Here is an 83,405-nt window from a genome sequence, read left to right as displayed (position 1 = left end):
CCGGCGGGGGCTCGTCGATGCTGCGGGAGCGTCAGTGACCGACGGTCACTCCTCGCCCTTGATGAACGCCTCGACGCGGCGACGGCCCTCGTCGTCGGGCAGCTGCACCGGCGGGGACTTCATCAGGTAGGACGACGCGGAGATGATCGGGCCACCGACGCCGCGGTCCTTGGCGATCTTCGCGGCGCGGATCGCGTCGATGATGATGCCGGCGGAGTTCGGGGAGTCCCAGACCTCGAGCTTGTACTCGAGGTTGAGGGGGGCGTCACCGAAGGCGCGACCCTCGAGGCGGACGTAGGCCCACTTGCGGTCGTCGAGCCACGCGACGTAGTCGGACGGGCCGATGTGGACGTTCTTGTCGTTGACCAGGCCGGAGAGCGGGCCGTTGAGGTTCGACGTGACGGCCTGGGTCTTGGAGATCTTCTTGGACTCCAGGCGCTCGCGCTCGAGCATGTTCTTGAAGTCCATGTTGCCGCCGACGTTGAGCTGGTAGGTGCGGTCCAGCACGACGCCGCGGTCCTCGAAGAGCTTCGCCATCACGCGGTGGGTGATGGTGGCGCCGACCTGCGACTTGATGTCGTCGCCGATGATCGGGACGCCGGCGTCCTCGAACTTCTTGGCCCACTCGGGGTCGGAGGCGATGAAGACGGGCAGGGCGTTGACGAAGGCCACGCCGGCGTCGATCGCGCACTGGGCGTAGAACTTGTCGGCCGCCTCGGAGCCCACCGGGAGGTAGGAGACGAGGACGTCGACCTGGCGGTCCTTGAGGATCGAGACGATGTCGACCGGCTCGGCCCCCGACTCCTCGATGGTCTGGCGGTAGTACTTGCCCAGGCCGTCGAGGGTGTGGCCGCGCTGGACCTCCACGCCGAGCGTGGGGACGTCGCAGATCTTGATGGTGTTGTTCTCGGAGGCGTTGATGGCCTCGGAGAGGTCCTTGCCCACCTTCTTGTCGTCGACGTCGAAGGCGGCGACGAACTCGACGTCCTTGACGTGGTACTCGCCGAAGGCGACGTGCATGAGGCCGGGCACGGTGCCGGACGGGTCAGCGTCCTTGTAGTACTCGACGCCCTGGATCAGCGACGTGGCACAGTTGCCGACGCCCACGATTGCTACTCGAACCGAACCCATCGGGTCGCTTCCTTCCTGTCTCACTGGTGCTCGGCCCGGGGGCCGGCGTTCGGGAGACCGCCACCGGGGGCGGTCGGGGGGGTGTTGCGCTCTGCGTTGATGAGGTCGGAGAGCCACCGGACCTCGCGCTCGACCGACTCGACGCCGTGCCTCTGCAGCTCGGCGGCGTACCGATCGACCTCCTTCTGGGTGATGGCCAGCTGCTGCTGCACCCGCTCCAGCCGCTCCTGGAGGCGGGTGCGGCGTCCCTCGAGGACGCGCAGCCGGATCTCCATGTCGGTGGAGGAGAAGAAGGCGAACCGGATGTCGAAGGTGTCGTCCTCCCAGGCGGCGGGGCCGACCTCGGACATGAGTCGCTCGAACTCACGGTGTCCGGCGTCGGTGACCTGGTAGACGATGCGGGGTCGGCGGCTGGTCGTCGCCGGCCCGGTGCTCTCCTCGATGAGGTTGCTCCGGAGCATCTTCTTCAGCGTGGGGTAGAGCGAGCCGTAGGACAGCACCCGCCCCCACCCCAGCATGAGGTTGAGCCGCTTGCGCAGCTCGTAGCCGTGCATGGGTCCCTCGTGCAGCAGTCCGAGGACTGCCAGCTCGATGGTCTCCGCGCGACGTGCCATGCGACATATCGTAGCGATATATCCGCGAGACGGAAACTTCCGATGGATCGTGTCGGAACGGGACGTGACGCCGACCACCGCGGACGGGCTGCTTTGGGGTGGACGCCGGGTGTCCGTACCCTGTCGTGGATCGTGATCCCGACCAGCGAGGCCTGACGACGTGAGCGGTAAGCGCAGGGCCGACGGCCCGTCCGTGAAGACGAAGGGCGCCAAGGCGCCCCGTCAGCCCCGGACCTGGAAGGCGCGGATCCTCCGCCTGGTGAAGTGGGGACTGATCGCCACGCTGGCCGGTCTGCTGCTGCTCGCGGTGGGCTTCTTCATCGCCTACCGCAGCATCGACATCCCCGACCCCAACAAGGACTTCCAGATCCAGACGTCCTACGTCTACTACCAGGGCGGCACGAGCGAGGTCGGTCGGTTCGCCGGGGCGCAGAACCGCGAGTCGATCCCCTTCTCCGAGATGCCGCAGACGGTCAAGGACGCCGTGGTCGCGGCCGAGAACCAGACCTTCTACACCGACTCCGGCGTCGACCCGAAGGGCATCCTGCGCGCCGCGCTCAACAACGCCCAGGGCGACGCCGTGCAGGGCGGCTCCACGATCACCCAGCAGTACGTGAAGATCCTCTACCTCACCCAGGAGCGCTCCTACACGCGCAAGCTGCGCGAGGCCGTCCTCGCGCTGAAGCTGCAGCGTCAGCAGAGCAAGAGCCAGATCCTCGAGGGCTACCTCAACACCATCTACTTCGGACGCGGCGCCTACGGCATCCAGGCCGCGGCCAAGACCTGGTTCGGCAAGGACGCCAAGGACCTCTCGCTGCGCGAGTCGGCCGTCCTCGCCTCGGTCATCAACAACCCCACCCAGTTCGACCCCGCGAACGGCGACGCCAACCGCGAGGCGCTGCTGGGCCGCTACCGCTACGTCCTCAGCAGCATGGGCAAGCTGAAGATGATCGCCCCGCAGACCGCCCAGACCGCCGAGAACCGCCTGCCGACCTTCCCGAAGGTGAAGGTGCAGAGCGCCAACGGCGGCCAGCGGGGCCACATCCTCGCGCTGGTGAAGAGCGAGCTGCTGCGCCTGGGCTACAGCGAGGACCAGATCGAGGGCGGCGGCCTCAAGGTCACCACCACCCTCACCAAGACCGGCATGCGCGCCGCCGAGCAGGGCATCAAGCAGGAGCGTCCCGACGGCCTCTCCGACAAGGACCTCCACGTCGCCGCCGCGAGCGTCGAGCCGGGCACCGGCGACCTCAAGGGCTTCTACGCCGGCCAGGACTACCTGAAGTCGCAGATCAACTGGGCGCTGCGCGGTGCGTCGGTGGGCTCGACCTTCAAGCCGTTCGCGATGGCCGCGGCGGTCAAGGACGGCTTCTCCATCAAGGACACCTTCGACGGCAACTCGCCCTACTACTTCCCCGACGGCAGCCGCGTCGTCAACGAGGGCGCCGGGCTCGGCCAGGACTACGGCGCGTCCGTCAACGGCATCTACGCCATGCAGCAGTCGATCAACACCGCCTTCATCGACATGACGATGTCGATGAAGGACGGCCCTCGCAAGATCGTCGACATGGCCTATCGGATGGGCGTCCCGCCGAACCAGCCCAGCGCCCGGTTCCCCGGCCTGCCGAACACCTCCGGCGACCTCACCGACCAGACCCGCGTCACGCTCGGCACCGCCCGCGTCAGCCCGATCAACATGGCCAACGCCTACGCGACCATCGCCAACGAGGGCGTGCGCTCGCAGGTGCACGTCATCGACAAGGTCGTCAGCCCCGACGGCGACGACTACACCTTCAAGAACGACGCCACGCGCGCCATGAGCAAGGACATCGCCGCCGACGTCTCCTACACGCTGCAGCAGACCGTCAAGGGCGGCACCGGCGGCGCGGCGCAGGCGATCAACCGGCCGGCGGCCGGCAAGACCGGCACGGCCACCAACGACGACGGCAACGTCGTGTCGTCGTGGTTCGTCGGCTACACCCCGCAGCTGGCCACGGCGGTCATGTACGCCCGCGGCGACGGCTACGACCCCATCGACTTCAACAAGGACGGCACGCGCTACCTGCCCTCCTACTTCGGCGCCGACTTCCCGACCCGCACCTGGGCCGCGATCATGGGCCTGGACCTCGAGGGCCAGCCGGTCGAGCAGTTCCCGCAGCCGGCCTACGTCGACGGCAAGGCGCCGAGCTCGGGCCACGCGCCGGTGCCGACCCGCCAGCCGTCGGCCTCCGCGAGCGCCTCGCCCAGCGAGTCGCCGACCGCGCCGAGCGGCACCCCGACGCCGACCCCGAGCCAGCAGCCCACGCCGACCCCCACCCCCACCCCCACCCCGACCCCGACGCCGACTCCCACCGGGTGCGGCCTGGTGAGCTGCCCGACCGAACCCTCGCCGACCCCGACCCCGCAGCGTCCCCAGGACCCGCCCGGGCAGCGTGGTCGGGCCTCGACCGTGGCCTACGCCCCGGCGGCGCCGGCCGAGCCGGTCAGCCCGGCCACCTACGCCTACTGGTCGGTGGAGCCGTGGTGGTGGGTCTGAGCGGAGGCGAACCCGCTCCCCTCCCGGGCCCGACCCGGGAGGACCCGATCGCCCGCGCCGTGAGCGAGGGCGTCGGCGGCCCGCTCGGCACCCGCGCCCGCCGTCATCGCTGGTGGACGCCCGTGCGGGTGCTGCTCGCGCTCGCCGCGGTGGTGTTCGCCCTCGGCATGGTGCAGAAGACCAGCTGCGCGACGCAGTCGTGGGCCAACGGCGAGACCCGCTACACCCACATGTGCTACTCCGACCTGCCCTACCTCTACTCCGGCCGCGGCTTCGCCGAGCGCGCGTGGCCCTACTCCGAGGACCCCGTCCTGCGGGCGCGCTACCCGCAGGTCATGGAGTACCCCGTCGGCATCTCCTACTGGGCCTACGGGACGACCGTCGTCGCGCAGGTGCTCGCCGGGGGCGCCGACCTCGCCGCCCGCGCCGACCTCGCGCCCGACCAGCTCTTCGGCGACGCCGCCGTCGAGCACGAGACCGACCTCTTCGTCGCGGTCAACGCCGTCGGCTTCGCGGTGCTGACGCTGCTGGCGGTCTGGCTGCTGGCCGGCGTCGACCCGCGGCGTCCGTGGAACGCCACCTGGTTCGCGGTCTCCCCCGCGCTGGCGCTCACCGCGGTGATCAACTGGGACCTCCTGGCGGTCGTGCTCGTGGCCGCCGCGCTGTGGACCTGGTCGCGCGGACGGCCGGTGGCCACCGGCGTCCTCATCGGGCTCGGCACCGCCACGAAGCTCTACCCGCTCTTCCTGCTCGGGGGCGTGCTCGTCATCGCCGTGCGGGAGCGCCGCTGGCGCGACCTCGCGCTCTCCAGCGCCGCGGCCGCCGCGGCCTGGCTGGTGGCCAACGCCCCCGGCTACCTCACCGGGCCAGCGGAGTGGAAGGTGTTCTGGTCCTTCAACTCCGAGCGCGGCCCCGACCTCGGCTCGATCTGGCTGGTCGCGCAGCAGACGCTCGACCGCGGCGGCATCACCGCGCACACCGTCAACGTCGTCTCCTGGCTCTTCTTCGCCGTCTGGTGCCTGGGGGTCGCGGCGATCGGGTGGCGGGCGCGGCGCACGCCGACCCTGGCCCAGCTGGGGTTCCTCGTCGTCGCCGGGTTCCTGCTGATCAACAAGGTCTACTCGCCGCAGTACGTCCTGTGGCTGCTGCCGCTCGCCGTGCTGGCCCGGCCGCGATGGCGCGACCAGATCATCTGGCAGGCCACCGAGCTGCTCTACTTCGCCGCCGTCTGGTGGTACCTCGCCGGCGACCTCGCGCCCGCGGGCGGCGGGGACGCCGGCTTCTACCAGCTGGCGATCCTCGTGCGGATGGCCGGCGAGATCTACCTCGTCGTGCTCGTCGCCCGGGACGTCCTCACGGCGCGGCCGGACCCCGTCGGGCCGCCGCCGCGCTCACGGGCGCCGCGGCCTCAGCTGACGACGACGTAGTCGAAGGCCGTCGCGGTGTAGCGGACCCGGACGTCGACGTCCTCGCCGACCGCCGGAACCCGGCTGCCCGCCGGCAGGAACAGCATCGAGGCCTGCATGTGCGGCGGCTCGGCGAACAGGCGCTGCTTGCCGTCGATGGAGAACGGCGAGCGCACGAAGCCGAGGGCGTCGAGGCCGCCGCGGGCCAGGGTGCCGGCCCGGCCCTTGAGGCCGAGGTCGCCGGTGGGCGCCTCCAGGCCGATGCCGTGGGCGGTGCCGCCGGAGACGATCAGCAGGTGCCCGGCCTTCGGGGCCGTGCGACCGCGGTAGCCGAAGGCGTCGCCGCGCTCGACGGGATGGACGTCGAGGACGGTGGCGCTGACCTGCAGGGCGCCGCGATCGCCGAGCCACAGCCCGGTGCCGATGCGCGGACGCAGGGTGAAGTCGGGGTAGGCGCCGCGCAGGGACTCCAGCTCGGCGTCGGTGAGGTGGCTGACCCACACGGTGCGCGCGCCCGGGCCGTCGGGCAGCTCGGCGCCCACGACGTCGGTCATCAGCCGCTGCATCTGGGAGAGGTGCGAGCCCTGCGCCAGCGGCAGGTGCATCGCGACGCCCTCGAGCCGCGCGCCCGGGTGCTCCTGGAGGGTGCGGGCCGTCGCCCACAGCTCGCGGGCGGCCAGGCCGTGACGGACCATGCTGGTGAGCCGCTCGAGGACGAACCGGGCGTCGGGACGTCGGCCGAGGAGGTCGGCGAGGTCGGCCCCGCGGCTGACGGTGTGGATGACGCGGCGGGCCAGGGCGTCGTCGGCGGTGACCTCGAGGGCCGGGCCGAAGGGGCGCCACGGCGTCAGCACGACGATGCTGCCGTCGAAGCGGTCGGCGACCTCCGCGACCTCGGGGTAGGTGCCCACGGCGAGGGTGTCGACGCCGAGCCAGGCGGACTTGCGCGCCAGCCGGGCCACGCCGAAGCCGTAGCCGTTGCCCTTGACGACCGGCACCAGGCCGGGGTGGCGCTCGGCGACGCCGCGCAGGTGGGCGCGCCAGCGGTCGCCGTCGACGTGCAGGGTCAGGCTCACGACCGCCTCCGCAGGTAGAGCTCGAAGGCCTTGTAGAGGACCTTGTTCAACGGGAGATCCCACTCGCCGACGTACTCGGCGGCCTCGCCGCCGGTGCCGACCTTGAACTGGATCAGGCCGACGTGGGGGTCGTCGGCGTCGAGGGTGTCGGTGATGCCGCGCAGGTCGTAGACGTCGCAGCCGGCGGCCAGCGCCTCGCGGATCATCGCCCACTGCACGGCGTTGGAGCCGCGCACGTCGCGCTTCTCCGTCGACGAGGCGCCGTAGGAGTACCAGGCGTGGGTGCCGACGCGGATGGCGATCGTGGCCGCCACGAGGTCGCCCTCGTGGTGGGCCAGGTGCACGCGGAAGCGGTCGGGGTCCTCGGCGCCCAGCGCGGCGGCCATCGTGCGGAAGTAGGGCAGCGGGCGCGGCGTGAAGTGGTCGCGCTCCGCGGTGTGCACGTAGAGGGCGTGGAAGGCGGCGAGATCGGCGTCGAGGGTCTCGGGGGTGGCCGTGCGGACCTCGACGCCGGCCTTCTCGGCCTTCTTGATGTTGCGACGCCACAGCTGGTTCATGCCCGCCAGCACCTCGGCCTCGGTGCGCTGCGCGCCGTCGGGGTGGCGCAGCGGGATCCAGAAGACGTACTGCGGCTGGCCGGCGCTGAAGCCGCCCTCGGCGGCCTGCGGGCGCCAGCCGAGCTCGCGCAGCTGGGAGACGACGCGCGCGCCGACGTGGTCGCGCTCGGACGGCGGGAGGTCGCCGAGGCGGTGCACCGCGGGGTCGGCGATGCCCTCCTTGATCTGCGCGGCGCTCCAGGTGCGCACCACCGCGGGCGGGCCCATGCGGATCGCGAAGGCGCCGCGGCCCCTGAGGTGCGCGGCCAGCGGCGTCAGCCACGGCGCGAGGTCGTCGACCGCCCAGTCGATGTCGGGGCCCTCGGGCAGGTAGGCGAGGTAGCGGGAGACCCTCGGCAGCTGGCGGTAGAGCACCAGCGCGGTGCCGACCAGCAGGTCGCCGTCGAACCAGCCCAGCGACTGGTGCTCCCATTCGGCCTTGACCTGTCCCCAGGCCGGGGTCTGCAGGAAGCTCGCCGACCGCCGGGTGGCGAGGTGGGCGAGGTGGTCCTCGGGGGTGATCTCGCGGACGCTCAGCACGGGCCTGAGGCTACCGGCCGGGGTCGGCCGCTCCCGCACGCCCGGGGCGCACCGGCTCAGAGCCGCTCGCGCAGCCAGGCGAAGTCGGCCAGGTGCTCGGCCGCGCCGCCGGGCGTCTCGCAGACGACGGGCGCCTTCGCGGAGCGGACGACGTCGGCCAGCACGTCGCCGATCTCGCCGGCGCCGAACGAGGCGTGGCGGTCGGCGCCGGAGTCGAAGGCGTCGCGGCTGTCGTTGCAGTGCACGAGGTCGATGCGCCCGGTGATGGCCAGGACGTCCTCGACGACGGTGTCGAGCCGGTTGCCGCCGGCGTGGGCGTGGCAGGTGTCGAGGCAGAAGCCGACCTGCTCGAAGCCCTCGGCGCCGGAGACGGCATCCCAGACCCGGGCGAGGCGGTCGAGGCGGCGGACCATCGCGTTGTCGCCGCCGGCGGTGTTCTCGATGAGCAGCGGGACCTTGAGGTCGGTGGCCTCGACGGCCTTGCGCCAGTTGTCGAAGCCCTTCTCGGGGTCGTCGTCCTTGTTGACGTGGCCGCCGTGGACGATCAGGCCGAGCGCGCCGATCTCGGCCGCGGCGTCCATGTGCTGCTGGAGCAGCTTGCGGCTGGGGATGCGGATGCGGTTGTTCGTGGTGGCGACGTTGACGATGTACGGCGCGTGGACGTAGAGCCCGACGCCGGCCTCCTCGGCCGCCGCGCGCAGGGCGGCCGCGCCGCCCTCGTAGGCCACGACCGGACCCTTGTAGGACTGGGGGTCGCCGAGGAACATCTGCACGTGCGCGGCGCCGCGCGCCTGCGCCTCCGCGATGGGGTCGGTCTGGTCGACGTGGGCGCCGAGGGCGACGGAGGATCCGGACATGGCGCTCAGCCTACGGAGGACCACCGACGGCCCCGGCCGGCCCGGGCCGCCCCCAGGGCGCTGACGCGGTCGGGGACGACGGCATGGGCTCCGTCCGCCGCCACCGCCGCCACCCCCGCCAGCAGCGTCCGGGCCTCGTCCATCGTCGGGCGCCAGGAGGGGTCGTCGGCGGCGAGGAGGCGTCCGATCTCCGCGAGGCCGGCGTCGTCGTCCGCGAGCAGCGTCAGGAGGCGGCCGGCCGCCCAGAGGTCCTGCGCCGGGGACGCCGGCGCCCCGCTCAGCGCCTCGGGGGCGCACCAGCCCGGCGTGCCGACGCCCGGGCGCCCGCCGCGTCCGGGGTGGGGGTCGCGGTGGCCGACCGGGACGGCGAGGCCGAGGTCGCCCAGCCGTGCCCGGGGCCGCCCGCCCGGGACGGTCGGAGGGTCGAGCAGCAGGTTCGCCGGGCCGACGTCGCGGTGGACCAGGCCGGCCGCGTGGATCCGCGCCAGCCCCGCGAGCAGGTCGTCGACGAGCGCGGCCGTCGTCGCCGGCGGCACCCGCCCGTGCTCCCCGAGCAGACGGGCCAGGCTGCCGCCGCGCGCCAGCGGCATCAGCAGGACCACGCGCTCGGCGTCGGCCAGCCAGGCGTCCGGCACGAGGACGTGCGGCCCGGCCAGGTGCCGCAGGCCGTGCTCGCGCAGCGCGGAGGCGAGCGTGGCGGCGTCCGGGTGCGGGAGCACCTTCGCGGCGACCTCGCGTCGCTCCAGGCGGTCCCACGCCAGGTGCACCGAGCCGGCGGCGCCGCGTCCGAGCACGCGGCCGAGGCGGACACGGGCGGGGTCGTCGAGGCGCAGGGGCACGCGGATCTCCTTCCCCGCGTCGGTGCGGCCCAGCACCGCTGTCCACAGGCGCCCGGCGGCCCTGCCAGGAGCGCCTCGCGGTTTCGACCCGGGCCCGCGCCGACTGCTAACCTCGCGTGTCCTCGCGCGTGACCCCTCCGAACGGGTGCTCCGGGCGGGGACTGCTCCGTCCGGCTCGTCGCCGGCGGAGGACGCAAGCCCTCCTGCCACGGAGAGACCGTGGCCGCTCTAGTCCAGAGGAGGTGGAGACCGCTTTGCGTGCATATGAAGTGATGGTCATCCTCGACCCCAGTCTCGAAGAGCGCAGCATCGCGCCCTCGCTCGAGAAGTACCTCGGCGTCGTGACCAAGGACGGCGGCTCCGTGGAGTCCGTCGACGTCTGGGGCCGCCGGCGCCTGGCGTACGAGATCAAGAAGAACGCCGAGGGCATCTACGCCGTCATCTCTCTGACGTCGGAGCCTGCCACGGTCAAGGAGCTCGACCGTCAGCTCACGCTGAACGAGTCCATCCTGCGCACCAAGGTCATCCGCCCCGGCGCTCGCTGAGCATCGGGGGCTCCTCGAGCCCCCGCTCACGACGTCGTCTGTGGACGACCCCTGTCCGGCTGTCGGCGCCCTCGGTCACGATGGCCCCACATCCGGACGCACCCGCACCAGGATCAGCACCAGACCAGCACTAGGGAGACCTCATGGCAGGCGAGACCGTCATCACGGTGGTCGGCAACCTCGTCGACGACCCGGAGCTGCGCTTCACCCCCTCGGGGGCGGCCGTGGCCAACTTCCGGATCGCGTCGACGCCGCGCACCTTCGACCGGCAGACCAACGAGTGGAAGGACGGGGACTCCATGTACCTCTCCTGCTCGGTCTGGCGGCAGGCCGCGGAGAACGTCGCCGAGTCCCTGCAGCGCGGCATGCGCGTCGTCGTGCAGGGTCGCCTGAAGTCCCGGCAGTACGAGACCCGCGAGGGCGAGAAGCGCACCGTCTTCGAGATCGAGGTCGAGGAGGTCGGTCCGTCGCTGAAGTACGCCACCGCCAAGGTGACCCGCGCCAGCCGCTCCGGCGGCGGCGGGGGCGGCTACTCCGGCGGCGGCGGGGGCCAGCAGGCTCCCTCCGGCGACGACCCGTGGGCCTCGGCCCCGCCCCAGGGCGGTGGCCAGGGCGGCCAGGGTGGCGGTCAGGGAGGCGGCGGCTACGGCCAGCAGCGTCCCGCGGCCGGCAACGATCCGTGGGCCGCTCCGGGCGCCACCGAGGAGCCCCCGTTCTGAGTCGTGGGCCCGTCCCACGCGTGCTGATCCACGCACACCCTCAACCATTCCGACCCGGTAGCCAGTCCGGGACGGGCTTCTAGAAAGGAAGCACCACAATGGCCAAGGCAGTGATGCGCAAGCCGAAGAAGAAGGTTTGCCAGTTCTGCAAGGAGAAGGCGACCGGCGTCGACTACAAGGACACCGGCCTGCTCCGCAAGTTCATCTCCGACCGCGGCAAGATCCGCGCTCGTCGGGTGACCGGCAACTGCGTCCAGCACCAGCGCGACGTCGCCACCGCCGTGAAGAACGCGCGCGAGGTCGCCCTGCTGCCCTACACGTCCACCGGTCGCTGAGAGGAGTCGAGGAGATGAAGCTCATCCTGACCCAGGAGGTCACCGGTCTCGGTGGCCCCGGCGACGTCGTCGAGGTGAAGGACGGCTACGGCCGCAACTACCTCGTCCCCCGTGGTCTCGGCATCCGCTGGACCCGTGGCGGCGAGAAGACCGTCGAGTCGATCAAGGCCGCTCGCTCCGCTCGCGCGGTGCGCGACCTCGACCACGCGGGCGAGGTCAAGGCCAAGCTCGAGTCGGCGTCGGTCAACGTCAAGGTCCGGGCCGGCGAGGGCGGTCGCCTCTTCGGCGCCGTCACCGTCGCCGAGATCGCCGGTGCCCTCTCCGAGGCCTCCGGCGAGCAGGTCGACAAGCGCACGATCGCGGTCAAGAACCCGATCAAGGCGCTGGGTGCCCACGAGGTCACCGTCCGCCTGCACGACGAGGTGTCCGCCACGGTGGCCCTCAACGTCGTCAAGGGCTGACGCACCCCAGCAGCACAGCACCACACACGAAGGCCCGGTCCCCTCGCGGGGGCCGGGCCTTCGTGCTGCTCGGAGGAGGCGCTCAGTGCGCCAGGATCGCGTCGAGCAGCAGGGTGCGGGAGCTCTGGCTGGTGATGGTGATCGTCCCGCCGGTCTTCTTCGCCCGCCGGTCGCGCAGGACGAACACGGCGTGCTTGTCGCGCTGGGGCAGGTTGAGGTCGAGCAGGTAGCGCTCTCCGTTGGAGAGGCTGACGACCATCGAGCCGTAGCCCGGCCCGACCGGGGCGATGACGCGCAGCTCGCGGAAGCTGGTGACGCGGGTCGAGACGCGGGCGCCCTTCTTGGTGGTCTTCAGGTAGTCGCCGCCGACGAAGCCGGAGGCCTTGACGGTGCTCCAGCCGGCCTTGGTGCTGGCGGCGAGGTCCTTGGGCACCGAGAAGCGGGTGGTGAACGGCGTCGGGTCGACGTTGCCGGCCGCGTCGGTGGCCGTGATCTTCAGGGTCGCGTCGCCGGCGGGCAGGCTGCGGAAGGTCGTGCGGCCGGGCTTGCAGGCGTAGCGGCGTCCGTTGATGGTGCACGCGAGGGTGACGTCGGACTCCGAGGTCTTGATCGTGAAGGTCGGGCTGTCGCTGGCGACCATCGGCCAGGTCGGGTTGTAGTAGTCCGCCGGGAGGCCGTCGACCGCGACGTTCGGCGGCGTGGTGTCGGGCGTGGTGTCGACCGTGAAGGTGACCGCGGCGGGGGTCTGGTCGACGTCGGGCCTGTCGCTGGACGCCCCGGCGCCGCCGGTGCCCGGCGAGGAGGTCGCGTCGATCTTGGCGTCGGTGTCGTCGATGGCCCGCACGCGGAAGGTGTAGGTCCCGCCGTCCTGGAGGCCGGTGAAGCTCGCCGGGCTCTGGCAGGCGGTCCACGACGTCGGAGCGGTGCTGCCGGTGTAGACCTGGCACTCGTAGGCCAGGGCGCCGGTGTCGGCGTCGGCGTAGGTGCCGACGAAGGGGATCTTGACGTCGGTGGAGCTGACGAAGCCGCCGCGGATGGCCGGGGTGGCGGTCTGGATGACCGACTGCGGCGGGGTGACGTCGTCGCAGCGGCGCTGGCCGACGCCGCCGGTGAGACCGCCCTGGGGCGCCTCGGTGAGGCAGCCGCCCGACGGCGTCGAGGAGCCGGTGGTGAAGGTGACGGTGGCCGGGCTCTGGTCGACGTCCGGGGTGTCGGTGGCCGCGCCGGTGCCGCCGGGGCCGGGCGAGGTGGTGGCGTCGATGGCGTTGTCGGGGCCGTCGATCGCGCGCACGGCGAAGGAGTAGCTCGTCGAGGGGTCGAGGCCGGTGAAGGTGGCGGGGCTGGTGCAGGCGCTCCAGGCGGGCGGGGTCGCGGTGGACTTCGCGAACCGGCACTGGAAGGTGATCGCGCCTCGGTCGGCGTCGGTGTAGGAGCCGGTGAAGGTGAACCGCGCGGCCGCGGTGTTCGGGGCGCTGCCGACCGGCTCGGTGGCGGTGACGGTGGTCTCCGGCGGGGTGACGTCGTCGCAGCGGCGCTGGCCGAAGCCCAGGACGCCGCCGGTGCCCTGCTCGGTGAGGCAGACGGCGGCCGCGGCGGGAGCGCCGTCCGCGGCGTCGGCGGCCGGGGCGGTCGCGAGGAGCGGGAGGGCGCCGGCCACCAGGCCGAGCGCGGCCAGGCGCGCGAGGGCACCGAGACGAGAGGTGATCATGGGGGAGGTCCTTGGGGCGGGAAGGTCGACGACGTCGGCGGACCGCCTCAGGTTAAGCACCCGTGACGTCGTCCGGAGCCGAATCGGAGAGTCCGCGGGCCCAGGGCCGCTCGGCGTAGATCAGGACGAGCGCGAGGGAGACCAGCGTCACGACCAGCTGGACGAGCGCCGCGGCGTTCCCGGCGAGGTCGGAGCCCGCGCCGAAGGCGAGGATCGGGAGCACCGCCATGACGCCGACGCCGGTGCGCGTCGCGACGAGCCAGCCCGCGGCGGCCGGGTCCTCGCCCGCGGTCGCGAGCGCGGCCAGGTGGGTGAGGAGCGCCGCGATCGCGGCCAGCTGGGGCAGGCTCACCGCCCAGCCCAGGGACGGGTCGGCGTCGGAGAGGCGCTGGGCCAGCGCCGGCACGGCGAGGGGCAGGGAGACCAGCAGGGCGAGCACGGCCAGGCCGCGGGCGAGCGGCAGCCGCGGGCCGGGCAGGCGGCTCAGTCCGAGGATCACCAGGATCCAGCCGAGCGGGTCGGGCGCGAGGTCGAGCCCGCCGGGGGTGGCCAGCCGCAGCCAGATCAGCACCAGGCCGATCGCGAGCAGCAGCAGAGGACGCACCCGCGGATCCTAGAGCGCACCGAGCACGAGCCAGCGTCCGCTGCGTGCCCGGCGGCCCAGGACGACCGCCCGCCCGCCCATGAACACCGCTCCGAAGGCCACCCACACCCACAGCAGTCCGCCCAGGTGCGCCGCCACCAGCACCGCGGGGGCGTACGCGGCCAGCACCACGACGCCGGCGCGGGCGAGGTAGGGCCCGTCGCCCGCGCCGATCAGCACGCCGTCGAGCAGGAACACGTAGGCGGCCAGCGGCTGGGCGAGCGCCGCGATCACCAGGACGCCGACGAGTCGGTCGCGCACGGCGTCGTCGCCGGTGAAGGCGAGCCCGAGGACCGGGCTGGCGGCGGCCAGCGCGAGGCCGGTGAGCACGCCGACGCCCAGCGCCCAGGTGGTGAGGCGGCGGGTGGTGGCGCGGGCGGCGTCGGCGTCCCCGGCCCCCAGGGCGCGTCCGGTGAGGGCCTGCGCGGCGATCGCGAGGGCGTCGAGGGTGAAGGCGAGGAAGGTCCACAGCGTCGTGGCGAGCTGGTGGGTGTCGAGGTCGACCTCGCGGGGGCGTCCGGCGGTGGAGCCCAGGGCGACGGCCGCCGTCGTCGTCAGCAGCGCCGCGCGGAGGGTGAGGGTGCGCACGACGAGGGGCACGCCGGTGCGGGCGGCCTCGAGGATGCCGCCGCCGCGGGGACGCAGGTCGACGCCCTCGCGGCGGGCGCCACGCACCACCACCGCCGTCAGCGCCGCCGCGCTGCCGACCTGGGCGAGCAGGGAGCCGAGCGCGGAGCCGGCCAGGCCGAGTCCGGCGGGGTAGACGAGGACGACGTTGAGCACGAGGTTGGCCAGGTTGCCGACGACGGCGACCACCAGCGGCGTGCGGGTGTCGAGGAGTCCACGCAGCACCCCGGTGCTGGCGAGCATCAGCAGCAGCGGGGCGATGCCGAGGCCGGCGATGCGCAGGTAGGAGGTGGCGGCGTCGGTGACCTCGGGGCCGCCGCCGAAGAGCCCGACCAGCGGGCGGGCCAGCAGCAGGGTGGGGACGGTGGTGAGCGCGCCGATGAGGGCCGCGAGCCACAGGCCGTCGACGCCCTGGGCCAGGGCGGTGTCGCGCTCCCCCGCGCCGAGCAGCCGCGAGACCCGGGCGGTGGTGCCGTAGGCGAGGAAGACGCACAGGCCGACGACGGTCTGCACGACCGCCCCGGCCAGCCCCAGGGCGGCGAGCTCGACGGTGCCGAGGTGGCCGACCACGGCGGCGTCGCCGAGCAGGAACAGCGGCTCGGCGACGAGGGTGGCCAGCGCCGGCAGCGAGAGCCGGAGGATCTCGCGGTCCAGCGCCCGTCCGGTGGGAGCGCTGGCGGTCATGGTGGCACCCTAGGGCGCCGTGGTCCGGGACCAACGGCCCGGCCGGGATGGCCCGTGAGGCGCATCCGGATGATCCGTTGGGACTATGGCGCGCAGCGGTGGATAACTGGCACAGACTTGTGCACAAAGCGCTCACCCGGTGCTTTGTCGACAAACCTCCCCGAGCCCTCGGCGTGTCGCGGTCACCGTCGCCAGCAAGTCGTCAACGAATCTGTGTGCACACCGTGAGGACGACGTCGTCGCAGGTCAGAGGCCTGATGTGGACAAGACCGCCCCGTCTGTCCACATGGTTCTCCCCAGGCTGTGCACACGAGTCCACCGCTCCTCCACGGGCTCACCCCGGTTGTCCACAGGGGGCTGTGGACAGGCTGCTGTCGCTTCGTCGCGCGGACGCCTAGCGTCTCCCGCGGCGTGCGCGCCCGACCTCGTTCCTCCCGGACTCTGTCGGTGCCGGGATCTAGCGTCGTGGACGAGCGGGTCCGGCCGACCTCGGCCGGCCCCCGCGGGCTATCGGGCGGTGGCGAGAGCGCCGGAGAGGGGAGTCGCGTGAGCATCGCGGAGCAGGACGCACCGGCGTTCGAGGAGTGGGGCGACGGCCCCGCCGCGTACGAGCCGGGCGAGGCGCCCTCGCGTCCGAACGACCGCACCCCGCCGCAGGACATGGCCGCCGAGCAGTCGGTGCTCGGCTCGATGATGCTCTCCAAGGACGCCATCGCCGAGGCCGTCGAGGTCATCCGCGGCACCGACTACTACCGCCCCGCGCACGAGACCATCCACGACGTCATCGTCGAGCTCTACGGCCGCAGCGAGCCGGTCGACATGATCACCGTCGCCGCCGAGCTGCAGCGGCGCGGCGAGCTCCAGCGCATCGGCGGCGCCCCCTACCTGCACACGCTCTCGGCCAACGTCCCGATCGCCGCGAACGCCGCCTACTACGCCCAGATCGTGCACGAGAAGTCGGTGCTGCGGCGCCTCGTCGACGCCGGCACCAAGATCGTGCAGATGGGCTACGCCGGCGAGGGCGAGGTCGACGACATCGTCGACACCGCGCAGGCCGAGGTCTTCAAGCTCGCCGACAAGCGCTCCACCGAGGACTACGTCCCACTGAGCGCGATCATGGACGGCGTCCTCGACGAGATCGAGGCCATCGGCAACCGCGAGGCCGGCCTCTACGGCGTGCCCACCGGGTTCAGCGACCTCGACGACCTCACCAACGGCCTCCACTCCGGCCAGATGATCATCGTCGCAGCTCGTCCGGCCATGGGTAAGTCGACCCTGGCCCTCGACTTCTGCCGCGCGGCCTCGATCGCCAACAACCTCACCAGCGCCTTCTTCTCCCTGGAGATGACGCGCTCGGAGATCACGATGCGTCTGCTGTCGGCAGAGGCGAAGGTGCCGCTGAACCACATCCGCAACGGCCAGATGGGCGACGACGACTGGAACAAGCTGGCCCGCAAGATGGGCGAGGTCTCCGGGGCGCCGATGTTCATCGACGACTCCCCCAACATGACGATGATGGAGATCCGCGCGAAGGCCCGGCGCCTCAAGCAGCGTCACGACCTCAAGCTGATGGTCATCGACTACCTCCAGCTGATGAGCTCGGGCAAGAAGGTCGAGTCCCGTCAGCTCGAGGTCTCGGAGTTCTCCCGTCAGATCAAGCTGCTGGCCAAGGAGCTCGAGATCCCGATCATCGCGCTCTCCCAGCTCAACCGTGGTCCCGAGCAGCGTGGCGACAAGCGCCCGATGATGAGCGACCTGCGTGAGTCGGGATCGATCGAGCAGGACGCCGACATGGTGATCCTGCTGCACCGCGACGACGTCTACGAGAAGGAGTCGACCCGCCCCGGTGAGGCCGACCTCATCGTCGCCAAGCACCGCAACGGCCCGACCCGCGACATCACCGTGGCCTTCCAGGGTCACTACTCGCGGTTCGTGGACATGGCGCACTGACGCTCGGGTGCCGACGGTCCGCACAGACCTCTGGTGATGGCGGCGAGGCGGGCGCAGCCGGAGGACGCACCGCTGATGGCCGCCATCGCATGGACGGCCGGCGGTCTGCTCCGATGGACGCGGACCACGGGGCGGTGACCGACTCCGAGGCATGGGTCGTCGACGTCGACGGAGCGGTCATCGGCTTCCTCGTGCTGGTGCGTGAGCGGAACGGCATGCTGCTCGACGACGTCGCGGTCCGCCCCTCGCCCCGCGGCGCACCGCGTGACGGAGCAGGGGCTCCGGAGGGTCTTCTACGAGAAGACGTGGTCGGACTGACGCGCCCCGTGCCTCGACGGTGCCTGGCAGCACGCCGAGGAGCCGTCTACGCTGACGCCATGACGAATCCGCGCTCCTCGTGGTGGTGGCCGACCAGCTAGGCGGCCGCCGATCTTCGTCATCCTTCATCCGAGCCGCCCGCGGGCGGCTCGATCTGCATGGTGCTCAGCACCGGCGCTGCTCCCCGTGGGCCCCACCAGGGAGCAGGACCATGACCAGCACCATCTCGACCACCAGCTCGTCGCTCGACGCCGCGACCGCTCGCAGCCGGGAGCTCGCGGGGTCGATCGCCGAGCAGCCGGCCCGGCACCGCATGCTCACCGGCGACCGACCGACCGGTGACCTCCACATCGGCCACTACCTCGCCAGCCTGCGGACGCGGGTGGCGCTGCAGGAGCAGGGCGTCGACTCGCTCGTGCTCATCGCCGACTACCAGGTCATCACCGACCGGGACTCCGTCGGCCGGATCAAGGAGCACACGCTGTCGCTGATGGCCGACTACCTCGCAGCCGGCCTGGATCCGGATCGCTCGACGATCTTCGTCCACTCCGCCGTGCCCCAGCTCAACCAGCTGATGCTGCCGTTCCTCAGCCTGGTCAGCCGCGCCGAGCTCGAGCGGAACCCGACGGTCAAGGACGAGCTCGCCGCCAGCCAGCGACCGCTGTCGGGCCTGCTGCTGACCTACCCGGTCCACCAGGCCGCCGACATCCTGTTCTGCAAGGCCGACGTCGTGCCGGTCGGCAAGGACCAGCTGCCGCACGTCGAGCAGACCCGGACGATCGCCCGACGGTTCAACACCCGCTTCGCCGACGGCGTCGAGGTGTTCCCCGAGCCGGTGGCGCTGATCAACGACCAGCAGCTGATCCTCGGCACCGACGGTCAGAAGATGTCCAAGAGCCGGGGCAACGTGATCCGGCTCGCCGCCTCCGAGGACGAGACCGCCGAGGTGATCGGCCGGGCGCGCACCGACTCCGAGCGCGAGATCACCTACGAGCCGGAGCGCCGCCCGGAGGTCGCCAACCTGCTGACGATCGCCGCGGGCCTCTCCTCGACGCCGCCCGACCGGCTGGCCGAGCAGGTCGGGTCCGGCGGCGGCAGGGCGTTGAAGACCCTCGTCATCGAGGCGGTCAACGAAGGGCTGCGCGACCACCGCGAGCGGCGACGCACCTACGCCGCCGACCCGGCCGCCCTGCGGCAGGTGCTGCGGGAGGGCAACCGTCGGGCCGAGGCGGTCGCGTCGGACACGCTTGCCGAGGTGCGCGCCGTGATGCAGATGGACTACTGAGGTCGGGCCCGCACCAGTCGCTCGAGCAGGTCGACGCCGAGTGGCAGGGCCGCCTCGTCGAGGTCGAAGGCGCGGGTGTGGTGGCCCGAGGGGAGCGTGGAGCCGAGGCCGACGTAGGTGGCCAGGCCGCCGTGGGCCTGCACCCGGCGCATGAGGGCGGTGGCATCGTCGCTGGCCACCGAGGAGCCGGCCGACTCCTCGGCCACCTGGAGTCCGACGGCGCGGGCGGCGTCGACGACAGAGGCCACGGCGGCGGGGTCGGCGGTGGCGGTGGTGACGGCACCGATGAGCTCGACGTCGACCTCCAGACCGTGCATCTGCGCGGCGCCGGCGAGCATGGCGCGGGCGCGCGCCTCGAGGTCGGCGTTGACGTCGCCGTCGTCGGCGCGCACCTCGAGCAGCATCTCGGCGGTGTCGGGGACGATGTTGCTCGACGTGCCGCCGCTGATGCGGCCCACCGACACCCGGGTGGCGTGCCCGGCCACCCGCGTCATGCCCTGCAGGGCGAGGGTCGCGGACGCCGCGCCGAGGAGGGCGTTGCGGCCGTCCTGGGGGTCGAGCGAGGCGTGGGCGGCGCGGCCGCGGAAGGTCGCGCGGATCTTGGAGTTGGCCAGCAGCGCGTCGTTCGAGGGCTGCAGGACGCCGGTGGGCAGGTCGAGCCCCAGGTGCAGGGCGACGAGCAGGTCGACGTCGTCGAGGAGTCCGGACGCCGCGACGGCGGCACCGCCGCGTCCGCCCTCCTCGGCCGGCTGGAAGACCAGCGTGACGCGTCCGGGCGGCGGGTCGGCGGTGAGCCGCTCGGCCAGCTCGATCGCGATGCCGACGTGGCCGTCGTGCCCGCAGGCGTGCATGACGCCGGGGCGCCGGGACGCGAACCCGGCCGCGACGGGCGGGTGCGCGGGGTCGTCGGTCTCGGCGATGGGCAGGGCGTCGATGTCGGCGCGCAGGGCCAGGTGCGGCGTCCCCGAGCCGAGGGTGGCGACGACGGCGGTGTGCCCGCCGCGCATGGCGGGCAGGAAGCGCGGGTCGCCGCCGTCAGCCTCGGCGCGGCGATGGGCGTCGTCGAGCTCGGCCTCGCTCGGCACGCCGAGACGGTGCTCGGGCGGCATGGCGTCCGGCCCGACGATCACCTGCCAGCCGAGGTCGGTGAGGTGGCCGGCGATGCGGCTGGCGGTGCGCAGCTCGGTGAAGCCGACCTCGGGGTGGGCGTGCAGGTCACGTCGCCAGGCGACGGCCGTCGAGAGGCCGTCCGGCGTGGTGGAGCCGCTCACAGGTGCACCGGGGCGCCGGGCCCGGTCGGGATGCCGAGCAGGTAGAACACGATCAGGATGATCACCCAGAACAGCCCCACCGGCAGCACGAAGAGCGCCATCCGCGCGATGACCTTGCCGAGGTCGAAGTCGGGGTCGTAGCGCTGCGCGTTGTCCTGCAGCACGTAGAGGTAGGGGTTGAGCGGGGAGATCGGGTTCGCGATGGAGTCGCCGATCCGGTACGTCGCCTGGATGGTGGCCGGGTGGATGCCCAGGCCCACGAAGATCGGCACGAACACCGGCGAGAGCACCGCCCACAGCGAGGAGCCGGAGAAGATCACCAGCGCCAGCAGCGAGGTCACCAGCAGCGCGAGCAGCAGGGCCGGGAGGCCGCTGACGTTGGCGTCGCGCAGCACCGAGGAGCCCTCGACGGCGATCCAGTCGCCCACGCCGCTCCAGGCGAACATCGCGATGAACTGCCCGGCCGAGAACGCCACGACGATGAAGAACCGCATGTCCATCACCGAGTCGGCCATCAGCCGCGGCACGTCGTCGGCCCTCGTCAGCGTGCCCGCGGCGATGCCGGCCACCAGGAACGCCAGCGTCACCAGCGGGACGATGCCGTCGAAGAACGGCGACTCGATGAGCGCACCGTCGGCGCCCTGCAGCGGGCCGCCGGGCACCAGCCAGGCCGCCACCACCGCGGCGAGGTAGACCAGCAGCGCCAGCCCGCCGATGCGCAGCGCGCGCCGCTGCCGCCGGGTGACGGTGGCGAGGTCGTCGTCCTGCTCGGACCCGGCCTCGGCGTCGTCGCCAGCGGAGGGGTCGTAGGGCGCTAGGCCCGGCTCGACCCACCGCACCAGCACGGCGGCGACGACGATCGGCAGCACGAGCCCGGCGGCGGCCTGGAACCAGTAGTTCATCAGCACCGACGTGCTGGCGTCGGTGCCGGTGGGGACGGCCGCGGTGGTGAGCGCGGAGAGGTTCGCGTCGAGCGCGCCGATCAGCAGGCCCGAGCCGTAGCCGGCCGAGAGCCCGGCGAAGGCGCCGAGCATGCCCGCCACCGGGTGGCGTCCGACGGCGCGGAAGGCCAGCGCCGCCAGCGGGGGCAGGACGATGAAGCCGGCGTCGCCCATCACGTGGCCCTGGCCGGCGACGAAGCAGACCGCCAGCGGCATCCAGCGCCGTGGAACCCGCGAGAGCGACGCCGCGACGGCGGTGCGCAGCAGCCCGGTGCGCTCGGCCACGCCGACGCCGAGCAGCACCACGAGCACGACGCCGAGCGGCGGGAAGCCGATGAAGTTCGGGACGAGGCTGGTCACCAGGTGCTGCAGCCCGGTGACGGACAGGATGTTGCGCACCTCGGTGGGCTTCTCCGCCCCGGGCAGCTGGGCGGTGGCGTCGTTCGCGGCGAGCACCGCCGAGAGGACGCCGGTGGCCAGCAGGAGGTACCAGAACAGGTAGAAGGGGTGCGGGACGAGCCGACCCACCCGCTCGATCGCGCCGAAGATCCGCCCCGGCGCGCGGGGCGTCGTCGCGGAGCTCATCGTGCGCTCCCGGCGCCACCGGCCGGCGGCGGGATGACGCCGTCCTTGGCCAGCGTCGGGACGTCGACGGTGACGGTGTCGGGGTAGATCAGCCCGCTGCCGGTGTTGAGGACGACGACCTCCTCATCGCCCCGCAGCCAGCCCGACTCCCGCAGCTGGCCGACCGCGGCGAAGCACGCCGCGCCCTCGGGGCAGATCCACGCGCCCTCCTCGCGCGCCAGCGTGTGCTCGGCGGCCAGCAGATCGGCGTCGTCGACCGCGACGGCCGTGCCGCCGGTCTCGTAGACGGCGTCGAGCACCAGGAAGTCGCCTAGCGCCTTCGGGACGGTGATGCCGAACGCGACCGTGCGCGGGTCGGCCGGCGCGACGCTCTCGCGAGCACCGCGCTCGAAGGCGTCGACGATGGGCGCGCAGCCCGAGGACTGCACCGCCACCAGCCGCGGGAGGTCGCCGGTGACCCAGCCGAGCTCCTGCAGCTCGCGCATCGCCTTGTGGATCGCGATGATCCCGACGCCGCCGCCGGTGGGGTAGAGCAGCACGTCGGGGAAGCGCCAGCCCAGCTGCTCGGCGATCTCGTAGCCCATCGTCTTCTTGCCCTCGATGCGGTAGGGCTCCTTGAGCGTGGAGGTCTCCTGGTAGCCCGGCCGGTCGGCGACCGCCGCGTGGACCAGGCGGCCGGCGTCGCCGATGAGGCCGTCGACGAGGAACAGCTCGGCGCCGGCGACGACGCACTCGCGTCGGGTGATCTCCGGGGCGTCCACCGGCATCGCCACCAGCGCGCCGAGGCCGGCCCGGGCGGCGTAGGCGGCCCAGGCGGCCCCGGCGTTGCCGTTGGTGGGCATCGCGACGCCACGCACCCCGAGCTCCTTGGCCCGGGAGACGCCGACCGCCGCGCCGCGGGCCTTGAAGGCGCCGGTGGGCACCAGGCCCTCGTCCTTCATCAGCAGGTGCGGGACGCCGAGCCGGGCCCCGGCCCGCGGCGTCGGGAGCAGCGGCGTCATGCCCTCGCCGAGGGTGACGACGTGCGCGGGGTCCCGCACCGGCAGCACCTCGTGGTAGCGCCACAGGTCGGGCGCCCGTCCCGCGATCTGCGCCGGGGTGACGGTCGCCGCCACCCGCTCGAGGTCGTAGCGGGCCAGCAGCGGCGCCCCCACCGGCGAGGTGCCCTGGACGACGTCGGCGTCGTGCCGGGTGCCCTCCCGCGAGCACTCCAGGTGGCTGAGGTGGGAGAAGGCGGACGTGCCGGGGTCGTGCTCCGAGAAAGGCATCCGTCCTTACTAGCAAACTCCGGTTCAGATCCCCTGGCCGCCCGGAGTGCGGACCGGGCTGCTCACCCGATCGGGGCCACCCAGCGCTGGCGATGTCCTGGAGGGGGCCTCCGTGACCCTGGGCGGGGCCGAACGGGGGATAGTCCCCCCGGGGGCATGCAGGTTTCCCCGGTCAGCCGGGGAAACTGCCACCGTCTGACGTGTCCCGCAGGATCTTCCGCCGCCGAGTCTGCGAGACACGCCCCGCGGTGAGGAGTTCCCCGGCCATCCGGGGAGCTTCTCCGAGCGGGGTGCTCGGCAGGATCCCGACGCCGCTCGACCGCGCCCGGCCTGTCGACGCCCGGCGAGGCCTGATGGGATCGGCACCGCCCGCCCGTCGTCCCCGAGGAGCAGCCCGTGCCCGCCGACACCGCCCCGCTGACCGAGCCGCACACCGCCCCGCTCACCGTCGGGATCCTGGCCTTCGACGACATGGAGGTCCTCGACTTCGCCGGGCCCTACGAGGTCTTCAACGTCGCCGGCGAGCTCGGCGGGGCAGGCCCGGTGGAGGTCCGCGCGATCGGGGTGGACGCCGGCCCGGTGCGCGCTCGGGGCGGCTTCACGGTGCTCCCGCATCACGCCCTCGCCGACGCGCCCACGTGCGATGTCGTCGTGGTGCCCGGCGGGCTGGGCGCCCGCCGCCTCCTCGAGCGCGACGACGTCCTGGCCTGGACGCGTGAGGCCGCGGCGTCGGCGCGGCTGCTGATGTCGGTGTGCAGCGGCTCGCTGGTGCTCGCCGCCGCGGGCCTCCTGGAGGACGCCACGGCCACCAGCCACCACACCGTCCTCGACGAGCTGCGTCGCCTCTCGCCCACCACGACGGTGGTCGAGGGACGCCGGTTCGTGCAGGCCGGGGAGCGGCTGTGGACCTCCGCGGGCGTCTCGGCCGGCGTCGACCTCGCGCTGGACGTCGTCGAGCAGCTGCTCGGCGCGGACGCCCGCGCGGCCACGGTGGCCGAGATGGAGTGGGGCTGGGGCTCCTGAGCTCGGCGCCGTGTCGCCTGCCGCGGCGACAGGCGTCAGAGCCCGACGGAGGTGCTGCGCCGCTCGAGCAGGACGACGTCGCGCCAGGTGCCGGCGAGCGGGCCGTGGGCCATCCGTCCGACCCGCTCGCGGACGCCGACGACGCGGAAGCCGCAGCGGGCGTGCAGCGCCAGGCTGGCGGTGTTCTCGGGGAGGACGCCGGACTGGATCGTCCAGATCCCGGCGGCCTCGGTGGAGGCGATGAGCGCGTCGAGCAGCAGCCGCCCGACGCCCTGGCCGCGGGCCGCGTCGGCGACGTAGACCGAGTGCTCGACGACGCCGGCGTACACGCAGCGCGACGACACCGCGCTGACCGCGGCCCAGCCGAGGACGGTCTGACGTGCGGCGGTGGCGTCGACGGCGACGAGGCGATGCTCCGGCAGGCGGGCGGCGTCGAAGTCCTCCCAGGACGGCGGCGCGGCCTCGAAGGTGGCGTGGCCGGTGGCGATGCCGTCGGCGTAGACGGCCTCGACCCCCGGCCAGTGCCCGTGGGTCAGGGGCGCGATGTCGACGGCCATGTCGACGACCATGCCACGGCCACGACCTCAGACCAGCTCGGCGAGCAGCGCCTCGACCCGGCCGCGGATCTCGTCGCGGATCGGGCGGACGGCCTCGAGGCCCTGGCCGGCGGGATCCTCGAGCGCCCAGTCCTCGTAGCGGGTGCCGGGGAAGAACGGGCAGGCGTCACCGCAGCCCATGGTGATGACGACGTCGGAGACCTCGACGGCGGCGTCGGTGAGCACCTTCGGTCGGTTCCCGGCGATGTCGATGCCGACCTCGGCCATCGCCTCGACCGCCACGGGGTTGATGGTGTCGGCCGGCGCGGACCCGGCTGAGAGCACCTCGACGCGGTCGCCGCCGAGGTGCTGCAGCCAGCCGGCGGCCATCTGGGAGCGGCCGGCGTTGTGCACGCAGACGAACAGGACGGTGGGACGGCTCACGAGGGCTCCTCGGCGGGGACGGGCGGGACGGGCACGTGCAGCACGCGGACGGCCAGCGCGCCGAGCGCTCCGCCGAGCAGCTGCATGAGAACGAACGGCGCCACGGACGACGGCGCGATGCCGGCGAAGGTGTCGCTCAGGGTGCGGGCGACGGTGACGGCGGGGTTGGCGAAGCTGGTGGAGCTGGTGAACCAGTAGGCGGCCGCGATGTAGCCGCCGACGGCGAAGGCGACGGTCTCGACGCGCTCGGAGCGCAGCGCCCCGAAGACGACGAGCACCAGGCCGAAGGTGGCGACGGTCTCGGCGAGCAGCAGGTGGCCGCCGCTGCGCACGGTGCTGGAGGTGGTGACGGCGTCGAGGTCGAACATGAGGTTCGCGAGCACGCAGCCCACGGCGCCGCCGACCATCTGGGCGACGACGAGCACGAGCGCGTCGCGGGTTCCGAGGCGACCCAGCGCTCGCTCGACGAGCGTCACCACCGGGTTGAACGACGCCGACACCGGCTGCAGCGCCAGGATCAGCGCGACCAGGCCGGCACCGGTGGCCAGGCTGTTCTCCAGCAGCTGGAGGCCGGGGTCGGACGTGAGCCGCTGGGCGGCGATGCCCGAGCCGACCACGATGGCCACCAGCAGGGCGGTGCCGAGCAGCTCGGCCAGGGCGCGACGCATCAGCATCCCGGTCACGGAGCCACCCCGCCGAGCAGGGCGGCGAGCGCGCCGAGGGCGTCGGGGCGCACCCGGTAGTGCACCCAGACGCCGCGCTTCTCGCGGTCGAGGAGCCCGGCCTCGTGGAGCACCTTGAGGTGGTGGCTGATCGTCGGCTGGGAGAGGTCGAAGGCGTCGTTGAGGTCGCACACGCAGGCCTCCCCGCCCTCGCCCGCGGCCACGAGCGAGAGCAGCCGGAGGCGGACGGGGTCGGCGATCGCCTTGAGCAGTGGGGCGATGCGCTCGGCGTCCTCGGTGCTCATCGGCTCCCGGGTGAGCGGGGCGCAGCACACGCCGGCGGCGACCTCGGCGGCCAGAGACTTCGACATGCGTCGATATTGACAGAGGTCGATGGCCTCACGCGAGCCGGGCCTTCCGCCTCCGAGGGGGGACGCGGGCCGACGTCACTCGCCGAGCGGCTCCGCCGGCCGCCCGAACCGCAGCCGCACCACGGCCACGGCGAGCACGCCACCGACGAGCTGGGCCCCGATGAAGGCCAGCGCCGAGGTCGGCGCGATCCCGCCGAAGGACGAGGTCAGGATGCGGGCCAGCGTCGAGGCGGGGCTGGCGAAGCCGCCGGAGCTGGTGGCCACCGACACCACCACGGTCATCAGTCCGACCGCCGCCGCGACCACCTCGGTGCGGCCGGTCCGCAGCGCGGCGAGGGCGACGAGCACCACCGCGAAGGCGGCGACGCCCTCGGACAGCTCGAGGTAGCGCTGGAACCGGTCGAACTGCGAGCGAGCGACGAGGTCGAGCTGGAACATGGCGTTCGCGACGATCACGCCCAGGACGGCGCCGACCAGCTGCGCGAGCACGTGGGCCGCTGCCTCGGTGGTGCCGATTCGGCCCTCGAGCCGCTGCGCCAGGCTCACGAGCGGGTTGAACGAGCCGGAGACCGGCCGCAGCGCCAGCACGAGCGCGGCGAGCGCCGCGCCCGTCATGAGCGCGGTCATGAGCAGCACCAGGGGGAAGTCCGCCGCCGCCTGGCTGGCCAGGATCGTGGTGCCGGTGCCGGACACGAGCAGCAGGAACGAGCCGACGAGCTCGGCGACGGTCGACGGCAGCAGGGAGGGTCGTGCGGACCCGAGATGAGTGGACACGCTCGGATGCTGGCAGATCCGCGGGCCGGTGGTCGAGCGGGTCGAGACCGCCCTCACGCCTCCCGCGGGCGCCAGCGGACGTCGGCGAGCGGACGCCGGTCCGGCTCGGCGGGGGCCGCGAGCGGCTCGGCCGGCACGCCGACGGCGGCCAGCGTCGTCACCTCCCACTCCGGCGGGACCCCGAGGTCGGCGGCGAGGCCGTCGCGGTCGAAGGCCCGCATCTGGTGGACGCCGAGGCCCAGGGCGTGGGCCTGCACGGTGAGGTGGGCGACGGCCTGACCGAGGTCGTAGTGGGAGAGCTCGGAGTAGGTCAGGCCGCCGCCGTCGACCTCGAGCCGCGCCAGGCAGGCCACCAGCAGGCCGGCGTCCGGAGCCCACTGCGCCGAGCTCGGCGCCAGCCGCGTCACCAGCGTCCGGTGCACGGCGTCGCCGCGCACGCCGACCGCGAAGGCCCACGGCTGGGAGTTCCCGGCCGACGGGGCGCGCCGTGCGGCCTCGAGCAGCAGCGTCACCTGCGCCTCGCCGACCTCCGCGTGCGGGTCGAACCGGACGGGGCTGAAGCGCTCGCGGACGAAGGGGAGCAGGGCGTCGACGGGAGGCACGCCACCAGAGCGTCGATGCCCGGCCGGACATTCCGGGATGCCGGTGCGCTCGAGGGCAGCGCCTAGGCTCCTCAGGTGCCCGACACCCGTCCCCGCCGCACCTTCGCCGTCATCAGCCACCCCGACGCGGGCAAGTCGACCTTGACCGAGGCGCTGGCCCTGCACGCCCGGGCCATCCACGAGGCCGGCGCGGTGCACGGCAAGGGCGATCGGCGAGCGACCGTCTCGGACTGGATGGCCATGGAGAAGGCCAGGGGCATCTCGATCACCTCCGCCGCCCTCCAGTTCGTCTACCGCGACCACGTCGTCAACCTCGTCGACACCCCCGGCCACAGCGACTTCTCCGAGGACACCTACCGGGTGCTCTCGGCGGTCGACTCGGCGGTGATGCTCGTCGACGCCGGCAAGGGCCTGGAGCCGCAGACCCTCAAGCTGTTCCGGGTCTGCGCGCTGCGCGGCATCCCGGTGATCACCGTCATCAACAAGTGGGACCGTCCGGGCCTCTCGGCGCTCGAGCTGATGGACCTCATCCAGGAGAAGATCGGCCTGCGGCCCACGCCCCTGACCTGGCCGGTCGGCGAGGCCGGCGACTTCCGCGGCGTCCTGGACCGACGCACCGGCGAGTTCGTGAAGTACACGCGCACCGCCGGCGGCGCCACCCGCGCCCCCGAGCGCCGGATGAGCGCCGAGGAGGTCGAGGAGCCCGACCTGCTGACGTGGACCGCGGCCGTCGAGGAGCACGAGCTGCTCACCCTCGACGAGGCCGACCACGACCAAGAGCGCTTCCTGGCCGGCGCCACGACCCCGGTGATGTTCGCCTCGGCCCTGCAGAACTTCGGCGTCGCGCAGCTCCTCGACCTGCTGCTCGACCTCGCGCCCGCGCCCGGCCCGACCCCCGGCGTCGACGGCGGCGTGCGCGCCGTCGAGGACCCCTTCAGCGCGTTCGTGTTCAAGGTGCAGTCGGGCATGAACGCCTCCCACCGCGACCGGCTCGCCTACGCGCGGGTCGTCTCGGGCACCTTCGAGCGCGGCATGGTGGTCACCCACGCCGCCACCGGTCGGCCGTTCGCCACCAAGTTCGCCCAGGCCGTGTTCGGACGCGAGACGACGTCGGTCGAGACCGCCGAGGCCGGCGACATCATCGGCCTGGTCAACGCCACCGCGCTGCGCGTCGGCGACACCATCTACGTCGACGAGCCCGTCGAGTACCCGCCGGTGCCGACCTTCGCCCCCGAGCACTTCCGCACCGCCAGCGCGGGCGACATCAGCCGCTACAAGCAGTTCCGTCGCGGCATCGAGCAGCTCGACCAGGAGGGCGTCGTCCAGGTGCTGCGCTCGGACCTGCGCGGCGACCAGAACCCGGTGCTGGCCGCGGTGGGCCCGATGCAGTTCGAGGTCGTCGAGGACCGCATGGTCAACGAGTTCAACTCCCCCATCCGCTTCTCCCCGCTGGACTACCAGGTGGCGCGGCGCACCGACGCCGCCGGCGCCGTGGCGCTCGCGGGGCTGCGCGGCGTCGAGGTGCTGCAGCGCAGCGACGGCACCCACCTCGCGCTCTTCGTCGACGCCTGGCGCGCGAAGGTCATCACCCGCGACCACCCCGACGTCCTGCTCGAGGACCTGCCCGCCGGCGGGTAGCCCGCACCTCAAGCGGGCGGTGGGGATCCTCCGGGTCCCGAGTCACCCCTGCGACGGCACGTGGTGGGATGGCGGGGTGCCTGACGACGAGCCCCGCCTGGCCGGACGGCTCGCCGTCGGCGCCGGCCCCGACTCCCCGGGGGACGTCCCCGGGGGCCCCGGGACCACTGGCTGGAGCATCTACTGGGAGGAGTGGGGCCGACCCGAGGGCGTGCCCGTGGTCCACCTCCACGGCGGTCCGGGCGGCACGCTCGGGCGCAGCCTCTACCGGCGCCGCTTCGACCTCGACCGGGTGCGCCTGATCGGGCTGGAGCAGCGAGGCTGCGGCCGCTCGACCCCGCACCTCTCCGACCCTGCGGTGCCGATCGAGGAGGTCGACACTGCCGCCCTCGTCGCGGACCTCGAGGCCCTGCGCCGCGACCGCGGTGTGGAGCGATGGATCGTCAGCGGCGTCTCGTGGGGCACCACGCTGGCGCTCGCCTACGCCGCCACCCACCCCGAGCGGGTCCTCGGACTGGCGCTGGTGGCGGTGACGACCACCGGCCGGGCCGAGGTCGACCAGATCACCGAGGGCGTCGGAGCCGTCTTCCCCGAGGCCTGGGACCGGTTCGCCGGCCACGCCGAGGCCGCGGGCATCGGCTACCGCCGCGGCGAGGGTCGCCTGATCGACGCCTACGCCCGGCTGGTGGAGCACCCGGACGCCGCCGTCCGCGAGGCCGCGACGCAGGAGTGGTCGCTGTGGGAGGACACCCACGTCTCGCTCACCGCCGGGGAGGTCGTCCGCGATCCGCGCTGGGAGGACCCGCGCTTCCGGCTGGCCTTCTTCCGGCTGACCGCGCATCTGTGGCGCCACGACGCCTTCTGCGAGCCGCCGCTGCTCGAGCAGGTCGACCGCATCGCCCACCTGCCGGCGGTGCTGATCCACGGCCGGGCCGACGTCTCCTCGCCCCTGGTCACCGCGTGGCGGCTGGCGCAGCGCTGGCCGGCCGCACGCCTGGTCGTCATCGAGGGCGACGGCCACGGCGGCGCGGACCTGTTCGCGGCCTGGGAGGCGGCGACCGCGGAGCTGGTGGAGAGGTGCGCGTCCCGGTGATCGGCTCGGTGATGGTCTTGACGCCCGGCGCGCCGGCGGTGATCGGGCTCAGCGAGCAAGGGCGCCGCGAGATCGCGACGAGCAGCGCCCGCGAGGACTCCCGGTTCCGGATCGCCTCCCTCACCAAGCCCGTCACCGCCGTCGCCGCGGTGCGGGCGGCCCGGGCGGCCGGAGCACCGGACCTCGAGGTGCGGCTGCGTGACCTCCTGCCGGGCACGGACCCCTGGCACCTGGCCCCCGACCTCACCCTCGCGCACGTGCTCGCGCAGGTCGCGGCGCCGGCCGGCACCGTCACCGCGGCCGACGTCGCCGCGCTGGGCGAGGGCCCCGACGTGCTCGTGCGGGTGGCCGCCGCCGTGGCCGCTGCGGGCGGCGCGCCGGACGTGCCCGCCCCCTGGCGCTACGAGAACGCCCACTACCTCCTCGCCGGCGCCGCGATCGAGGCGCTCGGACTCGCCTTCGAGGACGCCGTCCGCACCCTCGTGCTGGAGCCGGCCGGCATGGCGAGCACCGGCTTCCTCGCCGACGAGGCGACGCTGCCGGCGCTGGCCCACCCGCGGGGGCGCCGCCCCAGCGGCGGGCTCTGCTCGACGGTGCCCGACCTGCTCTCGTTCGCCGAGTGGCTGCTCGGGCAGCGCGACCTGCTCGCGGTCGTCGCCGCCGACCGCACGCGCCGCGACGATCCGGCCCGCTACGGACTCGGGTGGGCCCTGGGCCCCTCGGGCCAGCTCTACCTCAACGGGAGGCTGCCGAGCCTGCGCGCCGCGATGGTGCTGGTGCCCGACGCCGGGCTGGCGGCCGTCGGCCTGTGCGCCCACGAGGACTCGCTGCCGGGGCTGGCCGCGGCCCTCGACGAGCTCCAGCGGCCGACGACCGGCGACGTCCTGGCCTCGCTCATCGACGCCTTCGCGACCTGACCCGCCCCGGCCGGGGGCCGCCTGCCACGATGGGAGGACGCCGACCTCTGGAGGAACCGCCGTGACCACGCACGACCCGCTCGACCTCGCCGGCATCGACGACCTCCTCAGCGACGACGAGCGCGCGATCCGCGCCTCGGTGCGCGCCCTGTGCGAGGAGCACGTCGAGCCGTACGTCGCCGACTGGTTCGAGCGCGGGACCATCGACGACGTCCGCGGCCTGGCTCGCGAGCTCGGCTCGCTGGGGCTGCTGGGCATGCACCTGGAGGGCTACGGCTGCGCGGGCACCTCGGCCACCGCGTACGGCCTGGCGTGCCTGGAGCTCGAGGCCACCGACTCCGGCCTGCGCTCGCTGGTCTCGGTGCAGGGCTCGCTGGCGATGTTCGCGATCCACCGCTTCGGCTCCGAGGAGCACAAGCAGACCTGGCTGCCGCGGATGGCCGCCGGCGAGGCGATCGGCTGCTTCGGCCTCACCGAGCCCGACGCCGGCTCCGACCCCGCGAGCATGCGCACCCGAGCCCGACGCGACGGCGCCGACTGGGTGCTCGACGGCCGCAAGATGTGGATCACCAACGGCTCGGTGGCCGACGTCGCGGTGGTGTGGGCGCAGACCGAGGAAGGCGTGCGCGGCTTCGTCGTGCCCACCGACACCCCCGGCTTCAGCGCCCCGCTGATCCACCACAAGCTCTCGTTGCGCGCCTCCATCACCAGCGAGCTCGTGCTCGAGGGCGTGCGGCTGCCCGCCGACGCCGTGCTGCCCGACGTCGTCGGCCTCAAGGGGCCCCTCTCGTGCCTGAACGAGGCGCGCTTCGGCATCGTCTGGGGCTCCATGGGCGCCGCGCGCACCTGCCTGCGGGCCGCGCTGGACTACGCCGGCTCCCGTGAGCAGTTCGGCCGTCCGATCTCCGCCTTCCAGCTCACCCAGGCCAAGCTCGCCGACATGGCCCTCGAGCACGCCAAGGGCGTCCTGCTGGCGCTGCACCTGGGGCGTCGCAAGGACGCCGGCACCCTGACGCCGCCGCAGGTCAGCCTCGGCAAGCTCAACAACGTCCGCGAGGCGCTGGAGATCTGCCGCACCGCGCGCACCATCCTCGGCGCCAACGGCATCTCGCTGGAGTACCCGGTGATCCGCCACATGAACAACCTGGAGTCGGTGCTGACCTACGAGGGCACCGTCGAGATGCACACCCTGGTGGTGGGCCAGACCCTCACGGGGCACCAGGCCTTCCGCTGATCGAAGAAGCCGGTGCCCAGCGCCCCGTGAGGGGATCGGCCGCGGGCTGAGCCTCAGCGCGCGGGCAGCGGGAACGCCGCCGGCGAGCGGCGTCCGCCCCGGCCCACGGCGCGCAGGCCGAAGACGACGTTGTCCTTCGACAGGTCGATCGTGGCGGTCGAGACCGCGCCGACGGGGATCACGTGGGTCCACGTCGGCTCGGTGGTCGGGCGCCAGACGACCTCGTAGCCGGCGGCGGCGGGGTCGCGCGTCCAGCGCAGCGTGGTGTCGTTGGTGAGCGCCGTGGTGTCGACGACGACGTCGCGCGGGGTGCCCGGCGCGGTGGCCAGCGACCAGAGGGCCGCGCCGTTCACGCGGGCGACCCGGGCGATGTAGTCCATGTCGCAGAACTCGGTGAGGTCGCCGTACTGCTTCCCGCCCTCGACGCGGACGTCCTGGTGCTGGTGGGCGAAGTCCTCGTTCGGCTCGGTGAACCGGGCCGCGGGGTAGCCGGCCTTGAGGAAGGAGAGGTGGTCGCCGCCGCGCAGGTAGCGGTCGAGGCGGTAGATCACCTGCACGTCCATGCCGCTGACCTCACGGCCCGCGACCTCGCCGACGAAGCGGGCGAGCTCGCGCGCGGGGGAGTCGTTCTCGCCGTCGACGGCCAGCCGGGCGAGGTCGTCAGCCGTGGGCGGACGCTGCAGGCCCTCGGCGAAGAGCCGCACGGTGCGGCCGTCGGTGGTGCCGTCGTCGGCCAGGCTGGCGCCGATGATGTCGTTGGTGAACATGCCCTGCACGTCGGTGCCGGCGGCGCGGTACTGCTCGGCGGTGTAGCCCGAGCCGTAGAGGCCCTGCTCCTCGCCGGCGACGGCGAGGAAGACGATCGTGGCGTCGGGACGCCGGGTGGCCATGATCCGCGCGAGCTCCAGGCTCACCGCCACGCCCGAGGCGTCGTCGTCGGCGCCGGGGGCATCGGAGGTGAAGTCCATGACGTCGGTGCAGCGGGAGTCGTAGTGGCCCGAGACGACGTAGACGCGGTCGGGGTCGGTGCTGCCGCGCAGCGTGGCGCGGACGTTGCTGATGCGGGTCGGCGTCGGGATCCGGCTGGCCGGCTGCTGCACGTAGGAGGGCACGTCGACGACCATCCGGCCGCCCGACGCCGCGGCGTAGCGCCGCATCTCCGCCTCGATCCAGTCGCGGGCGGCGCCGATGCCGCGGCGCGGGTCGTCCTGGCTGGAGAGGGTGTGGCGGGTGCCGAAGGCGACGAGCGTCTCGATGGTGCGGCGGATGCGACGCGGGTCGACCTCGCGCAGGATCGCGCGCAGCTCGGCGCTCGGCTCCTGCGGGCGGTTGCGGCGGCCCGGCCCCTCCGGCCAGGAGCCGCCGGAGCTCGAGGAGCCGGAGCCGGGACGGGCGTCGGCGCGGCCCGGCGCGAGGCCGGCTCCGGCGACGACGCCGCCGGCGCCCGCGATGAGGCCGCGACGGGTGGTGGAGCCGGTGGTGCCGGCCGTGGACGGGGTGGCTGAGGTGTGCGGGTCCGAGTTTCCCATCCGCCCTTCCTACCCGGTGGGACCACCGATGCCCAGGGCCTCGGCGCTGCGCTCGCGCATCTCGACCTTGCGGACCTTGCCGGTGACGGTCATCGGGAACTCCTCGACGACCAGCACGTAGCGGGGGATCTTGTAGTGCGCCAGGCGGCCCTCGCAGAAGGCCCGCACGCTCGCCGCGTCGAGCCGCTCGGCTCCCGGACGCAGCCGCACCCAGGCGCACAGCTCCTCGCCGTAGCGCTCGTCGGGCACGCCGACGACCTGGACGTCCTCGACGTCGGGGTGCGCATGCAGGAACTCCTCGACCTCGCACGGGTAGACGTTCTCGCCGCCGCGGATGACGAGGTCCTTGATGCGGCCGTTGATGACGCAGTAGCCGTCCTCGCGCATGACGGCGAGGTCGCCGGTGTGCATCCAGCCGTCGGCGTCGATCGCCTCGCGGGTGCGCTCCTCGTCGTCCCAGTAGCCGAGCATCACCGAGTAGCCGCGGGTGCACAGCTCGCCGGTCTCGCCGCGCGGCAGGGTGGCGCCGGTGACGGGGTCGACGACCTTCACCTCGACGTGCGGGTGCACCCGGCCGACGGTCGCGGTGCGCCGTTCGAGGTCGTCGTCGGCGCGGGTCTGGCAGGAGACCGGCGAGGTCTCGGTCATGCCGTAGGCGATCGAGACCTCCGCCAGGTGCATCTCCTCGATGCAGCGGCGCATCACCTCCACCGGGCACGGCGAGCCGGCCATGATGCCGGTGCGCAGCGAGGCGAGGTCGGCGTCGGCGAAGCCGGGGTCGGCGAGCATCGCGATGAACATCGTCGGCACGCCGTAGACGGCCGTGCAGCGCTCCTGCTCGATGGCCCGCAGCGTCAGCGCGGGGTCGAAGCCGGGTGCTGGGATCACCATGGTGGCGCCGTGGGTGGTGCAGCCGAGGTTGCCCATGACCATGCCGAAGCAGTGGTAGAAGGGCACCGGGATGCACAGCCGGTCGGCGGCGGTGAGCCGGATCGTCTCGGTGACGAAGAAGCCGTTGTTGAGGATGTTGCGGTGGCTCAGCGTGGCGCCCTTCGGGCTGCCCGTGGTGCCGGAGGTGTACTGGATGTTGATGGGGTCCTCCGGCGAGGTGGCCGCCATCCGCTGCGCGACGGCGTCCTCGGGCAGGGGCCGGCCGCCGTCGAGGAGGGCGGCCCAGTCGTCGGTGTCGATCAGCACGACGTGCTCGAGGCCCGGGAGGTCGGGCCGCACGGAGTCGATCATCGCGGCGTAGTCGCTGGTCTTGAACCGCGAGGTGGCCACCAGCGCGCGCAGCCCCGACTGCCGGACGACGTAGGCGAGCTCGTGGGTGCGGTAGGCGGGGTTCACCGTCACCAGCACCACGCCGATCTTCGCGGTGGCGTACTGCAGCAGCGTCCACTCCGCGCAGTTCGGCGCCCACACGCCGAGGCGATCGCCGTGCGCGAGGCCGAGCGCGATGAGCCCGCGGGCGACGGCGTCGACGTCGCGGTCGAGCTCGCCCCACGTCCAGCGCCGGCCGCTGGCCACCTCGACGAGCGCCTCGCCGTCGCGGTGCGCGGCGACGGTGCGCTCGAGGTCGACCCCGATCGTGTGCTCCAGCAGCGGGGTCGAGGTGTCGCCGGCGGCGTGGGACGGCGTCGTGGGGGCCGGGCTCATGGGCTGCTCCTCGGGAAGCCCCCGGGCCCCCGCCGCGACTGCGACGGGGGCCCGGGGGGTCGGGTTCGGGTGATCGGGATCAGTAGGACGTCTGCGACTGCACGTTGAGCTGACGCTGCTGGACGCGCAGCGCCGGCGCGATGCGCGGGTCGCGCACCGACAGGACGTCCAGGCCGCGCTGGATGTCGCTGGAGTAGATGTGACCGTCATACCAGTACGCCGACCACGATCCGCCGAGGACGAGCCGGTCCGCGGCGAGCGGCCCGCGGTCGAACCAGGCGATCTCCTTCGGGTGCGAGGAGTCGGTGAAGTCCCACACCGAGATGCCGCCCTGATACCAGGCCTGCACCATGATGTCGCGGCCCTTGACCGGGATCAGCGAGCCGTTGTGGGCCACGCAGTTCTCGGTGGCCGCCTGGGTGCGCGGGATCTTGAAGTAGGAGCCGAACACCAGGCGTCCGCGCCGGATGTCGTAGACGCCGTCGGCGCCCTTGACCGGGCCGGTCTCGGGGTTGCAGGTGGGCCCGCCGCCGCCGCCGAGCTCGTCGGTGAAGACGACCTTCGTGCCGGCGTTGTTGAAGGTGGCGGAGTGCCAGAAGGCGAAGTTCTCGGTGTCGCGGACCCGCTCGGTCACCCGCGGGTGCTCGCGGTCGGAGATGTCGAGGAGGATGCCGTCGCCCATGCAGGCGCCCGCCATGAGGTCCTTCTTCGCGTACGCGGTGAGGTCGTGGCAGCCGCTCGTGGTGGCGGAGTAGCCGCCCGGCTGGTTGCCGCCGTCGGGGAAGAGGACCGGGGTGCCGACCAGCGTCGCCCGTTCGGGCGCCCGGGTCGGGATCCTGACGACGCTGATGCGGTCGTGGGGCGGCTGGCAGTCGGGGAACGTGGCGTTCGGGCCGTAGGAGGAGACGTAGACGAACACGTCGCGCTTGCTGCGCGAGGGCGCGAGGGTGTGGGTGTGCGAGCCGCACGGGGTCTCGACCGAGGCGACGTAGCGCGGCGCGGTGGGCCGGCTGATGTCGAAGACCCGGATGCCCTCCCACGACTCCTTGATCGTGGCCGACTGGGCGACGTTGTCGCAGGAGTCGTTGCTGCGGCTGGAGTCGACGCTGAGCACGAGCAGGTCGCCGTAGACCGACACGTCGTTCTGCGAGCCGGGGCACACGACCTGGGTGGCCAGGCGCGGCTTCGCGGGGTTGCGGATGTCCCACACCGAGAGGCCGTCGTAGTTGCCCTGGAAGGCGTAGTTGCCCTGGAAGGCGAGGTCGGTGGAGAAGGAGCTCTCGCCGGCGAACGCACCGGACTTGGGCACGTTCGCGATCAGCTCGATGTTGCGGCTGTGGGCGACCTCGCCGGGCTGGAGGACGTCCTCGCCCGGGGCGCCGGCGTCGTCGACGCGGGCGAGGTCCTGGCCGGGCAGGCAGGCGAGGCGGAAGTTGTCGTCGGCCGTGGCCAGACGCCGCTGCTGAGCGGTGGTGCAGGCGGGGGTGACGGCGGTGGACGCCGCGGCCTGCTCGGCGTGCTCGGTGCTGTGCTCGGTGCTGTGCTCGGTGCCGTGCTCGCCGTCGTGCGCCTGCGCCTGCAGGACGCCGACGCCGAGCGAGGCCGGGGCCAGCGAGAGGAGCAGGGTCGCGCCCAGGAGGCGCGCGCGCCGCGATCGGCGTCGAGGGGTGGGGTCAGGGACTGTCATGGGGGTCTCCCGAGAAGGATCTGGACAGGACCGGGTCCCCCGACCCTGCCCTATGGTGGTCTAGACCACAACCCCGTTCCCGGAGCGCCGATGTCCCCCTCGCCCGTCGCCCAGCAGCCCGTCCAGCCCTCGATCCGGCCCTCGATCCGGCGCGGTCTCGCCGTCGCCGCGGCCGCCCTGCTCCTGCCGGCCCTCGCCGCCTGCTCCGGCGGTGCGGACGCGGCCGACGAGCCCGCCGCCCGGGCGGACGGCTCCGCCTCCGTGGTGCGGCCCGGAGGCCCCGGTGAGGCGGCCACCACCCTGGGGGCCGACGCCTCGGTCGAGCCCGCGGCAGCCGTGCACGACGACATCGCGTTCGCGCAGATGATGATCCCCCACCACGCGCAGGCCCTGACGATGACCGACCTCGCCCGCACCCGCGCGGCCTCGCCGGCAGTCAAGGCGCTGGCGCAGCGCATCTCGGCCTCCCAGCGTCCGGAGATCCTCACGATGGGCGCCTGGCTGCGCGAGCAGGGCGTCGACGTCCCCCGCGCCTCCGACGACGCCGACGCCTACGACCACGGCGACCACGGTCACGCCACCATGCACGGCATGCTCACCGACGCCCAGATGCGCACGCTGGCGCGCTCGCGCGGCACCGCCTTCGACCGCCTCTTCCTCCGCGGCATGATCCAGCAGCACGAGGGCGCGGTCGAGATGGCCGAGGTCGTCGAGGAGAAGGGTGCCGACGTCCGCATCAGCGAGCTCGCCACCGAGATCGTCGCCGGTCAGGGCGCCGAGATCGGCCGCATGGAGGACCTCCTGCGTCGCCTTCCGGCCTGAGTGCGCTCGAGGCTCAGGCGCCCGCGCGGCTCAGCGGCGGGTGCAGGCGCTCGGCCGGCCCGAGGCGGAACAGCGCGGCCGGACGACCACCGCCCCGGGTGGTGGTCTCCCCGGTCGGCACCAGGAAGCCGGGCGTCCCGGTGACCTTGCGGTGGAAGTTGCGCGGATCGAGGGGCTGGCCCCAGACGGCCTCGTAGACCGCGCGCAGGTCGTTGACGGTGAACGGGTCGGGGCAGAACGCCGCGCCGAGCGGGCTGTACTCCAGGCGCGCGCGGGCGCGCTCGAGGCCGTCGGCCAGGACGCTCGCGTGGTCGAAGGCCAGGCGGGCCTCGGTGAGCTCGTCGACGCGCCGCCAGGCGGCATCGCTGGCGTCGCCGCCGGCCGCGGGCTGCCCCAGATCGGGCAGCAGGGCGAGGTGGGCCACGCTGACGACCCGGCCGCGGGGGTCGCGGCGAGGTGCGCCGTAGGTGCGCAGCTGCTCGAGGTGGCCGACGTCGCGCAGCCCGGTCTCCTCGGCGAGCTCGCGGGCCGCGGCGTCCTGGAGGTCCTCGCCGGCGCGGACGAAGCCGCCCGGGAGCGCCCAGGCGCCGCGATGCGGGCTCTCGCGGCGTCGGACGACGAGCGCGTGCAGCGCTCCGTCGCGCAGCGTGAGCACGACGAGGTCGACGGCGAGGGCCACGGGGACCACCTCGGACGGGAGCGCCATGCCGTCGACCCTACCAATAATCGTCATCTTGACGATATCGAGCAGAGGTGGTGGACTAATCGTCATAACGACGATTAAAGCGATCGTCGTGGACGTCGAGGAGGACGCCATGGCCGACATCCGCCGCTACCCCTTCGTGCGCCACCTGCGCACCGCCGAGACCTCGCACGTGCGGGTCGTCCGCAACGGCGCCCTGCTGCGCAGCACCACCGGCGGCAGCCTGTGGTTCCGTCCCCTCAGCAGCGCGCTCTCCGAGCTGCCGGTCGACGACCAGGAGCTGCCCTCGCTGGTGCACGCCCGCACCGCCGACCTGCAGGACCTCGCGGTGCAGCTCACCGTCACCTTCCGCTTCGCCCGGCCCGACCGCGCCGCGACCCGCATCGACTTCGGCATCGACCCGGCGACCGGCCAGTGGCGGGGGACCCCGCTGGCGCAGGTGCAGGCGATCCTCGCCGAGGCCGCCCAGCAGCACGCCATGCAGGTGGTGGCCGGACTCGACCTCGTCGAGGCCGTGACCCGCGGCGCGGCCCCGGTGCGCGACGCCGTCCGGGCCGGCCTCGTGGGCGACCAGCGGCTCGCGGACACCGGCATCGAGGTCGTCGACGTCCGCCTGGTGGGGCTGCGTCCCGAGCCCGAGGTCGAGAAGGCGCTCCAGACCCCGGCGCGCGAGCGGCTCCAGCAGGACGCCGACCGCGCCACCTACGAGCGGCGCGCGGTGGCCGTCGAGCGGGAGCGCGCCATCGCCGAGAACGAGCTGGCCAACCAGATCGAGCTGGCCCGGCGCGAGGAGCAGCTGGTGGCCCAGCGGGGCCAGAACGAGCGGCGACGGGCCGAGGAGGCCGCCGCCGCCGACGCGATCAGCCTGCGCGCCGAGGTCGCCCGCACGCGGGAGCGCACCCAGGCCGAGGCCGACGGCCTCGCCGCCACCGGCGTCGCCGCCGCCGAGGCGGAGGCCGCCCGCGTGGCGCCCTACCGCGATCTGGAGCCGGTGATGGTGGCCGCGCTCGCCCTGCGCGAGCTCGGGGGGCGACTGCCTGAGATCGGCACGCTCGTGCTCACGCCCGACCTGCTCTCCAGCCTCGCCGCCGGCTGGGGTGCCCAGGCCGCCGGCACGGTCGACGCGGGGAGCGCCGCCGAGGCTCGGCGATGACGCTCTCGCCGCGCGTCGTGCTCGTCCACCGGGCCAGCGAGCTCAGCGCCCTGGTGGCCCAGCACGGCACCCTCGGGCAGGCGCGCTTCTTCCTGCGCTCGCGCGACCGCAACCCCGCCGAGCTCCAAGCCCACGACGACGCGCTGGGCGCGGCCCTGCGCCGGGTGGAGGCGGCCGTGCCCGAGGGGTGGCGCACCGGCCGCGTGGAGCGGGCCGACCTGCCGCGCTTCGCCTTCAGCCCCGAGGACCTCGTGGTCGTCGTCGGCCAGGACGGGCTGGTGGCCAACGTGGCCCGGTTCCTCGACGGGCAGCCGGTGATCGGCGTCGACCCCGAGCCGGGCCGCAACCCCGGCGTCCTGGTGCGCCACCGCGCCGAGGAGGTCGGCGCCCTGCTGCGGGCGGTGCACGACGGCGCGCGCACGCCCGAGGAGCGGACGATGGTCGGTGTCGTCACCGACGACGGTCAGCGGCTGAACGCGCTCAACGAGCTCTACCTGGGCCACTCCTCGCACCAGACCGCCCGCTGGACGCTGCACTCGCCGGGCGAGGGCGACGGCCGCGACGCGGAGCGTCAGGCCACCTCGGGCCTGCTGGTGGGCACCGGCACCGGGGTCACGGGATGGTGCGGCTCGGTGGCCCGTGAGCGCGGGTCGTCCCTGCCCGTGCCGACGCCCACCGAGCGCGAGGTCGTCTGGTTCGTCCGCGAGGCCTGGGCCTCGCCGGTGACCGGCACGACCCTCACCGAGGGGCGGCTCGGCGCGGGCGCCTCGCTGGTCGTCCAGGTGGAGTCCGAGCGCCTGGTGGTCTTCGGCGACGGCATCGAGGACGATCGGCTCACCCTCGGCTGGGGCCAGCGGGCGTGGATCGGCGTCGCGGATCGCGTCCTCAGGCTCGTGTGAGCGCCGCCAGGCGGTGCAGCAGCACGACCTCGGTGCCGGCCAGGCCGGTCGAGAGGTGCACCCGGCGTCCGGTCGTCGGGGCGGCGACGGCCCCCGCGGCGACGGCCGAGAGCGGGACGACGGCGTCGGCCAGTCCGAGCGAGCGGGCCAGCGACGGCGGCTCGTAGGCGGCCAGCTGGGCGGGGGAGTCGGTGGTGAGGAACGACGCGCCGGTCAGCACCTCGGCGGCGATCTCGCTGCGGGGCGGCTGCTTGGGCCCCACGGTGACGATCAGGACGTCCTCGCCGAGCGCGGCGGCGTCCAGCACCGGGGTGGGGGAGGAGGTCGCCACCAGCACGACGTCGGCTCCGGCGACGGCGCTCGCGGCGTCGGCCGCGGCTCTCGCGGGCAGGCCGAGCTCGTCGCGGGCGCGGGTGACGAGAGCGTCACGGCGCTGGGGGCCGCGGGAGTGCACGCGCACCTCGGCGATCCGCCGCACCGAGCTCAGCGCCCAGAGCTGGGTCCAGGCCTGGAGGCCCGCGCCGATCACGGCGACGACGACGCCCTCGCGCGGCCGCGGGGCGAGCAGGTCGGCCGCCGCGCCCCCGAGGGCGCCGGTGCGCAGCGCGCCGAGGAGGTCCCCGACGGCGACGGCCGCGACCCGACCGCTCGCGTCGTGGGCGACGACGATCTGCTCGGCGTCGGGCAGGCCGAGCGTGTCGTAGGCGCGGAACCCGTGGGCCTGTCCCTCGAGCCGACCGGCGGTGACGACCAGCGCGCCGTCGCCGAGGTCGGCCCGCAGTCGGGCGGGGGCGGTCAGCCGACCGTCGTGGAGGGCCACGAGAGCGTCGTGCATCGCGGCGACCGCCAGCGCGGGCGTGGCCAGCCGGGCGACGTCGGCGTCGGTGAGCAGGAGGGGCGTCCGGGACATGACGACGACGCTAGGACCTCCACCTAGGTCGAGGTCCAGCCGTCCGCCTCGGCGTGAGATGCGAGGGACCCCGCGTCGACCGGTGGTCGGCGCGGGGTCCCGGACGGCGGACCCAGCCGGCGTCAGTGGTCGTGACCGCCGTGGTGCCCGTGGCCCCCGTGACCGCCGGCGGCCCGGGTGCGCAGGCCGAAGCCGTAGCGGTAGAGCGGGTCGTAGTCGGCGTCGCCGACGTTGATCGGCTCCTGGGCCACCGAGCGCGGCCAGGTGACGGGAAGCCGACCGGTGAAGGGCTGCGCGCCCAGCAGGACGTCCGCGACGCCGCGGCCCTCGGAGCCGGGCAGCCACGAGGCGACCAGCGCGTCGATCCGCGGGAGCAGGGTCGGCGGGATGATCATCGGCCGGCCCGACACCACGAGCACGGTGCAGCTGGCGGCCGCGGCGCAGGTGGTGCGGATGGCCTGCTGGTCGGCGGCGGAGAGCTCCATCGTCTTGGCCGGACGCTCCACGCCGGCGTCGTTCCAGCGCGGGCCGTTCACGTCGCCGAAGCCCTCGGCGTAGGGCGTCTCGCCCACCACGACCACGGCGTCGGCGCTCGCCGGCACCGGGGCCGAGGCGTCGACGCTGACGGTGACCGGACGGCGGGTGGCCTTGCGGATGCCGTCGGCGATGGTGTCGCCGGGGATGGTGGCGCCGCTGCCGCCCTGCCACTGCACGGTCCAGCCGCCGGCCTGGTTGCCGAGGTCGTCGACGTTGCTGCCGGCGAGGTAGAGCGGGCGCACGCCGCGGGCGGCGAGGGGCAGGGTCTCGGTGCGGTTGCGCAGCAGCACCTGCGAGCGGGCGACGGCCTCGCGGGCGACCGCCCGGTGCGCGGCGCTGCCGACGTCCTTGAGGTGGCGGCGGTTCGTGTACGGCTGCTCGAAGAGGCCGAGCTCGAACTTCTTGGTGAGGATCCGCCCGACCGCGTCGTCGATGCGGGCCCGGCTGACCTCGCCGTCCTCGACCAGCGAGGTCAGGGTGGTGATGAAGTCGCGCCAGCCGTCGGCGTTGCCGCTGTAGGGCTCCATGAACATGTCGACGCCGGCGTTGACCGAGGTGCGCACCTGGTCGCGGTAGGTGCCGGGGATCTGGTGGATCGCGCGCCAGTCGGAGATGACGAAGCCGTCGAAGCCCATCTTCTGCTTCAGGACGCCGGTGAGCAGCTCCTTGCTCGCGTGCATCTTGGTGGGGTTGCCCAGGCCGTCGTCGGTCCAGTCGACGCTGGAGTAGGACGGCATCACCGTGCCGACGTCGTAGCGCTCGACGGCGTCGACGAAGGGGCGCAGGGCCAGGCGGGCGAAGTCGCGGCGGGAGACCTCGTCGACGCCCTGGTCGACGGTGTAGTCGCCCTCGCCGGTGCCGTAGGTGGTCAGGCCGTCGCCGGCGAAGTGCTTGGCGCTGGCGAGCACGCGGTCGGCGTCGTCGAGCTGGCCGCGGCGGCCCTGGAGGCCGCGGATCGCGACCGACATCTCCTCGGCCAGGCGCGGGTCCTCGCCGAAGGACTCGTACGTGCGGCCCCAGCGGTCGTCGCGGGCCACGCACAGGCAGGGCGCGAAGGCCCACTGCGGCCCGGTGGAGCGGGTCTCCTCGGCGGTGACGTGCGCGATGCGCTCGACCAGGCGGGGGTCGCGGGTGGCGCCGAGCCCGATGTTGTGCGGGAAGATCGTCGCCCCGAGCACGTTGTTGTTCCCGTGCACGGCGTCGATGCCGTAGAGCAGCGGGATGCCCAGGCGCGTGGTGAGCGCGGCGCGCTGGTAGCGGTCGACCATGTCGGCCCAGGCCGTCGGGGTGTTCGGCGTCGGTGCGGAGCCGCCGCCGGAGAGGACGCTGCCCAGGCCGTAGGAGGCGATGAGCGCGGGGTCGGCGTCGATGTCGGCCCGCTCGGCCTGCGTCATCTGGCCGATCTTCTCCGCCAGCGTCATCCGGGAGAGCAGGTCCTCGACGCGGCGCTGCACCGAGGCGTGGGCGTCGCGGTACACAGGGCCGGCGGTGCCGCGGGCGTCGGCGGACGGCGCGGGGTCGGCCCCTGCGGGTGCCGTGGCGAGGCCGGCGGTGACGAGACCGGCCGCGAGGAGCCCGGCCGCGAGCGCGGCCGGACGGGATCGTCGGAGCATGGGGGTCCTCCCGAGAGAGGGGGCGGTCGACCGCCCCCGATGGCTGTGACCGCGGTCACCGTAGGTCTCGCCTTCTGCACGGATCAATGCGTAATCTCGCCTCCCTCGCCGGTCTTTTGTCAGAGGTCCGGACGAATCACGGAGGTCTCGGGACGTGACGATCAACGACGGCGCCCTGGCGCGCCTGCGCCAGGACCATCGCCGCGCCGTGGTGCGCGCGCTCGCCGCCTCGGGGCCGGCCAGCCGGGCCGAGCTGGCCCGGCGCATCGGCCTGTCCCGCACCACGGTCTCGGGCCTGGTGGCCCAGCTGATCGCCGACGGCGTGGCCTGCGAGACCGGCGTCACCGGCCGCCCCCACAAGGGCGGCAGCGGCCGTCCGCCCGTGCTCGTGGCGCTGCGGGCCGCGCCCGGCGTCGTCGCCGGGATCGACGTCGGGCACGGCCACCTGCGGGTGGTGGTGGCCGACGCCGAGGGCACTCCGCTCGCCGAGGCGCTCGAGGCGCTCGACGTGGACGGTCGCGGCGTCGCGACGCTCGAGCGCGCCGCCGTCGTCGTCGGCCGGCTGGTGCGCGAGGCCGGCTCCGGCGCCCTCACCACGGTCGGCGTCTGCGTGCCCGCGCCGCTGGATCGGCGCACCCGGCGGGTGTCCACCGGCGTGCTCCCTGGCTGGCTGGGCATCGCGCCCGGGCCCGAGCTCGAGCGACGCCTCGGGGTGCCGGTGGAGGTCGACAACGACGCCAACCTCGGGGCGCTGGCAGAGGTCACCCGCGGCGCCGGCCGCGACGTCGACGACGTCGTCTACCTCAAGCACTCCGGCGGACTCGGCGCCGGGATCGTCCTCGGGCGGCGACTGCACCGCGGCAGCACCGGCCAGGCCGGCGAGATCGGGCACGTGCAGATCGGCGAGGACGGGCCGGTGTGCCGCTGCGGCAACCGCGGCTGCCTGGAGACCCTCGTCGCCGCGCCGCGGCTGCTCGGCCTCCTCCAGCCCGCCCACGACGAGCCCCTCGACGTCCCCGCCCTGCTCGCGCTCGACGCCGAGGGCGACGCCGGCGTCCGGCGGGTGCTGGGCGACGCCGGGCACCTGATCGGACGTGCCGTGGCCGACCTCGCCAACTGCCTCAATCCGGGGCTGGTGGTGCTGGGCGGCGCCCTGGGAGCGGCGGCGTCGGTGCGCTCCGGCGTCGAGCGGGCGCTCGAGCGCTACGCCCAGCCCGACACCGCCGCGGCGCTGCGGGTGGTGCAGGGCGCGCTCGGCGAGCGCGCGGAGGTGGTCGGCGCGGTGGCCCTCGCGGTCACGGGCGCGGCTGCGGGGTGAGCCCGCGCGGCACTCAGGCGGCGGCGGGAAGGGCGAGCGGCCCGGCCGGAGCGGGCAGCGCGAGCGGTTCGGTCTGCCCCGCAGACCCGGCGAAGCGCAGGCTCAGGTGGGGGAGGCGACGCAGCCGCCACACGCCCCACAGCAGGCAGCCGCCGGTCGAGCCGACGGTGCAGACGATGCCCAGCCCGCTCTGGACGACGACGGCCTGCTCGAGCGGCAGGCGCATGACCAGCGCCCCGAGCCCGGCGCAGACCACGTGGACGCCGCCCCAGATGAGCGCCATCCCGCTGAAGACGCCGCGCACGGCGTGGTCGTGGACCACCTCGGCGGGCAGCCGCACGAGGTCGCCGGCCAGCCGCAGCGTCACGGGGTGGCCGATGAGCCCGGAGACGCAGAAGAACACGCCGAGGGCGAAGGAGATCAGGATCGGCTGCCACAGGTAGAAGGCGACCGACGCGACGGCGGCGGCCGAGCCGACCCGCACCACGAACATCGACGTCGTCAGCCACACGGCGGTGGGCACCCGGCGTCGACGCAGGACCCGCACCAGCGGCATCCCGCAGCGCCAGGCCAGCACGAGCGCCAGACCGGTCGTCGCCCCGCCGAGCCGCAGGCCCAGCACCAGCAGCACGGCGGGGACGACGACGGTCTCTGCCAGCAGCGCCGCGCCGCGCCGGGCGACGTCGCGAAGACGTCCCAGCTCGACCACGTGGACGGCCCGGGAGGGGGCCTGCGGTGCGCTGCTCACGCCCACACGATCGGCCGCCGTCGCGGCTCCTGAGCCTTTTGCGGGTGAATGCCGAGGGACGGGACGGCGACGCCTCGGACGCGGGGTCAGCCGCCCAGGTCAACCGCGCAGGTCAACCGCGCAGGGCGACCGGCGGCGCCAGATGGCGCTCGAGGTGGCCGCGCAGCACGTCGTCGAGGGCCCAGGCGCTGCCGGTGCGGTGGTCCCACATGACCAGCGCGGAGTCGGCGATGAGCGCCGGCGCGCCACCGGCCTCGACGCGCAGCTCGGTGGACACCGAGAACGACGTCCGGCCGATCCGGCTGATCCACAGCCGCACGTGGAAGGGCTGGAACGGCGCGAAGCGCATCTCCGCGTGGTAGTCGACGCGCTGGGATCCCATCAGCTCCGCGACCCCGTCGGGCGCACCGCCGAGCAGGCCCGGCCGCTCGCCGGTGAGGCCGGGCGCGAACCGCAGGAACAGGATGCGGGCCTCGTCGATGATCCGGATCGCCTCGACGTTGTCGACGTGTCCGCCGAGGTTGACGTCGCGCATGCGGGGGTGGATCTCGCAGTCGAACACGGCGGGGGAGGGCTGCTGCTCGGTCACGCCCGCATCATCGCCGATGCCCGCGCGACCCCGGCGGGCCGGTCCGCCGGCTGCTGCGATAGGCAGGAGCCATGGCCTACTTCGAGCGCACCGGACCCAGCACCCTCCGCCCGAGCCCCCTGGTCGGCGGTGCGTGGAACCAGGCCGAGCAGCACGTCGCGCCCGCGCTCGGGGTGCTGGCCCACGCCGTCGTCAGCGACGCCGCGCGCCGGCGCGACGACGTCGTCCTGGTCTCCCGACTGTCCTGGGACATCCTCGGCACCCTGACGCTCGACGAGGTCGAGGTGGCCGTCGAGGTGCGGCGTCCGGGACGCACGATCGAGCTCGTCGAGGCGACGATGAGCCAGGGCGGACGGCCCGCCGTGCTGCTGCGCGCCTGGCTGCAGCAGCCGCGGGACTCCGCCGCCGTCGCCGCGACCCGCGAGACCGCCCTGCCGGCGCCCGTCGACGTCGAGCCCTGGGAGCCCACCACCGACTGGGCGGGCGCCTTCATCGCCAGCATCGAGGTGCGCCGCCGACTGGTCGCACCCGGCCGTGCGCAGGTGTGGGCGCGCACCGGCGTCCCGCTGGTCGACGAGCCGTACGGGCCGCTCGCCCGGCTCGCCGGGATGCTCGACGTCGCCAACGGCATGAGCGTGCTCGCCGACCCTCGCCAGGTGGCCTTCCCGAACCTCGACCTCACCGCCCACCTGGTACGCGAGCCGGTCGGGGAGTGGCTGGGCCTCGACACGACGGTGACCTTCGGCCCCACCGGCCTCGGCCTGACCCGCTCGGTGCTGCACGACGTCGAGGGCCCCCTGGGCTCGTTGGCGCAGACCCTCACGGTGCGCCCCGGCTGAGCCTCCGTCGCTGGTCGAGCGCGTCCGGTGGGGCGGCTCGATCACCGGTGGGGCGGCATCACCGGGCGCGGGCGTCGTCCTCGGCCAGGCGGGCCAGGGTGAGCAGCTGGCGTCGGGCCATGACGAGGTCGCCCGCGGAGACCAGCGGGGCGGCCCAGCGGGGCCCGGCCATGACGATCTTCATCAGCAGGCGCGAGCCGCCGGGCGCCGGGCGCACCCGGTAGGAGAGGTGCGAGGCGAGGATCGTGCCGGTGAGCTCGACGCCGGGCTCGACGGCCGCGACCCGCCCCACCGCGCGTCCGGCGCAGGCGGTGAACGGGTCGCCGGGGGCCGGGTCGGGGAGATCGAGCAGCTCGTGGGGCGAGCGGCGGCCGAGGTTGTCGATCCAGTCGTAGGAGTAGGGAGCGAGGCGAATCTGGACGAGCCGCCGCCACGTCACCTCCGGCGGGGCGGCGACGTCGACGCCGCGCCAGGCCTCGAGGGCGGGGGCGGCGACGAGCGCGTCGCAGCCGTAGGGCTCGCGGGTCTCGGCGTCGGTGACGCCCCATCGGTCGGCCAGCACCCCTCCAGCCTGCCAGGCGGGCCAGGCGGGCCAGGCGCGCAGGCGGACGGCCACCCCCGGTCTGGGACGATGGGCCCATGCGCTTCACCGAGCACGAGATGACCACCGCCCTCCACGGGTTCGTGAAGGCCGGGCTGCATCGCGACCCCGAGCAGGCGGAGGAGATCTGGCGCACCATGCCGCGCTTCCCCCGCTTCGAGCGCATCCAGATGGTCGGCGAGGTGGCGCTGCCGGTGATGGTGCGGCTCCCCGAGATCGACGTCGAGACCGGCACCCAGCCGCAGTTCAGCGACGAGCAGGTCGCCGACACCGTCCGCCCCTGGCTCGAGGAGCGCTTCCGCGCGCAGACCCTCGCCCAGGCCGAGGCCGACCAGATCCCCGCCGCCGACGCCGAGGCCGAGTTCGAGCACTGGTGGGAGTCGCAGGCCGAGGACGCCGTCGCCCAGCACGTCGAGTACGTCCAGGGCGTGCTCGCCCACCTGCCGCTGCGCTCGGAGGACGCCCAGCCCGCCGACCGCCAGGCCCCGCGGCCGGCGCCGCGCGATCCCGCCGAGCTCGCCGAGGACGACCTGCCCGACCTGCCGGCCGACTTCGTCATCCCCGACCACCTCTGAGGCCCGGACGCCCGTGCACGCCGTCGGCATCGACCTCGCCTGGGGGCTGCGCAGCCCCACGGGGCTCGCCGTCGTCGACGGCGCCGGCCGGCTTGTGCGGATCGCCGCCGTGCGCACCGACGAGGAGATCGTCGCGTTCGTCGAGCCGTTCCTGGCGGGCGGCGTCGTCGCGGGCATCGACGCCCCGCTGATCGTCGTCAACCCCACCGGCTCGCGCCCGGCCGAGCAGGCGCTGGGCCGCGACTTCCGCCGCTTCCAGGCCGGCTGCCACCCCTCCAACACCGGCAAGCCGGAGTTCGCCGCCGGCACCCGCGGCGCCGGCGTCGCCGCCCTGCTCGGCCTCACGCTCGACCACGAGGCCGATGGGCCGCGCGCCCTGGAGGTCTACCCGCACGCGGCCACCGTCGCGCTCTTCGACCTGCCGCGGATCCTGCGCTACAAGGCCAAGCCCGGCCGCGACCAGCCGCTGCTGCGCGCCGAGCTGCTGCGACTGATGGACCTCGCCGCGAGCGTCGTCGACGTCGGCGCGCAGGCCCCCGCCCACGAGGCCTGGGCCGCCCTGCGCGCCACCGTCGAGCAGGCCACCACCAAGGCCGCGCTGCGCCGGGTGGAGGACCAGGTCGACGCCGTCGTCTGCGCCCACGTCGCCTGGCTGGCGCTCCACGAGCCGACCGCGCTCACGACCTACGGCGACCCCGACACCGGCGTCATCGTCACCCCCGCGCTGCCGCCCGACCGCCTGCCGGGGTGACCTCGCGGCGGCCGACCGCGCCCTAGCGTCGGGGCATGGACGTCGCCGCGCTGCTCAAGGACGCCTTCGGCCGCCTGGAGGAGTCGCTCGACGGCGTCCTCGACGACCTCACCGTCGACGAGCTCGCCTGGACGCCGGCGCCCGGCACGAACCCCATCGCCTGGCTGGTCTGGCACCTTGCGCGCGTGCTCGACGACCACGTCGCCAGCGCGTTCGACCGGTCCCAGGTCTGGGAGGCACAGGGCTTCCGCGAACGGCTCGCGCTCGACCTGCCCGCCGACGACACCGGCTACGGCCACGGCCCCGACGAGGTGGCCCGGGTGCGGGCCACCGGCGAGGACCTCGCCGCCTACGCCCGCGCGGTGCTCGCCGCGAACGCCGACGACGTCCGCGGTCTCACGCCCGCCGCGCTCGACCGCGTCGTCGACGAGCGCTGGGATCCGCCGGTGACCCTCGGCGTCCGCCTCGTCAGCGTGCTCGACGACGCCACGCGACACCTCGGCCAGGCCGAGTACGTCCGGGGGCTGCTCGACCGCACCTGAGCGGGACGGGTCCGCCTCAGCCGGCGGCTCGCACGCTCCCGAGGATGGCGGCGACCACCGCCCGGTCCGGGCCCTCGGCGTAGGCGACCATCGACCCCGCGGTCGCATAGCCGCCCCAGGCGGGGTCGTCGCCCCGGCCGCGGTGCACGCCCGGGCCCACGGCGGGGTCGAAGGTCGCCGAGCCGTAGAAGGCCAGGCCCGTGGCCGGGTCGCAGGCGTCGGTGCCCTCGGGGCCCCAGCGCTCGAAGGCGAGCTCGCATCGGGACGTGTCCAGGCGGCGCCAGGAGGCGGGCACGTCGACGCGCAGGTCCTCGAAGGCCACCGTGCGCCAGCCCTCCCGCGGCGCCTCGCCGACCGTGCGCGAGCGAGGCGCCGGATCCGCGTCGCGGTCGGTGAGGAGCACGACGCCGAGCACCGCCACGGCGCAGGCGAGCAGGACGACGACGCGACGGGCGAGGGGGCTCATGGCACTGCGACGCCGCGCCCCGACGTCAGGTTCCCTCAGGCGGGGTCGGTCTGGGAGTCGGCCCGGGAGTCGGCTTGGGGGCTCGCCGTCCGCACCAGCCGGTAGCGCACGAACGACGGCACCGCGAGCGCGGCGACGACCGTGCCGACGATCACCAGCACTCCGCCACCCGCCGCGGCGGCGGCCGCTCCGACCGAGGCCGCGGCGGCGCCGTGGGCGACATCGCTGATCCGCGGTCCGCCGGCCACGACGACGATGAACACGCCCTGCAGCCGCCCGCGGACGGCGTCGGCGGCGGCCGTCTGCAGCATGGAGGTGCGGAACGCGGCCGACGCCATGTCGGCGGCGCCGCCGAGGGCCAGCATCGCCACGGCGACGACGAGCATCGGCGTGCGCCAGTGGTCGGCGAGCGCGACGGCCACGCCGAAGCCGAGGATCGCCGCGCCCCACACGAGGATGCAGACGATGACGGCCAGGCCCTGACGCGTGACGCGGGAGACCCAGCCGCTCAGGACGCCGCCGATGACGGCGCCGGCGGGGATGGCCGCGAAGAGCAGCGCGAACACCAGCCCGCCCTGGTCGGGGCCGCCGAAGTCGCGGTGCGCGATCTCGGGGAACAGCGCCCGCGGCATGCCGAAGATCATCGCGATCAGGTCGACGACGAAGCTCATCAGCAGCACCGGCTGGGTGCGCAGGTAGGTGAGGCCCTCGATCACCGAGCGCAGGCCGGGCGCGGCGGCGCCGGCGATCGCCTCGATCGGCAGCGGGGGCAGCCGCACCACCGCGCCGAGGGTGAACAGCAGCGAGAGGGCGTCGAGCAGGTAGAGCCAGGAGAAGCCGAGCACGGGGATGAGGGCCCCGGCCACCAGCGGGCCCGCGATGCCGCCGGCCTGCATCACCGTCATGCTCAGCGAGTTCGCCGCCGGGAGCAGCTCGGGCTCGAGGAGGCGCGGCAGCACCGCGCTGCGAGTCGGCTGGTTGACCGCGAAGAACGCCTGCTGCAGCGCGAAGAGCCCCAGCAGCAGCCACACGTCGCCCGACCCGAGCGCGGCCTGCACCCAGAACAGCGTGCTGGTGAGGATCAGGCCCACGGTCGTGCAGATGAGCAGCGTCCGGCGGTCGACGTGGTCGGCCAGCGCCCCGCCGTAGAGCCCGAAGACCACCAGAGGCACCAGGCCGAACAGCCCGGTGAGGCCCACGTAGGCCGACGAGCCGGTCTCGGCGTAGATCTGGGCGGGCACCGAGACGACCGTGAGCTGCGCCCCGATGACGGTGACGATGTTGGCCAGCCACAGGCGTCGAAAGTGGGGGTTCTGCAGAGGTCGGGTGTCGGCCACCAGTCCACGGATCCCCACGGTCCCCGAACCTACGTCGTCGCCGCGCTCGCGCGTAGGTTGGGGTGGTGCGCATCGGAGTGACCCTGCTGACCGACCTGCCCTGGAGCCAGGCCGCTCCCCGCTGGAAGGCGGTGGAGGACCTCGGCTTCGACCACGCCTGGACCTACGACCACCTGGTCTGGGGCGGGCTCGTCGGCGCGCCATGGCGCGGGGCGACGCCGGTGCTCGGCGCGGCCGCGGTCGTCACCGAGCGCATCGAGCTCGGCACGCTCGTCTCGCCGCCGAACTTCCGCCACCCCTACCAGCTCTTCCGCGACGCCCAGGCCCTCGAGGACCTCTCCGACGGCCGGTTCGTCCTCGGCGTGGGGGCCGGCGGCGACATCGACAGCGTCGTGCTCGGCACCGCGCCGATGACCCCGCGCCAGCGCGCCGACCGCTTCCACGAGCTCGTGCTCATGCTCGACGCCCTGCGCAGCGGCGACCACGTCGACGTCGCCGGCGAGCACTTCTCCCTCGCCGACGCGCGCACCGCCCCGGGGCTGGACCGCACGCCGCTGATCGTCGCGGCCAACGGCCCGCGGGCGCTGCGCCTGGCCGCCCGCGTCGGGCAGGGCTGGGTGACCACCGGTCCGTTCCGCACGCCGCTCGAGGAGTGGTTCGCCGGCCTGGAGGAGTCCGCGCGGCGGCTGGAGGAGGAGCTCGAGGTCACCGGCCGCGGCGAGGGCTTCCGTCGCCTGCTGCTCCTCGACACCACCTCGACCCCCGAGCTTCCGGGCGGACGGGTCTCGCTCTCCAGCGTCGGGTTCTTCGAGGAGCTCGTCGGCCGCGCCGACGCGCTCGGCTTCACCGACGTCATCACGCACTGGCCGCGGCCCGAGGAGCCCTACGCGGCCTCGGAGTCGACGCTGGAGCAGGTGGCCGCCGAGGTCCTGCCCCGCTGGCGCTGACCCCGATCCCGGCAGCGGGCCGGGACCGGGGTCGAGGCGGCGCTCAGCTCTTCGGGGTCGCTCCCTCGAGGATGATCGGGTACGACGCGTGCGCGCGCTCCAGGGGCAGCGTCAGCAGGGTGGTGCTGCTCGGGAAGCAGGAGCGGGGGATCGTCAGGGCCCAGGTGGTCTTGGTGGACGTGACGCGGCCGCGCTCCTGCGCGCAGGTCCAGCGCGACCGGTCGGTGTTGTAGGCGTCGACGCGATAGCCGGTGCTGGTGGTGGAGTCGCGCACGATCCGGGCGCTCCAGCGGCGTCCGTCGCCGGAGGGGCTGGCGTCCTCGAAGACGAACCCGGTCTCGCGATCGGCCGCGGGCGGCACCTTCGTGCTCAGCCAGTTGCGCTCGACGTAGACGGTGTCGTTGGTGGCGGTGGAGTCGTTCCACCGGAACTCGGTGCGGATGTCGGACTTGTCCCAGCTGAACGGGCTCTCGATCGCCCCCTGGTCGGAGTACTGCAGCCAGGTGAGCGTGAGCGGCCGAGCCACGCGCGTGGTGAACAGGTCGGTGGTGAGGTAGCCGATGTCGACGCTGGCGGCGTTGCGGGTCTTCGGGACGACGCCGGGGTCGTGACGGTAGGCGGTGAGGGTGGTCGTGACCGACACGGGCGTGTCGTTGTTGTAGACCCCGCCCAGGCAGGTCACCGGGACCCGGTGCTCGAGCCCGCGGATGGCCGGGGTCTTGGTGCCGTTGGTGCTGGGCATCGTGGTCTGCACCCGCATCGCACGGCCGGCCACGGTGACGCGTCCGGGAAGGCTGCTCCAGCCGTCGCAGGTGACCGGACGGTCGTTGCGGGTGACCGTCCAGATGTCCTTGGCCGGGCCGTCGATGATCGGCCGGGAGCCGTCGGCCTCGTAGGGCCACAGCGGGGCGTTGCGCCGGGTGTGGGTGAACTCCATGCGCACCGGGCCGCTGCGGGTCTGGTAGCGGAAGGTCAGCGTGAGCGTGAGGTTGGGCAGCGCCGTCGCCGGGCCGCGGTTGAGCGAGGTGCGGACGTAGACGTACTTGCGCTGGGTGCCCGGCATGACCTCGGCGAAGAGGTTCGAGCCGATGGTCTGGTCGACGGCGGCGTCGAGGGTGGTGTCGCTCAGGTAGCCGGTGGCGGCGTGGGCGTCGGTGTCCTCCTTGGAGTTCGGGTCCCACAGCTGCATCTCGGCGAACGACATGTAGGGGTTGGCCAGCGCCTGCGCGTCGTTGAGATACCAGAGGTCGCCGGTGACGCCCTGAGGGCGGTAGGAGCCGAAGTTGGGGCCGGCGTTGAACCCCGGCGCGACCGCGGACTGGCTGGCGCGGGGCACCGGCGCGTTGTCGGCGAGCGCGGGCGGGGCGAGGACGGAGACGGACGCTGCGGCGGCGGTGGCCGCGAGGAGCGTCGTGACCCGAGAGGCGTGAGGCACGAGGAAACCCTTCGACGAGGTCGGACCGTCGCAGCCTGCCCTGCCGGGGGCGTCCTCATGCCTGTGCCGGCATGAGGACGCCCTCAGGAGACGGACCCGGGCTCGGGCCGGACGTGCTCAGCCGAGCAGCGCCTCGACGGCCTCCACCACCGCGGGGTCGCGCGGCTCGACGCCCGGGGAGAACCGGGCCAGGATCGTGCCGTCGGCGGCGAGCAGGAACTTCTCGAAGTTCCAGGTGATGTCGCCGGCCTCGCCCTTCTCGTTCGCGGTGGGGGTGAGCGCCTCGTAGAGCGGGTGCCGGTCGGCGCCGTTGACCTCGATCTTCTCGGTCATCGGGAAGGTGACGCCGTAGGTGGCCGAGCAGAACTCCTCGATCTCCTCCGCGGTGCCGGGCTCCTGGCCGCCGAACTGGTTGCACGGCAGCCCGACGACGGTGAACCCGCGAGGGGCGTACTCCTCGTGGAGGGCCTCCAGGCCGGTGTACTGCGGGGTCAGGCCGCACTTGCTGGCGACGTTGACGAGGAGGGCCGGCGCGCCGCCGGTGATCTCGCCGAGGGTGGCGGCCGAGCCGTCGAGCCGGGCGATCGGGGTGTCGAGGATGCTCATGTCCTCAGAGCGTAGAGGCGGTCTCCAGGGCCGCGTCCCCGGCCTGTCCCTGCTCGCCGCGCTCGCTCGGCGGGGTCCATCGCCGGCCCGGCAGGGCCGCCAGCGCGCCGAGCGCGCCGACCAGGCACAGCACGCCGATCACCAGGCAGCCGGTGGAGAGGCCGTCCATGAAGGCGGTCTCCATCGCGGCGCGGACGGCGGGCACGCTGCCGCCGAGCGCGTCGGCCACGCCGACCGACTCCTGCGCCGCCTCCAGCCGGCCCTGCGGCAGGCCGCCGCCGGCGAGCAGCTCGCCGAGGCGGCTGGCGTAGACGCTGGAGAAGACCGAGCCGATGACCGCGACGCCGAGGGTGCCGCCGAGCTCGCGGGTGGCGTCGTTGACCGCCGAGCCGACGCCGGCGCGCGCCGGCGGCAGCACCTGCATGATCGACTCGGTGGCCGCGGTGCTCACCAGGCCGAGGCCCAGGCCCATCAGCACCATCTGCGGGACGATCGTCATGGGGTAGGAGATGTCGACGTCGCCGGTGGAGATCCACAGGAACGAGCTGCCGAGCAGCGTCAGGCCGAGGGTGACGACGGCCTTGGTGCCGAGCCGGGGCGCGAGCAGCCCGCCGAGGATCGAGGCGAGCGCGATGCACGTGGCCACCGGGATCGTGCGGGCCCCGGCGCCCAGCGGGGAGTAGTCGCGCAGGAACTGGAAGAACTGCGTGATGAGGAAGATGAAGCCGAAGAGGGAGAAGAAGGCGATCGTCACCGCGCCCGAGGCCGCGCTGAAGCGGGGGTCGGCGAAGAGGGCGACGTCGAGCATCGGGTGCTCGGCCCGGCGCTCCACCGCGACGAAGAGCGCCACCAGCGCCGCGGCGCCGAGGAAGCCGCCCAGGGTGGCCGCCGACGACCAGCCGCGCTCGGGGCCCTCGATGATCGTGTAGGTCAGCAGGCCCAGCGCGGCCACGGAGACGCCGAGGCCGGGCAGGTCCAGGCGCGGGACGCTCGCGTCGCGCGACTCCGGGACGAACAGCGCGCTCATCGCGATGGCGAGCACCGCCACCGGCACCAGCGCCCAGAAGACCGCGTGCCAGGTGAAGTGCTCGAGGAGCCAGCCGCCGGCGACCGGGCCGAGCGCGACGCCCATGCCGGTGCTCGCGCCCCAGGCCCCGAGGGCGGCCGCGCGCTCACCGCGCTCGGGGAAGGTGTTGGCGATGACCGAGAGGGTCGTGGGGAAGATCAGCGCGGCGAAGACGCCCATGACGAAGCGCAGCGCGATGAGGGCGCTCGCGCTGTCGACGAGGGCGGCCGCGCCGCTGGCCATGCCGAAGCCGGCCAGGCCCAGCAGCAGCGCGGGACGACGTCCGAAGCGGTCCGAGAGCGAGCCCATCGCCAGCACGAGGGCGGCGAAGGCGAGGTTGTAGCCGTCGACGATCCACAGCAGCTCGCGGGTGCCGGCGTCGAGCGCGGTGGCCAGGTCGGGGATCGCGACGTTGACGATCGTGGTGTCGAGGTTGATGGTCAGCGCCGCGAGGCAGACCGTGACGAGCACGAGCGGCTTGCGGATGGTGGTGGGTGACATCGGGGCTCCTGCGCGTCTCGCCGGGTCGAAGTGGACGGTGTCAACATCCGTCGTGGACGAGTGTGCGGTCGTTATGTGTCCGGTGTCAACATCTCCTCCCCGGTGGTCTACCCTCGTCGCGTGAGCACCGCCCGCGCCTACCACCACGGCAATCTGCGGGCCGCCCTCGTCGAGGCCGGCGTCGAGGCGCTGCGCGAGAAGGGCGTCGAGGGCCTGGCCCTGCGCGACCTCGCGCGCCGCGTCGGCGTCAGCCACAACGCCGCCTACCGGCACTTCGCCGACCGTGACGCCCTCCTCGGCGAGCTCGCCGGCGTCGGCATGCAGGCCCTCACCGCGGCCGGCGCGGCTCGGCTGGCGGCCCTCGACGACCCCGATCCGGTGCACCGTGCCCGGCAGGGCCTGCAGGAGATCGGCCGCAGCTACGTCGACTTCGCGCTGCGCGAGCCCGGGCTGTTCCGCGCCGCCTTCGTCGCCTTCCCGAGCCTGCCCAGCGCGACGCCGATGGTGCCGGCCGCCGAGGCGCTGGTGGAGGGCAGCCCGTTCGGCCAGCTCACCGACTGCCTCGACGCCCTCGTCGACGTCGGCTTCCTCGCCCCGGACGCCCGTCCGGGCGCGGAGTTCACCTGCTGGGGCATCGTCCACGGCCTGGCGATGCTGCTGCTCGAGGGCCCGCTGCAGGGCCTCGACCAGGCCGCGCGCACCGAGGTCGTCGACGGCGCGCTGGCCAGCATCGACCGCGGCTACGGCGCCACCACCGGCACCTGGCCCCCGCTGACCTGACGCTCCGCCGGCCGGTCAGCGAGGAGCGGGCGCGCGCAGCGCCGAGCGGGCCATCTGCGCCAGCAGCGGCGCCATCGCCTCGTCGGGCAGCAGGGCCGAGCGGGGCGTGGAGTTGATCAGCCCGAAGGTGGCGTGGGCGCGGGCCCGGGCGGTGGCGAGGTCCAGGCCCGGGTCGAGCTCGCGCAGCCGGGCGGCCCACACGTCGACGTAGGCCCGCTGCAGGGTGCGCACCTGCTCGCGGGCGTCGGGCGGCAGCGACTCCCAGTCACGGTCCTGGACGATGATCAGCGGCCGGTGCCGCAGCGCGAACTCCACGTGCCAGGCGACGAGCGCGTCGAGCGCGCCGGCGGCGTCCTCGGCCTCGGCGACCCGCTCCAGCCCGACGGCCAGCAGCCGCTCGCTGATCGAGACCAGCATCTCGGCGAGCAGCGCGTCCTTGGAGGCGAAGTGCTTGTAGAGCGCGGGGCCGGAGATGCCGCAGGCGGCACCGAGGTCGGCCACCGAGACGCCGTGGAAGCCGCGGCGGGCGAACAGGTCGGCGGCGATGTCGAGGATCTGCTCGCGCCGGCTCACGCGGCTCAGGGTAGTGCGGGCACCGGCGCCTCGAGCGCCGCCCGCACCCGCTCGTGGTAGCCGGGTGGATCGAGCAGGAACGAGTCGTGGCCCCACGGCGAGGCGATCAGGGCGTCGTCCACCGCGACGCCCGCCGCCCGCAGCGCCGCGACGATCGGCGCCGACTGCGCCGGGGCGAAGCGCCAGTCGGAGTCGAAGGAGGTCACCGACACCTGGGTGCCGTGGGCCGCGAGCCGGGCCAGGGCGTCGGGCGTGCCCGGCTCCGCCAGGGGGTCGTAGTAGTCGAGGGCGCGGGAGAGGTGGAGGTAGGTGAGGGCGTCGAAGCGGCGCAGGAAGCTCTCGCCCTGATGCTGCAGGTAGCTCTCGACCTCGTAGTCGACCTCGAAGGTCGGGGCGTCCGCGCGCCGCTCGTGGCCGAACTTCTGCTCCAGCGCCTGCGCGGAGACGTACGTGATGTGCGCGAGCATGCGGGCCACCTTCAGCCCGCGGGCCGGGACGACGCCGTGCTCGGCGTAGCGCCCGCCGTGGAAGTCGGGGTCGCTGGTGATCGCCTCGCGGGCCACCGCCGAGAACGCGATGTTCTCCGGCGTCAGGCGCGCGGGCGTGGCCACCAGCACGGCGCGGTCGACGCGCTCGGGCTCGGCCAGCAGCCACGAGAGCGCCTGCATGCCGCCGAGCGAGCCGCCGACGAGCGCGTGGATCCGTCCGATCCCGAGCCGGTCGAGCAGCCGTCGGTGGGTCGTGACGAGGTCGGCCACCTCGAGCAGCGGGAAGTCAGGGCCGTGGACGCGGCCGGTGGCCGGGTCGATCGACGAGGGGCCGGTGGTGCCGCGGCACCCGCCGAGCAGGTTGGCGCAGACCACGAACCAGCGGTCGGTGTCGACGGCCAGGCCCGGCCCGACGAGGGTCGACCACCAGCCGCCCTCGCCGGCCACGTGGGCGTCGCCGGTGAGGGCGTGCAGCGCGACGACGACGTTGTCGCGCTCCGGCGTCAGGGTGCCGAAGGTCTCGTAGGCCACCTCGACGTGGGCGAGCGCTGCTCCCGAGCGCAGCCGCAGCGGGTCGTCGGCACGACGACCCGCTGCGGGCCGGACCACTCGCTCACGGCCGGGTTCCGTGGGGATCGGCCATCACTTGGCGGCGTTGAGCGCCTGCTCGAGGTCGCTGATGAGGTCCTCGACGTTCTCGATGCCGACCGAGAGCCGCACGAGGTCCTCCGGGACGCCCGCCTTCTCCAGCTCCTCGGCGGTGAGCTGGCTGTGGGTGGTCGTCGCGTTGTGGATGACCAGCGACTTCGCGTCGCCGATGTTGGCGAGGTGGCTGAACAGGTCGAGGGACTCCACGAACCGGCGCCCGCCGTCACGTCCGGACTTCAGGCCGAAGCTGACCAGGCCGCCGTAGCCGCGGCCGGTGTAGATGCGGTCGGCGACGTCCTTGCTCGGGTCGCCCTCCAGGCCGGGGTAGCTGACCCAGCTGACGGCGTCGTGCTGCTGGAGGTACTGCGCGATGGCCAGCGCGTTGGAGCTGTGCCGCTCGATGCGCAGGTGGAGGGTCTCCAGGCCCTGCAGGAAGAGCCAGGAGTTGAGCGGGGCGATGGCCGCGCCGGTGTTGCGCAGCAGCACGGTGCGCGCGCGGATGATGTAGGCCAGGTTGCCGACGGCCTCGGTCCACACGACGCCGTGGTAGGCGCCGTCGGGCTGGGTCAGGCCGGGGAACCGCTCGGCGTGCGCGGCCCAGTCGAAGGTGCCGGCGTCGACGATGATGCCGCCGATCGAGGTGCCGTGGCCGCCGATGTACTTGGTGGCCGAGTGCACCGACACGTCGGCGCCGTGGTCGAAGGGACGCACCAGCAGGGGCGTCGTGGAGGTGTTGTCGACGATCAGCGGCAGGCCGTGGGCGTGGGCGGCGTCGGCCCAGGCGCGCAGGTCGACGACGTTGAGCCGCGGGTTGCCGACGGACTCGGCGAAGACCAGCTTGGTGCGCTCGTCGACGGCGGCGGGGTCGTTGGGGTCGACGAAGCGCACCTCGATGCCGAACTGCGGCAGCGTGTGGGCGAACAGCGCGTAGGTGCCGCCGTAGAGGGTGGAGATCGCGACGATGTTGTCGCCGGCGTAGGTCAGGTTGAGCACGGCGTAGGTGATCGCCGCCGAGCCGGACGCCACGGCCAGGGCGCCGACGCCGCCCTCGAGCTGGGCGATGCGCTCCTCGAAGACCGACTGGGTCGGGTTCATGATCCGCGTGTAGATGTTGCCCGGCTCGGCCAGGGCGAAGAGGTTGGCGGCGTGCTCGGTGTCGTCGAAGACGTAGGACGTCGTCTGGTAGATCGGCACGGCGCGCGCGTTGGTGGCGGGGTCGGCCTGCTCCTGGCCGGCGTGGACCGCGAGCGTCTCGGGGCGGTAGGTCATGGGGTTCTCCTGGACCGGGGGTGGCGACTGGTGCTAGCAGCATAAAGTCCAGCAAGTAACGCGACAATGCTGCCGTCCATCCCTCGGCCCGCCCTTCGAACCAGGAGTCCGCTCGTGAGCCAGCCCGACCCGACCCCCGCGCCGATCCGCTTCAACGCCTTCGACATGAACTGCTCGGGCCACCAGTCGCCGGGTCTGTGGCGCCACCCCGAGGACCGCTCGCGCGACTACCGCGACCTCGACTACTGGACGGGCCTGGCCCGCACCCTCGAGCGGGGCGTCTTCGACGGCCTGTTCATCGCCGACGTGCTCGGCACCTACGACGTCTACGGCGCCGACGACCGCGCCGCCCTGCGGGCCGGCACCCAGGTGCCGGTGAACGACCCGATGCTGCTGGTCTCGGCGATGGCCCACGTCACCGAGCACCTCGGCTTCGGCATCACCGCCGGCACCGCCTACGAGCACCCGTACCCGTTCGCGCGGCGGATGTCGACGCTCGACCACCTGACCCGCGGCCGCGTCGGCTGGAACGTCGTCACCGGCTACCTGCCCTCGGCCGCGCGCAACATGGGCCACGACGACCAGCTCGAGCACGACGAGCGCTACGACCACGCCGAGGAGTACCTCGACGTCCTCTACCGGCTCTGGGAGGGCTCGTGGGAGGACGACGCCGTCGTGCTCGACGCCGAGCGCGGCGTGTTCACCGACCCCGACAAGGTGCACCCGATCGGCCACCACGGCCGCTTCTTCGACGTGCCGGGCATCCACCTGTGCGAGCCGTCGCCGCAGCGCTCGCCGGTGATCTTCCAGGCCGGCTCCTCGCCCCGCGGCGTCGCGTTCGCGGCCAAGCACGCCGAGGCGATCTTCGTCGCGCCGCCCACCAAGGAGATCCTGGCCGACACCGTCGCGCGCATCCGGGCCGCGCTGGTGGAGGCCGGGCGGGCGCCGGACTCCGCGCGGGTCTACGCCCTCATGACCGTCATCACCGACGCCACCGAGGAGGCCGCCCGCGCCAAGCACGAGGACTATCTGGCCCACGCCGACCTCGAGGGCGCGCTGGTGCTCTGCTCGGGCTGGATGGGCGTCGACCTCGCGCAGTACCGCCTCGACGAGCCGGTGGGCGCGATCCGCTCCAACGCGATCCAGTCGGCCGTCGCCGCGTTCAACCAGGCCGACCCCAAGGGCGGGGAGTGGACCGTCGGCGACATCGCCCGCTGGGCGGCGATCGGCGGTCTCGGCCCGCGCATCGTCGGCTCGGGGGAGCAGGTGGCCGACGAGCTGGAGTCGTGGGTGGCCGAGACCGGCGTCGACGGCTTCAACCTGGCCTACGCCGTGACGCCGGGCAGCTTCGAGGACGTCGTCGAGCACGTCGTCCCGGTGCTGCAGGAGCGCGGCCGCTACCCGCGCTCCTACGAGCCCGGCACGCTGCGGCGCCGCCTGCTCGGACGCGAGGACCGGCTGCCGGCCGAGCACCACGCCGCGCAGTTCCGACGCGCGGCCACTCGACCCGCTGGTTAACGATCGCTAACCTGTGGTGGTGGCCACACCGAACGCATCTGCGAGCCCGGACCTGCGGGCCCTCACCGTCGAGCTGCACGAGCGCCTCGCGCGCGTGCGCCAGGGCGGCAGCGAGTCGTCGCGACGCCGGCACGTCGAGCGCGGCAAGCTGCTCGCCCGCGACCGCATCGACCACCTGCTCGACCCCGGCAGCCCCTTTCTCGAGATCGCGCCGCTGGCCGCCTACGGCATGTACGGCGAGGACCCGTGGTCGGTGCCGAGCGCCGGCATCGTGGCCGGCATCGGGCGCGTGCAGGGCCGGCTGGTGGTGGTGGCCGCCAACGACGCCACCGTCAAGGGCGGCACCTACTACCCGATGACGGTCAAGAAGCACCTGCGCGCGCAGACCATCGCCGCCGAGAACCACCTGCCCTGCCTCTACCTCGTCGACTCCGGCGGCGCGTTCCTGCCGATGCAGGACGAGGTCTTCCCCGACCGCGAGCACTTCGGCCGGATCTTCTTCAACCAGGCGAACATGAGCGCCCGCGGCATCCCGCAGATCGCCAGCGTCATGGGCTCGTGCACCGCCGGCGGCGCCTACGTGCCGGCCATGAGCGACGAGACCGTCATCGTCCGCGGCCAGGGCACGATCTTCCTCGGCGGCCCGCCGCTGGTGAAGGCCGCCACCGGCGAGGTCGTCACCGCCGAGGAGCTCGGCGGCGGCGACGTCCACGCCCGCACCTCCGGCGTCGTCGACCACCTCGCCGAGGACGACGACCACGCGCTGGCCATCGTCCGCGGCATCGTCGACACCCTGCGTCCCGACCCCGCTCCGGCCTGGGAGGTGCGCGCGCCCGAGGAGCCCGAGCTCGACCCCGCCACGCTCCTCGACGTCGTTCCCGCCGACACCCGCACGCCCTACGACGTGCGCGAGGTCATCCGCCGCGTCGTCGACGGCTCGCGGTTCAGCGAGTTCAAGCAGCTCTACGGCGAGACGCTGGTGTGCGGCTTCGCGCACGTCTGGGGCCACCCCGTGGGCATCGTCGCCAACAACGGCATCCTCTTCAGCGAGTCGGCCCTCAAGGGCGCCCACTTCGTCGAGCTGTGCAACCAGCGCGGCATCCCGCTGCTGTTCCTGCAGAACATCTCCGGCTTCATGGTCGGCCGCGAGTACGAGAACCGCGGCATCGCCCGCGACGGCGCCAAGCTCGTCACCGCCGTCGCGTGCTCGGTGGTGCCGAAGCTGACGATCGTCATCGGCGGCTCCTTCGGCGCCGGCAACTACGGCATGTGCGGCCGCGCCTACGACCCCCGCTTCCTGTGGATGTGGCCCAACGCGCGCATCTCGGTGATGGGCGGCGAGCAGGCCGCCACCGTGCTGGCCACCGTCGCCGGCCGCGACCAGGACGCGGACGTCGACGAGTTCAAGGCGCCGATCCGCGCCCAGTACGAGGAGCAGGGCTCGCCCTACTACGCCACCGCCCGCCTGTGGGACGACGGCGTCATCGACCCCGTCGACACCCGTCGCGTCGTCGGCATGGCCCTCGAGACCGTCAGCCGCGCACCCGTGGCCGACCCCTCCTACGGCGTCTTCCGCATGTGATGGGAGCCCTCCAGATGAAGACCCTCCTGATCGCCAACCGCGGCGAGATCGCGCTCCGCGTCATGCGCACCGCCGCCCGTCTGGGCCTCGAGACCGTCGCGATCCACACCGACCTCGACGCCGACGCGCCGCACGTGCGCGAGGCCGACCGGGCCGAGCGCGTCGAGAGCTACCTCGACGTCGACGCCGTCGTGGCCGCCGCCGTCGCCGCGGGCGCCGACGCCGTGCACCCCGGCTACGGCTTCCTCTCCGAGCGCGCCCCGTTCGCCGCGGCCGTCACCGCCGCCGGACTGGCCTTCGTCGGCCCCTCGGCGCAGGTCATCGAGCAGATGGGCCGCAAGGACGCCGCCCGCGAGATCGCCGAGGCCGCCGGCGTGCCCGTGGTGCCGCGGGGCGACGCCACCGACGGCGAGACCCCCACGGCGTACCCCGTGCTCGTCAAGGCCGCGGCCGGTGGCGGCGGCAAGGGCATGCGCATCGTCCGGTCCGCCGCGGAGTTCCCCGAGGCCGTCGTCGCGGCGCGTCGCGAGGCCGAGCGGGCCTTCGGCGACGGCACCCTGCTGGTCGAGAAGTACGTCGAGCGCGGCCGCCACATCGAGGTCCAGGTGCTCGCCGACGCCCACGGCGGCGTCGTGCACCTCGGCGAGCGCGACTGCTCCAGCCAGCGCCGTCACCAGAAGGTGCTCGAGGAGGCGCCCGCGCCCGACCTCGACCCGGCCGTCCGCGCGCTGGTGTGCGAGGCGAGCGTCGCGCTGGCCCGGCAGGTCGGCTACGTCAACGCCGGCACCGTGGAGTTCCTCCTCGACGTCGACTCCGGCGAGGCCTACTTCCTGGAGATGAACACCCGCCTGCAGGTGGAGCACCCCGTCACCGAGCTCGTCACGCGGGTCGCGGGCGCGCCGCTCGACCTCGTCGAGCAGCAGCTGCGGGTGGCCGCCGGCGAGCCGCTGACCTTCGCCCAGGACGACGTCAGGGTCGTCGGGCACGCCATCGAGGCGCGGGTCTACGCCGAGGACGCCTACGCCGGGTTCCTGCCGCAGGCCGGCACCGCCACCCATGTGGTGTGGCCCGCGCACGTGCGCGTCGACCACGCGCTGGAGTCCGGCCAGGTCGTCAGCACCGCCTACGACCCCATGCTCGGCAAGGTGATCGCCTACGGCGAGGACCGCGACGAGGCGCGCGAGGAGCTCGTCGAGGCGCTCGGCGCCACCGCGATCCTCGGGCTGACCACCAACGTCGGCTACCTGCGGGCGCTCGCCGACACCCCCGAGTTCACGGCGGGCGCCCTCGACACCGCCTGGCTCGACCATCACGCCCTGCCCGCGCCGGACGACGCCGCCGCGCGCCGCATCGTCGGGATCGTGCTCGCCGAGGAGCTCGCCGCGGCCCCGCGCGGTCCCTGGCAGCCCGACCGGTTCCGCTCCGCCGGCGGCTCCCCGGCGCTGGTCGAGCACGGCCGCGAGGTCTCCTCCTCCGGCTGGACCACGGGCGTGAGCCGCCGCGGGGGGCTCCTGCACGTCGCGACCTTCGAGGACGGCCCGGCGTTCGTGCTGCGCTCGCCGCACCGCACCGAGGTCGTCGTCGGCGGCCAGCGGTTCGTCCTCGACGCCCGTGACACCTCCTGGACCGGCGTCAGCGCCGGCGACGGCACCCTCACCGCCCCGATGCCCGGCACCGTGCTCGACGTGCGCGTCCAGCCCGGCGCGAGCGTGGCCGAGGGCGACGTGCTCGGCGTCGTCGAGGCGATGAAGATGGAGCTCGCGCTCACCGCGCCGTTCGCCGGCACGGTCGGGTCGGTCGATGCCGTCGTCGGGGCCCAGGTGGCGCTCGGGGCGCCGCTGTTCACGGTGACGCCCGAGGCCGGGGCATGAGCGGCGCCGCCGACGTGGGCCTGCCGATGCGGATGCCCGCGCCCGGGCTGCCCGAGCGCGTCACGATCTACGAGGTCGGCCCGCGCGACGGCCTGCAGAACGAGCAGGCGATCGTGCCGCTGGCGGTGAAGGCCGAGCTGATCACGCGGCTCCTCGACGCCGGGCTGCCGATCGTCGAGGCCACCAGCTTCGTCCACCCGCGCTGGGTGCCGCAGCTCGCCGACGCCGCCGACCTCCTCGCGCTGCTCGGCGAGACCCTCGGGGAGCGGGTGCGCGAGCTGCCCGTCCTGGTGCCCAACGAGAAGGGCCTCGACCGCGCCCTCGCGCTCGGCCAGCGGCACGTCGCCGTCTTCGGCTCGGCCACCGAGACCTTCGCCCAGCGCAACCTCAACTGCTCCTTCGACGCCCAGTTCGCGATGTTCGAGCCGGTCGTCCGCCGCTCCCTCGACGCCGGCCTCGACGTCCGCGCCTACCTCTCGATGTGCTTCGGCGACCCGTGGGAGGGCGGCGTCGCGCTCGAGCGGGTCGTCGAGGCCGGCGTGCGGCTCCTCGACCTCGGCGCCCACCAGCTCAGCCTCGGCGACACCATCGGCGTCGCCACCGCCGGCCACGTCACCGCGCTCGTCGAGGCCTTCGCCGCCGCGGGCGTCGGCGTCGCGCGCCTCGCGCTGCACTTCCACGACACCTACGGCCAGGCGCTCTCCAACGTCCAGGCCGGCCTGCGCGCCGGCGTCACCACCTTCGACGCCTCCGCCGGCGGCCTCGGCGGCTGCCCCTACGCGCAGAGCGCCACCGGGAACCTCGCCACCGAGGACCTCGTGTGGATGCTCGACGGCCTCGGCATCGAGCACGGCGTCGACCTCGCCTCCCTCGCCGCCACCAGCGCCTGGCTGGCCGGCCACCTCGGTCGCCCCTCGCCGTCCGCGGCGGCCCGCGCGCTGGCGTGAGATCGGCACGTTTCATCGGTCAGCCGATGAAGCTGGCCGACCCGCCGGGACGAGCCTCGCGCCGCGCTCAGACCTGCGGCAGCACCCGCTCGGCGTAGCGGCCGAGCTTCCAGGTGGCGTAGCCGTCGGCGCCCATGCCGACGACGCCGCCGACGACGGGCACGCGGCGTCCGACGGTGACGGCCAGCCGCTTGCCGGCGACGCGGGTGAGGAGGTCCTGGGCCACCTGGCCGGTGATGGTGCGGTCGAGGGTGGGGTCGGCGAAGGAGGCCGTCGCGAGCCCGGCCGGGCCGGCGGGCAGCACCTTGTCCTTGACGAGCCGGTCGACGGTGTCCTCGCCCATGAGCACGGTGAGGACGGCGTTGCGCACCCGCGGGTCGGAGAGGTCGTGGCCGCGCAGGTGGGCGATGGCCGCGACCATGCGGCACTGGATGAGCGCGAGGCCCGTGAGGTTGGCCGGCACGGTGACCGCGGCGCTGACGACGCCGCCGATGTTGGTGAGGAACCCCTGGCCGCCCGCGTAGCGCACGTGGTTCTCGATGACCTCGTGGATGGCGCGCTTCACGTCGCCGTCCTGCTCGCGCAGCTGGGTCTCGGCGGCCTTGGCCGCCGGCGGCAGCGGACCGACGCCGACGATCGCGCGGTGCAGGGCCTCGCGCACGAACGTCGAGGTGGCGCCCGGGGCGAGGTCGGTGACCTTCGGGGCCAGCCGGCGGGCGGCGGCGCCGGCGATGGTCTTGCGGCGGGGGCTCATGGGGGTCGCTCCTGCGAGGCTCGGCGGACGGACACCTCGATCGTACGGAGCGCGGGCCCCCGGATCCCGGAGTCGGCCCGGTGCCCTACGTTCGGGGGATGGGCATCGAGCCGGAGCCGACGACGTGGGTCTTCCCCACGCCCGACCGCTTCGACCCCGAGGACGACCTCGTCGCGATGGGCGCCGATCTCGAGCCGGGGACGGTGCTGGCCGCCTACCGCCGCGGCCTGTTCCCGATGCCCGCCGACCCGCCGTGGGGCGTCCGGCGTCGGGTGGCGGCGGTGGGCTGGTGGTCGCCGGTGCGTCGCGGCGTCCTGCCGCTGGACGGTCTGCGGGTCTCGCGCTCGCTGCGTCGCTCGCTGCGCGACTACGACATCCGCATCGACACCGCCTTCGACGCCGTCCTCGAGGGCTGCGCCGATCCCTCGCGCGACGGCTCCTGGATCGACGACGACGTCGTGCGCGCCTACCGCCGTCTGCACGACCTCGGCTGGGCGCACTCGGTCGAGGCCTGGCACGACGGCGAGCTCGCCGGCGGGCTCTACGGCCTGGCGATCGGCGGCCTCTTCGCGGGGGAGTCGATGTTCCACCGGCGGCGCGACGCCTCCAAGGCCGCGCTCGTGGGGTTGGTCGAGGCGCTGCGCGACGAGCACGCCGAGGCTCGCGTGCTCGACGTCCAGTGGCGCACCGACCACCTCGCCTCGCTCGGCGTCGTCGAGGTCGACCGCGCCACGTACCTCACACGCCTCTCTCAGGCTCTTGACCTACCGTTGCCGAGTCCGTTCGCCGCGCGCGGCGAGCCGGACGCTCGATGACCTCGATCCCGAAGGGGAGCCACGCATGACCCGCCGTCCCACCCTCGCCCTCGCCACCGGAGCCCTGCTGCTCGCCGGCGCGCTCTCCGCCTGCGGGGGCGGTGGCGACCAGGCCGACGCCTCCAGCACGCCCTCGGCCGACTCCTCGGCGACGACCGGTGCGGCGCCGTCGGCCGCGGCCTCCGCGTCCGGCTCGGCCAAGGCCACCACCGCGGACGCGCAGAAGTTCTGCGACGCCTACGCCACGATCGTGAAGTCCGGCGCCGAGGACCTCCCGGCGCAGAAGAAGGCGATCGCCACGCTGGCCAAGGTCGGCACGCCGTCGAGCATGGACGCCGACGCCAAGAGCGGCTACGACCTCATGGTCAAGGCGATCTCCGACTCCAAGACCAGCGCCGAGCTCGAGAAGCTCGGCAAGTCGCTGAGCGAGGAGCAGACCCTCAAGCTCTTCGCCTTCTCGCAGTACCTCACCACCACCTGCGCCGACCAGCTCGGCGTCGCGTCGCCGTCCGCGTCCCCGTCGGCGAACTGACGCGGGGCTCGTCACGGGGCTGCTCGCAGGCCTCCCCGTACGGGCTCCCCGCACGGCCTCCGGGGCCCGTGGGTCACACGACCCGCGGGCCCTCGCCGTTCTCGCTGACCATCGGGCGTCCGGCCTCGGCCCAGTCGAGCATGCCGCCCTCGAGGTTGACGGCGTCGTGCCCGAGGCCGGTGAGGTAGGCCGTCGCCTGGGCGGAGCGCCCGCCGATCTTGCAGACCACGAGCACCTGACCGTCGGGCACCTCCCCGACGCGCTCGACGAGCTCGCCGAGCGGCACGTGGAGCGCTCCCTCGATGTGCCCGTGCGCCCATTCCAGCGGCTCGCGCACGTCGAGGACGGTGAGGCCGTCGGGGAGAGGCTGGGGGACCTGGTCGACCGAGACGGTGGGGATCACGTCGGTCAGTCTTCCCGCGGTCGCGCCCGCCATGCCTGACGGCCGCGAGGACTCGCATAACCCCCCAGGGGGTTGTACGATGATCCCATGGAGACGACCTACACCCTGAGCCGCACCGTCGCGCGTCCCTACGCCGAGCTCGTCGACGCCGTCCGCGCCGGCCTGGTCGAGCAGGGCTTCGGCGTCATCACCGAGATCGACCTCGCCGCCACCCTCCGCGCCAAGCTCGGCGTCGAGGTGCCGCCCCAGATCATCCTCGGCGCCTGCCGTCCGCAGCTGGCCTACGAGGCGCTCCAGGCCGACCCGTCGGTGGCCGCGATGCTGCCGTGCAACGTCGTGGTCCGCAGCGTCGACGACGGGTCCTGCGTCGTCGAGGCCTTCGACCCTGACACGATGACCGCCATGACCGGTCGGTCCGACGGCGGTGGCGCGCTCGCCACGGTCGCCGCCGACGCCCGGACGCGCCTGCTGGGCCTGCTCGACGCCCTCGCCTGAGCCGCCCGACCTGCCCGACCTCGCACGCCACCCCGCACCTGCACCGGAGGACACCCATGGAGCTCCCCGCCGACGACCTCAAGCCCGTCATCACCCGCATGAAGCGCGCCCACGGGCACCTCGCCTCCGTCATCCGGATGCTCGAGGAGGGCGCGGACTGCGAGGACGCCCTCACCCAGCTCGCCGCCGTCAACAAGGCCATCGCGCGCAGCGGCTACGCCCTCGTCGCCACTGGCCTCCAGCAGTGCCTGGCCGCCTCCGAGGACGGCCTCGACGGCGTCGACGTGAAGAAGATGGAGAAGCTCTTCCTCTCGCTGGCCTGAGCCGCGGCGCTCGTCGGTCGCTCGCCCGGCAGACTGGGCCCATGGAGCGCTCTCGGGTCCACGTCGTCGGCGCGAGCGGCTCGGGCACCTCGACGCTCGGCCGCGCACTGGCCGACCACTGGTCGGTGCCCTTCGCCGACGCCGACGACTACTTCTGGCTCCCCACCTCCCCGCCGTACTCGACCAAGCGGCCGGAGGCCGAGCGCGTCGCGCTGATGCGCCAGGTGTTCGTCCCCCGCGAGGCGTGGGTGCTCGCCGGCGCGATGTCGGGCTGGGGCGAGGAGGTCGTCGCCGAGTGCGACGCCGTCGTCTTCCTGACGCTGGACCCCGACGAGCGGATGCGCCGCCTTGAGGACCGCGAGGTGCGTCGTCGCGAGGGCCAGCGTCCCGACCCCGAGGCGTGGGCCGCGTTCCTCGACTGGGCCCGCGGCTACGACGACCCCGGCTTCGACGGCCGCAGCCGCCGGCGTCATGAGGAGTGGCTCGCCGGGCTGCGTCAGCCCGTGCTGCGCCTCGACGCGGCGGCGCCTGTCGCCGAGCTGCGCGACGCCGTCCTCGCCTGGACGCCCGCCTGAGCGACCTCCTCCTCGTCCCCAGGCTGTGGACCACCACGCGATTGGTCAGGGGAAGTTGGGCGTCAGGGCCCCCAAGTTTCCCTGACCAACGAGAAGTTCCCCGGTCAGCCGGGGAACTTCTCAGAACTCGCCCCTACTTCAGCAGCCGACTCATCCGACGATCAGCCAGCGGCTTCCCGCCGGTCTGGCAGGTGGCGCAGTACTGCAGGCTGGAGTCGGCGAAGGACACCTCGCGGACGAGGTCGCCGCACACGGGGCAGGCCTGGCCGGTGCGGCCGTGGACGGCGAGGTTCGACTTCTTCTCGCCCTTGAGCTCGCTGGCGGCCAGGCCGCGGGAGCGGTCGACGGCGGCGCCGAGGGTCTCGCGCAGGGCGTCGTAGAGGGTGGCGAGCTCGGCCTCGGAGAGGGAGTCGGCGGGCTTGAACGGCGACATGCGGGCGGCGTGGAGGATCTCGTCGGAGTAGGCGTTGCCGATGCCGGCGATGGTGCCCTGGTGCCGCAGGACGCCCTTGAGCTGCTTGCGGCCCTCGGCGGCGAGGATGCCGGCGAGCCGGTCGCGGGTGAAGTCGTCGGTGAGCGGGTCGGGGCCGAGCGAGGCGATGCCGGGCACGTCCTGAGGGTCGCGGACGACGTAGGCGGCCAGGCTCTTGCGGGTGCCGGCCTCGGTGACGTCGAGGCCGGAGCCGTCGTCGAGCACGACGCGCAGGGCGAGGGTCGACTTCGAGCTGGGCTTGGGCGGGATCGTCGGCACCTCCTCGCGCCACCGCACCCAGCCGGCGCGCGCCAGGTGCAGGACGAGGTGGACGCCGGAGGCCTCGAGGTCGAGGAACTTCCCGTGCCGGCCGACGCCGTCGACCAGCGCCCCCTCCAGCGCGGAGGGGGGCGGGTCGACGGTCTTGAGGGCGCTGAACGCGGCGAAGTGCAGCTTGGCGATCGCGCGTCCGGAGAGCCGGCCGGTGAGGTCCTGGGCCAGCGCCTCCACCTCGGGCAGCTCGGGCACACGCCCACTGTAGTGAGCCGGTCAGTGCGCGTGGCTCACCTCGGGGAGGTGCGCCAGCGCGGCGAGCTCGGCGTCGGCGAGCGGGACGAACCGCTCGCCGTCGAGCAGGTGCAGGCTGCCGTCGTCGACGCGGAAGAACAGCCCGACGAGCTCGACGTCGCGGTTGCCGAGGGTGCCGCGCAGCCGCTCGAGGGTGATGGCGACGTTGACCTGCGCCAGCTGGTCGGCCTCGGAGAGCCCGGCCTCGGCGGCGGCGACGCCGACGGGGTGGCCGGTGCCCCAGGCGGTGCGGGCCTCCTCGGCGTGGGTCAGCCACGCCTCGATGGGGCCTTCGGGCGCGCCGCCGGCGACGGCCGCGGCCATCGCGCCGCAGCCGGAGTGGCCGCACACGACGACGGTGCCGATGCCGAGGGAGTCGACGCCGAAGAGCAGCGGCGCGGACACCGAGCCATCGTCGTCGGGGCCGGGCGCGGGCGTCAGGTTGCCCATGGTGCGCACGGTGAACAGGTCGCCGGGGCCGCTGCTGGTCATGACGTTGGGCACCAGGCGGCTGTCGACGCAGCAGAGGAACAGGGTCCTGGGCGACTGCCCGCCGGCGAGCTCGTCGTAGACCGGCTGCAGGGTCGAGGACGTGCGCCGGTGGTACTCGCGGACGCCGACGGCCAGCGGGTGCGCCGGGGTCGGGACGCCGAGCTCGGCGCCGCCGTTCTGCCAGCGGCCCCAGGGCAGCAGCGCGCGGGCGGAGAGCGGCTCGGCCTTGCGCGGCCGGTCGGCGGCGGCGTCCTCGCCGTCGGGGCCGGAGTGCTCGACGATCGCCTGGCCGCCGCGTGCGGTGTAGCGGTCGGCCCAGTCCTGCACCTGGTCGCGTCCCGAGGGGTCGAGGTAGTCCACGAGCAGGTCGATCTCGACGACCTGGCCCTCGGGGATCGCCGCGAGCCGCGGCACGATGATCGGAGTGGCGAGGAACGACAGGCTGCCGCGCACCTCGGCCACCCACAGCTGGCGGCCGTCGGCCGCGTCGCCGGTGCGGCGCACGTCGACGTGCACGCGGGTGACGCGCCACAGGGTGAGCGCGAGCGCGCCGAGCAGGCCGAGCAGGACGCCCTCGATGAGGTTGAGGGCGAGCACGCCGCCGATCGTCAGCACCCAGATCCACAGCTCGCCGCGGCTGCGGGCCTGGCGGATGTCGGCGGGCTTGACGAGGTTGACGCCCATCACGATGAGCAGGCCGGCCAGCGCGGCCAGCGGGATCTGCTCGACGAGGCCGACGAGCACGAGGGCGAAGATCAGCACCCAGACGCCGTGCAGGATCGCCGAGGCCCGGGTGCGGGCGCCGGCCGCGACGTTGGCCGAGGAGCGCACGATGACGCCGGTGACGGGCAGGCCGCCGAGCGCGCCGGAGGCGGTGTTGGCGACGCCCTGGCCGATGAGCTCGCGATCGAGACGGGCGCGGGGGCCGTCGTGGAGGCGGTCGATGGCCACCGCGGAGAGCAGCGACTCCACCGAGGCGATGAGCGCCATCGTCAGCACGGCGCCGGCGATGGCCAGCGGGGTGCCCTCGGGCAGCGCGACGCTGCCGATCTCGGCGAGGAGGTCGCCGCCGAGGTCGACGCGCGTGGCGCCGGGCAGCCAGGCGGCGGCCAGGACGGTGATGGAGACGACCGCGACGAGCTGGCCCGGCACCACCCGCATCCGCTTCGGCAGCCGCGGCCAGGCCAGCAGGATCGCGATGACGCCGAGCGCGGCGAGCACGGCGTGCGGCTCGGCGCGCGTCAGCGCCGAGCCGATGCCCTGGATGTTCTCCCAGGCCGAGGGCTGCGACCCGGAGCCGAGGGCGACGTTGAGCTGGCCGAGCACGATCGAGACGCCGATGCCGGCGAGCATCGCCGTCACGACGGTGGGGCTGATGGCCAGGGCGTAGCGGCCCAGGCGGGTGGCGCCGAGCAGCAGCTGGACCAGGCCGGCCGCCGCGGTGATGGCGCAGGTCGCCTCCCAGCCGAACTCCGCGACGGTCTCGGCCACCACGACGGTGAGGCCGGCCGCCGGACCGCTCACCTGCAGCGGCGCCCCGCGGAGCGCACCGGCGAGGATGCCGCCGACCGCGGCGGCGATGAGGCCGGCGGTGACGGGGGCGTCGGAGGCCACCGCGATGCCCAGCGAGAGCGGGATCGCGACGAGGAAGACGACGAGGGACGCCGGCACGTCGAACCGGGCGTCGTGACGGACCCAGCCCTGCAGCCGGGCGGCCGGCGAGGGACGGGAGGTGCGGTCGGGAGCGGACGGATCGCCGCTCCCCGAGGGCCCGGGCGCAGGCGCGGGCGGCTGGTCGAGGATCACCGAGATCTCCTTCGAAGAGGGGGGTCCATCCACCGTAGGCAGACCGATCCGGCCGCCTGTCCGGCCTGTGGGATCGATCATCATTCCCGCGACGAGCGGTCGCACCCGGCCGACGAGCGGTCGATCGGCAGGGTCGAGCGGTCGCCCCCGAGCCCCGATCGGGTCGTCGATGCCCTTCTCTGCGTGTCTCTAGGGAATCGACTAGACATCCCGATAGCGTCCGATCATGGACCCGATCCGCAACCCGTACGCCCCCGGCGCGGGCCAGCGTCCGCCCGAGCTCGCCGGTCGCGACGAGGAGCTCGCGGCCTTCGACGTCGTGCTCGAGCGCGTCGCCCGCGGACGCCCGGAGCGCTCCCTGGTGCTCACCGGCCTGCGCGGGGTCGGCAAGACGGTGCTCCTCAACGCGCTGCGCTCCGCAGCGGTGCGTCGCTCGTGGGGCACCGGCAAGCTCGAGGCGCGGCCCGAGCAGGGCCTGCGCCGCCCGCTGGCCGGGGCGCTGCACCAGGCGCGGGGTCGCACACCCCGAGGCCGAGCAGGCCGAGCACGTGCTCGGCGTCCTGCGCTCCTTCGCCGAGCGCGACGCCGGCCCGTCCGCGCGGCTCAAGGAGCGCTGGAGCGTCGGCATCGACGCCCCCGCGGTGCGCGGCCGCGCCGACTCCGGCGACATCGAGATCGACCTCGTCGAGCTGCTCTCCGACGTCGGGGGCCTGGCCGCCGACGTCGGCCGCGGGGTGGCGGTCTTCGTCGACGAGATGCAGGACCTCGGCCCCGCCGACGTCTCCGCCCTGTGCGCGGCCTGCCATGAGCTGAGCCAGAGCGGCCTGCCGGTCATCGTCGTCGGCGCGGGCCTGCCGCACCTGCCGGCCGTGCTCTCGGCGAGCAAGTCCTACTCCGAGCGGCTCTTCTCCTACCGCCGCATCGACCGGCTCTCCCGCGAGGCCGGCGACCGCGCGCTGGCCAGCCCCGCCGCGGAGGAGGACGCCGCCTTCACCGACGACGCGCTCGCCGCGATGCACGAGGTCACCGGCGGCTACCCCTACTTCATCCAGGCCTACGGCAAGGCGGTCTGGGACCTCGCGCCCCGCTCGCCCATCACCGCCGACGACGTCGCCGTCGCGGTGCCCGAGGCCCAGCGCGAGCTCGCGGTCGGCTTCTTCGGCTCCCGGTACGAGCGCGCGACGCCGGCCGAGCGCGACTACCTGCGGGCGATGGCCGACGCCGCCGCCGAGCTCGGCAGCGACCCCGTGGGCGCCGTCGCCACCGCCGACGTCGCCGCGGTGCTCGGGAAGAAGCCGCAGTCGCTCTCCCCGGCGCGCGACGCCCTGCTCAAGAAGGGCCTGATCTACTCCGGCGAGCGCGGTCGGATCGCCTTCACGGTGCCCCACTTCGGGCGCTATCTTCGCGAGCACGCCGACTGACGCGCGTCGGATCGGCGCGACCCTCGGGAGGGACCATGGACGACCAGGCGGCCACGCTGCGCCACCTGCAGGCCTCGGAGGAGGCGACCGTGCGGGTCGCCGGCAGCGCGGTGCGCGCGATCGGCGTCGCGCTGATGGTCCTCGCGGCGCCGCTGATCCTGTTCGCGGCGGTAGCTCTGCTCTCGGAGTCCGGCGTGGCCGGTGGCGGACTCGCGCTCGCGGCCGCGATCGGCCTGATCCTGGGCGGCTGGTGGCTCCTCCTGGCCGGCAGCGACCTCGCGAAGGGCAACCGGCCGATCTAGGAGTCGGCGGGGATGTCGGCGGGGGAGTCGGCGGGGGAGAGGTCCCGCGTCAGGAACACGCTGAGCGGGTCCTCGACGTAGCGCCCGAACGGGGCGGTGTCGACGAACCCGTGCCGGCGGTAGAGCGCCCGCGCCGGCTCGAAGAACGCCATCGCGCCGGTCTCGAGGGAGACCCGCCGCACGCCCCGCGCGCGGGCGTCGTCGAGCGCGAGCCGCAGCAGGGCCGACGCGACGCCGCGTCCTCGCATCGCCGGCTCGGTGCGCATGCTCTTGAGCTCCTCGTGGGCGGGCTGGCCCGGCTCCACCGGAGCCAGGGCCACGGTGCCCACGAGCGGTCCGCCGTCCGCCAGGTGGGCCGCCCACAGCCGGATGCCGGGCGCGCGCAGCCCGTCCAGGTCGAGCGCGTGCCTGCTCTCGGGCGGAGCGGTGGGCTCCATGTCGTCGAGGTGGGCCTGCAGGAAGGCCGCGAGCGCGGGGTCGTCGAGGTCGGCGGGAGCCAGGACGAGATCGGTCGCCGGACGGGTCACGGGGTCAGCATCACAGGCCCGGCCTCGCGGGTCGCGAGGACGCGCACGGCCGCGTGCGGCCACAATGGCGCCATGCGGCCGCAGGTCCTCGCCCATCGCGGCGCGAGTCACGATCACGCCGAGCACACGCTGGGCGCGTACGTCGCCGCCCTCGAGGCGGGCGCCGAGGGCCTGGAGTGCGACGTCCGGCTCACCGCCGACGGCCACCTCGTCTGCGTGCACGACCGCGACCTGCGGCGCATCGCCAGCAACCGCGGCGTCGTCTCGACGATGGACCTCGCCGAGCTCGCCGAGCTCGACTTCGCCGCGTGGAAGCACCCCTGGGCCGACCTCGACGACGAGCGGCCCGACCGCGACGAGACCCTCGACACCGTCCTCACGCTGCGCAAGCTCTGCGAGGTCGTCGCCGACTACGACCGTCGCGTCGAGATCGCCATCGAGACCAAGCACCCCACCCGCTACGGCGGCCTGGTCGAGCGCCGCGTCGTCGACCTGCTCGAGGACTTCGGCTGGACCAGCCCCGGCTCGCCGGCCCGCGTCATGAGCTTCTCCTACACCGCGCTGCAGCGGGTGGAGCGGATCGCGCCGGACGTCCCGCTGGTGATGCTCATGGAGCACGCGCGCTCCTGGCCGATGCTCAGCCGCGTCGTCGGCCGCTCGTGGATCATCGGGCCCGGCATCTCGCTGCTGCGCGAGCACCCACGCACCGCGGAGCGGATCGTGCGCGCGGGCCACGACGTGCACGTCTGGACCGTGAACACCCCCGAGGACCTCGCCCTGTGCCAGGAGCTCGGGGTCCGGGCGGTCATCAGCGACCGCCCCGCCTACGTCCTCGGACTGCTCGAGGCCCAGGCCGACGCCTAGGGCCGTCCTCCTCCCCGCGCACCGGTCCACTAGGGTCCGGGGCATGGCGAAGAAGTCCCGAGTCAAGGCCCGCGAGTCCGCACCCGCCCCCGGCGAGGTCGGTCCCCGTCAGCCCTGCCCCTGCGGCTCGGGACGCCGCTACAAGGCCTGCCACGGCGCCCCCGGCGGGGCCGTCCCGGTGTTCGTGAGCCGCCCCTTCGAGGGCCTGCCCGGTGAGTGCGACGTCGTCGCGCTGCGCGAGCTGGTGCCCGCGGCCACCGCCACCCTCACCCTGGCCGACGGCGTCGCGCCCGAGCGCGAGGACCGCTCGATCCTGCTGGCCTCCCTGCTGCCCGGCGCCGCCCCGGCCCTGGTGCGCGAGTCCGGCGCGATCTGGCTCGGCCTGCAGGTGCAGCACCACTTCGGCGACCCCTCCCGCGACCTCGGCGCCGTCCTCGAGCGCGCGCTCGCCTCCGAGCCGGGCATCGTCGGCCTCACCAGCGCCCCCGGCGAGGGCCCGCGCCTGCAGGACCTCGTCGTCACCGACGCCCCGCTCGAGGTCACCGTCCACGAGGGCTTCCAGTACTGGATCGCCGACCTCGAGGAGAGCGCCGAGCTCGCCGCCGCCCTCGAGCAGGCCGACGACGCCGCCTACCCGACCGCCCGCCTCACCAGCATCGAGGCCGGCTACTGGACCAACGTGGGCACCAAGGAGCACCTGCGCTGGGTGCTGCCCCAGCCCGAGGACGCCGTCCTCGACGCCCTCGCCCGCCTGCACGCCGCCGGCCGCGACACCCTCGTGCCCGACGGCCGCCTCGTCGGCATGTTCCGCGCGCACGGCCTGCTGACGCCGGTGTGGGACCTGCCGCTCGGCACCGGGCCCGAGGCCATCGAGGAGCCCGCCGCCGCCTTCGCCGAGGCGCTGGCCGAGGCCCTCGCCGCCGAGGAGCCGCTGACCTCCGAGGAGCGCTCGGCGCGCAGCGGCCTGGCCAACCGCCAGGTCACGATCCGCTGACCCTGCTGATCCCTCGGGGGGTCAGAGGGCTCGACGCACCACCCACGGCTCGAGCCGTGAGTAGCCCTTGACCGACACCCGCGGCACCCGCCGGAACCGGTAGGCGGTGGTGGGCGGGTCGGCGTCGTCGTCGTCGTCCTGCTCCGAGGGCCGACGCGGGTCGAGCTGCTCGTGGGCGACGGCGTCGAGCAGCACGGTGCCCGGCCGGGCCACCGACGTCAGCCGGGCCGCGATGTTCACGGTGGGTCCGAAGACGTCGCCGAGCCGGGGGACGACGTCGCCCCAGGCCAGGCCCGCTCGCACCGCGGGGAAGGGATCGTCCTCGTCCTCGCCGCGCGAGGTCATCTCCAGCGCGATCTCGACGGCCGCGACGAGGTCGTCGGCGACGTAGAGCACCTCGTCGCCGATGGTCTTGATGACGCGACCGCCGTGGTCGAGCACCAGCCCGGACGCGGTGTCCTCGAAGCCCTCGATCCAGTCGACGAGGTCGGTGTCGTCGAGCGCCTTGCTGCGCGAGGTGAACCCGACGATGTCGACGAACCCGACCGCGAGCCGCTGCGTGGCGGCGGCGGGGTCGTCGGCGGCCAGCAGCCGGTTGCCGGCGCTCGCCAGGTGACGACGCCAGGCGTAGGACTGCAGCTCCTCGACGCGGGGCACCACCTCGGCGGTGAGCAGGGCCAGCTGCTCGGCGGGGTTGGCGCCCGGCACCTGCCCGGCCACCCGGGCCAGCAGGGTGGTCTGCCACTCGGCGAGCCGCGCGAAGGCCCGGCCCCAGGTGCGCACCAGCGCCGCCTGGGAGTCCTCGCCGAGGATGCCGAGCGCCATCAGCTCATGGGCCAGCCGCAGCGCGTCGACGTCGGCGTCGGTGAACGCGACGTCGTCGTCCTCGGCGTGCGGGAAGCCGAGCTGGCGCCACAGCTCGGTGGTGGCCTCCAGCGGCATGCCGGCGGCCTCCGCGACCTGGGCGCGCGTCAGGTGGGGCCGCTGTCCGAGCAGCAGCTCCTCGACGGCGTCCGCGGCACCCGCGGACGGCTCCTGGGTCACCACGACCCCTTCCAGGACGGGTGCCGCGTCAGCCGTTCTCGGCGAAGCGCTCGGCGGCGACGGCCTCGAGGGCCTCCTGGAAGCGGGGCATCTCGACGCTGAGCTTCTTGATGGCCTCGTCGGTGAAGTGGATCAGCTCCAGCGGCGTCAGCGCGACGATGCTCGCGGTGCGCAGCGAGCGGCGCACCAGCGCGGCCTCGCCCATGATGTCGCCCTCGCCGAGCTGGGCGATCTCCTCGCCGTGGTGGCGCACCGAGACGGTGCCGGAGAGGATGACGTAGGCCTTGTCGGCCGGGGTGCTCTCCCAGATGGGCGACCAGCCCTCGGGCAGGGTCACCCGCGTTCCGGCCGCGCTGATCTTGGCGATCTCGGCGGGGGTGAACATGCTGAAGAACGAGTCGGCCATGCCAACGCCTTTCGAGGGGCTTGCGGGAAGGGTGGGGCTGCGCGGAGTCTCGCCGTTGCGGACCCCGCTGTAAAGCATCCCCGCCGCTGGGTGGACGGGCGTGCACCGACCGGGTGGTCGGCGGGTGGTCGGCGGATGGTCAGGAGCCGGGCAGCGGGTCGCGCTCGACGGGGCAGCTCATGCATCGCGGGCCGCCGCGACCCGAGCCGAGCTCGCTGCCGGCGATGCGGACGACCTCGATGCCGGCGGCCTCGAGGCGGTCGTTGGTGCCGTCGTTGCGCTCGTAGGCCACCGCGACCTTCGGCGCCAGGGCGAGGGTGTTGTTGCCGTCGTCCCACTGCTCGCGCTCGGCGGTGACGGGGTCCAGTCCGGTGTCGATGCGGCGCAGGGCGTCGATGCCCATCGCCTCGGCGGCCGCCTCCAGGAACGGCCGCGCCGGGGCGACCTCGAGCACGAGGTCGGGGTCGCCGGGGGCGGAGGCCAGGGTGACCGCGTGGGCCACCAGGGTGTCGGCGACGTTGGGGTACATGACGATCTGGTCGACGTCGACGAGCGTGGCGATGGTGTCGAGGTGCATCGTCGCGCGCTCCTGGGCGATCGGCACCGCGAGCACCGTGTGCGCCAGGCTCGCGTGGAAGACCTGCCGGGCGAACCGCTCGACGCCGGCGGGCGTCGTCCGCTCGCCCACGCCGACGGCGATGACGCCCGGCGCGAGCAGCAGGACGTCGCCGCCCTCGACGTGCTCGGACTGCCAGCCGTGGATGCGGCGGGTGCCCGCGAAGCGCGGGTGCTCGGTGTAGATCAGCTCGGTGAGCTGGGTCTCGCGCGCCCGGGCCGGCATCGCCAGCGACGTGACGGCGACGCGGTCGCGCACCCACACGCTGGAGTCGCGCGTGAAGAGCAGGTTCGGCAGGGGGTCGATGAGGAAGTCGTGCGGGTCGAGCAGCGAGGTGACCAGGCCGTGGCCCCCGCGCACCTCGTCGTTGCGGATGCCGGTGGTGAGGTGGGCGGTGAGCTCCTCGGGGGTCGCGTCGGCGAGGAACCGGGCGAGGTAGGCGCGCAGGGTGTCGCCGAGGTGCAGGCCGGCCAGCGAGGTCGTGATGGCCCGCAGCCGCGCCTGCTCCGAGGCGAGGGTCTCGGTGAGCAGCTCGGTCAGGTAGAGCACCTCGACGTCGTGGTCGCGCAGGGCCTGCGCGAAGGCGTCGTGCTCGTCCTGGGCCCGCGCGACCCAGGGCAGGCCGTCGAAGAGCAGCCGGTCGTTGTTGCGCGGCGTCAGGCGCTTCAGCTCGTCGCCGGGCCGGTGCAGCATGACGGTGCGCAGCCGGCCGACCTCGCTGTCGGCGTAGTGGGTGCGGGGCTGCTGCGCGCTGGTCTGCTCGGCCATGGGCTGAGCCTAGGGGTGGCTCCTCGCGCGTGTCAGCGAGGCCTCAGGCGGTCAGCTCGACGAGGGTCACCAGGCCCAGGACGAGGCACACCGCCGAGCCGCCGTACATCAGCCGGTGCAGCGGCACCTTGGCCGAGAGCCAGCGGCCGGCGATGACCGCCAGCCCGCTCACGGTCAGCAGCGCCGCGAGCGCGCCGACGAACACCGACACCGGCGCCTCGTACCGCGCCACCAGCGCGATCGTGAGCAGCTGGGAGAGGTCGCCCCACTCGGCGGCGAAGAGCACCAGGAACGAGGCGAGGATCGCCTTGAGGCCGTGGGCCTCCTGCGCCTTGGCCGCGAGCTCCTCGCCCTCGTCGTCGTCCTGCGCGGAGCGCGCCTCGCGCAGCAGCAGCACGGCGCCGATGAGGAACATCGCGGCCGCGACGCCCTTCACGACCTCGTCTGGCAGGAAGGACGCGGCGTGGCCGAGCAGCACCGCCACGGTGGTCTGCACCGCGAAGGCCAGCCCGACGCCGATCCACACCAGGATCGGGCGGTAGCGGGTGGAGAGCACCAGCGTCGCGAGGAAGGTCTTGTCGGGCAGCTCGACGACGAAGATCGCGCCGAAGGTGAGCGCCAGGGCGGCGAGGTCCACGTCAGCTCCTGGCTCGGAACGGGTCGGCGGGGTAGACGCCGAGGATCTTCACCTCGGTGGTGAAGAACGACAGCTCCTCCAGGGCGCGGCGCAGGCCGGGCTCCTCGGGGTGGCCGTCGACCTCGGCGAGGAACTGGGTGGCGGTGAACTGGCCGCCGACCATGTAGCTCTCCAGCTTGGTCATGTTGACGCCGTTGGTGGCGAAGCCGCCGAGCGCCTTGTAGAGCGCGGCGGGCAGGTTGCGCACGTTGAAGATGAACGAGGTGACCACCGGGCCGTCGCCCACCGGCGCCTCGCGCAGCTCGGGGGAGAGGACGACGAACCGCGTCGTGTTGTGGTCCTCGTCCTCGACGTCCTCGGCCAGCACGTCGAGCCCGTAGATCGACGCCGCCAGAGGCGGCGAGATCGCGGCCTGGGTGAGGTCCTTCGCCTCGGCGACCTCGCGGGCCGCGCCGGCGGTGTCGCCGGAGATGATCGGCGTCAGCCCGTGCTCGCGGATCACCTTGCGGCACTGCCCCAGCGCGTGCACGTGGCTGTGCACGGTGCGGATGCCGGCCAGCGTCGCTCCCGGCGGCGCCATCAGGTGGAAGCGGATGCGCAGGAAGTGCTCGGCGACGATGTGCAGCGAGGAGCGCGGCAGGAAGTGGTGGATGTCGGCCACCCGGCCCGCGAGGCTGTTGTCGATGGGGATCATCGCCAGCTCCGCGTCGCCGGACTCCACCGCCGCGAAGACGTCCTCGAAGGACGCGCAGGGCACCGCCTCCCAGTCGGGGTACTGCTCCTGGCACACGATGTGGGAGTTGGCCCCCGGCTCGCCCTGGTAGGCGATGCGTCGCTGATCCGGCACCCGCGCAGTCTAGGTTGAACGCCGTGGTGGTCCTGGTCGTGCTCACGCTGGTGGTGGCCCTCGTCGCGCTCGGGGTCGGGGTGCTCGCGCTGCGCGGCGCCCGTCCCGCGCCGCCCCAGGTCGGCGGCGACGCGCTGCCCGAGGACGTCCTGGGCCTGCGGCAGGAGGTCGCGGCGCTGCGCGCCGAGGCCCGCGACGCCCTGCGCCACCTCGCGGTCGTCCGCTACGACGCGTTCGGCGACATGGGCGGCCACCTCTCCTGGAGCCTCGCGCTGCTCGACGACGGCGGCAACGGCGTCGTCCTCACCTCCATCCACGGCCGCTCCGACGCCCGCAGCTACGCCAAGAGCGTCGTCGGCTGGCGCTGCGAGCAGCAGCTCTCCCCCGAGGAGGAGGAGGCGATCTCCGCGGCCCGTCCGGCCCGGTAGTCGCAACTTCTCGCGCTCCTGCGCGTCTCCCTGGGCAGACGCGGCCGACCCGGCCGCCCGGACCTCGGGAGACCCCCCTTGAACGCTCGACGCACCCCCCGCTCGCACGCCCTGACCCGTCGCGTCGCCCTCGCCGGCGCCCTCACCGCGTCCCTCGGCTCGCTCGTCGCCGGCGGTGTCGTCGGCGCCGCCGAGGCCCAGCCGGCCGCGTCCTCGGCGCACGTCGCCAAGCCCGTTCCGGGCCATCCCCCCACGCTGCCGTCGGGGCGCTACAGCGAGCCGATGATCCGTCCCGGCGCCTCCTTCGGCGTGCCGGGCACCGGGATCCTGGTCTCCCTCGACAAGGTGCACGGACGCTACGTCCTGAAGGAGGCACCGCCAAGGTCGTCTTCAGCGCCGGGGAGGACGACGTCCGCGCGATCAAGCAGACCCTCCCCCAGGGTCGTGCCGGTCGTGCCATCCTCATCGCCCGGGAGGGCGGCGACTACACGGAGTGGATCGCCTACGTCCGCCGCGGGGCCCGCCTGGTCGAGGCCCCGCCGCGCTACGGCAGCGCCCCCGGCAGCGGCTTCGACGTGAGAAGCCACCCGTACCGCTCGTGGTTCGGCTCCCAGGGGGAGGGCCTGTTCACCCGGCGCTACTCCGGCTACGGCGCGGCCGACGGCACGGCCGACCGCTACCGCGTCGTGCAGTGGCGCCTGACCGCCGCTGACCAGCCGCACCTGGTGCCGACCGTCCTCGGCGGCTGGTGCTTCGACAGCACCACGGGCGCGAACCGCGCCGTCGCCTGCCGCTGAGCCGCGTCCCGCCTCCCGAAGGAGACCCCTCATGAACGCGCTCACCGCACGACCTGCTCGCCCTCTCGCCCTCGCGGGCGCCCTCGCCGTGTCGCTCGGCTCCCTGGGCTCGCTCGTCGCCGGTGGCGTCGGGCCCGCCGAGGCCCGGCCGTCCTCGTCCGCGCACCAGGCGAGGCCCGTCTCGGGCGACCCGTCGACGCTGCCCCCTGGCAGAGAGCTCGACCGGATGGCGCATCCGGGCGGCTCCTTCGGAGTGCCCGGCACCGGCATCGTGGTGTCGCTCGACCGTGTGCACGGCCGCTACGTGCTCAAGGAGCGGACGCCGACCGGGACGGCCCGCGTCGTCCTCAAGGCGCCCGGCGAGAGCGTCGAGGCCTTCAAGCAGACGGTCCCCCAGGGCGCTGCCGGTCGGGCGATCGTGCTCACGCAGGAGGGCGGCGACTCCACCCGGTGGACGGTCTACGTCCGGCGGGGCAGCCGCCTCGTGGAGGCCGAGCCCCTCTACGGCGGGGGCCCCGGCAGCGGCTGGGACGCCTCCTACCGCGCCTTCCGCTCCTGGATCGGGGTCGGGGGCGAGGGGCTCTACACCCGCCGCGCACCCCATGCGAGCAGCACGCCGGAGAGCTCCGCTGATCGCAACCGCGTCGTCGAGTGGCGCGTCACGAGGGCCGCGAAGCCCCACCTGGTGCCGCGCGTCCTCGGCGAGTGGTGCTTCGCCGTCCGCTCCGCCGACCGGCCGGTCGCCTGCCGCTGACGAGCACCGCCCGCCTCGGCGCTGCGTCGCCGGA

84 protein-coding genes are annotated in these 83,405 nt (G+C 74.0%); 39 read left to right on the top strand and 45 right to left on the bottom strand.

Features of this window, described 5'->3' with window-relative positions; genetic code table 11:
• Positions 1-45: 45 nt before the first annotated feature.
• Complete coding sequence (locus ACZDWJ_RS01110) at positions 46-1,131, bottom strand: inositol-3-phosphate synthase (protein ID WP_463519065.1); 1,086 nt, start codon at positions 1,129-1,131, stop codon at positions 46-48.
• 20 nt (positions 1,132-1,151) lie between these two features.
• The gene (locus tag ACZDWJ_RS01105; protein WP_463519064.1) at positions 1,152-1,745 is read right to left on the bottom strand and encodes a PadR family transcriptional regulator; all 594 of its coding nucleotides are present in this window, start codon (positions 1,743-1,745) and stop codon (positions 1,152-1,154) included.
• 259 nt (positions 1,746-2,004) lie between these two features.
• Between ACZDWJ_RS01105 and ACZDWJ_RS01100 the strand changes: the two genes are divergently transcribed.
• Together ACZDWJ_RS01100 and ACZDWJ_RS01095 are read left to right on the top strand one after the other, a co-directional pair.
• Complete coding sequence (locus ACZDWJ_RS01100) at positions 2,005-4,278, top strand: transglycosylase domain-containing protein (protein WP_463519063.1); 2,274 nt, start codon at positions 2,005-2,007, stop codon at positions 4,276-4,278.
• Between the two features lie 59 nt (positions 4,279-4,337).
• Positions 4,338-5,705, top strand: a complete 1,368-nt coding sequence (locus ACZDWJ_RS01095) for a glycosyltransferase family 87 protein (RefSeq protein WP_463519062.1) — start codon at positions 4,338-4,340, stop codon at positions 5,703-5,705.
• Here the strand turns inward: ACZDWJ_RS01095 and ACZDWJ_RS01090 are convergent.
• The 4 genes from ACZDWJ_RS01090 to ACZDWJ_RS01075 are packed head-to-tail and all read right to left on the bottom strand — an operon-like array spanning position 5,687 to position 9,592.
• Positions 5,687-6,760 (bottom strand): alanine racemase, encoded by a 1,074-nt coding sequence (locus tag ACZDWJ_RS01090; RefSeq protein WP_463519061.1) that lies wholly within the window; start codon positions 6,758-6,760, stop codon positions 5,687-5,689. The genes ACZDWJ_RS01095 and ACZDWJ_RS01090 overlap by 19 nt on opposite strands.
• Positions 6,757-7,893, bottom strand: a complete 1,137-nt coding sequence (locus ACZDWJ_RS01085; protein ID WP_463519167.1) for a lipid II:glycine glycyltransferase FemX — start codon at positions 7,891-7,893, stop codon at positions 6,757-6,759. Before ACZDWJ_RS01085 ends, ACZDWJ_RS01090 begins: the two co-directional genes overlap by 4 nt.
• A gap of 59 nt (positions 7,894-7,952) precedes the next feature.
• Positions 7,953-8,753 (bottom strand): deoxyribonuclease IV, encoded by an 801-nt coding sequence (locus ACZDWJ_RS01080; RefSeq protein ID WP_463519060.1) that lies wholly within the window; start codon positions 8,751-8,753, stop codon positions 7,953-7,955.
• Between the two features lie 5 nt (positions 8,754-8,758).
• Positions 8,759-9,592 (bottom strand): protein kinase domain-containing protein, encoded by an 834-nt coding sequence (locus tag ACZDWJ_RS01075; protein WP_463519059.1) that lies wholly within the window; start codon positions 9,590-9,592, stop codon positions 8,759-8,761.
• Between the two features lie 254 nt (positions 9,593-9,846).
• Between ACZDWJ_RS01075 and rpsF the strand changes: the two genes are divergently transcribed.
• From rpsF to rplI, 4 genes are all read left to right on the top strand, one after another.
• Positions 9,847-10,137 (top strand): 30S ribosomal protein S6, encoded by a 291-nt coding sequence (gene rpsF, locus ACZDWJ_RS01070; RefSeq protein WP_463519058.1) that lies wholly within the window; start codon positions 9,847-9,849, stop codon positions 10,135-10,137.
• 143 nt (positions 10,138-10,280) lie between these two features.
• Entirely contained in the window at positions 10,281-10,856 is a 576-nt protein-coding gene (locus ACZDWJ_RS01065; RefSeq protein WP_463519057.1) for a single-stranded DNA-binding protein, read from the top strand.
• Between the two features lie 98 nt (positions 10,857-10,954).
• Complete coding sequence (gene rpsR, locus ACZDWJ_RS01060; RefSeq protein ID WP_224130477.1) at positions 10,955-11,191, top strand: 30S ribosomal protein S18; 237 nt, start codon at positions 10,955-10,957, stop codon at positions 11,189-11,191.
• Positions 11,192-11,205: 14 nt separating this feature from the next.
• Complete coding sequence (rplI, locus tag ACZDWJ_RS01055; RefSeq protein ID WP_463519056.1) at positions 11,206-11,652, top strand: 50S ribosomal protein L9; 447 nt, start codon at positions 11,206-11,208, stop codon at positions 11,650-11,652.
• Between the two features lie 82 nt (positions 11,653-11,734).
• Here rplI and ACZDWJ_RS01050 read toward each other — a convergent pair whose 3' ends face one another.
• The 3 genes from ACZDWJ_RS01050 to ACZDWJ_RS01040 are packed head-to-tail and all read right to left on the bottom strand — an operon-like array spanning position 11,735 to position 15,314.
• Positions 11,735-13,360, bottom strand: coding sequence for a hypothetical protein (locus ACZDWJ_RS01050; protein WP_463519055.1), 1,626 nt, complete (start codon positions 13,358-13,360; stop codon positions 11,735-11,737).
• Positions 13,361-13,412: 52 nt separating this feature from the next.
• Positions 13,413-13,964, bottom strand: coding sequence for a hypothetical protein (locus ACZDWJ_RS01045; protein WP_463519054.1), 552 nt, complete (start codon positions 13,962-13,964; stop codon positions 13,413-13,415).
• A gap of 9 nt (positions 13,965-13,973) precedes the next feature.
• Complete coding sequence (locus ACZDWJ_RS01040) at positions 13,974-15,314, bottom strand: MATE family efflux transporter (RefSeq protein WP_463519053.1); 1,341 nt, start codon at positions 15,312-15,314, stop codon at positions 13,974-13,976.
• A 546-nt stretch (positions 15,315-15,860) separates the two neighbouring features.
• Between ACZDWJ_RS01040 and dnaB the strand changes: the two genes are divergently transcribed.
• On the top strand, positions 15,861-17,264 hold the full coding sequence (gene dnaB / locus ACZDWJ_RS01035) for a replicative DNA helicase (RefSeq protein WP_463519052.1): 1,404 nt from the start codon (positions 15,861-15,863) through the stop codon (positions 17,262-17,264).
• Between the two features lie 529 nt (positions 17,265-17,793).
• Positions 17,794-18,867 carry a tryptophan--tRNA ligase gene (gene trpS / locus ACZDWJ_RS01030; RefSeq protein ID WP_463519051.1) on the top strand — a complete coding sequence of 358 codons (1,074 nt, stop codon included), beginning with the start codon at positions 17,794-17,796 and terminating at the stop codon, positions 18,865-18,867.
• On the opposite strand, the gene ACZDWJ_RS01025 is transcribed toward trpS, so the two are convergent.
• Genes ACZDWJ_RS01025 through ACZDWJ_RS01015 form a run of 3 tightly spaced genes read right to left on the bottom strand, consistent with a single transcriptional unit; the run spans position 18,861 to position 22,932 of the window.
• Positions 18,861-20,138 (bottom strand): amidohydrolase, encoded by a 1,278-nt coding sequence (locus ACZDWJ_RS01025; RefSeq protein ID WP_463519050.1) that lies wholly within the window; start codon positions 20,136-20,138, stop codon positions 18,861-18,863. The two genes, trpS and ACZDWJ_RS01025, sit on opposite strands and share 7 nt — an antisense overlap.
• Positions 20,135-21,664 (bottom strand): AbgT family transporter, encoded by a 1,530-nt coding sequence (locus tag ACZDWJ_RS01020; protein ID WP_463519049.1) that lies wholly within the window; start codon positions 21,662-21,664, stop codon positions 20,135-20,137. The genes ACZDWJ_RS01025 and ACZDWJ_RS01020 overlap by 4 nt, the downstream gene beginning before the upstream one ends.
• Positions 21,661-22,932: a threonine synthase gene (locus ACZDWJ_RS01015; protein ID WP_463519048.1), complete on the bottom strand. Its 1,272-nt coding sequence runs from the start codon at positions 22,930-22,932 to the stop codon at positions 21,661-21,663. Before ACZDWJ_RS01015 ends, ACZDWJ_RS01020 begins: the two co-directional genes overlap by 4 nt.
• Before the next feature lie 396 nt (positions 22,933-23,328).
• Here ACZDWJ_RS01015 and ACZDWJ_RS01010 point away from each other — a divergent pair, with 396 nt between their 5' ends.
• Positions 23,329-23,955, top strand: a complete 627-nt coding sequence (locus ACZDWJ_RS01010) for a DJ-1/PfpI family protein (protein WP_463519047.1) — start codon at positions 23,329-23,331, stop codon at positions 23,953-23,955.
• Positions 23,956-23,990: 35 nt separating this feature from the next.
• Here the strand turns inward: ACZDWJ_RS01010 and ACZDWJ_RS01005 are convergent, their stop codons facing one another.
• The 6 genes from ACZDWJ_RS01005 to ACZDWJ_RS00980 form a co-directional block, all read right to left on the bottom strand.
• The gene (locus ACZDWJ_RS01005) at positions 23,991-24,512 is read right to left on the bottom strand and encodes a GNAT family N-acetyltransferase (protein ID WP_463519046.1); all 522 of its coding nucleotides are present in this window, start codon (positions 24,510-24,512) and stop codon (positions 23,991-23,993) included.
• A gap of 27 nt (positions 24,513-24,539) precedes the next feature.
• Positions 24,540-24,935: an arsenate reductase ArsC gene (locus tag ACZDWJ_RS01000; RefSeq protein ID WP_463519045.1), complete on the bottom strand. Its 396-nt coding sequence runs from the start codon at positions 24,933-24,935 to the stop codon at positions 24,540-24,542.
• A complete protein-coding gene (locus tag ACZDWJ_RS00995; RefSeq protein ID WP_463519166.1) occupies positions 24,932-25,609 on the bottom strand; it encodes an aquaporin in 678 nt (225 codons plus the stop codon). Before ACZDWJ_RS00995 ends, ACZDWJ_RS01000 begins: the two co-directional genes overlap by 4 nt.
• Before the next feature lie 5 nt (positions 25,610-25,614).
• Positions 25,615-25,968, bottom strand: a complete 354-nt coding sequence (locus ACZDWJ_RS00990; protein ID WP_463519044.1) for a metalloregulator ArsR/SmtB family transcription factor — start codon at positions 25,966-25,968, stop codon at positions 25,615-25,617.
• Between the two features lie 75 nt (positions 25,969-26,043).
• Entirely contained in the window at positions 26,044-26,742 is a 699-nt protein-coding gene (locus tag ACZDWJ_RS00985) for an aquaporin (protein ID WP_463519043.1), read from the bottom strand.
• A 53-nt stretch (positions 26,743-26,795) separates the two neighbouring features.
• Positions 26,796-27,344, bottom strand: coding sequence for a nitroreductase family protein (locus ACZDWJ_RS00980; protein WP_463519042.1), 549 nt, complete (start codon positions 27,342-27,344; stop codon positions 26,796-26,798).
• A 75-nt stretch (positions 27,345-27,419) separates the two neighbouring features.
• Between ACZDWJ_RS00980 and ACZDWJ_RS00975 the strand changes: the two genes are divergently transcribed.
• The 4 genes from ACZDWJ_RS00975 to ACZDWJ_RS00960 all read left to right on the top strand — a co-directional run bounded on the left by ACZDWJ_RS00975 (position 27,420) and on the right by ACZDWJ_RS00960 (position 32,226).
• The gene (locus ACZDWJ_RS00975) at positions 27,420-28,982 is read left to right on the top strand and encodes a peptide chain release factor 3 (protein ID WP_463519041.1); all 1,563 of its coding nucleotides are present in this window, start codon (positions 27,420-27,422) and stop codon (positions 28,980-28,982) included.
• 76 nt (positions 28,983-29,058) lie between these two features.
• Positions 29,059-30,075: an alpha/beta fold hydrolase gene (locus ACZDWJ_RS00970; RefSeq protein ID WP_463519040.1), complete on the top strand. Its 1,017-nt coding sequence runs from the start codon at positions 29,059-29,061 to the stop codon at positions 30,073-30,075.
• Positions 30,060-30,992 carry a serine hydrolase domain-containing protein gene (locus tag ACZDWJ_RS00965; RefSeq protein ID WP_463519039.1) on the top strand — a complete coding sequence of 311 codons (933 nt, stop codon included), beginning with the start codon at positions 30,060-30,062 and terminating at the stop codon, positions 30,990-30,992. Before ACZDWJ_RS00970 ends, ACZDWJ_RS00965 begins: the two co-directional genes overlap by 16 nt.
• A gap of 61 nt (positions 30,993-31,053) precedes the next feature.
• Positions 31,054-32,226, top strand: coding sequence for an acyl-CoA dehydrogenase family protein (locus tag ACZDWJ_RS00960; RefSeq protein WP_463519038.1), 1,173 nt, complete (start codon positions 31,054-31,056; stop codon positions 32,224-32,226).
• 53 nt (positions 32,227-32,279) lie between these two features.
• Here the strand turns inward: ACZDWJ_RS00960 and ACZDWJ_RS00955 are convergent, their stop codons facing one another.
• From ACZDWJ_RS00955 to ACZDWJ_RS00945, 3 genes are all read right to left on the bottom strand, one after another.
• The gene (locus ACZDWJ_RS00955; RefSeq protein WP_463519037.1) at positions 32,280-33,755 is read right to left on the bottom strand and encodes a M28 family metallopeptidase; all 1,476 of its coding nucleotides are present in this window, start codon (positions 33,753-33,755) and stop codon (positions 32,280-32,282) included.
• Positions 33,756-33,764: 9 nt separating this feature from the next.
• Positions 33,765-35,411 carry an AMP-binding protein gene (locus tag ACZDWJ_RS00950; protein ID WP_463519036.1) on the bottom strand — a complete coding sequence of 549 codons (1,647 nt, stop codon included), beginning with the start codon at positions 35,409-35,411 and terminating at the stop codon, positions 33,765-33,767.
• 79 nt (positions 35,412-35,490) lie between these two features.
• A complete protein-coding gene (locus tag ACZDWJ_RS00945) occupies positions 35,491-37,098 on the bottom strand; it encodes an LVIVD repeat-containing protein (protein WP_463519035.1) in 1,608 nt (535 codons plus the stop codon).
• 90 nt (positions 37,099-37,188) lie between these two features.
• Here ACZDWJ_RS00945 and ACZDWJ_RS00940 point away from each other — a divergent pair, with 90 nt between their 5' ends.
• Positions 37,189-37,920 carry a DUF305 domain-containing protein gene (locus ACZDWJ_RS00940; protein ID WP_463519034.1) on the top strand — a complete coding sequence of 244 codons (732 nt, stop codon included), beginning with the start codon at positions 37,189-37,191 and terminating at the stop codon, positions 37,918-37,920.
• A 13-nt stretch (positions 37,921-37,933) separates the two neighbouring features.
• Here ACZDWJ_RS00940 and ACZDWJ_RS00935 read toward each other — a convergent pair whose 3' ends face one another.
• Positions 37,934-38,626, bottom strand: a complete 693-nt coding sequence (locus ACZDWJ_RS00935; RefSeq protein WP_463519033.1) for an NUDIX hydrolase — start codon at positions 38,624-38,626, stop codon at positions 37,934-37,936.
• A gap of 109 nt (positions 38,627-38,735) precedes the next feature.
• Between ACZDWJ_RS00935 and ACZDWJ_RS00930 the strand changes: the two genes are divergently transcribed.
• Together ACZDWJ_RS00930 and ACZDWJ_RS00925 are read left to right on the top strand one after the other, a co-directional pair.
• Positions 38,736-39,776, top strand: a complete 1,041-nt coding sequence (locus ACZDWJ_RS00930; RefSeq protein ID WP_463519032.1) for an SPFH domain-containing protein — start codon at positions 38,736-38,738, stop codon at positions 39,774-39,776.
• Positions 39,773-40,675: a diacylglycerol kinase catalytic domain-containing protein gene (locus ACZDWJ_RS00925; protein ID WP_463519031.1), complete on the top strand. Its 903-nt coding sequence runs from the start codon at positions 39,773-39,775 to the stop codon at positions 40,673-40,675. The genes ACZDWJ_RS00930 and ACZDWJ_RS00925 overlap by 4 nt, the downstream gene beginning before the upstream one ends.
• Here ACZDWJ_RS00925 and ACZDWJ_RS00920 read toward each other — a convergent pair.
• Both ACZDWJ_RS00920 and ACZDWJ_RS00915 read right to left on the bottom strand, forming a co-directional pair.
• Positions 40,662-41,585 carry a hypothetical protein gene (locus tag ACZDWJ_RS00920; RefSeq protein ID WP_463519030.1) on the bottom strand — a complete coding sequence of 308 codons (924 nt, stop codon included), beginning with the start codon at positions 41,583-41,585 and terminating at the stop codon, positions 40,662-40,664. The two genes, ACZDWJ_RS00925 and ACZDWJ_RS00920, sit on opposite strands and share 14 nt — an antisense overlap.
• A 122-nt stretch (positions 41,586-41,707) precedes the next feature.
• Positions 41,708-43,735: a glycoside hydrolase family 3 protein gene (locus tag ACZDWJ_RS00915; protein ID WP_463519029.1), complete on the bottom strand. Its 2,028-nt coding sequence runs from the start codon at positions 43,733-43,735 to the stop codon at positions 41,708-41,710.
• A gap of 154 nt (positions 43,736-43,889) precedes the next feature.
• Between ACZDWJ_RS00915 and ACZDWJ_RS00910 the strand changes: the two genes are divergently transcribed.
• Positions 43,890-45,053, top strand: coding sequence for an ROK family protein (locus ACZDWJ_RS00910; RefSeq protein ID WP_463519028.1), 1,164 nt, complete (start codon positions 43,890-43,892; stop codon positions 45,051-45,053).
• 13 nt (positions 45,054-45,066) lie between these two features.
• Here the strand turns inward: ACZDWJ_RS00910 and ACZDWJ_RS00905 are convergent, their stop codons facing one another.
• Complete coding sequence (locus tag ACZDWJ_RS00905; RefSeq protein ID WP_463519027.1) at positions 45,067-45,801, bottom strand: DUF3159 domain-containing protein; 735 nt, start codon at positions 45,799-45,801, stop codon at positions 45,067-45,069.
• Positions 45,802-45,913: 112 nt separating this feature from the next.
• A complete protein-coding gene (locus tag ACZDWJ_RS00900; protein ID WP_463519026.1) occupies positions 45,914-46,390 on the bottom strand; it encodes an acyl-CoA thioesterase in 477 nt (158 codons plus the stop codon).
• A 71-nt stretch (positions 46,391-46,461) separates the two neighbouring features.
• Between ACZDWJ_RS00900 and ACZDWJ_RS00895 the strand changes: the two genes are divergently transcribed.
• Positions 46,462-47,229 carry a thioesterase family protein gene (locus tag ACZDWJ_RS00895; RefSeq protein ID WP_463519025.1) on the top strand — a complete coding sequence of 256 codons (768 nt, stop codon included), beginning with the start codon at positions 46,462-46,464 and terminating at the stop codon, positions 47,227-47,229.
• 58 nt (positions 47,230-47,287) lie between these two features.
• On the opposite strand, the gene ACZDWJ_RS00890 is transcribed toward ACZDWJ_RS00895, so the two are convergent.
• Positions 47,288-47,791: a hypothetical protein gene (locus tag ACZDWJ_RS00890; RefSeq protein WP_463519024.1), complete on the bottom strand. Its 504-nt coding sequence runs from the start codon at positions 47,789-47,791 to the stop codon at positions 47,288-47,290.
• Positions 47,792-47,868: 77 nt separating this feature from the next.
• On the opposite strand from ACZDWJ_RS00890, the gene ACZDWJ_RS00885 reads away from it, so the two are divergent.
• Genes ACZDWJ_RS00885 through ACZDWJ_RS00875 form a run of 3 tightly spaced genes read left to right on the top strand, consistent with a single transcriptional unit; the run spans position 47,869 to position 49,698 of the window.
• Positions 47,869-48,405, top strand: coding sequence for a hypothetical protein (locus ACZDWJ_RS00885; RefSeq protein WP_463519023.1), 537 nt, complete (start codon positions 47,869-47,871; stop codon positions 48,403-48,405).
• Between the two features lie 13 nt (positions 48,406-48,418).
• Positions 48,419-49,156, top strand: coding sequence for a DUF429 domain-containing protein (locus ACZDWJ_RS00880; protein WP_463519022.1), 738 nt, complete (start codon positions 48,419-48,421; stop codon positions 49,154-49,156).
• A 35-nt stretch (positions 49,157-49,191) separates the two neighbouring features.
• Positions 49,192-49,698 (top strand): mycothiol transferase, encoded by a 507-nt coding sequence (locus tag ACZDWJ_RS00875; RefSeq protein WP_463519021.1) that lies wholly within the window; start codon positions 49,192-49,194, stop codon positions 49,696-49,698.
• Positions 49,699-49,714: 16 nt separating this feature from the next.
• On the opposite strand, the gene ACZDWJ_RS00870 is transcribed toward ACZDWJ_RS00875, so the two are convergent.
• Positions 49,715-50,164: a hypothetical protein gene (locus tag ACZDWJ_RS00870; RefSeq protein WP_463519020.1), complete on the bottom strand. Its 450-nt coding sequence runs from the start codon at positions 50,162-50,164 to the stop codon at positions 49,715-49,717.
• Between the two features lie 35 nt (positions 50,165-50,199).
• Positions 50,200-51,519 (bottom strand): MFS transporter, encoded by a 1,320-nt coding sequence (locus tag ACZDWJ_RS00865; protein ID WP_463519019.1) that lies wholly within the window; start codon positions 51,517-51,519, stop codon positions 50,200-50,202.
• Between the two features lie 47 nt (positions 51,520-51,566).
• Here ACZDWJ_RS00865 and ACZDWJ_RS00860 point away from each other — a divergent pair, with 47 nt between their 5' ends.
• Positions 51,567-52,448: an LLM class flavin-dependent oxidoreductase gene (locus tag ACZDWJ_RS00860; protein ID WP_463519018.1), complete on the top strand. Its 882-nt coding sequence runs from the start codon at positions 51,567-51,569 to the stop codon at positions 52,446-52,448.
• 43 nt (positions 52,449-52,491) lie between these two features.
• On the opposite strand, the gene ACZDWJ_RS00855 is transcribed toward ACZDWJ_RS00860, so the two are convergent.
• From ACZDWJ_RS00855 to ACZDWJ_RS00845, 3 genes are all read right to left on the bottom strand, one after another.
• A complete protein-coding gene (locus ACZDWJ_RS00855; protein ID WP_463519017.1) occupies positions 52,492-53,883 on the bottom strand; it encodes a hypothetical protein in 1,392 nt (463 codons plus the stop codon).
• Between the two features lie 117 nt (positions 53,884-54,000).
• The gene (locus ACZDWJ_RS00850) at positions 54,001-54,489 is read right to left on the bottom strand and encodes a glutathione peroxidase (protein WP_463519016.1); all 489 of its coding nucleotides are present in this window, start codon (positions 54,487-54,489) and stop codon (positions 54,001-54,003) included.
• Between the two features lie 4 nt (positions 54,490-54,493).
• Positions 54,494-56,056 carry a DHA2 family efflux MFS transporter permease subunit gene (locus ACZDWJ_RS00845; RefSeq protein WP_463519015.1) on the bottom strand — a complete coding sequence of 521 codons (1,563 nt, stop codon included), beginning with the start codon at positions 56,054-56,056 and terminating at the stop codon, positions 54,494-54,496.
• Between the two features lie 120 nt (positions 56,057-56,176).
• Here ACZDWJ_RS00845 and ACZDWJ_RS00840 point away from each other — a divergent pair, with 120 nt between their 5' ends.
• The gene (locus ACZDWJ_RS00840; protein ID WP_463519014.1) at positions 56,177-56,836 is read left to right on the top strand and encodes a TetR/AcrR family transcriptional regulator; all 660 of its coding nucleotides are present in this window, start codon (positions 56,177-56,179) and stop codon (positions 56,834-56,836) included.
• A 15-nt stretch (positions 56,837-56,851) separates the two neighbouring features.
• Here ACZDWJ_RS00840 and ACZDWJ_RS00835 read toward each other — a convergent pair whose 3' ends face one another.
• Genes ACZDWJ_RS00835 through ACZDWJ_RS00825 form a run of 3 tightly spaced genes read right to left on the bottom strand, consistent with a single transcriptional unit; the run spans position 56,852 to position 59,814 of the window.
• Positions 56,852-57,409 carry an SACE_7040 family transcriptional regulator gene (locus ACZDWJ_RS00835; RefSeq protein WP_463519013.1) on the bottom strand — a complete coding sequence of 186 codons (558 nt, stop codon included), beginning with the start codon at positions 57,407-57,409 and terminating at the stop codon, positions 56,852-56,854.
• 5 nt (positions 57,410-57,414) lie between these two features.
• Positions 57,415-58,506 (bottom strand): homoserine O-acetyltransferase MetX, encoded by a 1,092-nt coding sequence (metX, locus tag ACZDWJ_RS00830; protein WP_463519012.1) that lies wholly within the window; start codon positions 58,504-58,506, stop codon positions 57,415-57,417.
• Between the two features lie 33 nt (positions 58,507-58,539).
• The gene (locus ACZDWJ_RS00825; protein ID WP_463519011.1) at positions 58,540-59,814 is read right to left on the bottom strand and encodes an O-acetylhomoserine aminocarboxypropyltransferase/cysteine synthase family protein; all 1,275 of its coding nucleotides are present in this window, start codon (positions 59,812-59,814) and stop codon (positions 58,540-58,542) included.
• Positions 59,815-59,928: 114 nt separating this feature from the next.
• Here ACZDWJ_RS00825 and ACZDWJ_RS00820 point away from each other — a divergent pair, with 114 nt between their 5' ends.
• Genes ACZDWJ_RS00820 through ACZDWJ_RS00805 form a run of 4 tightly spaced genes read left to right on the top strand, consistent with a single transcriptional unit; the run spans position 59,929 to position 65,732 of the window.
• On the top strand, positions 59,929-61,332 hold the full coding sequence (locus ACZDWJ_RS00820) for an LLM class flavin-dependent oxidoreductase (RefSeq protein ID WP_463519010.1): 1,404 nt from the start codon (positions 59,929-59,931) through the stop codon (positions 61,330-61,332).
• Between the two features lie 19 nt (positions 61,333-61,351).
• On the top strand, positions 61,352-62,914 hold the full coding sequence (locus ACZDWJ_RS00815; RefSeq protein ID WP_463519009.1) for a carboxyl transferase domain-containing protein: 1,563 nt from the start codon (positions 61,352-61,354) through the stop codon (positions 62,912-62,914).
• 14 nt (positions 62,915-62,928) lie between these two features.
• Positions 62,929-64,785, top strand: a complete 1,857-nt coding sequence (locus tag ACZDWJ_RS00810; RefSeq protein ID WP_463519008.1) for an acetyl/propionyl/methylcrotonyl-CoA carboxylase subunit alpha — start codon at positions 62,929-62,931, stop codon at positions 64,783-64,785.
• On the top strand, positions 64,782-65,732 hold the full coding sequence (locus ACZDWJ_RS00805) for a hydroxymethylglutaryl-CoA lyase (protein WP_463519007.1): 951 nt from the start codon (positions 64,782-64,784) through the stop codon (positions 65,730-65,732). Before ACZDWJ_RS00810 ends, ACZDWJ_RS00805 begins: the two co-directional genes overlap by 4 nt.
• Before the next feature lie 67 nt (positions 65,733-65,799).
• On the opposite strand, the gene ACZDWJ_RS00800 is transcribed toward ACZDWJ_RS00805, so the two are convergent.
• Complete coding sequence (locus tag ACZDWJ_RS00800) at positions 65,800-66,486, bottom strand: EcsC family protein (protein WP_463519006.1); 687 nt, start codon at positions 66,484-66,486, stop codon at positions 65,800-65,802.
• A gap of 98 nt (positions 66,487-66,584) precedes the next feature.
• Here ACZDWJ_RS00800 and aat point away from each other — a divergent pair, with 98 nt between their 5' ends.
• Positions 66,585-67,301: a leucyl/phenylalanyl-tRNA--protein transferase gene (gene aat / locus ACZDWJ_RS00795; RefSeq protein ID WP_463519005.1), complete on the top strand. Its 717-nt coding sequence runs from the start codon at positions 66,585-66,587 to the stop codon at positions 67,299-67,301.
• A 25-nt stretch (positions 67,302-67,326) separates the two neighbouring features.
• A complete protein-coding gene (locus ACZDWJ_RS00790; RefSeq protein WP_463519004.1) occupies positions 67,327-67,833 on the top strand; it encodes a hypothetical protein in 507 nt (168 codons plus the stop codon).
• A 73-nt stretch (positions 67,834-67,906) separates the two neighbouring features.
• Here ACZDWJ_RS00790 and ACZDWJ_RS00785 read toward each other — a convergent pair whose 3' ends face one another.
• On the bottom strand, positions 67,907-68,236 hold the full coding sequence (locus ACZDWJ_RS00785) for a rhodanese-like domain-containing protein (RefSeq protein WP_463519003.1): 330 nt from the start codon (positions 68,234-68,236) through the stop codon (positions 67,907-67,909).
• Positions 68,237-68,323: 87 nt separating this feature from the next.
• On the opposite strand from ACZDWJ_RS00785, the gene ACZDWJ_RS00780 reads away from it, so the two are divergent.
• The 3 genes from ACZDWJ_RS00780 to ACZDWJ_RS00770 are packed head-to-tail and all read left to right on the top strand — an operon-like array spanning position 68,324 to position 69,629.
• Entirely contained in the window at positions 68,324-68,731 is a 408-nt protein-coding gene (locus tag ACZDWJ_RS00780; protein ID WP_463519002.1) for a DUF302 domain-containing protein, read from the top strand.
• Between the two features lie 56 nt (positions 68,732-68,787).
• Positions 68,788-69,054 carry a metal-sensitive transcriptional regulator gene (locus ACZDWJ_RS00775; protein WP_463519001.1) on the top strand — a complete coding sequence of 89 codons (267 nt, stop codon included), beginning with the start codon at positions 68,788-68,790 and terminating at the stop codon, positions 69,052-69,054.
• 41 nt (positions 69,055-69,095) lie between these two features.
• Positions 69,096-69,629, top strand: coding sequence for an AAA family ATPase (locus tag ACZDWJ_RS00770; RefSeq protein WP_463519000.1), 534 nt, complete (start codon positions 69,096-69,098; stop codon positions 69,627-69,629).
• Between the two features lie 133 nt (positions 69,630-69,762).
• Here the strand turns inward: ACZDWJ_RS00770 and ACZDWJ_RS00765 are convergent, their stop codons facing one another.
• Positions 69,763-70,629 carry an Fpg/Nei family DNA glycosylase gene (locus ACZDWJ_RS00765; protein ID WP_463518999.1) on the bottom strand — a complete coding sequence of 289 codons (867 nt, stop codon included), beginning with the start codon at positions 70,627-70,629 and terminating at the stop codon, positions 69,763-69,765.
• A gap of 21 nt (positions 70,630-70,650) precedes the next feature.
• Complete coding sequence (locus ACZDWJ_RS00760) at positions 70,651-72,966, bottom strand: SulP family inorganic anion transporter (RefSeq protein WP_463518998.1); 2,316 nt, start codon at positions 72,964-72,966, stop codon at positions 70,651-70,653.
• Positions 72,967-73,192: 226 nt separating this feature from the next.
• Here ACZDWJ_RS00760 and ACZDWJ_RS00755 point away from each other — a divergent pair, with 226 nt between their 5' ends.
• Complete coding sequence (locus ACZDWJ_RS00755; protein WP_463518997.1) at positions 73,193-73,774, top strand: ATP-binding protein; 582 nt, start codon at positions 73,193-73,195, stop codon at positions 73,772-73,774.
• A gap of 648 nt (positions 73,775-74,422) precedes the next feature.
• Positions 74,423-74,689: a hypothetical protein gene (locus ACZDWJ_RS00750; protein ID WP_463518996.1), complete on the top strand. Its 267-nt coding sequence runs from the start codon at positions 74,423-74,425 to the stop codon at positions 74,687-74,689.
• Here ACZDWJ_RS00750 and ACZDWJ_RS00745 read toward each other — a convergent pair.
• A complete protein-coding gene (locus ACZDWJ_RS00745) occupies positions 74,686-75,216 on the bottom strand; it encodes a GNAT family N-acetyltransferase (protein WP_463518995.1) in 531 nt (176 codons plus the stop codon). The genes ACZDWJ_RS00750 and ACZDWJ_RS00745 overlap by 4 nt on opposite strands.
• A 72-nt stretch (positions 75,217-75,288) precedes the next feature.
• Here ACZDWJ_RS00745 and ACZDWJ_RS00740 point away from each other — a divergent pair, with 72 nt between their 5' ends.
• Both ACZDWJ_RS00740 and ACZDWJ_RS00735 read left to right on the top strand, forming a co-directional pair.
• Positions 75,289-76,080, top strand: coding sequence for a glycerophosphodiester phosphodiesterase (locus tag ACZDWJ_RS00740; protein ID WP_463518994.1), 792 nt, complete (start codon positions 75,289-75,291; stop codon positions 76,078-76,080).
• Positions 76,081-76,123: 43 nt separating this feature from the next.
• Complete coding sequence (locus ACZDWJ_RS00735) at positions 76,124-77,074, top strand: DUF5926 family protein (protein ID WP_463518993.1); 951 nt, start codon at positions 76,124-76,126, stop codon at positions 77,072-77,074.
• A 21-nt stretch (positions 77,075-77,095) separates the two neighbouring features.
• Here the strand turns inward: ACZDWJ_RS00735 and ACZDWJ_RS00730 are convergent, their stop codons facing one another.
• The 5 genes from ACZDWJ_RS00730 to ACZDWJ_RS00710 form a co-directional block, all read right to left on the bottom strand.
• On the bottom strand, positions 77,096-78,118 hold the full coding sequence (locus tag ACZDWJ_RS00730) for an adenylate/guanylate cyclase domain-containing protein (protein ID WP_463518992.1): 1,023 nt from the start codon (positions 78,116-78,118) through the stop codon (positions 77,096-77,098).
• Between the two features lie 28 nt (positions 78,119-78,146).
• Positions 78,147-78,524, bottom strand: coding sequence for a Crp/Fnr family transcriptional regulator (locus tag ACZDWJ_RS00725; protein ID WP_463518991.1), 378 nt, complete (start codon positions 78,522-78,524; stop codon positions 78,147-78,149).
• 139 nt (positions 78,525-78,663) lie between these two features.
• The gene (locus ACZDWJ_RS00720; protein WP_463518990.1) at positions 78,664-79,908 is read right to left on the bottom strand and encodes an arginine deiminase; all 1,245 of its coding nucleotides are present in this window, start codon (positions 79,906-79,908) and stop codon (positions 78,664-78,666) included.
• Positions 79,909-79,951: 43 nt separating this feature from the next.
• On the bottom strand, positions 79,952-80,545 hold the full coding sequence (locus ACZDWJ_RS00715; protein ID WP_463518989.1) for a TMEM165/GDT1 family protein: 594 nt from the start codon (positions 80,543-80,545) through the stop codon (positions 79,952-79,954).
• Position 80,546: 1 nt separating this feature from the next.
• Positions 80,547-81,392 carry a prephenate dehydratase gene (locus ACZDWJ_RS00710; protein ID WP_463518988.1) on the bottom strand — a complete coding sequence of 282 codons (846 nt, stop codon included), beginning with the start codon at positions 81,390-81,392 and terminating at the stop codon, positions 80,547-80,549.
• A 23-nt stretch (positions 81,393-81,415) separates the two neighbouring features.
• Between ACZDWJ_RS00710 and ACZDWJ_RS00705 the strand changes: the two genes are divergently transcribed.
• The 3 genes from ACZDWJ_RS00705 to ACZDWJ_RS00695 all read left to right on the top strand — a co-directional run bounded on the left by ACZDWJ_RS00705 (position 81,416) and on the right by ACZDWJ_RS00695 (position 83,371).
• Complete coding sequence (locus tag ACZDWJ_RS00705; RefSeq protein ID WP_463518987.1) at positions 81,416-81,820, top strand: DUF4446 family protein; 405 nt, start codon at positions 81,416-81,418, stop codon at positions 81,818-81,820.
• Positions 81,821-82,395: 575 nt separating this feature from the next.
• Positions 82,396-82,617, top strand: coding sequence for a hypothetical protein (locus ACZDWJ_RS00700; RefSeq protein WP_463518986.1), 222 nt, complete (start codon positions 82,396-82,398; stop codon positions 82,615-82,617).
• 31 nt (positions 82,618-82,648) lie between these two features.
• Positions 82,649-83,371 carry a hypothetical protein gene (locus tag ACZDWJ_RS00695; RefSeq protein WP_463518985.1) on the top strand — a complete coding sequence of 241 codons (723 nt, stop codon included), beginning with the start codon at positions 82,649-82,651 and terminating at the stop codon, positions 83,369-83,371.
• The last annotated feature ends 34 nt before the right edge of the window (positions 83,372-83,405 follow it).

Source organism: Nocardioides sp. B129/18, from assembly GCF_055282735.1.
This window is presented reverse-complemented; position numbering and strand designations above follow the sequence as displayed.

Bases quoted from the DNA above. Each gene is read 5' to 3' on its own strand.
- ACZDWJ_RS00725 (WP_463518991.1), bottom strand. From the start codon at position 78,524: ATGGCCGACTCGTTCTTCAGCATGTTCACCCCCGCCGAGATCGCCAAG.
- ACZDWJ_RS00995 (WP_463519166.1), bottom strand. From the start codon at position 25,609: ATGCTGATGCGTCGCGCCCTGGCCGAGCTGCTCGGCACCGCCCTGCTG.
- ACZDWJ_RS00800 (WP_463519006.1), bottom strand. From the start codon at position 66,486: ATGAGCCCCCGCCGCAAGACCATCGCCGGCGCCGCCGCCCGCCGGCTG.
- ACZDWJ_RS01065 (WP_463519057.1), top strand. From the start codon at position 10,281: ATGGCAGGCGAGACCGTCATCACGGTGGTCGGCAACCTCGTCGACGAC.
- rplI (WP_463519056.1), top strand. From the start codon at position 11,206: ATGAAGCTCATCCTGACCCAGGAGGTCACCGGTCTCGGTGGCCCCGGC.
- ACZDWJ_RS01050 (WP_463519055.1), bottom strand. From the start codon at position 13,360: ATGATCACCTCTCGTCTCGGTGCCCTCGCGCGCCTGGCCGCGCTCGGC.
- ACZDWJ_RS01005 (WP_463519046.1), bottom strand. From the start codon at position 24,512: ATGGCCGTCGACATCGCGCCCCTGACCCACGGGCACTGGCCGGGGGTC.
- trpS (WP_463519051.1), top strand. From the start codon at position 17,794: ATGACCAGCACCATCTCGACCACCAGCTCGTCGCTCGACGCCGCGACC.
- ACZDWJ_RS00870 (WP_463519020.1), bottom strand. From the start codon at position 50,164: ATGAGCCCCCTCGCCCGTCGCGTCGTCGTCCTGCTCGCCTGCGCCGTG.
- ACZDWJ_RS00875 (WP_463519021.1), top strand. From the start codon at position 49,192: ATGGACGTCGCCGCGCTGCTCAAGGACGCCTTCGGCCGCCTGGAGGAG.
- rpsR (WP_224130477.1), top strand. From the start codon at position 10,955: ATGGCCAAGGCAGTGATGCGCAAGCCGAAGAAGAAGGTTTGCCAGTTC.
- ACZDWJ_RS00790 (WP_463519004.1), top strand. From the start codon at position 67,327: ATGACCCGCCGTCCCACCCTCGCCCTCGCCACCGGAGCCCTGCTGCTC.
- ACZDWJ_RS01080 (WP_463519060.1), bottom strand. From the start codon at position 8,753: ATGTCCGGATCCTCCGTCGCCCTCGGCGCCCACGTCGACCAGACCGAC.
- ACZDWJ_RS00825 (WP_463519011.1), bottom strand. From the start codon at position 59,814: ATGACCTACCGCCCCGAGACGCTCGCGGTCCACGCCGGCCAGGAGCAG.
- ACZDWJ_RS00845 (WP_463519015.1), bottom strand. From the start codon at position 56,056: ATGTCACCCACCACCATCCGCAAGCCGCTCGTGCTCGTCACGGTCTGC.
- aat (WP_463519005.1), top strand. From the start codon at position 66,585: ATGGGCATCGAGCCGGAGCCGACGACGTGGGTCTTCCCCACGCCCGAC.
- ACZDWJ_RS01110 (WP_463519065.1), bottom strand. From the start codon at position 1,131: ATGGGTTCGGTTCGAGTAGCAATCGTGGGCGTCGGCAACTGTGCCACG.
- ACZDWJ_RS00930 (WP_463519032.1), top strand. From the start codon at position 38,736: ATGGCCGACATCCGCCGCTACCCCTTCGTGCGCCACCTGCGCACCGCC.
- ACZDWJ_RS00750 (WP_463518996.1), top strand. From the start codon at position 74,423: ATGGACGACCAGGCGGCCACGCTGCGCCACCTGCAGGCCTCGGAGGAG.
- ACZDWJ_RS00770 (WP_463519000.1), top strand. From the start codon at position 69,096: ATGGAGCGCTCTCGGGTCCACGTCGTCGGCGCGAGCGGCTCGGGCACC.
- ACZDWJ_RS00885 (WP_463519023.1), top strand. From the start codon at position 47,869: ATGCGCTTCACCGAGCACGAGATGACCACCGCCCTCCACGGGTTCGTG.
- ACZDWJ_RS00850 (WP_463519016.1), bottom strand. From the start codon at position 54,489: ATGAGCATCCTCGACACCCCGATCGCCCGGCTCGACGGCTCGGCCGCC.
- ACZDWJ_RS00775 (WP_463519001.1), top strand. From the start codon at position 68,788: ATGGAGCTCCCCGCCGACGACCTCAAGCCCGTCATCACCCGCATGAAG.
- ACZDWJ_RS00935 (WP_463519033.1), bottom strand. From the start codon at position 38,626: ATGGCGCTCCCGTCCGAGGTGGTCCCCGTGGCCCTCGCCGTCGACCTC.
- ACZDWJ_RS01015 (WP_463519048.1), bottom strand. From the start codon at position 22,932: ATGCCTTTCTCGGAGCACGACCCCGGCACGTCCGCCTTCTCCCACCTC.
- ACZDWJ_RS00920 (WP_463519030.1), bottom strand. From the start codon at position 41,585: ATGTCCCGGACGCCCCTCCTGCTCACCGACGCCGACGTCGCCCGGCTG.
- ACZDWJ_RS00735 (WP_463518993.1), top strand. From the start codon at position 76,124: ATGGCGAAGAAGTCCCGAGTCAAGGCCCGCGAGTCCGCACCCGCCCCC.
- ACZDWJ_RS00945 (WP_463519035.1), bottom strand. From the start codon at position 37,098: ATGACAGTCCCTGACCCCACCCCTCGACGCCGATCGCGGCGCGCGCGC.
- ACZDWJ_RS00955 (WP_463519037.1), bottom strand. From the start codon at position 33,755: ATGGGAAACTCGGACCCGCACACCTCAGCCACCCCGTCCACGGCCGGC.
- ACZDWJ_RS00925 (WP_463519031.1), top strand. From the start codon at position 39,773: ATGACGCTCTCGCCGCGCGTCGTGCTCGTCCACCGGGCCAGCGAGCTC.
- ACZDWJ_RS00915 (WP_463519029.1), bottom strand. From the start codon at position 43,735: ATGCTCCGACGATCCCGTCCGGCCGCGCTCGCGGCCGGGCTCCTCGCG.
- ACZDWJ_RS00895 (WP_463519025.1), top strand. From the start codon at position 46,462: ATGGCCTACTTCGAGCGCACCGGACCCAGCACCCTCCGCCCGAGCCCC.
- ACZDWJ_RS00950 (WP_463519036.1), bottom strand. From the start codon at position 35,411: ATGAGCCCGGCCCCCACGACGCCGTCCCACGCCGCCGGCGACACCTCG.
- ACZDWJ_RS00780 (WP_463519002.1), top strand. From the start codon at position 68,324: ATGGAGACGACCTACACCCTGAGCCGCACCGTCGCGCGTCCCTACGCC.
- ACZDWJ_RS01020 (WP_463519049.1), bottom strand. From the start codon at position 21,664: ATGAGCTCCGCGACGACGCCCCGCGCGCCGGGGCGGATCTTCGGCGCG.
- ACZDWJ_RS00810 (WP_463519008.1), top strand. From the start codon at position 62,929: ATGAAGACCCTCCTGATCGCCAACCGCGGCGAGATCGCGCTCCGCGTC.
- ACZDWJ_RS00720 (WP_463518990.1), bottom strand. From the start codon at position 79,908: ATGGCCGAGCAGACCAGCGCGCAGCAGCCCCGCACCCACTACGCCGAC.
- ACZDWJ_RS00990 (WP_463519044.1), bottom strand. From the start codon at position 25,968: ATGTCGAAGTCTCTGGCCGCCGAGGTCGCCGCCGGCGTGTGCTGCGCC.
- ACZDWJ_RS00940 (WP_463519034.1), top strand. From the start codon at position 37,189: ATGTCCCCCTCGCCCGTCGCCCAGCAGCCCGTCCAGCCCTCGATCCGG.
- ACZDWJ_RS00740 (WP_463518994.1), top strand. From the start codon at position 75,289: ATGCGGCCGCAGGTCCTCGCCCATCGCGGCGCGAGTCACGATCACGCC.
- ACZDWJ_RS00755 (WP_463518997.1), top strand. From the start codon at position 73,193: ATGGACCCGATCCGCAACCCGTACGCCCCCGGCGCGGGCCAGCGTCCG.
- ACZDWJ_RS01040 (WP_463519053.1), bottom strand. From the start codon at position 15,314: ATGACCGCCAGCGCTCCCACCGGACGGGCGCTGGACCGCGAGATCCTC.
- ACZDWJ_RS00805 (WP_463519007.1), top strand. From the start codon at position 64,782: ATGAGCGGCGCCGCCGACGTGGGCCTGCCGATGCGGATGCCCGCGCCC.
- ACZDWJ_RS00695 (WP_463518985.1), top strand. From the start codon at position 82,649: ATGAACGCGCTCACCGCACGACCTGCTCGCCCTCTCGCCCTCGCGGGC.
- ACZDWJ_RS01105 (WP_463519064.1), bottom strand. From the start codon at position 1,745: ATGGCACGTCGCGCGGAGACCATCGAGCTGGCAGTCCTCGGACTGCTG.